General features: G+C 61.8%; 100 protein-coding genes, 1 tRNA gene and 1 pseudogene (1 of these 102 only partly in view). 58 read left to right on the forward strand and 44 right to left on the reverse strand.

Annotated features, from left to right (window positions below; translation table 11 throughout):
- Positions 1–5 precede the first annotated feature (5 nt).
- Positions 6–197, reverse strand: a complete 192-nt coding sequence (locus tag GTP58_RS16265) for a zinc-finger domain-containing protein (RefSeq protein WP_161078355.1) — start codon at positions 195–197, stop codon at positions 6–8.
- A 135-nt stretch (positions 198–332) separates the two neighbouring features.
- Here GTP58_RS16265 and GTP58_RS16270 point away from each other — a divergent pair, with 135 nt between their 5' ends.
- From GTP58_RS16270 to GTP58_RS16325, 12 genes are all read left to right on the forward strand, one after another.
- Positions 333–1,079 (forward strand): AzlC family ABC transporter permease, encoded by a 747-nt coding sequence (locus GTP58_RS16270; protein WP_161078356.1) that lies wholly within the window; start codon positions 333–335, stop codon positions 1,077–1,079.
- Entirely contained in the window at positions 1,072–1,404 is a 333-nt protein-coding gene (locus GTP58_RS16275) for an AzlD domain-containing protein (RefSeq protein ID WP_072785944.1), read from the forward strand. Before GTP58_RS16270 ends, GTP58_RS16275 begins: the two co-directional genes overlap by 8 nt.
- 67 nt (positions 1,405–1,471) lie before the next feature.
- Complete coding sequence (locus GTP58_RS16280; RefSeq protein ID WP_161078357.1) at positions 1,472–2,686, forward strand: phosphoglycerate kinase; 1,215 nt, start codon at positions 1,472–1,474, stop codon at positions 2,684–2,686.
- Between the two features lie 184 nt (positions 2,687–2,870).
- Positions 2,871–4,319, forward strand: coding sequence for a pyruvate kinase (gene pyk, locus GTP58_RS16285; RefSeq protein WP_072785948.1), 1,449 nt, complete (start codon positions 2,871–2,873; stop codon positions 4,317–4,319).
- An 84-nt stretch (positions 4,320–4,403) separates the two neighbouring features.
- Positions 4,404–5,468 (forward strand): class II fructose-bisphosphate aldolase, encoded by a 1,065-nt coding sequence (fba, locus tag GTP58_RS16290; protein WP_072785951.1) that lies wholly within the window; start codon positions 4,404–4,406, stop codon positions 5,466–5,468.
- A 109-nt stretch (positions 5,469–5,577) separates the two neighbouring features.
- Entirely contained in the window at positions 5,578–6,474 is an 897-nt protein-coding gene (locus tag GTP58_RS16295; RefSeq protein WP_072785953.1) for a phosphoribosylaminoimidazolesuccinocarboxamide synthase, read from the forward strand.
- A gap of 3 nt (positions 6,475–6,477) precedes the next feature.
- Entirely contained in the window at positions 6,478–6,978 is a 501-nt protein-coding gene (purE, locus tag GTP58_RS16300) for a 5-(carboxyamino)imidazole ribonucleotide mutase (RefSeq protein ID WP_161078358.1), read from the forward strand.
- 13 nt (positions 6,979–6,991) lie between these two features.
- A complete protein-coding gene (locus GTP58_RS16305) occupies positions 6,992–8,188 on the forward strand; it encodes a 5-(carboxyamino)imidazole ribonucleotide synthase (RefSeq protein ID WP_161078359.1) in 1,197 nt (398 codons plus the stop codon).
- A complete protein-coding gene (locus GTP58_RS16310; RefSeq protein WP_161078360.1) occupies positions 8,185–9,258 on the forward strand; it encodes an L-threonylcarbamoyladenylate synthase in 1,074 nt (357 codons plus the stop codon). Before GTP58_RS16305 ends, GTP58_RS16310 begins: the two co-directional genes overlap by 4 nt.
- A 105-nt stretch (positions 9,259–9,363) precedes the next feature.
- On the forward strand, positions 9,364–10,920 hold the full coding sequence (locus tag GTP58_RS16315; RefSeq protein ID WP_161078361.1) for a S9 family peptidase: 1,557 nt from the start codon (positions 9,364–9,366) through the stop codon (positions 10,918–10,920).
- Positions 10,921–11,089: 169 nt separating this feature from the next.
- Positions 11,090–12,457: an SGNH/GDSL hydrolase family protein gene (locus GTP58_RS16320; RefSeq protein ID WP_161078362.1), complete on the forward strand. Its 1,368-nt coding sequence runs from the start codon at positions 11,090–11,092 to the stop codon at positions 12,455–12,457.
- A 71-nt stretch (positions 12,458–12,528) separates the two neighbouring features.
- Positions 12,529–13,209 (forward strand): OmpW family protein, encoded by a 681-nt coding sequence (locus GTP58_RS16325; RefSeq protein WP_161078363.1) that lies wholly within the window; start codon positions 12,529–12,531, stop codon positions 13,207–13,209.
- Between the two features lie 70 nt (positions 13,210–13,279).
- Here GTP58_RS16325 and GTP58_RS16330 read toward each other — a convergent pair whose 3' ends face one another.
- Together GTP58_RS16330 and GTP58_RS16335 are read right to left on the reverse strand one after the other, a co-directional pair.
- On the reverse strand, positions 13,280–14,464 hold the full coding sequence (locus GTP58_RS16330) for an acyl-CoA dehydrogenase (protein ID WP_161078364.1): 1,185 nt from the start codon (positions 14,462–14,464) through the stop codon (positions 13,280–13,282).
- Between the two features lie 93 nt (positions 14,465–14,557).
- Positions 14,558–15,061 carry a flavin reductase family protein gene (locus tag GTP58_RS16335; protein WP_072785972.1) on the reverse strand — a complete coding sequence of 168 codons (504 nt, stop codon included), beginning with the start codon at positions 15,059–15,061 and terminating at the stop codon, positions 14,558–14,560.
- Positions 15,062–15,160: 99 nt separating this feature from the next.
- Between GTP58_RS16335 and msrA the strand changes: the two genes are divergently transcribed.
- Complete coding sequence (gene msrA, locus GTP58_RS16340; RefSeq protein ID WP_161078365.1) at positions 15,161–15,697, forward strand: peptide-methionine (S)-S-oxide reductase MsrA; 537 nt, start codon at positions 15,161–15,163, stop codon at positions 15,695–15,697.
- Here msrA and GTP58_RS16345 read toward each other — a convergent pair.
- The 3 genes from GTP58_RS16345 to GTP58_RS16355 form a co-directional block, all read right to left on the reverse strand.
- Positions 15,677–16,897 (reverse strand): cyclopropane-fatty-acyl-phospholipid synthase family protein, encoded by a 1,221-nt coding sequence (locus tag GTP58_RS16345; protein WP_161078366.1) that lies wholly within the window; start codon positions 16,895–16,897, stop codon positions 15,677–15,679. The genes msrA and GTP58_RS16345 overlap by 21 nt on opposite strands.
- A gap of 75 nt (positions 16,898–16,972) precedes the next feature.
- Positions 16,973–18,205, reverse strand: coding sequence for a pyridoxamine 5'-phosphate oxidase (gene pdxH, locus GTP58_RS16350; RefSeq protein ID WP_161078367.1), 1,233 nt, complete (start codon positions 18,203–18,205; stop codon positions 16,973–16,975).
- Positions 18,206–18,216: 11 nt separating this feature from the next.
- Positions 18,217–18,864, reverse strand: coding sequence for a TetR/AcrR family transcriptional regulator (locus GTP58_RS16355; RefSeq protein ID WP_161078368.1), 648 nt, complete (start codon positions 18,862–18,864; stop codon positions 18,217–18,219).
- A gap of 81 nt (positions 18,865–18,945) precedes the next feature.
- Between GTP58_RS16355 and GTP58_RS16360 the strand changes: the two genes are divergently transcribed.
- Positions 18,946–21,240, forward strand: a complete 2,295-nt coding sequence (locus GTP58_RS16360; protein ID WP_161078369.1) for an arylsulfatase — start codon at positions 18,946–18,948, stop codon at positions 21,238–21,240.
- A complete protein-coding gene (locus tag GTP58_RS16365) occupies positions 21,237–22,475 on the forward strand; it encodes an anaerobic sulfatase maturase (protein ID WP_161078370.1) in 1,239 nt (412 codons plus the stop codon). Before GTP58_RS16360 ends, GTP58_RS16365 begins: the two co-directional genes overlap by 4 nt.
- Here the strand turns inward: GTP58_RS16365 and GTP58_RS16370 are convergent.
- Positions 22,447–23,193, reverse strand: a complete 747-nt coding sequence (locus GTP58_RS16370) for a hypothetical protein (RefSeq protein WP_161078371.1) — start codon at positions 23,191–23,193, stop codon at positions 22,447–22,449. The genes GTP58_RS16365 and GTP58_RS16370 overlap by 29 nt on opposite strands.
- 79 nt (positions 23,194–23,272) lie before the next feature.
- On the opposite strand from GTP58_RS16370, the gene tcdA reads away from it, so the two are divergent.
- From tcdA to cysK, 3 genes are read left to right on the forward strand one after another with little or no spacing between them, the layout of a single operon-like run.
- Complete coding sequence (gene tcdA / locus GTP58_RS16375) at positions 23,273–24,112, forward strand: tRNA cyclic N6-threonylcarbamoyladenosine(37) synthase TcdA (RefSeq protein WP_161078372.1); 840 nt, start codon at positions 23,273–23,275, stop codon at positions 24,110–24,112.
- Positions 24,113–24,158: 46 nt separating this feature from the next.
- Positions 24,159–24,662: an FKBP-type peptidyl-prolyl cis-trans isomerase gene (locus GTP58_RS16380; RefSeq protein WP_161078373.1), complete on the forward strand. Its 504-nt coding sequence runs from the start codon at positions 24,159–24,161 to the stop codon at positions 24,660–24,662.
- 42 nt (positions 24,663–24,704) lie between these two features.
- Complete coding sequence (gene cysK, locus GTP58_RS16385) at positions 24,705–25,637, forward strand: cysteine synthase A (protein WP_161078374.1); 933 nt, start codon at positions 24,705–24,707, stop codon at positions 25,635–25,637.
- Here the strand turns inward: cysK and GTP58_RS16390 are convergent.
- From GTP58_RS16390 to GTP58_RS16400, 3 genes are all read right to left on the reverse strand, one after another.
- Positions 25,634–26,662, reverse strand: coding sequence for a cation diffusion facilitator family transporter (locus GTP58_RS16390; RefSeq protein WP_161078375.1), 1,029 nt, complete (start codon positions 26,660–26,662; stop codon positions 25,634–25,636). The genes cysK and GTP58_RS16390 overlap by 4 nt on opposite strands.
- Entirely contained in the window at positions 26,659–26,985 is a 327-nt protein-coding gene (locus GTP58_RS16395; protein ID WP_072785995.1) for a helix-turn-helix transcriptional regulator, read from the reverse strand. Before GTP58_RS16395 ends, GTP58_RS16390 begins: the two co-directional genes overlap by 4 nt.
- A gap of 140 nt (positions 26,986–27,125) precedes the next feature.
- Entirely contained in the window at positions 27,126–27,782 is a 657-nt protein-coding gene (locus GTP58_RS16400) for a hypothetical protein (protein ID WP_161078376.1), read from the reverse strand.
- A 122-nt stretch (positions 27,783–27,904) separates the two neighbouring features.
- Between GTP58_RS16400 and GTP58_RS16405 the strand changes: the two are divergent.
- Positions 27,905–29,111: pseudogene (locus GTP58_RS16405) on the forward strand (ISL3 family transposase).
- A 6-nt stretch (positions 29,112–29,117) separates the two neighbouring features.
- On the opposite strand, the gene GTP58_RS16410 reads toward GTP58_RS16405, so the two are convergent.
- From GTP58_RS16410 to GTP58_RS16420, 3 genes are all read right to left on the reverse strand, one after another.
- Positions 29,118–29,684, reverse strand: a complete 567-nt coding sequence (locus GTP58_RS16410; RefSeq protein WP_161078377.1) for a hypothetical protein — start codon at positions 29,682–29,684, stop codon at positions 29,118–29,120.
- Between the two features lie 6 nt (positions 29,685–29,690).
- A complete protein-coding gene (locus tag GTP58_RS16415) occupies positions 29,691–30,431 on the reverse strand; it encodes a hypothetical protein (RefSeq protein ID WP_072786003.1) in 741 nt (246 codons plus the stop codon).
- Positions 30,432–30,493: 62 nt separating this feature from the next.
- Positions 30,494–30,982 (reverse strand): CinA family protein, encoded by a 489-nt coding sequence (locus GTP58_RS16420; protein WP_072786005.1) that lies wholly within the window; start codon positions 30,980–30,982, stop codon positions 30,494–30,496.
- 172 nt (positions 30,983–31,154) lie between these two features.
- Between GTP58_RS16420 and GTP58_RS16425 the strand changes: the two genes are divergently transcribed.
- A complete protein-coding gene (locus GTP58_RS16425; RefSeq protein ID WP_161078378.1) occupies positions 31,155–33,770 on the forward strand; it encodes an EAL domain-containing protein in 2,616 nt (871 codons plus the stop codon).
- On the opposite strand, the gene thiL is transcribed toward GTP58_RS16425, so the two are convergent.
- Positions 33,755–34,729 (reverse strand): thiamine-phosphate kinase, encoded by a 975-nt coding sequence (gene thiL / locus GTP58_RS16430; protein WP_161078899.1) that lies wholly within the window; start codon positions 34,727–34,729, stop codon positions 33,755–33,757. The two genes, GTP58_RS16425 and thiL, sit on opposite strands and share 16 nt — an antisense overlap.
- A 23-nt stretch (positions 34,730–34,752) precedes the next feature.
- A complete protein-coding gene (locus tag GTP58_RS16435) occupies positions 34,753–35,154 on the reverse strand; it encodes a hypothetical protein (protein WP_161078379.1) in 402 nt (133 codons plus the stop codon).
- 310 nt (positions 35,155–35,464) lie between these two features.
- Here GTP58_RS16435 and GTP58_RS16440 point away from each other — a divergent pair, with 310 nt between their 5' ends.
- The 8 genes from GTP58_RS16440 to GTP58_RS16475 all read left to right on the forward strand — a co-directional run bounded on the left by GTP58_RS16440 (position 35,465) and on the right by GTP58_RS16475 (position 45,691).
- Positions 35,465–37,783 (forward strand): NADP-dependent malic enzyme, encoded by a 2,319-nt coding sequence (locus GTP58_RS16440; protein WP_161078380.1) that lies wholly within the window; start codon positions 35,465–35,467, stop codon positions 37,781–37,783.
- A gap of 228 nt (positions 37,784–38,011) precedes the next feature.
- Positions 38,012–39,055, forward strand: coding sequence for a GDP-mannose 4,6-dehydratase (gmd, locus tag GTP58_RS16445; RefSeq protein ID WP_161078381.1), 1,044 nt, complete (start codon positions 38,012–38,014; stop codon positions 39,053–39,055).
- Positions 39,056–39,069: 14 nt separating this feature from the next.
- Entirely contained in the window at positions 39,070–39,975 is a 906-nt protein-coding gene (locus GTP58_RS16450) for a GDP-mannose 4,6-dehydratase (RefSeq protein WP_161078382.1), read from the forward strand.
- On the forward strand, positions 39,972–41,138 hold the full coding sequence (locus GTP58_RS16455; protein WP_373924753.1) for a glycosyltransferase family 4 protein: 1,167 nt from the start codon (positions 39,972–39,974) through the stop codon (positions 41,136–41,138). Before GTP58_RS16450 ends, GTP58_RS16455 begins: the two co-directional genes overlap by 4 nt.
- Positions 41,139–41,141: 3 nt before the next feature.
- On the forward strand, positions 41,142–42,257 hold the full coding sequence (locus tag GTP58_RS16460) for a glycosyltransferase family 4 protein (protein ID WP_161078383.1): 1,116 nt from the start codon (positions 41,142–41,144) through the stop codon (positions 42,255–42,257).
- A 48-nt stretch (positions 42,258–42,305) separates the two neighbouring features.
- Positions 42,306–43,013: a response regulator transcription factor gene (locus GTP58_RS16465; protein ID WP_072786024.1), complete on the forward strand. Its 708-nt coding sequence runs from the start codon at positions 42,306–42,308 to the stop codon at positions 43,011–43,013.
- Positions 43,003–44,364, forward strand: a complete 1,362-nt coding sequence (locus GTP58_RS16470) for a HAMP domain-containing sensor histidine kinase (RefSeq protein WP_161078384.1) — start codon at positions 43,003–43,005, stop codon at positions 44,362–44,364. The genes GTP58_RS16465 and GTP58_RS16470 overlap by 11 nt, the downstream gene beginning before the upstream one ends.
- Before the next feature lie 106 nt (positions 44,365–44,470).
- A complete protein-coding gene (locus GTP58_RS16475) occupies positions 44,471–45,691 on the forward strand; it encodes a pyridoxal phosphate-dependent aminotransferase family protein (protein WP_161078385.1) in 1,221 nt (406 codons plus the stop codon).
- Here GTP58_RS16475 and GTP58_RS16480 read toward each other — a convergent pair whose 3' ends face one another.
- The 3 genes from GTP58_RS16480 to GTP58_RS16490 form a co-directional block, all read right to left on the reverse strand.
- Positions 45,692–46,690, reverse strand: coding sequence for an HD domain-containing phosphohydrolase (locus tag GTP58_RS16480; RefSeq protein ID WP_161078386.1), 999 nt, complete (start codon positions 46,688–46,690; stop codon positions 45,692–45,694).
- Positions 46,687–49,959 (reverse strand): MHYT domain-containing protein, encoded by a 3,273-nt coding sequence (locus GTP58_RS16485; protein WP_229215609.1) that lies wholly within the window; start codon positions 49,957–49,959, stop codon positions 46,687–46,689. The genes GTP58_RS16480 and GTP58_RS16485 overlap by 4 nt, the downstream gene beginning before the upstream one ends.
- 165 nt (positions 49,960–50,124) lie before the next feature.
- Positions 50,125–51,084 (reverse strand): alpha/beta fold hydrolase, encoded by a 960-nt coding sequence (locus GTP58_RS16490; protein WP_161078388.1) that lies wholly within the window; start codon positions 51,082–51,084, stop codon positions 50,125–50,127.
- A 233-nt stretch (positions 51,085–51,317) separates the two neighbouring features.
- On the opposite strand from GTP58_RS16490, the gene GTP58_RS16495 reads away from it, so the two are divergent.
- From GTP58_RS16495 to GTP58_RS16505, 3 genes are read left to right on the forward strand one after another with little or no spacing between them, the layout of a single operon-like run.
- On the forward strand, positions 51,318–52,550 hold the full coding sequence (locus GTP58_RS16495) for an efflux RND transporter periplasmic adaptor subunit (RefSeq protein WP_161078389.1): 1,233 nt from the start codon (positions 51,318–51,320) through the stop codon (positions 52,548–52,550).
- Positions 52,547–53,290, forward strand: a complete 744-nt coding sequence (locus tag GTP58_RS16500; protein WP_161078390.1) for an ABC transporter ATP-binding protein — start codon at positions 52,547–52,549, stop codon at positions 53,288–53,290. The genes GTP58_RS16495 and GTP58_RS16500 overlap by 4 nt, the downstream gene beginning before the upstream one ends.
- A gap of 44 nt (positions 53,291–53,334) precedes the next feature.
- Entirely contained in the window at positions 53,335–54,519 is a 1,185-nt protein-coding gene (locus GTP58_RS16505; RefSeq protein ID WP_084560192.1) for an ABC transporter permease, read from the forward strand.
- Here the strand turns inward: GTP58_RS16505 and GTP58_RS16510 are convergent, their stop codons facing one another.
- Positions 54,520–54,978, reverse strand: a complete 459-nt coding sequence (locus tag GTP58_RS16510) for a hypothetical protein (RefSeq protein ID WP_072786195.1) — start codon at positions 54,976–54,978, stop codon at positions 54,520–54,522. It abuts the gene before it with no gap.
- Between the two features lie 180 nt (positions 54,979–55,158).
- Between GTP58_RS16510 and GTP58_RS16515 the strand changes: the two genes are divergently transcribed.
- Positions 55,159–56,691, forward strand: coding sequence for a S10 family peptidase (locus GTP58_RS16515; protein WP_161078391.1), 1,533 nt, complete (start codon positions 55,159–55,161; stop codon positions 56,689–56,691).
- A 1-nt stretch (position 56,692) separates the two neighbouring features.
- Here the strand turns inward: GTP58_RS16515 and dsbD are convergent, their stop codons facing one another.
- From dsbD to GTP58_RS16540, 5 genes are read right to left on the reverse strand one after another with little or no spacing between them, the layout of a single operon-like run.
- Positions 56,693–58,495 (reverse strand): protein-disulfide reductase DsbD, encoded by a 1,803-nt coding sequence (gene dsbD, locus GTP58_RS16520; RefSeq protein WP_161078392.1) that lies wholly within the window; start codon positions 58,493–58,495, stop codon positions 56,693–56,695.
- Positions 58,492–59,388, reverse strand: coding sequence for an FAD:protein FMN transferase (locus GTP58_RS16525; protein WP_161078393.1), 897 nt, complete (start codon positions 59,386–59,388; stop codon positions 58,492–58,494). Before GTP58_RS16525 ends, dsbD begins: the two co-directional genes overlap by 4 nt.
- The gene (locus tag GTP58_RS16530; RefSeq protein WP_161078394.1) at positions 59,382–60,512 is read right to left on the reverse strand and encodes a DUF3570 domain-containing protein; all 1,131 of its coding nucleotides are present in this window, start codon (positions 60,510–60,512) and stop codon (positions 59,382–59,384) included. Before GTP58_RS16530 ends, GTP58_RS16525 begins: the two co-directional genes overlap by 7 nt.
- An 11-nt stretch (positions 60,513–60,523) precedes the next feature.
- A complete protein-coding gene (locus GTP58_RS16535) occupies positions 60,524–60,739 on the reverse strand; it encodes a DUF4266 domain-containing protein (RefSeq protein WP_161078395.1) in 216 nt (71 codons plus the stop codon).
- Entirely contained in the window at positions 60,736–61,224 is a 489-nt protein-coding gene (locus GTP58_RS16540) for a TlpA disulfide reductase family protein (RefSeq protein ID WP_161078396.1), read from the reverse strand. Before GTP58_RS16540 ends, GTP58_RS16535 begins: the two co-directional genes overlap by 4 nt.
- Before the next feature lie 158 nt (positions 61,225–61,382).
- On the opposite strand from GTP58_RS16540, the gene GTP58_RS16545 reads away from it, so the two are divergent.
- The 4 genes from GTP58_RS16545 to GTP58_RS16560 are packed head-to-tail and all read left to right on the forward strand — an operon-like array spanning position 61,383 to position 64,538.
- Entirely contained in the window at positions 61,383–61,940 is a 558-nt protein-coding gene (locus GTP58_RS16545) for an RNA polymerase sigma factor (protein WP_229215610.1), read from the forward strand.
- Positions 61,937–62,590 carry a zf-HC2 domain-containing protein gene (locus GTP58_RS16550; RefSeq protein ID WP_161078397.1) on the forward strand — a complete coding sequence of 218 codons (654 nt, stop codon included), beginning with the start codon at positions 61,937–61,939 and terminating at the stop codon, positions 62,588–62,590. Before GTP58_RS16545 ends, GTP58_RS16550 begins: the two co-directional genes overlap by 4 nt.
- Positions 62,587–63,864 carry a S8 family serine peptidase gene (locus GTP58_RS16555; RefSeq protein ID WP_202413740.1) on the forward strand — a complete coding sequence of 426 codons (1,278 nt, stop codon included), beginning with the start codon at positions 62,587–62,589 and terminating at the stop codon, positions 63,862–63,864. The genes GTP58_RS16550 and GTP58_RS16555 overlap by 4 nt, the downstream gene beginning before the upstream one ends.
- On the forward strand, positions 63,816–64,538 hold the full coding sequence (locus GTP58_RS16560; RefSeq protein ID WP_161078398.1) for a TorF family putative porin: 723 nt from the start codon (positions 63,816–63,818) through the stop codon (positions 64,536–64,538). Before GTP58_RS16555 ends, GTP58_RS16560 begins: the two co-directional genes overlap by 49 nt.
- Here GTP58_RS16560 and GTP58_RS16565 read toward each other — a convergent pair whose 3' ends face one another.
- The gene (locus GTP58_RS16565; protein ID WP_161078399.1) at positions 64,539–65,000 is read right to left on the reverse strand and encodes a glycine zipper 2TM domain-containing protein; all 462 of its coding nucleotides are present in this window, start codon (positions 64,998–65,000) and stop codon (positions 64,539–64,541) included.
- Positions 65,001–65,146: 146 nt separating this feature from the next.
- On the opposite strand from GTP58_RS16565, the gene GTP58_RS16570 reads away from it, so the two are divergent.
- Positions 65,147–66,364 (forward strand): MFS transporter, encoded by a 1,218-nt coding sequence (locus GTP58_RS16570; RefSeq protein WP_161078400.1) that lies wholly within the window; start codon positions 65,147–65,149, stop codon positions 66,362–66,364.
- A gap of 28 nt (positions 66,365–66,392) precedes the next feature.
- Here the strand turns inward: GTP58_RS16570 and GTP58_RS16575 are convergent, their stop codons facing one another.
- The gene (locus tag GTP58_RS16575) at positions 66,393–67,493 is read right to left on the reverse strand and encodes a S1 family peptidase (protein WP_161078401.1); all 1,101 of its coding nucleotides are present in this window, start codon (positions 67,491–67,493) and stop codon (positions 66,393–66,395) included.
- 456 nt (positions 67,494–67,949) lie between these two features.
- Here GTP58_RS16575 and GTP58_RS16580 point away from each other — a divergent pair, with 456 nt between their 5' ends.
- Positions 67,950–69,449 carry a hypothetical protein gene (locus tag GTP58_RS16580; protein ID WP_161078402.1) on the forward strand — a complete coding sequence of 500 codons (1,500 nt, stop codon included), beginning with the start codon at positions 67,950–67,952 and terminating at the stop codon, positions 69,447–69,449.
- A 175-nt stretch (positions 69,450–69,624) separates the two neighbouring features.
- On the opposite strand, the gene GTP58_RS16585 is transcribed toward GTP58_RS16580, so the two are convergent.
- Positions 69,625–69,709 (reverse strand) — tRNA-Leu (locus GTP58_RS16585).
- Positions 69,710–69,865: 156 nt separating this feature from the next.
- Between GTP58_RS16585 and GTP58_RS16590 the strand changes: the two genes are divergently transcribed.
- Entirely contained in the window at positions 69,866–71,827 is a 1,962-nt protein-coding gene (locus tag GTP58_RS16590; protein WP_161078403.1) for an APC family permease, read from the forward strand.
- Positions 71,828–72,115: 288 nt separating this feature from the next.
- On the opposite strand, the gene GTP58_RS16595 is transcribed toward GTP58_RS16590, so the two are convergent.
- Positions 72,116–72,385: a hypothetical protein gene (locus GTP58_RS16595; RefSeq protein ID WP_161078404.1), complete on the reverse strand. Its 270-nt coding sequence runs from the start codon at positions 72,383–72,385 to the stop codon at positions 72,116–72,118.
- 640 nt (positions 72,386–73,025) lie between these two features.
- Here GTP58_RS16595 and GTP58_RS16600 point away from each other — a divergent pair.
- From GTP58_RS16600 to GTP58_RS16610, 3 genes are all read left to right on the forward strand, one after another.
- A complete protein-coding gene (locus GTP58_RS16600) occupies positions 73,026–74,237 on the forward strand; it encodes a DUF4297 family anti-phage-associated protein (protein WP_161078405.1) in 1,212 nt (403 codons plus the stop codon).
- A 10-nt stretch (positions 74,238–74,247) separates the two neighbouring features.
- A complete protein-coding gene (herA, locus tag GTP58_RS16605) occupies positions 74,248–76,023 on the forward strand; it encodes an anti-phage-associated helicase HerA (protein ID WP_202413742.1) in 1,776 nt (591 codons plus the stop codon).
- A 234-nt stretch (positions 76,024–76,257) separates the two neighbouring features.
- On the forward strand, positions 76,258–76,563 hold the full coding sequence (locus GTP58_RS16610) for an NIPSNAP family protein (protein WP_161078406.1): 306 nt from the start codon (positions 76,258–76,260) through the stop codon (positions 76,561–76,563).
- On the opposite strand, the gene GTP58_RS16615 is transcribed toward GTP58_RS16610, so the two are convergent.
- Positions 76,557–78,446, reverse strand: coding sequence for an AAA family ATPase (locus GTP58_RS16615; protein WP_161078407.1), 1,890 nt, complete (start codon positions 78,444–78,446; stop codon positions 76,557–76,559). The genes GTP58_RS16610 and GTP58_RS16615 overlap by 7 nt on opposite strands.
- Before the next feature lie 396 nt (positions 78,447–78,842).
- On the opposite strand from GTP58_RS16615, the gene GTP58_RS16620 reads away from it, so the two are divergent.
- Both GTP58_RS16620 and GTP58_RS16625 read left to right on the forward strand, forming a co-directional pair.
- Complete coding sequence (locus tag GTP58_RS16620; protein WP_161078408.1) at positions 78,843–79,226, forward strand: gel scht; 384 nt, start codon at positions 78,843–78,845, stop codon at positions 79,224–79,226.
- Positions 79,227–79,271: 45 nt separating this feature from the next.
- Positions 79,272–79,670 carry a hypothetical protein gene (locus GTP58_RS16625; protein ID WP_161078409.1) on the forward strand — a complete coding sequence of 133 codons (399 nt, stop codon included), beginning with the start codon at positions 79,272–79,274 and terminating at the stop codon, positions 79,668–79,670.
- 6 nt (positions 79,671–79,676) lie between these two features.
- Here the strand turns inward: GTP58_RS16625 and GTP58_RS16630 are convergent, their stop codons facing one another.
- The 8 genes from GTP58_RS16630 to hutC form a co-directional block, all read right to left on the reverse strand.
- On the reverse strand, positions 79,677–80,405 hold the full coding sequence (locus tag GTP58_RS16630; protein ID WP_161078410.1) for an ABC transporter substrate-binding protein: 729 nt from the start codon (positions 80,403–80,405) through the stop codon (positions 79,677–79,679).
- Positions 80,406–80,464: 59 nt separating this feature from the next.
- On the reverse strand, positions 80,465–82,189 hold the full coding sequence (locus GTP58_RS16635) for a glycosyltransferase family 39 protein (RefSeq protein WP_161078411.1): 1,725 nt from the start codon (positions 82,187–82,189) through the stop codon (positions 80,465–80,467).
- A 101-nt stretch (positions 82,190–82,290) separates the two neighbouring features.
- A complete protein-coding gene (locus tag GTP58_RS16640; protein WP_072786060.1) occupies positions 82,291–82,560 on the reverse strand; it encodes a type B 50S ribosomal protein L31 in 270 nt (89 codons plus the stop codon).
- 171 nt (positions 82,561–82,731) lie between these two features.
- Positions 82,732–83,994 carry a transcription termination factor Rho gene (gene rho, locus GTP58_RS16645; protein ID WP_072786061.1) on the reverse strand — a complete coding sequence of 421 codons (1,263 nt, stop codon included), beginning with the start codon at positions 83,992–83,994 and terminating at the stop codon, positions 82,732–82,734.
- A 132-nt stretch (positions 83,995–84,126) separates the two neighbouring features.
- A complete protein-coding gene (trxA, locus tag GTP58_RS16650) occupies positions 84,127–84,453 on the reverse strand; it encodes a thioredoxin TrxA (RefSeq protein ID WP_072786062.1) in 327 nt (108 codons plus the stop codon).
- A gap of 196 nt (positions 84,454–84,649) precedes the next feature.
- Positions 84,650–85,066 carry a response regulator gene (locus GTP58_RS16655; protein ID WP_161078412.1) on the reverse strand — a complete coding sequence of 139 codons (417 nt, stop codon included), beginning with the start codon at positions 85,064–85,066 and terminating at the stop codon, positions 84,650–84,652.
- 1 nt (position 85,067) lies between these two features.
- Positions 85,068–89,351 (reverse strand): PAS domain S-box protein, encoded by a 4,284-nt coding sequence (locus tag GTP58_RS16660; RefSeq protein ID WP_161078413.1) that lies wholly within the window; start codon positions 89,349–89,351, stop codon positions 85,068–85,070.
- A gap of 178 nt (positions 89,352–89,529) precedes the next feature.
- A complete protein-coding gene (gene hutC / locus GTP58_RS16665; RefSeq protein WP_229215655.1) occupies positions 89,530–90,249 on the reverse strand; it encodes a histidine utilization repressor in 720 nt (239 codons plus the stop codon).
- Positions 90,250–90,391: 142 nt separating this feature from the next.
- Between hutC and ada the strand changes: the two genes are divergently transcribed.
- Entirely contained in the window at positions 90,392–91,465 is a 1,074-nt protein-coding gene (gene ada, locus GTP58_RS16670) for a bifunctional DNA-binding transcriptional regulator/O6-methylguanine-DNA methyltransferase Ada (protein ID WP_161078415.1), read from the forward strand.
- A complete protein-coding gene (locus GTP58_RS16675) occupies positions 91,458–92,300 on the forward strand; it encodes a 2OG-Fe(II) oxygenase (RefSeq protein WP_161078416.1) in 843 nt (280 codons plus the stop codon). The genes ada and GTP58_RS16675 overlap by 8 nt, the downstream gene beginning before the upstream one ends.
- On the opposite strand, the gene msbA is transcribed toward GTP58_RS16675, so the two are convergent.
- Positions 92,285–94,129, reverse strand: coding sequence for a lipid A export permease/ATP-binding protein MsbA (gene msbA / locus GTP58_RS16680; protein WP_161078417.1), 1,845 nt, complete (start codon positions 94,127–94,129; stop codon positions 92,285–92,287). The two genes, GTP58_RS16675 and msbA, sit on opposite strands and share 16 nt — an antisense overlap.
- A 123-nt stretch (positions 94,130–94,252) precedes the next feature.
- Between msbA and GTP58_RS16685 the strand changes: the two genes are divergently transcribed.
- The gene (locus tag GTP58_RS16685) at positions 94,253–95,917 is read left to right on the forward strand and encodes an amidohydrolase (protein WP_161078418.1); all 1,665 of its coding nucleotides are present in this window, start codon (positions 94,253–94,255) and stop codon (positions 95,915–95,917) included.
- 46 nt (positions 95,918–95,963) lie between these two features.
- On the opposite strand, the gene GTP58_RS16690 is transcribed toward GTP58_RS16685, so the two are convergent.
- Positions 95,964–96,497, reverse strand: coding sequence for an FxDxF family PEP-CTERM protein (locus tag GTP58_RS16690; protein WP_161078419.1), 534 nt, complete (start codon positions 96,495–96,497; stop codon positions 95,964–95,966).
- 326 nt (positions 96,498–96,823) lie between these two features.
- Between GTP58_RS16690 and hutU the strand changes: the two genes are divergently transcribed.
- The 8 genes from hutU to GTP58_RS16730 all read left to right on the forward strand — a co-directional run bounded on the left by hutU (position 96,824) and on the right by GTP58_RS16730 (position 108,274).
- Positions 96,824–98,527, forward strand: a complete 1,704-nt coding sequence (gene hutU / locus GTP58_RS16695; protein ID WP_161078420.1) for a urocanate hydratase — start codon at positions 96,824–96,826, stop codon at positions 98,525–98,527.
- A gap of 11 nt (positions 98,528–98,538) precedes the next feature.
- The gene (hutH, locus tag GTP58_RS16700) at positions 98,539–100,086 is read left to right on the forward strand and encodes a histidine ammonia-lyase (RefSeq protein ID WP_161078421.1); all 1,548 of its coding nucleotides are present in this window, start codon (positions 98,539–98,541) and stop codon (positions 100,084–100,086) included.
- A gap of 11 nt (positions 100,087–100,097) precedes the next feature.
- A complete protein-coding gene (hutG, locus tag GTP58_RS16705) occupies positions 100,098–100,886 on the forward strand; it encodes an N-formylglutamate deformylase (RefSeq protein ID WP_161078422.1) in 789 nt (262 codons plus the stop codon).
- Positions 100,883–102,253, forward strand: a complete 1,371-nt coding sequence (locus GTP58_RS16710; RefSeq protein WP_161078423.1) for a formimidoylglutamate deiminase — start codon at positions 100,883–100,885, stop codon at positions 102,251–102,253. Before hutG ends, GTP58_RS16710 begins: the two co-directional genes overlap by 4 nt.
- Complete coding sequence (locus GTP58_RS16715; RefSeq protein ID WP_161078424.1) at positions 102,250–102,825, forward strand: HutD family protein; 576 nt, start codon at positions 102,250–102,252, stop codon at positions 102,823–102,825. The genes GTP58_RS16710 and GTP58_RS16715 overlap by 4 nt, the downstream gene beginning before the upstream one ends.
- Before the next feature lie 11 nt (positions 102,826–102,836).
- Positions 102,837–104,048 (forward strand): imidazolonepropionase, encoded by a 1,212-nt coding sequence (gene hutI, locus GTP58_RS16720; RefSeq protein WP_161078425.1) that lies wholly within the window; start codon positions 102,837–102,839, stop codon positions 104,046–104,048.
- Positions 104,049–104,115: 67 nt separating this feature from the next.
- The gene (locus GTP58_RS16725; RefSeq protein WP_161078426.1) at positions 104,116–106,767 is read left to right on the forward strand and encodes a zinc-dependent metalloprotease; all 2,652 of its coding nucleotides are present in this window, start codon (positions 104,116–104,118) and stop codon (positions 106,765–106,767) included.
- Position 106,768: 1 nt separating this feature from the next.
- Positions 106,769–108,274, forward strand: a complete 1,506-nt coding sequence (locus GTP58_RS16730; RefSeq protein ID WP_161078427.1) for a glycine betaine ABC transporter substrate-binding protein — start codon at positions 106,769–106,771, stop codon at positions 108,272–108,274.
- 116 nt (positions 108,275–108,390) lie between these two features.
- Here GTP58_RS16730 and GTP58_RS16735 read toward each other — a convergent pair whose 3' ends face one another.
- Positions 108,391–108,882 (reverse strand): GNAT family N-acetyltransferase, encoded by a 492-nt coding sequence (locus GTP58_RS16735; RefSeq protein ID WP_072786075.1) that lies wholly within the window; start codon positions 108,880–108,882, stop codon positions 108,391–108,393.
- Positions 108,882–109,790, reverse strand: a complete 909-nt coding sequence (locus tag GTP58_RS16740) for a DMT family transporter (protein ID WP_072786076.1) — start codon at positions 109,788–109,790, stop codon at positions 108,882–108,884. The genes GTP58_RS16735 and GTP58_RS16740 overlap by 1 nt, the downstream gene beginning before the upstream one ends.
- Before the next feature lie 169 nt (positions 109,791–109,959).
- Between GTP58_RS16740 and GTP58_RS31095 the strand changes: the two genes are divergently transcribed.
- Positions 109,960–110,097: a hypothetical protein gene (locus tag GTP58_RS31095; protein ID WP_167544298.1), complete on the forward strand. Its 138-nt coding sequence runs from the start codon at positions 109,960–109,962 to the stop codon at positions 110,095–110,097.
- Positions 110,098–110,103: 6 nt separating this feature from the next.
- Here GTP58_RS31095 and GTP58_RS16745 read toward each other — a convergent pair whose 3' ends face one another.
- Positions 110,104–110,541, reverse strand: coding sequence for a DUF962 domain-containing protein (locus tag GTP58_RS16745; RefSeq protein ID WP_161078428.1), 438 nt, complete (start codon positions 110,539–110,541; stop codon positions 110,104–110,106).
- A gap of 63 nt (positions 110,542–110,604) precedes the next feature.
- Between GTP58_RS16745 and GTP58_RS16750 the strand changes: the two genes are divergently transcribed.
- Positions 110,605–111,105, forward strand: a complete 501-nt coding sequence (locus GTP58_RS16750) for a DNA-deoxyinosine glycosylase (protein WP_161078429.1) — start codon at positions 110,605–110,607, stop codon at positions 111,103–111,105.
- Here GTP58_RS16750 and GTP58_RS16755 read toward each other — a convergent pair.
- Positions 111,088–112,545 carry an amidase gene (locus tag GTP58_RS16755; protein ID WP_161078430.1) on the reverse strand — a complete coding sequence of 486 codons (1,458 nt, stop codon included), beginning with the start codon at positions 112,543–112,545 and terminating at the stop codon, positions 111,088–111,090. The genes GTP58_RS16750 and GTP58_RS16755 overlap by 18 nt on opposite strands.
- Positions 112,546–112,636: 91 nt before the next feature.
- On the opposite strand from GTP58_RS16755, the gene GTP58_RS16760 reads away from it, so the two are divergent.
- Positions 112,637–113,191 (forward strand): TetR/AcrR family transcriptional regulator, encoded by a 555-nt coding sequence (locus GTP58_RS16760; RefSeq protein ID WP_161078431.1) that lies wholly within the window; start codon positions 112,637–112,639, stop codon positions 113,189–113,191.
- Positions 113,192–113,197: 6 nt separating this feature from the next.
- On the opposite strand, the gene GTP58_RS16765 is transcribed toward GTP58_RS16760, so the two are convergent.
- Positions 113,198–113,672, reverse strand: partial view of a GNAT family N-acetyltransferase gene (locus GTP58_RS16765; protein ID WP_161078432.1) — the 3' portion only. It continues 209 nt past the right edge of the window; the window shows 475 of its 684 coding nt (coding positions 210–684); its start codon lies off the right edge, out of view; its stop codon occupies positions 113,198–113,200.

Raw genomic sequence — 113,672 nt, forward strand, 5'->3', positions numbered from 1 at the left:
TGGGGTTAGTGGTGGCCGACAACCATGCCTGGCTTCAGGCGGTAAGCGGTGCCGCAGTATGGGCACTTGGCTTCGCCGTGGATGAATTCCAGGAACACGCGCGGGTGCGACGACCACAGCGGCATGGCTGGGTTGGGGCAGTGCGCCGGCAGGTCTTTGCCATCGAGTTCAACAGCGGCGGTGTGTGGATTGGTCATTTCTTGTGGCTCCGGATGGCTGAGAGAAAACCACGATTTTAACGGATTCGCGCACTGAGCAAAAATCGTCGGTAAAATAGCGCCTCTACAACCCCGCCCCTGCCGCCCATGTGGCAGGAATGCCACAAGCGATCCATGACTGAATCAAGCAGCACTGCCACCCTGGCCTGCGTCTCGGCACCTCACGAACCCTCCTGGCGCGAAGGCGTGAAAACCGGCATGCCGTCATTGTTTGGCATTGGCGCCTGGGGCCTGGTGGTGGGGATTGCGATGGTCAAGTCCGGGCTGACGATCCCGCAGGCGCTGGGCATGACGCTGATGGTGTTTGCCGGTTCCGCCCAGCTGGCCGCCTTGCCCCTGATTGCCTCCAATGCCCCCGTTTGGGTCATCTTCCTGACCGCTTTGGTCGTCAACTTACGTTTTGTGATCTTCTCGGCGCTGCTGGCGCCGCACTTTTCCCACCTGCCATGGCGGCAGCGCCTGACGCTGGGCTACGTCGCCGGCGACATGACGGTCGCGCTGTTCCTGCAAAAATATCCGTCCGAAGCGCCACAGGTCGGCAAGTTGTCGTATTTGAAAGGCCTGCTGTATCCGAACTGGATTTCGTGGCAGGTCGGCTCGATTGCCGGCATCTTCCTTGGCAGTACCGTGCCGGCCGAGTGGGGCCTGGGTTTTGCCGGCACGCTGGCGATCATTTGCGTGATGGTCCCGCTGATGGTGGGCCGCCCCGCGCTGTGTGGCGTGCTGGTGGCGGGCGCCGTCTCGGTGCTGGCGCATGACCTGCCGTACAAGCTGGGGCTGCTGGTTGCCGTCCTGGTTGGCATGCTGACCGCCATGGTCATTGAAGAAACCGCTGACAAATGGAGAAGCAAACGTGGCTGACTGGGAAATCTGGCTGGTGATTTTTGTGCTGGCGCTGGCCACGGCCTGCACCCGCAGCTCCTTCTGGCTGATCGGCCATCACATCACGATTCCCAAACGCGTGCAGGAAATGCTGCGTTTCGCGCCGGCCTGCGCCCTGGCCGCCATCGTGGCGCCTGATCTGATTCTGGCAGCCGACGGCCATGCCGTGCTGGATGCGGGCAACCTCAAACTCGTCTCTGGTATTGTCGCTACGATTTATTATTTGCTGCGTCGCAATATGTTGGAAACTATCGTCTTTGGCATGGCTTTCTTTACAGTATTACGTCTGTTTCCTGTAACTTAATAACAGATAACTCACCTTCGGCTTGCGGTAAAATAGCGCTCTTCCAACAACTCGACCTTGGGTAGCCATGTCCGCTGTTCTGAACTTCATCCGTCTGCAAGACCTCATCGATCAAAATGCCCTGCAAGGCAAGCGCGTTTTCATCCGCGCCGACCTGAATGTTCCGCAGGATGATGCCGGCAATATCACCGAAGATACGCGCATCCGCGCCTCGGTTCCTGCCATTAAGGCAGCGGTGGCCGCTGGCGCCAAGGTCATGGTCACGTCCCACCTGGGCCGTCCGACTGAAGGCGAATTCAAGCCGGAAGACAGCCTGGCGCCCGTCGCCAAACGCCTGTCCGAGCTGCTGGGCCAAACCGTTGAACTGAAGCAGAACTGGGTCGATGGCGCCGGTCTGGAAGACCTGCAATCGGGCCAAGTGGTATTACTGGAAAATGTCCGCGTTAACCAGGGCGAAAAGAAGAACGCCGACGAACTGGCACAGAAAATGGCAAAACTGTGCGACATCTACATCAATGACGCCTTCGGTACCGCGCACCGCGCCGAAGCCTCGACCCATGGTATCGCCAAATTTGCCCCGGTTGCTGCGGCTGGCCCGCTGCTGGCCGCCGAGCTGGACGCGCTGGGCAAGGCGCTGGGCGCCCCAGCCCGTCCGCTGCTGGCCATCGTCGCCGGTTCGAAAGTTTCCTCCAAATTGTCGATCCTGAAAGCGCTGGCTGACAAGGTGGACAATCTGATCGTTGGTGGCGGCATTGCCAACACTTTCATGAAGGCTGTGGGCCTGAACATCGGCAAGTCGCTGGTGGAAAACGATCTGGTCGACGAAGCCAAAGCCATCATCGACATCATGGCCAAGCGCGGCGCGCAAGTGCCGATTCCGGTCGATGTGGTGTGCGCCAAGGAATTCTCGCCGACCGCCGTGGCCACCATCAAGGACGTGAAAGACGTGGCCGATGACGACATGATCCTGGACATCGGCCCTAAAACCGCTGCCCAGCTGGCTGAGCAGATCGGCGCCGCCGGCACCATCGTGTGGAACGGCCCGGTCGGCGTGTTCGAGTTCGACCAGTTCGGCGAAGGCACCAAAACGCTGGCGCTGGCAATCGCCCAGTCGAAAGCGTTCTCGATCGCTGGCGGTGGCGACACCCTGGCGGCAATCGCCAAGTACGACATTACCGATCAGGTAGGCTACATCTCCACCGGCGGCGGCGCTTTCCTGGAATTCCTGGAAGGCAAAACCCTGCCAGCCGTCGAGATCCTGACCCAGCGCGCAGCGAAATAAGGGGTAGTGAATAGCACGGTCGTGCTTTGTAGCAAATTAACAGTAGAATCCAGGTAATGCCTGAGAAGGGCATCAAATTTGTAGCAAATCTACAGATTTGATGTCTTCTCTGTAATAAAGTGCAGCTTTCCTGGTCTTCGCTACCCGCGGAGACTGTTCGCATGACCTACCGCTAAGGAATACTATGTCTCGTAGCACCAAAATTGTCGCCACGATCGGCCCAGCTTCTACCGACTTCAACGTACTGGTCAAAATGATACGTGGGGGTGTGGATGTCGTGCGCCTGAACTTCTCGCACGGCAAAGCGCAGGATCATATCGACCGCGCGCGTCTGGTGCGCGAGGCAGCTGCCGAGTGCGGCCGCGAAGTGGCGATCATGGCGGACATGCAGGGCCCGAAAATCCGCGTTGGCAAATTTGAGAGTGGTAAGATCGAACTGGCCAAGGGCGACAAGTTCATCCTGGACGCCAAGTGGGGCGAAAACGGCGAACTGGGCACCCAGGACCGCGTGGGCCTGGACTACAAGGCACTGCCGCAAGACGTGCGCCCGGACGACCAGCTGCTGCTGAATGACGGCCTGATCGTGCTGGTGGTGGAAAAAGTGGTGGGCAGCGAGATTTACACCGTCGTCAAGATCGGCGGCGAACTGTCCAACAACAAGGGCATCAACCGTCTGGGTGGCGGCCTGACCGCACCGGCGCTGACCGCCAAGGACATGGAAGACATCAAGACGGCAATGAGTTTCCAGGCCGATTACCTGGCGATCTCGTTCCCGAAAAGCGCAACCGATATGGAAATGGCGCGCCAGTTGGCCAATATCGCCGGCGAGCCATTCGGCCACAAGCCGCTGATGATTGCCAAGATCGAGCGTGCCGAAGCGATCCCTGTGCTGCAGGAGATCCTCGACGCCTCGGACGGCATCATGGTCGCGCGTGGCGACCTGGCGGTGGAAGTAGGTAACGCTGCGGTACCGGCGCTGCAAAAGCGCATGATCCGCATGGCGCGCGAGTCGAACAAGCTGGCGATCACCGCGACCCAGATGATGGAGTCGATGATCTTCAATGCGGTGCCGACCCGCGCGGAAGTCTCGGACGTGGCCAATGCCGTGCTGGACGGTACCGATGCCGTGATGACGTCGGCCGAAACCGCCTCGGGCCGCTACCCGATTGAAACTGTAGAAATGATGGCCGCGATCTGCGTGGAAGCCGAGCAGTCCGAGTACAACAAGCTCGACGCCGACTTCCTGAACGCGACCTTCACCCGTATCGACCAGTCCATCGCCTATGGCGCGCTGTTCACCGCGCACCACCTGGCGGTGAAGGCGATTGTGGCGTTGACCGAGTCCGGTTCGACCGCACTCTGGATGAGCCGACACAACATCGATACACCGATTTATGCGCTGACGCCGTCAACCACCACGCTGCGTAAAGTGGCGCTGTACCGTAACGTCAAGGCCTACAATCTGCAGCAGGAAGGCGGTAGCGCCGTGGTGCTGAAGAAGGCGGAAGAGCTGCTGGTAGAGCACGGTGTGGTCAAGAAGGGCGACATGATCGTCGTCACCTGGGGTTCCCCGATGGGCCAGGTGGGCGGTACCAATGCCCTGAAGATCGTCCGCGTCGGCGAGTTTAGTTAAGTAAGACCGGTCGAGCGTCGCGCCCTGAGGAGGGCGTGGCTGTGCTCCCGGCAACCAGGTTTTTTTATTGTTTGGAGTATTACCATGTCCCTCGTATCCATGCGTCAACTGCTGGACCACGCCGCTGAAAACGGCTATGGCATTCCTGCTTTCAACGTCAACAATCTGGAACAAGTGCAGGCCATCATGGCTGCCGCCGATGCGCTGAACGCACCGGTCATCATGCAAGCGTCGGCTGGCGCCCGCAAGTACGCTGGCGAAGCGTTCCTGCGTCACCTGATCGACGCTGCCATCGAAGCCTACCCGCATATTCCAGTGGTTATGCACCAGGACCACGGCCAGTCGCCGGCAGTCTGCATGGCGGCAATCCGCTCGGGCTTTAGCTCGGTGATGATGGACGGTTCGCTGGAAGCTGACGGCAAATCGGTGGCTTCCTACGAATACAACGTCGAAGTGTCGCGCGAAGTGGTCAAGTTCTCGCACGCGATCGGCGTCACCGTGGAAGCGGAACTGGGCGTGCTCGGTTCGCTGGAAACCATGAAGGGCGACAAGGAAGACGGCCACGGCGCCGACGGTACCATGACCCGCGAACAGCTGCTGACCGACGTTGCCCAGGCTGCTGACTTCGTGCAGAAAACCCAGTGCGACGCGCTGGCCATCGCTATCGGCACCTCGCACGGCGCCTACAAGTTCACCCGCAAGCCGACCGGCGACATCCTGGCAATCGACCGCATCAAGGAAATCCACGCGCGCATCCCGAACACCCACCTGGTCATGCACGGTTCGTCGTCGGTGCCACAGGAACTGCTGGCCATCATCCGCGAATTCGGCGGCGACATGAAAGAAACCTATGGCGTGCCAGTCGAAGAAATCCAGGAAGGTATCCGTCACGGCGTTCGCAAGATCAACATTGACACCGACATCCGTCTGGCCATGACCGCCGCCGTGCGTCAGTACATGTTCCAGAACCCGTCGAAATTCGACCCGCGCGACTTCCTGAAGCCAGCCCGTCTGGCTGCCGAGCAAGTGGTGCGCGCACGCTTCCAGGCGTTCGGCTGCGAAGGCCAGGCGTCGAAAATCAAGCAAATTCCGCTGGAAAAAATGGCGGAACGCTACAAAGCTGGCGAGCTGTCCCAGATTGTGAAGTAAAATTCTGTTTTGGAACGGGTTAGTTCTTTCGGATTAACCCGACTCTTTCGACCGGCGATCGAGGTTTCCTCTATCGCCGGTTTTCGCTTTTTCATTACATTCCCCTGCTATGAACAGCCTCTACCAGTCTTCCATCAAGTCCCTGCCACTCCTCGGCCACGGCAAAGTCCGCGACAACTACGCTGTCGGCGATGACAAAATCCTCATTGTCACCTCCGACCGTCTGTCGGCTTTTGATGTTGTCATGAATGAACCGATTCCCGGCAAGGGCAAGGTACTGAACCAGATGACCGACTTCTGGTTCGAGAAGCTGGGCCACATCGTGCCTAACCACCTGACCGGCGTAGCGCCAGAGTCCGTGGTGGCAGCGGACGAAGTGGATCAGGTCAAAGGCCGCGCTGTCGTGGCCAAGCGTCTGAAACCGATCATGGTGGAAGCCGTGGTGCGTGGCTACATCATCGGCTCGGGCTGGAAAGACTATCAGGCTACCGGTTCGATCTGCGGCATCCAGCTGCCAGAAGGCCTGCAGCAAGCGGAAAAACTGCCACAGCCGATCTTCACGCCAGCCGCTAAGGCCGACCTGGGCGAGCACGACGAGAACATCAGCTTTGCCGACATGGAAAGCCGCATCGGCGCCGAACTGGCTGCCAAAATGCGCGATGTCGCCATCAAGCTGTACACCGAAGCGTCGGAATACGCTGCCTCGCGCGGCATCATTATTGCCGACACCAAGTTTGAATTCGGCCTGGACGACAACGGCGTCATGCACCTGATGGACGAAGTGCTGACTGCCGACTCGTCGCGCTTCTGGCCTGCCGACTCTTACGCCGTTGGCATCTCGCCACCGTCGTTCGACAAGCAGTTCGTGCGCGACTACCTGGAAACCCTGACCGACTGGGGCAAGACCGCACCAGCGCCAGCTCTGCCAGCCGACGTCATCGAAAAAACCCAGGCCAAGTACTTCGAAGCCATCGAACGCCTGACCGGCGAAAAGCTGAAGGTCTGAACGATGAGCGATCAGAACAAGCCATTGGTCGGCGTCATCATGGGCTCGTCCTCGGACTGGGACGTGATGCAAAACGCGGTCAGCATCCTCAAGCAGTTTGGCGTGCCGTTTGAAGCGCAAGTGATCTCGGCCCACCGCATGCCGGACGAGATGTATGCCTATGCCAAGAGCGCCCGTGCGCGCGGCCTGCGCGCCATCATTGCCGGTGCCGGCGGTGCCGCGCACCTGCCAGGCATGGTGGCAGCCATGACCATCGTGCCAGTGCTGGGCGTGCCTGTGCCGTCCAAATATCTGCGCGGCGAAGACTCCATGCTGTCGATCCTGCAGATGCCGAAAGGCGTGCCAGTGTCCACCTTTGCCATCGGCGAAGCGGGCGCTGCCAATGCGGCGCTGACGGCGGTGGCGATGATCGCATCGACCGACGACGCCCTGGCTGACAAGCTGGAAGCTTTCCGCGTTGCGCAAACCGAGGCCGCCAAGGCCATGAAACTGCCCCTGGAATGACGAGTAATGCGTAATGAGTGAATCGAAGTTAAAGCCCATCCTGCCCGCTGCTAATCCGCCAGCCTGGCTGGGCGTGATGGGCGGCGGCCAGCTGGGCCGCATGTTTGCCCAGGCGGCGCAAGCCATGGGTTATCAGGTTGCCGTGCTGGAGCCGTCGCAAGACTGCCCGGCCGGCCAGGTCGCGCAGCGTCTGGTCAATGCCGACTACAGCGACGCTACCGGCCTCGACGCACTGGCCGCGCAGTGCGCTGCCGTGACCACCGAGTTTGAAAACGTCCCGGCCGACAGCCTGTCGCGTCTGGCGCAAACCGTGTTTGTGGCGCCGGATGGCCATGGTGTGTCGGTTGCACAGGACCGCGTGGCCGAGAAGCGTTTCTTCGTCAGCTGCGCGCCCAAGTCGGGCGTGCTGCCGGCGCCGCACAAGGTGATCGCTACGCAGGAAGATATCGACGCCATCAGCGACGATCTGCTGCCCGGCATCCTGAAAACGGTGCGCATGGGTTACGACGGCAAAGGCCAGGTCCGCGTCAAATCGCGTGCAGATGTGCAAGCGGCGTTTGAATCCATGGGCAAGGTTACCTGCCTGCTGGAGAAGATGCTGCCGCTGGCGTATGAAGTCTCGGTGCTGACCGCGCGCGGCCATGATGGCGAATCCGTGGTCTACCCGATTGCGGAAAACGTCCACCGTGACGGCATCCTGTTCACCACCACCGTGCCCGGCCCGAATGTCTCGGAAGAGAGCGCTCTCAAGGCACAGAAGGCGGCGCAAGCCATCGTGGCCGAGCTGGGGTATGTCGGCGTGCTGTGCATTGAGTTCTTCGTGCTGACCGACGGTTCGCTGGTGGTCAACGAGATGGCGCCGCGTCCGCATAACAGCGGCCACTACACCATCGACGCCTGCGTCACCAGCCAGTTCGAGCAGCAGGTGCGCGCCATGGCGCGTCTGCCGCTGGGCGATGTACGCCAGCATTCGGCGGCCGTCATGCTGAATATTCTGGGCGACGTCTGGTTTGAAGGCGATAGTGACGATGCGCGCGAACCGGCCTGGCATGAAATCCTCGCGCTGCCAGGCGCCAATCTGCACCTGTACGGCAAGGATGATCCACGCCGCGCACGCAAGATGGGCCACCTGACCTTTATCGCGCCGACCCTGGAGCAAGCGCAGCAGCAGCTCAACGCCGCGTGTGCCGTGCTGGGGATCGCAGCGTGAAGCAGCCATCCGCCACCGTCGCCGATCAGGCCGCCATCGCTGACGCGGCCGCCGTGCTGGAAGAGGGCGGTCTGGTCGCTTTCCCGACCGAGACCGTCTACGGCCTCGGCGCGGATGCGGAAAACCCGGCTGCCGTGGCCCGCATCTACGAAGCCAAGGGCCGTCCGCACGACCACCCGGTGATCGTGCACGTCGCGCCCGGCGCCGATCTGGATTACTGGGTCACCGATGTGCCGGAAGAAGCGCGCAAGCTGGTGCAGGCTTTCTGGCCTGGCCCGCTGACGCTGATCCTCAAACGCCACCCGCAGATTCCGGATGCGGTTTCAGCGGGACAGGATTCAGTCGGCATCCGCTGCCCGTCGCACCCGGTCGCCATCGCACTGCTGAGCGCCTTCAAAGGCGGCAAGGGCGGTGTGGCGGCGCCATCGGCCAACAAGTTTGGCAACGTCAGCCCGACCACCGCGCAGCACGTGCGCGATGAGTTCGGTCTCGACGCGCATGATGACGGCGCGCTCAACGGCGACGACGCCTGCTCGGCTTCCATGCTGAGCGTGGTGCTGGAAGGCGGTCCGAGCCAGGTCGGCATCGAATCCACCATCGTCGACATGTCGCGCCTGGCCACGCACGGCCCGGTGCTGCTGCGTCCCGGTCATATCACGGCGCAGCAGATTGCCGATGTGATCGGCATGCTGCCAGCAGCGCCCGATCAGGCCGCGCCGCGCGCCTCCGGTACGCTGGAGTCGCACTACGCGCCGCGTACGCCCGTCACCATGCTGGCGGCGGATGCGTTGCGTACTGCGCTGGGCAACTTGCAAGCCAAGGGCATCAAGGTCGCGCTGATCAGCCACGCCTTGCCGGCGCTGGTGTCGGCGCAGCGCAAACTGCCTGCCGAACCGGTGGGCTATGCCTACGGCCTGTACGCTGCACTGCGCGACATGGATCAGACGGGCTCGGACCTGATCCTGGTCGAAACGCCACCGCAGGATGGCGACTGGATGGGGGTGAATGACCGCCTGCGCCGTTCCGTGTTTGGCTCCGCCGGCATCATCGATGCCATGCTGCAAAAATAAGCGAATATTGTTGCTGTGGGCGGTGTCGTTCGCGGGTTGCTTTCCTGCTAAGATGAAATGGTTGCCGGCCGAAAAATTCGCCCGGCCTTCTTGCAAGGATACGATATGCGCAACTCTCGTTTGGCTTTGATTCCTCTGGCGATGTTGTTGGCCTCCTGCGGCGGCGGTGGCGGTGGTTCCGGCGCCCAGCCTGGCACCGGCAGCGTGGTGGTCACTCCTCCTCCGACGTCGCTGCGCGGCCAGGTGATCGGCAGTGCCACGGTGGTGCCGTTCACGGCCAGTGCCGGCGTGTCGGCCACCACGGTGGATGCCGCGACGCTGAAAACCTATATCGACAACGGCACCAGCCTGGGCATGGGTTTTGGCACGGCGGTCACCGGCAACCCTAACTGCGGCATCACCACTTACACCCTCAAATACCACACCATCGATTCCGCCGGCGCCGATACCCAGGCGGCGACGGCGATCTTTGTGCCGTCGGGTGCGAATCCGGTGTGCCAGGGCGCGCGTCCCGTGATGCTGTACGCCCACGGCACTTCGGTCCAGAAGAGTACCGATATGAGCAACCTGGCGGCGACCGAGCCGCTGCTGATTGCCGCCTTGTTTGCGGCGCAGGGCTACATCGTGGTGGCGCCGAATTACGTGGGTTATGCGGGCTCCACCGCCGGCTACCATCCTTACCTGGACGCCGCGCAGCAATCGGCGGACATGATCGATGCATTGCGCGCCGCGCGCAGCGTGTTTGGCAGCATCAACACCAGCGCCTCGTCGCGCCTGATGGTGAGCGGCTACTCGCAGGGCGGCTTTGTTGCCATGGCCACCCAGCGCACCATGCAGACCCAGCTGGCGTCAGAGTTTGCGGTGACAGCGGCAGCGCCGCTGTCCGGCCCGTATGCCTTGTCCCTGTTCGGCGATACCATCTTTGGCGGTGCGCCGTCGGTGGGTTCGGCCGGTTTCCTGCCCATGCTCATCAATGCGGGCCAGCGCGCCGGTGCGGCGCTGTACACCAGCACCAGCGACATCTATGAAGCCAAATACGCCACCGGCATCGACACGCTGCTGCCGGGCACGCAAAGCCTGGGCGACCTGGTGAAAGCCGGCAAGCTGCCCAACGACGTGCTGTTTGACACCACTTCGCTGCCGCAGACCAGCGGCTACGCCAGCGCCTTCGGTCCGGATCACCTGGTCAAGACCAGCTACCGCGACGCCTATCTGGCCGACCTCAAAGCCAATCCATGCAACGCCAGCAGCACCACGCCGCTGAGCTGTGCGCCAACCCAGCCGCTGCGCAAATGGCTGGTCAAGAACGATCTGCGGACCTACACGCCGAACGTACCGATGCTCCTGTGCGGCGGTGACGCCGACCCGCTGGTCCCTTACAACAACACCAGCTATGCGGCAGCGTATTTCCGCGCGCAAAGCGGCGCGGGCCTGAACCTGACAGTGCTGAACGTGGACGACAGCGCATTGACCGGGCCGTATCTGACCACGCGCGCCGAATTCGCGGCAGCCAAGGCACTGCTGCGCCGCGTGACGCTGAACCAGACCGGCAGCGCCACGGCGGCCGATCAGGCCGTCAAGGATGCCTACCACGCAGGCCTGGTGGCGCCGTTCTGTCTGCGTGAAACCCGCAACTTCTTCGACACTGCACCAACACGGTGATTTGGCAGGGGGAAAGCAGAAAAATGCCGAGCAGGCGTTCTTTTTTGCTCACAACCCCCTGTTTTTAGTGGCGCTACTCTATACAAGCGTTGTCAACACTGGCATATTAATTGGATGTGAATAGCACGGCCGTTCGCATTAAGACCAAAAAATATACTTAGGAGACAACATGCGTCATACAAAACTTGCACTTGCTGCAATGGCTCTGGCCGTCCTTGCGGGCTGTGGCGGCACCGATCCCGCTCCAGGCGATCAATCAGTTAAAGTGAAATACAGCGCCCAGGTGACGTTCGGCGACAGTCTGTCTGACGTCGGCACCTATGCCGTGGGCACTGTTGCCGCGCTGAAGGGCGGCAAATTGACCATCAATGGCGACAATACGGCCATCAATCCTGCACTGACCGGTAAGAACTGGACCGAGCTGCTGGCTGCCCAACTGGGCCTGCCTGCACCTTGCGCTGCCGTCACCGGTCTGGATGGCGATGCCAGTAAAGGATTCTCGGTGCCAGCCACCGCACACGCCGGCTGCTACGGCTATGCCATGGGCGGCTCGCGCGTGACCAATCCAGTCGGCCCGAACAACAAACTGACCGGCGTTGCGCTGGGTGCGCTGACCTATCCGGTGGTGACCCAGATCGCCAACCATCTGAAAGCGGTGGGCGGCAAATTCAAGGGTGACGAAGTGGTGCTGGTGATGGCCGGTGGTAACGATGCGCTGTTCCAGCTGGGCGCGCTGAGCACCGCCGCCACCGCAGCTGGCAAGGCCGCCATAGGACCGGCCTTCTTTGCCAGCCTGATCCCGCAACTGGCCTCGGGGGCGACCAATCCGCAAACCGCTGCCGGCGCCATTACTGCTGCGGTGCAGACCGCGACCGCGAGCGGCGCCGCCCAGAGCGATATCGTCAGCGCGGCCGTTGGTGCAGCGGCGGTACAACCAGGTAACACGGGTGTGGTGGCTGCGTCCACCGCCATGATCGCCAAGGCGACCGCCGACGCCACCACTGCGGCCACCAAAGCGGGCGCCGACTACGCTGCCGCCCACGGTCCGGAGCTGGTTGCCGCCATGGGCCAGGCCGGTGTGGAAACGGTGGCACTCGTGAAAAACCAGCTGATCGCCAACGGCGCCAACTACGTGGTGGTCAACAACCTGCCGGACATCGCCACCACGCCTGCCGGCCGCAGCAAGGATGCCGGCACCCAGGCACTGATCAACGCCATGGTGACCGCGTATAACACGGCACTGTCCAACGGCCTGGCTGGCGAAGCCAAAGCGCTGCTGGTGGACGTGTTTACCGTCAGCCACGACCAGGCCACCAACCCAGCGCCGTACGGCCTGACCAACGTGGCCGAAACCGCCTGCGACCTGAGCCCGGCGAAAAACCCGCTGGGCAGCTCGCTGGTGTGTACCGCCGCCAATCTGAAGTCGGGTGACATCAGTCACTGGGCGTTCGCGGACGACGTGCATCCAACGCCATACAACAACCTGCTGCTGGCCCGCTATGTGGCCAAGGCCATGGTGACCAAGGGCTGGCTGTAATTCAGTCGTCGCAGGCCGCTGCGCGCCAAGGCGCGCGGCGGCCGGACTAACATATACATTCTGGAGACGAGATGAAGAACACAGTAAAACTGCTGGCGCTGGCCGCCGCCCTGACGGTCGCTTCGGCGGCATCGGCACAACAGGAAAAAGGTACTTGGCTGGGGACGCTGGGGATCAACAAGATCACGCCAAAAGTCGATTCCGGCGATGTGTCGGCGCCGGCGCTGCCAGGCACCAAGACCGACGTCGGCTCGGACACCAAGCCGCGCTTCGCGATCGGCTATATGATCACCGACAATATCTCGGCCGAGCTGGATCTGGGCCTGCCGTACAAGCATGAACTGTCCGGCGCTGGCGCGATTCAGGGCACGGGCAAGCTGGCCACGGCGGAAGTGCTGCCGCCCACCGCTTTCATCCAGTACCGCTTCCTGCCGGCCAATTCGATGTTCCGTCCTTACGTGGGCCTGGGCATCACCTACGCCATGTTCCAGAAGGAACGTGGCTCGGGCCAGCTGACCGCCGTACTGAACACCGGCGGCCCGGGCGCGACCTTCAAGCTGGACGACAAAGTCGCCGCCAGCTTCCAGATCGGCGGCACGGTGAAGATCAATGACAAGTGGTTTGTGGATGCGTCGGTCATCAAGACCAAGCTGAAGACGACTGCGCACTACTCGACCGGCCAGGTCCAGGAAGTGCGTCTGGATCCGCTGGCGGTCAACGTCAGCATCGGCTACGCCTTCAAGGGCTGGTAAAAAAGTAAAAAACCGTCAGCCTGAGCGCGCTCAGTGCTGACGGTTTTTACTTCCGCAGTGCGGTTGACGCTTACTGGAATGCCTGGATGCCGGTCTGGGCGCGGCCCAGGATCAGCGCGTGGATATCGTGCGTACCTTCGTAGGTATTCACCACTTCCAGATTCACCATGTGGCGGATGATGCCGAACTCATCCGAAATACCATTCCCGCCCAGCATGTCGCGCGCCACGCGTGCCACGTCCAGCGACTTGCCGCACGAGTTGCGCTTCATCATCGAGGTAATTTCCACCGCGGCCGTACCCGCATCTTTCATGCGGCCCAGCTGCAGGCAGCCCTGCAGGCCCAGCGTGATTTCGGTCTGCATGTCGGCCAGCTTTTTCTGGATCAGCTGGTTGGCGGCCAGCGGACGGCCGAACTGGGTACGGTCCATCACGTACTGACGCGCAGTGTGCCAGCACGATTCCGCCGCGCCCAGCGCGCCCCAGGCGATGCCGTAGCGGGCCGAGTTGAGGCAGGTGAACGGGCCTTTGAGGCCGCGCACATCCGGGAAGGCGTTTTCTTCAGGGCAGAACACATTGTCCATGACGATTTCGCCGGTGATCGAGGCGCGCAGGCCGAACTTGCCGTGGATCGCCGGGGCGCTCAGGCCAGCCATGCCTTTTTCCAGCACGAAGCCGCGGATCGCGCCTTCATCGTCCTTGGCCCAGACCACGAACACGTCCGCTACCGGCGAATTGGTGATCCACATTTTGGCGCCGGTCAGCGCGTAGCCGCCCGGGACTTTCTTGGCGCGGGTAATCATCGAGCCCGGGTCGGAGCCGTGGTTCGGTTCGGTAAGGCCGAAGCAGCCGATCCACTCGCCGGTCGCCAGTTTAGGCAGGTATTTCTGTTTCTGCGCTTCGGTGCCGAATTCATAGATAGGCACCATCACCAGCGAGGACTGCACGCTCATCATCGAGCGGTAGCCGGAATCGACGCGCTCGACTTCACGCGCGATCAGGCCATAGGCCACATAGTTCATGCCAGGACCACCGTATTGCTCGGGAATGGTCGGTCCCAGCAGGCCCACTTCGCCCATTTCGCGGAAGATGGAGGTATCCATCTGCTCATGGCGGAAGGCTTCAAGAATACGCGGTTGCAGCTTGTCCTGGCAGTAAGCGGCAGCGGCGTCACGCACCATGCGCTCTTCTTCGGTCAGTTGCTGGTCCAGCAGCAGAGGGTCATCCCAGTGGAATTGGGCGCGGGCTTGGCTCATAGATAGTCTCTCATTATGGTGATGAATGCTGCCAGCATTCTATGCCGACGCCCGGGTGCCGGCTTTTCAAATGGCGACACCAATTTCCGTTTTTTACCCGAGGCTGCCGAACTGGCCGCTATGGAAGATCAGCGGCGGGCATGGTGAAAATTCACAGAATTCCACTTCGCCCACGAAAATCACATGGTCGCCCTCGGGATAGCGGCTACGGTTATGGCATTCAAACCACGCTGACGCCCCTTTCAGGATGGGCTGGCCGGTGCGCGACAGCTCGTATTCCACGCCTTCCCACGGGTCGATGCCGCGCGTGGCAAAGCGCTTGGCCAAGTGGGCTTGCTCGGCATTGAGCACATTGATGACGTAATGCGAGTTGCCGGTGAAAATGGGCATGCTGTTGGCGCCGTTGGACAGGCTCCACAATACCAGCGGCGGGTCGAGCGAGACCGAATTGAAGGAGCTGGCCGTCAAACCGCGAAAAGTGCCGTCCGCCAGCCGTGTCGTGATGATGGTCACGCCGGTCGCAAACTGGCCCAGGGCCTGGCGGAAGTGGGCGGTATCGAAGCTGCGCTCCTCGGCGCGGGGTGAGTTGGTATTCATGGTAAGCCATTATGCCAAAGATTTGTAACGTCCTACCAGATCGCGCTGGATTGCGTTACAGTGGGCATTATGGGTGAGTCTTCTACGCAAGGGGGAGTCATGGCTGGCAATACGGAAACGGCGATACTGGGCGGCGGCTGCTTCTGGTGCACCGAGGCGGTGTACCTGGAGGTCAAAGGCGTCTCATCGGTCGAGTCCGGCTACACGGGCGGCCAGACCGAACACCCGAGCTATGAGCAGGTATGCGCCGGGGATACCGGCCACGCCGAAGTGATAAAACTGCAATTCGATCCGGCCGTCATCAGTTATCGCGACCTGCTGGAAATCTTCTTCACCATCCACGATCCCACCACGCTGAACCGCCAGGGCAATGACGTCGGCACCCAGTACCGCTCGGCGATCTATTACCAGTCGCCCCAGCAGGAAGCCATGGCGCGCCAGGTGATTGCGGAAATGGCGCATGTCTGGGATGCGCCCATCGTCACCGAACTGTCGCCGCTCCAGACCTTCTACAAGGCCGAGGACTACCACCAGGACTATTTCCGCCAGCATCCCTTGCAGGGCTACTGTGCGTTTGTGGTGGCGCCCAAGGTGGAAAAATTCAGGAAGACTTACTCAAACCGGCTGCGCTCGTAGCGGGTACATATGCTGGCGTGACCACGGCAGCCCGGCCGTGCGCTGGCCCGCCTTGCGCGCGACGATCTGGTACAGGCTGATCCAGTCCTGCTCGAAACCATAGCTGCAACCGGCCAGGTACACATGCCAGATGCGGTAGCGCTTGTCGCCGGCCAGCGTGCGTACGCGTTCGGCCTGCGCCTCAAAGTTGTCGGTCCAGATCGAGCACGTGCGTGCATAGTGCTTGCGCAGGTTTTCCACATCGAATACTTCCAGCGCGCCTTGCTGCATGGCCTTGAGCACATTGCCGATGTGCGCCAATTCGCCGTGCGGGAACACATATTTTTCGATGAACTCACCGCCGCCGTAAGGTGTCTCACCGTTGTCGGTATCCGTGGTGGTAATGCCGTGGTTCATCACCACGCCCTCGGGCGCCAGCAGGCGGTGGATGATGCCGAAGTATTCCGGCAGATGCCGGGTGCCCACATGCTCAAACATGCCGACGCTGGTGATGCGGTCGAACTGGCCCTGCACATCGCGGTAATCCTGCAGCCGGATTTCCACCAGATGGTCCAGTCCGGCCGCGCGCACGCGCTCCGTGGCCAGCGCAAACTGGTTTTCCGACAGCGTGATGCCGACGCAGCGCGCGTTGAACTGCCGGGCCGCGCGCATCACCAGCGCGCCCCAGCCGCAGCCGATATCCAGCAGGGTCTGGCCAGGACGCAAATCGATCTTGCGCAGGATGTGGTCGATCTTTTTGATCTGCGCCGTGGCCAGGTCTTCGTCGCCGTTTTCAAAGTAGGCGCACGAGTAGACCATATTCGGATCGAGAAACTGCTGGTAAAACTCGTTGGACACATCGTAGTGGTACTGGATCGCCTCGGCGTCCTTCTGCTTGCTGTGGCTGATGGTGCGGACCAGCCGCGAGAACTTGCCCTCGGCCTTGAGCGTGCTGCGCGCCAGCGCATTGACCACGGCTATCATGTCCTTGGCCTTGCCCTTGACCTCGATGGCACCTTCGACATACGCGGTGCCGAGATTGGACAGCGACGGCGTCAGCAGATAGCGCGCGGCCGACACATTGGGCAAGCGGATGGTGACGCGCGGCGCCTCGCTGGAAAAGTCGACCTGCTGGCCATTCCACAATTCGATACGCAACGGTATCGTCAATTGCTGGCGGATGCCGGAAACCCAGTTGCTCAGCTGATTCTGTACGAACAAGATAACCTCCCGAAGTTCAGAATAAAAAAAGACCACCGCAAGCGATGGTCCGATTCCGGATGGGAGGCGCAACGCTTACGGTTGCAGGCGCTCCTTCACCCAGCTGCCATCAGCCTGTTTCACGTACACGATCCGGTCATGGAAGCGCGAACGGCGTCCCTGCCAGAACTCGATACGCACCGGATCAAGGCGATAACCGCCCCAGTGCGCCGGCCGCACCGGATGCTCGCCGCTCACTGCTGCGGCCGCATCGTAATTGGCTTCCATCTGTTCCCGGCCGGCGATCGGCGCGCTCTGCTGTGACGCAATCGCTGCGATCTGGCTCTTCACCGGCCGGCTGTAAAAATACTTGTCGCTTTCCTCGGCAGCGGTTTGCACCACCTTCCCTTCGATGCGGACTTGCCGTTCAAGTTCACTCCAGAAGAACAGCAAGGCCGCGTGCGGGTTGGCGCGCAGCTGCTGGCCTTTCTGGCTCTCGTAATTGGTGTACCAGGTGAAGCCCCGGTGATCGTATTGCTTGATGAGCACGATGCGCGAACTCGGCTTGCCGTCCGCGTCCACCGTGGCCACGCTCATCGCGTTCGGTTCATTGACCTTCGCATGCATGGCTTCCTCAAACCACTTGCCAAACTGGGCGATCGGATCGTCCAGCACATCGTGTTCGGTCAGACTGGCGCGGCCATAGTCGAGCCGCAGGTCTGCAAGTACCACGCCGTCGGCCACAGTGTTGTTGACCGGCTGCGTTTGTTGTTCGGGCACCTGGCTCACTGGCAGGTCGGGCGTGATGCCGCGGCGCACCTGCATGGCGCTGCCCAGTTGCGCCATTTGCTCGGCGCTGAACAGGCGCTTGGCCATCGGTGCGATATTGCCTTCTTCCACCACCATGTGCGCCGCGTAGGTGTCGCAGAAGCGTGCGACATCGCTGGCGGACAGGGCAGAGCTGCTGCCGTTGGCTATTTGCTCAAGTTGCGATTTGATTATAGACCAGTCTCTATCCATTTGCTGGTGACCCGCCAGAATGCCCGGCACCAGCTCGGCCAGCAGCGCGGCATCGGCGTCGCGCGCGGTGGCGTGCAGCATCGGGATCAGATTATTTTCCTCATCTTCGTGGTGCAGATGGGCCGCCTTGTCGAAGTATTTCAGCACCGCTTGCGCGGCTTTTTGCGCGTCGTCGTCGGCGCCGTGCTTGGGCAGGTGGCTCAGCAGGTTTTGCAGCGTCTGCAGCTGCTTGCGGATGCGGTCGTGGCAATGTTTCAGCACGGCGATGGGCTGGCTGAAATCGGGAGCGGTATCAAACAATGTGTTCATGGCGTTTCTTTTCAAGCTCGGAAATGGGTGGACACAAACAGCGTCACGGCGGACCGGACCAAAACCTCCTGGCGCTCGGGCGATACCTGCTCCGAGCTGTAGCCCGCCAGCAGGTAGAAGTGGCCCAGCACGCACAAATTAATGAACTGGATGGCGGCCAGCGTGGCATCGTCAAATGTTCCCTGACCTGACGATTTTAGCGCTTCCAGGCATTTCCTGACGGGCTCGCGGAAACGGTCGCCTTCGGCCTGGATCAGTGCGGCCAATCCGGGCACGCGCGGCATCTCGGCCACCACCAGGCGGATGAATTTTAAATGCTCCGGCTTGAAAAAGAACGCTGCAATGATCAAGCCCAGCTCATATAGCACCTGCGCGGGCGGCTGGTGGAGGTCGAGGTGGAATTGGCTGGCGTAGTCGGGCGCGCGCGCTTTCACGAGCGCCATGAACAATTCTTCCTTGCTGCCGAAGCGGCGGTACAGGGTCAGCTTGGAGCAGCCGGCAGCTGCAGCGATGCCTTCCATGCTGGCGCCTTGAATGCCGCCCTTGGCCAGGAACTCGGCGCGGGCGGCATCCATGATGCGGTTGAGCAGCTGTTCCGACGCATCGCGGGTGGGCCGGCCGGCTGGCGCAACAGGGGGAGGGTCTTGCGTAAACGTCATAAGTAAAACCGAATTCATTCGTTTGCGGAGATATGGCATCCAGTTAATGTCACGCTGTCGTTACATTATTGGAGAGTTAGCATGCAGAGAATACCGCAACATGGCGTTTTGACGGCTGGCGCGCTTGCTGCCGCTCTGGCGCCCAGCGCCGACGCCCTTGCCGCCCAGGCCGCCGCTACCCAGCCGGCCCGCGCCAAAACCGAGCAGGGCGCCCCGAATGTGATCTGGATTTTGCTGGACGACGTGGGCTTCGGCGCCAGTTCGGTCTTCGGTGGACTGGTGGAAACGCCCAATCTGGACGCGCTGGCGAAACAGGGGCTGCGCTATACCAATTTCCATACGACGGCGATCAGCTCGCCCACGCGCGCCGCCTTGCTCACCGGCCGCAACCACCACAGCGTGGGGCTGGGCCTGTTCCCGGAAACCGCCAACGACCAGCCCGGCTACAGCGCGCGCATCCCGGCCAGCAAGGCCACCGTGGCGGAGATCTTGAAAGAAAGCGGCTACAGCACGTATGCGGTGGGCAAATGGCATCTCGCGCCGGTCGAGGAGGCGGGACCGAAAGGCCCGTTCAACCGCTGGCCGACCGGCAAGGGCTTCGAGCAGTACTACGGCTTCCTGTACGGCGAAACTGACCAGTGGCATCCGCAACTGGTGGAAGGCACACGGGCACTGGACGACGATCCGCAAGGCCGTCACCTGAACGAGCTGCTCACCGACAAAGCCATCAGCTACATCGACCAGCAAAAGAAACCGTTCTTCCTCTATTTCGCGCCCGGCGCCACGCACGCACCGCACCAGGTGAGCAAGCAGTGGATCGAGAAATACAAGGGCAAGTTCGATGCGGGCTGGGACAGCTACCGCGCACAGGTCTTCGCCAACCAGAAGAAGCTGGGCCTGATCCCGCAACAGACGGTACTGCCGGCGCGTCACCCCAATGTGAAGGCATGGGCCGCACTCAGCGCGAAAGAGAGGCGCCTGTACGCGCGCTATTTTGAAACCTATGCCGGCTTCCTGAGCTATACCGACGCGGAGATCGGCCGCCTGGTCAATCACCTCAAGCAGACCGGCCAGTTCGACAACACCATCATCGCCGTGGTCATCGGCGACAACGGCGCCAGCAAGGAGGGCACGGACAGCGGCACCACCAACGGCCTGGCTGCCGTGCTGTATCCGGAAAACGATATCGACAAGCAGCTGGCCAATATCGACAAGATCGGCACCGAGTACTCGTCGCCCAACTACCCGCTGGGCTGGGCGCAAGCCACCAACGTGCCGTTCCGCCAGTGGAAGCAGGACGCGAATTCGGAAGGCGGCACGCGCAATCCGCTGATCCTGTCCTACCCGCGCGGCATCCAGGACAAGGGCGGCATCCGCGCGCAGTACGGCCATGTGATCGACCTGCTGCCGACCACGCTGGAACTGTCGCACATCACGCCGCCGGCGCAGGTGGGCGGCGTCAAACAGGACAATATCGAAGGCACCAGCCTGGCCTATTCGGTCAGCGATGCGCAGGCGCCGTCGCGCCATCTCACGCAGTACTACGAAATCAACGGCACCCGCTCGATCTATCACGATGGCTGGAAGGCGGCCACGCTGCACAAGCCCGGCACCGCGTTTGAAAAAGACGTGTGGGAGCTGTACAACCTCAAGGACGATCCCACCGAGATCAACGACCTGGCCGCCAAAAATCCGGACAGACTGAAAACGCTGCAAGCGCTGTTCGACAGTGAAGGCAAGAAGTACAACGTGTTCCCGCTCAAGGACACGCTGTTCCAGGACTTCGCCCGCAACCGCAGCATCTACCGCGACCAGGACCACATCGAGCTGACGCCGGACATCGGCCATCTGTTCTCGCTGACCGCACCCGCATTGAACGGCCCATACTACCGCCTGACGGTCGACGTGGAGATTCCCGCCAGCGGCGCGGAAGGCGTACTGGTCGCCAATGGCGGACGCTTTGGCGGCTCCAGCATCTTCATCCAGAATGGCAAGCTGCATTACGCGCAGACCAACGGTTATGAATCGGCGCTGGTCTCCTCCGAGCAGCCGCTCAAGCCCGGCAAGTCGCAGGTGACGGTGCAGTTTGCGCCGGGCCTGTGGTCGGGCGCCGAGGTGCAGCTGTTCCAGGACGACAAACTGATCGGCAAGGGCAAGGCGCCCGTGAAATATGGCGTGGCTTACCTGTCCTACGACGAAGGCTTCGACATCGGCCGCGACCTGCGCACGCCGGTCAGCGACAAGTACAAGACGCCGTACGCATTCACCGGCAAGCTGGAAAAAGTCACGATTGACTACAAGGCGCCGCTGGTGGACCGCGTGGTGGCCAACGTCAACCAGCGCGTGCTGAAAACCCTGGTCACGTTCAAAAAATGAGCGAGGCCGGCATCCACCTGATGGCCAAACCCATCGGCCCGCTGTGCAATCTGGATTGCAGCTACTGCTTCTATCTGGAGAAGGAAAACCTGTACCCGGACCGCACGCGGTTCTCGATGAGCGACGAGGTGCTGCGGGTGTATATCGCCCAGAACATCCAGCGCGAAGCGGGACCGGAAGTACTGTTCACCTGGCAGGGCGGCGAACCGATGCTGCGCGGACTGGCGTTCTACCAGCGCGCGGTGGCCATCCAGCGGGAGCTGGCCGGTGGCAAGGCGATCCGCAACGCGCTGCAAACCAATGGCACGCTGCTGGATGACGAATGGTGCGCTTTTCTGGCGGACGCCGGCTTCATGGTTGGCCTCAGCATCGACGGCCCGCGCGCGCTGCACGACAGCGCACGCGTGGACAAGCAGGGCCGCCCGACCTTTGACGCCGTGATGCGCGGGCTGGCGCTGCTGCGTAAATACCGCATCGCGTTCAACGTGCTGGTGACGGTGACGAACGCGGTTGCCAGCCATCCCGATGAGGTTTACCGCTTCATCCGGCGCGAGGGCATCACGCATGTGCAGTTCAACCCCGTGGTGGAGCGGGCGCCTGACCAGAACGAGCACGCCATCGGCCTGACCTTTGCGCGGCCAGGGCAGGTGAGCCGTTCACGGCCGGTGCAAGCGGTAACGCCGCACAGTGTCGGCGCGGAGCAGTACGGCGACTTCCTGATCGCGATTTTCAACCAGTGGGTGCGTAACGACGTCGGCAGCATCTACGTCATGAACTTCGAGTGGGCGCTGACGTCATTCCTGGGCTTGCCGTCGACGGTCTGCCTGTTTGCCGAAAACTGCGGCCGCGCGCTCATCGTCGAACACAACGGCGACGTGTTCTCGTGCGACCACTTCATGTATCCGGAGCACCTGCTGGGCAATCTGCGCGACACCGATGTCGCTACGCTGGCGGCGTCGCCGCAGCAGCAGGCGTTCGGCCGCGCCAAGGCGGCGTTGCCGGACGACTGCCAGCAATGTCCGTACAAATTTGCCTGTCATGGTGAATGTCCCAAGAACCGCTTCATGCACACGCAGGATGGCCAGCCCGGCCTGAACTACCTGTGCCCCAGCTACAAAAAATACTTCAGGCACATCACGCAATACATGAACGCCATGGGCAAGCTCATCGCCCACGGCCAGCCCGCTTCGCTCATCATGCAGGCCTTTAACGGCCCGCTGGCGGTGAAGGTGTGAGGACGTCGCGCGCGGGACATTCCGGCGTGCCGTTGATTACCATGGCCGCTTGCGGCTGCTCGCCTGCCGTGTAGACGCGCAGGCAGGATTGCTGGTTTGTATAGTTGAAAATGCAGTCATTCAGGCCGGTGCCGGTGCATATTTCCACTTCGCGATAACCGGCCCGGAAGAACGGGGCCGCACTGCCGTTGCGCTGAGAGGTCGGCCTGGGCTTCCAGCCTGATCTGAGGATGGACTTGCGCGCAGCGGCCAGCGGCATGCCGGTGAACTGCGGCGTCTGCAGCACATCCGCGATTTCCTTGGGCAGCTCGCCGCCGTCCAGCCGTCGGCTGAGCATGGCTGAAGGCAGTACCACGGTCTCGCCATCGACCTCTTCTTCATAGCCAGCAATCAGCCACCGCTGCCCCTTGGCCACCGTGAAATCCCAGTTGCCGTCGCAATCGGTGCCGACCGGCTTGGCGATGGTGCCGCGCGCCGGCACGCTACGCTCCGGTTTGCCCAGCCACCACCGATATGGCAGGAAGGTGATGCGCTGGTCGCGTTCCAGCTCCGGTGGAGGCGCCACATCCTCCACCGCCACCACCTCGCCGATGAAGACCACCTTTCTGGCACTTTCCACCTGCCAGAAAGCCTTCAAGTCGTAAGCCGAGGCCGCAAGCTTGCAGCCCCAGGCAGGGGCGGCGACAGCAAGCAGCAGGACGCTGAATAATCGGAGCAATTGCGGGCCTTTCTGCCAAGTTTCCTGGCGACGCGGCCAGCATAGCATGCAGGATCCGCCGCTCCGGTAAAATGGCGGGATGAACAGCATTACACCCCCTGAATTTAACGACGTCGACTTCGAGCGGCGCTTTGGCGGCATCGCCCGCCTGTACGGCGTGCATGCGCTGGACCGCTTCCGCAACGCCCACATCTGCGTGGTCGGTGTGGGCGGCGTCGGCTCGTGGATCGTCGAGGCGCTGGCGCGCAGCGCCATCGGCCAGCTCACGCTGATCGATCTCGACAACGTTGCCGAATCCAATATCAACCGCCAGATCCAGGCCCTGAGCAGCACCGTCGGCATGGCCAAGATCACCGCGCTGGCCGACCGCATCGCGCAGATCAATCCGTTCTGCCAGGTGCACCAGATCGAAGAGTTTGTCGAGCCGGACAACGTGGCGCAGATGATCGGCACCGGCAAGTACGACTACGTGATCGAGGCCACGGATTCGGTCAAGGCCAAGGCGGCGGTGCTGGCCTGGTGCCGCCAGCATGACCTGCCGGTGGTCACCATCGGCAGCGCCGGCGGCAAGACCGACGCCGCGCAGATCTCGGTGCGCGACCTGGCCAGGACCGAACAGGAACCGCTGCTCAAGAAGGTCCGCAAGATCATGCGCGCCCAGTACGGCTTCCCGCGCGGCGAGAAAACCAAGTTCCACATCGACGCCGTGTTCTCGACCGAGCCGCTGAAATTCCCGGAAACGGGCGAGGTGTGTGCGGTCGATGGCGACGACCGCAACGGCGGCGTGACGGGCCTGAACTGTGCGGGCTTCGGCTCGGCGATGGTGGTCACCGCCACCTTTGGCATGGTTGCGGCCGGCCACGCGCTGCGCAAGCTGGCCGACGGCGCACTGCCCACAACTGCCACTGACCCGGTCTAGTTTGCTATCATTGCAAGCTGTCTACAGACTCATCGAAAGAATTTACATGAAGCGTCGTTCCGTTTTCATCGCCATGCTGTTTGCCGCTGCTGCCGCCCAGGCGCAAGCGCCACAGGCCAAGCCGGAAGCTGCAGCTCCCGCCCCAGCCCCAGCACCAGCCGCGCCCGTGGTGGTCGGCTCCGCCACGCCCGGCCCTGCGGCTGAACAGCTGATCGTCACCGACACCAAAATCGGCACCGGCAAGGAAGCCACCACCGGCGCCACCATCTATATGCACTATTCGGGCTGGCTGTACCGTCCGCTGGCCAAGAATATGCACGGCAAACTGTTCGACTCGTCCTACCCACGCGGCGAGCCGCTCGACTTCGTGCTGGGCGCCGGCCGTGTCATCAAGGGTTGGGACCAGGGCGTCCAGGGCATGAAAGTGGGCGGCAAACGCACGCTGATTATTCCGTCGGAACTGGCGTATGGCTCGCGTCCTTCTCCAGGTAGCAACATCCCGCCAAATTCTGCACTGATCTTCGACGTCGAGCTCGTTGACGTCAAATAAAAGCGTAGACTGGAACCTCCGTCCAGAACTCGGAGGTTTTCCATGAAGATTGCCAACGACGTCACCCAGCTGATCGGCCGCACGCCTTTGGTGCGGCTGAACCGGCTAACCAAGGGCACCACCGCCCAGATTCTCGCCAAGCTCGAATACTGCAACCCGGCCCATAGCGTCAAAGACCGCATCGGCCTGGCCATGATAGAAGCGGCCGAAGCCGCCGGCCAGATCCGTCCCGACACCATCATCCTCGAACCCACCAGCGGCAACACCGGCATCGCCCTGGCCATGGTGTGCGCCGCGCGCGGCTATCGCTGCACGCTGGTCATGCCGGACACCATGAGCCGCGAACGGCGCATGCTGCTGCGCGCCTACGGCGCCGAGCTGGTGCTGACGCCGGGCGGCGAAGGCATGCTGGGCGCGATCCGCCGCGCCGACGAACTGGCCGCGTCCGACCCGCGCTACCTGATGCCGCAGCAGTTCAACAATTCCGCCAACCCCGAAGTACACCGCCGCACCACCGCCGAAGAAATCTGGAACGACACCGAGGGCCGCATCGACATCCTGGTGGCCGGCGTCGGCACCGGCGGCACCATTACCGGGGTGGGCGAAATCATCAAGGAACGCAAGCCGGAATTCCGCTGCATCGCAGTAGAGCCGGAAGCATCGCCCGTACTGGCCAAGGGCATCAAAGGACCACATCCCCTGCAGGGCATTGGCGCCGGCTTTGTGCCGGCCGTGTTGAATACCGACATCTATGACGAGATCATCGGCGTGAGAAGTGAGGACGCGTTTGAGACTGCGCGCCGCGCGGCCAGTGAAGAGGGACTGCTGGTGGGGATTTCCTCCGGCGCCGCGCTGTGGGCTGCGCTGCAGGTCGCGCGGCGGCCGGAGAATGCCAACAAGATCATCGTGACGATCATCCCGTCGTTTGGCGAGCGCTACCTGAGTACCGCCCTGTACGCCAATCTGGCGGATTAATGCGCGTGGTTGTGGGCTGAGACGGGGGCGGCCGGCGGCGACTGCAGGCAGCATTCCTGGTCAGCGGCGCCAGTGCGCGCTTGCAGCGTGCTGTGCTGGATAGAAAACTCCTCGCGCAATTGCTTGCTGATGGCATCCATCACGCTGTCGCCAGGGTAGCCGGCGGGCGTCACCAACTGCGCCGTCAAGGCGTTTTCCGTGGTGCTCATGGCCCAGATATGCAGGTCCGCGACGTCGGCTACGCCGGGCTGCTTGCGCAGGAAAGCTTCGATGCCGGTGCGGTCGACATTGTCCGGCACCGCCGCCATCACCATGCGCAGCGACTGCGTCAGCAGCGACCAGGTGCTGATCACGATGAAGGCGACGATCAGCATGCTGACCAGCGGGTCCAGCCAGTTCCAGCCGCTGTAGCGCACCACCACACCGGCAATCAGCACGCCCAGCGAGATCGCCGCATCGGCCGCCATGTGCAGGTAAGCGCCGCGAATGTTGATATCGTCCTTGCTGCCCGACATGAACAGCCAGGCCGAGAAACCGTTGATCAGAATGCCGATACCGGCCACTACCGACACCGTCAGGCCCGCCACGGGATCGGGATGGATCAGCTGCTGCACGGCCTCCCAGGCGATCCCGCCGCAGGCGACCATGAGCAGCATGGCATTGAACAGCGCAGCCAGCATCGACGAGCTGCGCAGACCGTAGGTATAGCGGCTATTGGGCGCGCGCTTGGCGAGGATGGCAGCGCCCCAGGCCAGCATCAGGCCCAGCACATCGGACAGATTGTGGCCCGCATCGGCCATCAGCGCGGTCGAGTTGGCCAGGAAACCGTAGAAGAACTCAACTCCCACAAACACCGTATTGAGTACGATGGCGATGACAAACGCCCGGCCCATGGTGTTGGGATCGCCATGATGGTGGTGGTGATGTCCGTGGCCGTGATCGTGCCCATGCGCGTGACGATGGTTGTGGCCATGGTCGTGCTGGTGGTCGTGATCATGATGGTCGTGATCGTGGTGCTTGCTCATGCTTCGGTCCCGGTGGAAGGTTCGGCGATATGTTCCAGCATATCGTTGAGGACGCCGGTGATATGGGCATCGGCGGCGGAATAGAAAACCTGTTTGCCCTGGCGTTCAGACTTGACGATGCGGGCCGCGCGCAGCAGGCGCAGGTGGTGGCTGACCAGCGAGCTGCTCAGATCCAGTGTAGTGGCAATGTCGCTCACGGCAATCGGCGCAGGCAGGCAGGCCAGCACAATGCGCAAGCGGGTAGGGTCGCCCAGCAGGTGGAACAGGTCCGCCAGCTGAGCAATGGCCGGCTCGACGCCGGTATAGTCGTGTTGACAGCTCATTATTACCAACATGTGAATAGGTGTTCACATGTTAGCACAAAATCCGGGGTCAGGTCCGTCATTTCTACACGAGCTCTGCCGTAGTCACTTGGCTACGGCAGAGCTCGTGTAGAAATGACGGACCTGACCCCGGAGTGGGTTTAGTGGGAGGTGTCGGCGGCTTTGGCGAGGTCGTCGCGCAGGCTTTGGAGGTTGCCGTCGATGCTGTCGTAGGCGCTGACCATTTGCCGTACGATGTGGTAAACCGCTTTGGCGTCGCCTTCGCCGATGTTGATATCGCCCACCACGTTCAGCATTTCAGGACCGTTGAGGAAGACCGTGCCGCCGCCCGCTGCCAGGGTCTGGATGTCGCGCATGTTGGCGTAGATGCCGGAGTAGCGCTCCAGCTGTTGCTGGGTCATCCAGCTGGCCGCCTGGCTGGCGATGGCCACTTCCCACGCTTCGCGCCGCAGGGCGGGGACCTGGATGCTCAAGCCGCCAAATTTGCCGTCCCCCGTCAGCCGCCTGGCCAGCGCGCGGCTGTCTTCCTTGGCTTTGAGCCCTGCCAGCAACTGGTCGTGCAGTATGTTGAGTTTTTTGACTTCGGCCTTGTTGTGCGCCAGTACCTTGTCCAGCTCTTGTACGTTGGCCTGCATTTCGGCGTCGATGCGGGTCGCCGCCTGGTGGGCCAGATGGCGGTGGTGCCAGGTCTGCACCGCATGTTCCAGCGCCAGCGCGGTGATGATACTGATCACGATCATCAGATATTCGCCGCCAAATTCTTTGAAGGATTTGGCTTTCGGTACTTCGAAATGCATACGTCTCCTTATTTTTGGTTCATCGCGGAAGTCCGGGATGAACCTGCAGTAAACGCAAGAGAGCAGTAAGGAAGAGTTATTGTGTTTGTGCGACCAAACATATTTCTCAACCTACCGCTCTCATGGCAAATCATATTCTTAGCCTCCCGTTCTGGGAAGGCTTTATTGTGTCCTCTGTCGAAGTTGTCGATAACTGCCTGCATGTGCGCTTGGCGGCCGATCCGGGGTGTCCGCTGATCTGTTCCCATTGCGGCACGCCCGCGCCGGGCGTGCACGACACTGTCTGGCGGACAGTGCGCGACCTGCCGATGGGGGGGATTGACCGTATTTTTGAGCATGGCGGTTCACCGGCTAAAGTGTCCGAATTGCTGCCGTTGTTGCATCCAGACGATTAGCTGGCTTGATCGCCATGCCCGTGTGTCGCGCCGCCTGGCGCAGTTTGTAGCGCACTGGAGCGAGAAGCTGCCGATTGCGCATGTGTGCGAATTGACCGGCCTTCACTGGGGCACGATTCATCAAATTCACCGCCAAGCCTTGGAGCGCAAAGTGGCAGCGTTTCCACCACCCCAGCCAACCAGGCTGGTCATGGACGAATTTGCCCTGTTCAAGGGGCATCGCTACGCCACGGTGGTGCTGGACGCGGACACCCGGCGCGTGATTTGGGTCTGCGAAGGGCGCAGCCGGGAGGCGATTCGGCCCTTCTTTGCCTGGTTAGGGCCAGAGCGTTGCCGGCGCATCCGGGCCGTGGCCATGGATATGAATACGGCCTTCGATTTGGAGGTCAAGCATCATTGTCGACGGGCCAAAGTCGTCTATGACCTGTTTCATGTCATCGCCAAATATGGCCGCGAGGTAATCGACCGCGTACGGGTCGATGAGGCCAATCGGCTGCGCGACGACAAGACTGCTCGCCAGTATGTGAAGCGGGCACGTTGGCTTCTGCTACGCAATCCGGGCAACGTGCCACCCGACCAAGCACCAAAGTTGGCCGAGCTGCTCGCGGCAAACCAAGCTCTGATGACGGTCTACGTGATGAAGGCAAGCTTGAAAGAACTTTGGCAGCCCACCGATCCTTGGCGCTGGCGTGCTGCCTGGCGCACTTGGCAATCGATGGCCTTGAGCAGTGCCATCGAACCGCTGGTCCGCTTTGCAAAACGCCTTGCGCTGTACTGGCGAGGCATCTTGTCCCGCATGCGCTGGCCGATGCACACTGGACAGCTGGAGGGAATCAATAACCGGATTAAGGTGATGAAAAGGATGGCCTATGGTTACCGCGACTCTGAATTCTTCTTTCTGAAGATCAAAGCCGCGTTTCCCGGTAATCAGTGAAGAACCTTATTTTTGCAATTCTGCCTGCAGTTCCGCGCGGATTTTCGGGTCCAGTTTCTGGATTGCTTTGTCCAGTTTTTCCGCCCGTTGCAGCGCCTGGGTCTGTTCGGGCGTCAGGCCCGATGCGCGGAAGGCGGCCTGGCCGCCGAGCACGATCAGCGCGCTCAGGATGGCGACGGCTGCCGCCGCACCCAGCAGGCGCAGTTCGCGCGGCGCAATGGACGGCGAGGACTGGGTGGCGATCGGCCGCACCGGACCGGACGCCGGCGTCGGGATGTAGCCGGACGGCGTTTCGGCCGCGTGCGCGTGGCCATGGGCAGCAGTGGCGTTCGACGGCGCTTCGTGGGCGGCGTCCAGCGCGGCTTTGCCTTCATGCGCGGCAGGCAGTCCCCCCGCCAGCCGCGCCTGCTGCGCCAGTGCCAGCGAGGCGGCGTCGATCAGCGCCACGTGGCGCTGCACGGCTTCTTCCAGCACCGCTTCGTTCAGCGCGACCAGCGCAAACACCGGATCGTCAACGTCGATCCGGACGCCGGTTTTTTCAAAAACCAGGGTACGCAGCTTTTGCTGGTCCATGGCTGCTTACCACTGCACTTTGTCGAGTTGCTCGAACAGGTCGCGGAACACGACCTTGATGCGCTGCTTTTCCATCACGTTGAATTTGTCGCTTTCCTTGACTTCGGCCGCGGTCAGGCGTGCAGTGTTCATCTTTTTGATGTCGGCGCCAAAGGTGTCGGCATTGCGCGCCGACAGCACCACGCGGCCCACCACGCGCGATGCGTTGTCGGCATAGGTCTGCGATTCGATGAACTGTTTGCCGGCCGCCGATTGCAGCAGGCCGAAGTGTTCGTTTTCCCACAGCACCAGCGGCACATTGGTGGCCTTGGCGGTGGAGACGAAACCCATGGCGGTGTCGTGCAGCGTGTCGCCGCCGCCGACGATGGTGTGGATGTAGACCTTGCGGCCGGATTCCTGCAGCAGCGCGAAGCAGTCGTTCTCGATCAGGTAGCCCATCAGCGGCGAGAAGGTGTTGGCGCCATTGTCGATGACGCAGTTGCCTTCTTCTTCCAGAATGTCGATCATCAGCGCGTCAAAGCGCTTGGGGTCGATGGTGCGGCTGTCGGTCATCACCGGCACATGCTTGACGTCCATCGCCTTGTAGCGCGAGAAGGTCGCATTCTCCTGGTCGGTGTCGTAGCAGCGCAGCGGCTGCTGGCCTTCGGCCAAATCCTTGCTGGCGATCCATTGCGCAAGAATGGTCGAGACCAGCGTCTTGCCGATGCCGCCCTTACCCTGGAGAATAAAATGTACCGTGTTTTGCATCAATTACTCCTGAATCGCTTGAATGCGACGAGGGTAATTGTTTTGCCGCCCGAAGGCAACGCCTAGTTAATAAAGCGTAGCAAGCCCTGCAACGCGTGGATCACGGTTTGCTCGCGCACCGCGCGGCGGTCGCCGCTGAACACCAGGCGTTCGGTATGCACGGTGTCGGCATTGGCCCAGCCGAAGCAGACGGTGCCGACCGGTTTGCCGGGCACGGCGCCAGTTGGTCCGGCGATGCCGGTGGTGGACACGGCCAGGTGGGCGTTGCTGGAGCCCAGCGCGCCGCTGGCCATGGCGCCCGCGACTTCTTCCGACACGCTACCCATCTGCGCGATGAGCGCGGCGGAGACGTCCAGCATTTCAGTTTTGGAGGCGTTGGAATAAGTGACGAAGCCGCAGTCGAACCACGCGGTGGAACCGGCGATTTCGGTAATGGCCTGGGCCACGCCGCCGCCCGTGCAGGACTCGGCCGTGGCCAGTATCAAGCCTTTCTGTTGCAAGGCTTTGCCGACTTGCGCGGCAAGATCGAGGATGGTGTCGCTGTTGCTCATGGCTTCTCCTTCTCTGATACGGGCTTGCTAGCACTGTACCATGCACCTTGTAATGGATGCCAGTAGTGTACCGTTGTTTGCCTCAAATGCAACATCACTCAGCCGTGCGCCGCCATACACAAAGGCTGGTATGCTTGCCTGGAAGAAGCAGTCCGAACCTGACGGAGGCGTCATGATCAGCCCGAACGATATAAATTACGCCCGTATCCTGATCGTTGATGATCAGCCAGTCAATGTCGAATTGCTGGAGTACTTACTCAATTCCACCGGCTATAAGGCGGTCAGCGCCACCACCGATCCGCGCGTGGTGGCGGACTGGCATGCCCAGCACCATTACGACCTCATCATCCTCGACCTGCAAATGCCCGGCATGAGCGGCTTTGAGGTGATGGAGGCGCTGAAACCGCTGGAGCCGGATGGCTGGCTGCCGGTGCTGGTGGTCACCGCCCAGCCCGATCACAAGATGCGCGCGTTTGAAGCGGGCGCGCGCGACTTCATCAGCAAGCCGTTCGATCCCATCGAAACCTTGATGCGGATCCGGAATATGCTGGAGATGCGCCTGCTGCACGCGCGCGAACGCAGCTACAACACGCGGCTTGAACAGACAGTGCGCGAGCGGACCGCCGAGCTGCAACGCTTCCGCAGCGCCATGGACGCCACGGCCGACGCCATCTTCCTGCTTGACGCCGACAGCGCCGAAGTGGTGGACGTCAATGACGGCGCCTGCCGCATGCTGGGCTACCCACGCACCGAGATGCTGGGACCGAGCACCAGCCGCCTGGGCCTGGGCGCCCCGGCCGACTTGCGCGCGCACGCCGAACGGTTGGCCGACTATGCCGCCGCTGTCGGGCCGTCCCGCTCGCCCGAACTGTCCGAACTGGAACTCATGCGGCGCGACCTGATCGCCGTGCCCGTGGAGCTGTACTGGCAGCTGCTGCAGCGCCCCGACCAGCCATCCGTGATGCTGGGCGTGGCGCGCGACATCAGCGAACGCCGCCAGGCGGAGGAACTGCTGCAGCACATGGCCCACTACGACAGCCTGACCGGCCTGCCCAACCGCACGCTGTTCTATAAATCGCTGGGCGACTGCATCGGCCTGGCGCAGGACAAGTCCTGGCGCATCGTCGTGCTGTTCATCGGGCTGGACCGTTTCCGTAGCATTAACGACACGCTGGGCGGTGCGCGCGGCGACGAGCTGCTGCGCCAGTTCAGCAACCGGCTGGTGCAGCGGGTACGCATCCGCGACACGGTGGGCCGCCTGGGCGGCGACGAGTTCGCGCTGATCCTGACCATGAGCCGCGACCAGCAGGACGCCGTCAACGCCGCCAATGAAGTGCGCGAGGCGCTGCGCCAGCCGTTCGAACTCGACGGCCATCAGGCGGTGCTGAGCGCCAGCATCGGCATTGCCATGTACCCGGACGACGCCACCGATCCGGAAACCCTGATTAACTACGCGGAAACCGCCATGGAGCGCGCCAAGCAGGCCGGCCGCGATAACTACCGTTTCTTCACCGCCGGCATGAACGTGCAGGTGCTGGCGCGGCTGGACATGGAGCTGGCGCTGCGCCGCGCATTCGACAATCAGGAGCTGCTGCTGCACTTCCAGCCCAAGGTCAACCTGCTCACGGGCGCGGTGGCCGGCGTTGAGTCTTTGCTGCGCTGGCAGCGGCCGGGCTTTGGCCTGGTGTATCCGGCCGAGTTCGTGCCGGTGCTGGAAGATACCGGGCTGGTGGTGCGCGTGGGCGCGTGGATTATCGACGCCGCGTGCAAGCAGATCGCCACCTGGCAGCGCGACGGCGTCGGGCCGGTGCGGGTGGCCGTCAACGTCGCCAGCCGCCAGTTTATCGAAGGCGACCTGGAGCAGGAGGTGCGCGACGCGCTGGCACGCCACCAGGTGGCGCCGGAGCTGCTGGAGCTGGAACTCACCGAAACCGCGCTGATGTCCAATGCCGAGCGCACTATCACTGTGCTGAAAAACCTGAGAGCCATTGGCATCAAGGTGGCGATCGACGACTTTGGCACCGGCTATTCCTCGCTGGCCTACTTGCAGCGCTTCCCGATCGACAAGCTCAAAATCGATATCGCCTTCGTGCGCGAGATCACCACCAACCCCAATGACGCGGCGATTGCGCTGGCCATCATCAGCATGGCGCACAGCCTCAAGCTGCAGGTGATTGCCGAAGGCGTGGAGACGCGCGCCCAGCTCGAGTATCTGCGGCGCAGCCGCTGCGATGAAATCCAGGGCTATTTCTTCAGCCGTCCGCTGCCGCCGCAGGAGCTGGGCGAACTCGTGAAGTCAGGCCGCAGCGTGCCGCCCGCGCCGGGCACGGCCAGCCAGCCGGCGCAGACGCTGCTGATTGTCGATGACGATGTGAATGTGCTGGCCTCGCTGCACCGGCTGTTCCGCCGCGACGGCTACCAGATCCTGACCGCCGCCTCGCCCACCGAAGCGTTCGAGCTGCTGGCGCTGCATGCGGTGCAGGTGATCGTGTGCGACCAGCGCATGCCGGTCATGAGCGGCACGGAATTCCTCAGCAAGGTCAAGGAGATGTACCCGGAAACCATCCGCATCATCCTGTCCGGCTACACGGGGCTGGAGTCGGTGCTGGACTCGATCAACCGCGGCGCCATCTACCGTTTCTACACCAAGCCGTGGGACGATACCCAGCTGCGCGACAACATCCGGCTGGCGTTCCACCACTACTGGCTCATGCATGGCAGCGGCAAGCTGGCGGGGCAGCCCGGCGAGGATGTCACCGCGCTGCCGACGCTTCAGGACGTGAAGTGATCAAAGCTGGACAGCCTGAGGTCCAGCGCCGCGCCATGGGCATCGACCAGGCGTAATCCCGCTGCGGCATCGATGGTGCCGACACGCGTGACCGGTGTCGCCACACTGCCGGCCGCCGCCAGCACCGCCGCGCGCGCCGAGGCGGGCGCGGTGAAGCACAGTTCGTAGTCATCGCCACCGGCGGCCGTGTAGGCGCGGCGCAGGGCGAGGTCCTGCGTGGCCAGGATGGCGCCGGCCGGCAGCGCATCCACATCCAGCGTGGCGCCCACGCCGGAGCGCTTGAGGATGTGACCGAGATCGCCGATGAGTCCGTCCGAAATATCGATGGCCGCGTGGGCAATGCCCTGTTCCGCCAGCAGCACGCCCAGTTCCACGCGCGGCACTGGCGTGTGCATGCGGACGGCGGCGGCCCGCTGGCTGGCGGCGTCCAGCGGCTGCGGCAGTTCCAGCCGGTAGCCGGCCAGGGCCAGACGCGCATCGCCCAGCGTGCCGGAAATCCAGATGTCGTCGCCGGGCCGGGCGGCGCTGCGGCGCAGGGCCTGGCCCGGGCGCAGTTCGCCAAATACGGTGATGCAGATATTCAGCGGGCCCTTGGTGGTGTCGCCGCCGATCAGTTCGATATTGAAGGCATCCGCCAGCGCAAACAGGCCTTGCGAGAAACCTTGCAGCCAGGCGCGGTCGGCGGCCGGCAGCGCCAGCGCCAGGGTGAAGCCGACCGGGCGCGCGCCCATCGCGGCCAGGTCGGACAGGTTGACGGCCAGCGCCTTGTGGCCCAGCCGCAGCGGATCTTCGCCGGCAAAGAAATGGCGGCCCTCGACCAGCATGTCGGACGAAATGGCGGTCTGCAGGCCGGGCGTGGGCGCGATCAGCGCGCAATCGTCGCCGATGCCGAGCGCGGCGCGCGTGGCATGGTGGGGACGCTGGAAGTATTCCTGGATGAGGTCAAATTCGGAGAGCATGGGCAGTATTGTACTGCCTGCCATCAGGGCTCGATGCGCTTGGTCAGGTGCTCCATGCCGATGGCCGGCAACGATTCGTCCGACAGGAACAGCCAGTCATGGTTGGCCAGGCGCACCGCTACGCCGTTGACGTGGAAGCGGCTCAGCAGGTTGGGCGTGAAGAACAGCTGCGGCCCCGCCTCATAGGTGGCGCCGGCCAGCACGATGAACAACCGGCTACTGCCTGCCTCGATAGTGGCGGCGTCCAGCGAGAGCTGGCCCAGCTTGCCCTGGCCGGTCTGCACCAGGCCGCCCAGCGAGCGGCTGTAGACAAACGCCAGTTGCTGCCCGTTTTCGTGCCAGCGCAGCAGCTGCTGCCAGGCGGCCCCCTGCGGCGAAGCGCCGACTGGTTCGGGCAGGCTCTTGGAAACGATCAAGGCGGACATGGCACTCTCCTGATGAACGGCTGATAACATCAGCTTAGTCGAAATCCGCCGCGCACTGCTCCGCATGGTGAAATATTGACAATTTCAATCAATTTTTATCAATCGATAGTGAAATGTAATAGACTGGGAAAATTGATTATGTTGGCTCTATCCCGACTTTATTGACGCAAAAATTCGGCTATCAGCATACATGTCTATAAAAAATGCTGATAACCGTTATTGCTGTGCGTGAAAATACCTACTTAATTGAAAGAATTGGTCTGATAAAATCATAGGCCTTCGATCGCAAAATATGGGAAGGCTGTAAAGCATGGATTCGTCACCTGAGAAAAAAGAAGCAATTCGTCAACAACTGCGCGTTGCCGCGCTGGAATACCACGAATTCCCTACACCGGGCAAAATCAGCGTAACGCCGACCAAGCAACTGACCAACCAGCGCGACCTGGCGCTGGCGTATTCCCCGGGCGTGGCCGCGCCATGCGAAGAAATCGTCATCGACCCGGCCAATGCCTATAAATACACCGCGCGCGGCAACCTGGTGGCGGTGATCACCAACGGCACCGCCGTGCTGGGCCTGGGCAATATCGGCCCGCTGGCCGCCAAGCCGGTGATGGAAGGCAAGGGCGTGCTGTTCAAGAAATTCGCTGGCATCGATGTGTTCGACATCGAGATCAATGAATCGGACCCGGACAAGCTGGTGGAAGTGATCGCCGCGCTGGAACCGACCTTCGGCGGCATCAACCTGGAAGACATCAAGGCGCCCGAGTGCTTCACCATCGAGCGCAAGCTGCGCGAGCGCATGAAGATTCCGGTGTTCCACGACGACCAGCACGGCACCGCCATCATCGTTGGCGCCGCCATCCTGAACGGCATTTCGCTGGTCGGCAAAGACATCAAGCAATGCAAGCTGGTGGTGTCCGGCGCCGGCGCTGCGGCGCTGGCCTGCCTCGACCTCATCGTCGACCTCGGCTTCCCGATCGAGAATATCTATGTGACCGACCTTGCGGGCGTGGTCTACCAGGGCCGTACCGAACTCATGGACCCGGACAAGGAACGCTTCGCGCGCGACACTTCGGCCCGCACGCTGGCCGAAGTGATTCCCGATGCGGATATCTTCCTCGGCCTGTCGGCTGGCGGCGTGCTGAAGCAGGACATGGTCAAATCCATGGCGCCGAATCCGCTGATCCTGGCGCTGGCCAACCCGAATCCGGAAATCCTGCCGGAAGACGTCAAAGCCGTGCGCGGCGACGCCGTGATGTGCACCGGCCGTTCGGACTACCCGAACCAGGTCAACAACGTGCTGTGCTTCCCGTACATCTTCCGCGGCGCGCTCGATTGCGGCGCCACCACCATCACGCGTGAAATGGAAATCGCCGTGGTGCACGCGATTGCCGAGCTGGCCCACGCCGAGCAGTCGGACATCGTCGCCACCACCTATGGCTTCAGCAACCTGTCGTTCGGCCCGGACTACCTGATCCCGATGCCGTTCGACCCGCGTCTGCTGACCAAGATCGCCCCGGCCGTGGCCAAGGCGGCCGAAGATTCCGGCGTCGCCACGCGTCCGATCAAAGACCTGCAAGCCTACGAAGAAAGCCTGCAGCAGTTCGTCTACCGCTCGGGCACCTTCATGAAGCCGCTGTTTGCCGTGGCCAAAAAGGCGCCGCTGGACGTCAAGCGCATCGTCTACGCCGAAGGCGAAGAAGAGCGCGTACTGCGCGCGGTGCAGGTGGTGGTCGATGAAAAACTCGCGCGGCCGATCCTGGTAGGCCGTCCGGCCGTGCTGGAAACCCGTATCGCCAAGTTCGGCCTGCGCCTGAAGCAGGGCGTCGACTTCGACGTCATCAACCCCGACCACGACGACCGCTACCGCGACTACTGGCACGCGTACTACGAAATGACCGCCCGCAAAGGCGTGACGCAGGAGTACGCCAAGCTGGAAATGCGCCGCCGCCACACGCTGATCGGCGCCATGATGATCAAGAAGGGCGACGCCGACGGCATGATCTGCGGCACCTTCGGCACCACCCAGCTGCACCTGCACTACATCGACCAGGTGCTGGGCCGCCGCGAAGGCGCATGCGTGTACGCCGCCATGAACGTGCTGGTGCTGCCGCAGCGCCAGCTGGTGATGGTCGACACTCACGTCAACGAAAATCCGGACGCCAACGAACTGTCGGCGATCACCGTCATGGCTGCCGAGGAAATGCGCCGCTTTGGCCTGTCGCCACGCGCCGCGCTGCTGTCGCATTCCAACTTCGGCTCCAGCAACAACGCCTCGGCGCAGAAAATGCGTGCGGCGCTGGAACTCATCAAGCAACGCGACCCATCGCTGGAGGTGGACGGCGAAATGCATGGCGACACTGCGCTGGACTCCAAGCTGCGCAACCAGATCATGCCAGGCTCGACCCTGACCGGCGACGCCAACCTGCTGGTGATGCCGAATATCGAGGCCGCCAACATCGCCTACAACCTGGTCAAGACCGCCGCCGGCAACGGCATTGCCGTCGGTCCGATCCTGCTGGGCTGCGCCAAGCCGGTGCACATCCTGACGCCATCGGCGACCGTGCGCCGCATCGTCAACATGACCGCGCTGTGCGTGGTCGACGCAGTGGCCCAGCGCAAAGCCTAAGCTTGTTTTAACCATCCGGGGTCAGGTCCGTCATTTCTACACGAGCTGGACTGTAGCGCTCGCTACAGTCCAGCTCGTGTAGAAATGACGGACCTGACCCCGTTTTTATTTCTCCTGTAACAAGATGTAAGTGATGTAAAACGAGGGTTTCCGTTAGAAATGCGCAAGTAGCGCTCTGTTACAATATCGGGCTACTAAGATTACCCACGATTTGGATAGGCATTCATCATGCAGAAAACAAAAAAAGCCCTGATTACGGGCATCACCGGCCAGGACGGCGCTTATCTGGCTGAACTGCTGCTGGAAAAAGGTTATGCCGTCACCGGCACCTATCGCCGCACCAGCTCGGTCAATTTCTGGCGTATCGAGGAACTGGGGATCCAGTCGCACCCGAATCTGACGCTGGTGGAGTATGACCTGACCGACCTGAGCTCCAGTATCCGTCTGATGCAAAGCGTGCAGCCGGACGAGGTGTATAACCTGGCCGCGCAGAGCTTCGTGGGGGTTTCGTTCGAGCAGCCGGTGACTACCGCGGAAATCACCGGCGTCGGTCCGGTCAATCTGCTGGAAGCCATCCGTATCGTGAATCCGAAGATCCGCTTCTACCAGGCGTCGACCTCGGAAATGTTCGGCAAGGTGCAAGCCGTGCCGCAAAAGGAAGATACCCCGTTCTACCCGCGCAGCCCATACGGCGTGGCCAAGCTGTATGCCCACTGGATGACCGTGAACTACCGCGAGTCCTATGGCATCTTCGGCTCCTCGGGCATCCTGTTCAACCACGAGTCGCCACTGCGCGGCCGTGAATTCGTGACCCGCAAGATCACCGATTCGGTGGCTAAAATCCATCTGGGCAAGCTGGACGTGCTGGAACTGGGTAACCTCGACGCCAAGCGCGACTGGGGCTTCGCCAAGGAATACGTGGAAGGCATGTGGCGCATCCTGCAGGCCGACCAGCCTGACACCTATGTGCTGGCCACCAACCGCACGGAAACCGTGCGCGATTTCGTGTCGATGGCGTTCAAGGCGATCGACGTATCGCTGGCGTGGAGCGGCACGGCCGACAATGAAATCGGTACCTGCAAGAAGACCGGCAAGGTGCTGGTGCGCGTGAATCCGAAGTTCTACCGTCCGGCGGAAGTAGAGCTGCTGATCGGCGACCCGGCCAAAGCCACCACGGAACTGGGCTGGAAACCATCGACCACGCTGGAACAGCTGTGCCAGATGATGGTGGAAGCCGACCTGCGCCGCAATCAAGCGGGCTTCTCGTTCTAACTCAAGGAGTCTCCATGGCCGCTGAAGGTGCGGGCAAACGTGCCCTGATTACCGGTTTGTCCGGCTTCACCGGCCATTACGTTGCGCAGGAATTGCGCAATGCGGGCTATGAGGTCTTCGGCACCATCACGCTTGGCCATGCGCCGGGCGCCGGCGAATTCGCGGTTGACCTGAACGACCGCGCCGGCCTGGCCGCAGTGGTGCAGCAGGTGCAGCCGGATGTGGTGGCGCACCTGGCCGCGATCGCCTTTGTCGCCCACGGCGACGCCGAGCAGATGTACCGCGTCAACGTGGCCGGCACCCGCAATCTGCTGGAGGCGCTGGCCGGACTGGCGCACAAGCCTGCGGCCGTGCTGCTGGCGTCGAGCGCGAATATCTATGGCAATGCCGATGTGGGCGTGATCGACGAGCAGGTGCCGGCGGCGCCAGCCAATGATTACGCTGTCAGCAAGCTGTCCATGGAATACATGGCGCGGCTGTGGCAGGACAAGCTGCCGCTGATTGTCGTTCGTCCTTTCAACTATACCGGCGTTGGCCAGCATGAGAATTTCCTGCTGCCCAAAATCGTCTCGCATTTCCGCCGCCAGGCCAGCGACATCGAGCTGGGCAACCTGCATGTGTGGCGCGACTTTTCCGACGTGCGCATGGTGGCGCACAGCTACCGCAAGCTGCTGGCGGCGCCCGCAGCGATCGGGTCCACCTTCAACATCTGCTCGGGGCACGGCTATTCGCTGGGCGAAGCGCTGGACATGATGGCCGACATCGCCGGCTACAAGATCAACGTCCACGTCAACCCTGCCTTTGTGCGCGCCAATGAGGTGGTGCGCCTGGTGGGTGACAACCAGCGCCTGGCCGGCGTTATCGGCGCCCTTGATATCGTGCCGCTGGCAGACACTTTGCGCTGGATGTACACCGCGTGACGCATTCTTCTTCTTTACGGGTCGGCCTGTCGGCTACTACCACTGAGCCGGCGCTGACCGGTGGCCGCATGGACGGCATCGGTGTCTACACCCACGCCTTGCAGGAGCATTTGCCGCACGCCGGTGTGGAAGTGCTGCCGTTTTCGTTTGCGCCGCCCGGCAATGCCCACCGCCTGACCGCCAGCCGCGCGCTGCCGCTGTCCTATCCGGTGGCGGCCCTGGGGGATCTGATCCTGCCGTCGTCCGTGCACCTGAGCGTGAACCGCCTGCTGGGCAAGGACGCGCAGCCGCTGGACCTGTTCCATGCCACCGACTACCGCATTGTGCGGATGGACTGCCCGGTGGTGGCGACCCTGCACGACGCGGTGCCGGTCGCGCATCCGGAATGGGTGCGCCCCAAGCTGCGCAAGCTGAAGAACTGGCTGCAGATCAAGGCGGCGCGCAAGGCCCAGCATGTCATCACCGGTTCGCAGTTTTCGATCCGCGAACTGGTCGAGTGCTTCGGTGTGGATGAAAACCGGATCAGCGTGGTGCACCACGGTGTGCGCGCCGAATGGCATGACCAGCCCAGCGCCGAAGAACGCGACGCCACGCTGGCGCAGCATCAGCTGCGCCAAGGGTATTTCCTGTTCGTTGGCACGCTGCAGCCGCGCAAGAACGTCGAGCGCCTGCTGGACGCCTATCTGACGCTGCCGCCGGTGCTGCGCTCCGCGCGCCAGCTGGTCATCGTCGGTGCGCCGGGCTGGCGTAGCGAAGACCTGGTGAACCGCATCAAGGCCGCCCAGCAGAAGGGCGAGCATGTGGTGTGGCTGAACCAGCTGACCGACAACCGCCAGCTGCGCCACCTGTACGCGGGCGCTGGCGCGTTCATTTTCCCGTCCCTGCATGAAGGCTTTGGCCTGCCGCTGCTGGAGGCGTTTGCCAGTGGCGTGGCGGTCGCCTGCTCAGGAACGACCTCGCTGCCGGAAGTGGCGGCCGGCGCGGCGGTGGAGTTCGATCCGCTGTCGGTGGGCGATATCGCGGCGGCCATGACGACGCTGGCGCGCGATGATGCGCTGCGCGCGCGCTGCATCGCCGCCGGCCATCGCCGTGCGCTGGAGCTGACCTGGGATGAAGCCGCACGCCGCACTGCGGCCGTGTATCACGATGTACTGTCACACTGAATTATGCGCGTCCTCCATTTTTATAAGACTTATTATCCCGATTCCTGGGGCGGCATCGAGCAAGTGATACGCCAGCTGTGCGTGGGAACGGGCCACCTGGGTGTGACCAACGAAGTGCTGACGCTGAGCCGCAGCGGTCCAGCCGAAATCGAATTTGAAGGCCATACGGTGCACCGCGTGCCGCTGGACTTTGAGGTGGCGTCGACCGGCTTTTCGTTTGCGGCCTTCCGCAAGCTGGCGCGCCTGGCGCGCGATGCGGATGTGATCCACTATCATTTCCCGTGGCCGTTCATGGACATCGCGCACTTTGTGGCGCGCATCAACAAGCCCAGTGTGGTGACCTATCACTCGGACATCGTGCGCCAGAAGAACCTGCTGCGCGTGTATAGCCCGCTCAAGCGCTGCTTCCTGCGCAGCGTCGATACGGTGGTGGCGACCTCGCCCAACTACCTGGCGTCGTCGCCGGTGCTCAAGCGCTTTGCGCACAAGACCCGCACTATCACCTACGGCCTGGATAAATCGATTTATCCGGTGCCGTCGGAAGCACTGAAAGCCAAATGGCGTGCGCAGGTCGGTGAGCGCTTCTTCCTGTTCGTCGGCGTGCTGCGCTACTACAAGGGCCTGCACATCCTGCTGGACGCCATGGCCAACGTCGATTACCCGGTGGTGATCGTTGGCGCCGGGCCGATCGAGCAGGAGCTCAAGGAGCATGCGCAGCGCCTCGGCCTCACGCATGTGCAGTTCATCGGCGCGGTGGAGGAAGAGGACAAGGCCGCGCTGCTGGCGCTGAGCTACGCCATGGTGTTCCCGTCGCACCTGCGCTCGGAGGCGTTTGGCATCTCGCTGCTGGAAGGGGCGATGTTCGGCAAGCCGATGATCTCCAGCGAGATCGGCACCGGCACCACCTACATCAATATCGACAACGACACCGGCCTGGTGGTGCCGCCGGACGATCCGGCAGCACTGGGCGCGGCCATGCGCACGCTGTGGGAGAACCCGGAACTGGCGGCGCAAATGGGCCGTCGCGCCGAAGCCCGCTACTGGGAGCTGTTCACCGCCGAGAGGATGGCGCAGAACTACCACGCCCTATATCGCGAGCTGACGGCCAAGCCAAGGTAACGCCGCCAAGGTAGAATACGCGCTTATCACTGAATTCCGGAGACTCGCGTGCGCTGCCTGGTTATTGAAGACGAAGCCGAAACCTCCAACTACATCTGCAAGGGCCTGCGCGAAGCCGGCTACACGGTGACGGCCGCCGTCAATGGCCCGGATGGGCTGGACTACGCCACCATCGAGGACTGGGACATCATCATCCTCGACCGCATGCTGCCGGGCCGTATCGACGGCCTGTCGATCGTCGACAAGCTGCGCGCGCTGGGCAAGCAGACGCCGGTCATCATCGTCAGCGCCCTGACCACCATCGACGCCCGTGTGACCGGCCTGCGCGGCGGCGCCGACGATTACCTGTCCAAGCCCTTCGCTTTTTCCGAACTGCTGGCGCGCGTGGAAGCGCTGCTGCGCCGCACGGCGCCCGGCGCCGACAGTACACAGTTGCAAGTCGCCGACCTGCGGCTGGACCTGCGCACGCTGCGCGTCACGCGCGGCAACAAGGTCATCACGCTGCAGCCGCGCGAATACCGTTTGCTTGAATACCTGATGCGTAACGAGAACCAGGTGGTGACGCGCACCATGCTGCTGGAATCCGTGTGGGATTATCACTTCGACCCGCAGACCAATGTGATCGACGTGCAGATCAGCCGCCTGCGCGCCAAGGTGGACAAGGACTTCCCGGTGCAGCTGATCCACACGCTGCGCGGCGTCGGCTACCGCATGGGCGTGACGCCGCCGGACGAAGCGGAGCTTGATGGTGTTTAGATTCCGCACCTCGATCGCGGCCAAGCTGGTGGCGGGCTACGGCCTGCTGGGGCTGGCCTCGATCATGGCGGTATCGGCGGTGTTCTACAGCGGTACCATCGGCGTGATTGACCAGAACATCGACGGCAAGATCATGGCGCAGTCCGAGCGGCTGATGACCCACGTCGGCGACGGCAGCAGCCGCGTGCTGATGGCGGAAATTCGCCGCCTGCTCAGCGACGGCGTCGATAGCGACCGTGAAATCTTTGAGCTGCTGGACAGCGAAGGGGCGCCAGTGGTGGGCAACCTGGGCTCCTGGCCTGACGTCAAGGATGGACCGGAAATGGTCACGGCGTCGGTAGTGCGCGATGAGCGCAACACCCCGGCGCGCCTTTACCTGCGGCCCCTTGACGATGGCAGTATGCTCATCGTCGGACGTGACCTGAGTGAAGAGGAAGCGGTGCGCGAAGTGATCTGGCGCGCGCTGGCGGCCGGCGTCTGCGTCTCGCTGATGCTGACCATCGCCGGCGCGCTGCTGTTCCGCGGCAGCATCGAGGCGCGTCTGGGCGAGATCCGCCGCACCGCGGCGCAGATCGAGGCAGGCGACCTGAGTCCGCGCGTTCCCGTCACCGGCAACGATGAATTCGCGTTGCTGAACCGCGACATCAACCGCATGCTGGACCGCATCGAGCTGCTGATGGCGGGCGTGCGCGATGTCTCCAATTCGATCGCGCATGACTTGCGCACGCCGCTGAGCCGCATCCGTGGCCGCCTGGACGATGTGCTGCGCCATGAGATGACGGTGCAGACGCTGTCCACCGCCGCCCATGATGCGATTGACGATATCGATGACCTGATCCGGCTGTTCGAGCGCCTGCTGCAGATCGCGGAAGCGGAATCCGGCATGCGCGCGCGCCTGTTCGAGCGGCTCGACCTGGGCCGCGTGGTGGCCGACATCGGCGAGATGTACGAGGCGATCGCCGAAGACAACAACATCACGCTGACGGTGGACGCGCCAGCTTCGCTGGATGTGGAGGGCGACCGCAACCTGCTGGCCAGCGCGGTGGCCAGCCTGCTGGATAACGCCATCAAATACGCCGGTCCCGGTTCCACCATCCATGTGCGCGCGGGCCTGTATCACGGCGATGCGGCGATTTCGGTGCATGACAACGGCCCCGGTATTCCGAACGGGGAACTGGACAAGGTGACGGAGCGCTTTTATCGTCTCGACAAGAGCCGCCATATGCCGGGCAATGGACTGGGCCTGTCCATCGTCAGCGCCACCGCCAAGTCGCACGACGGCAAGCTGGTGCTGGAGGACGGCGCACCGGGCCTGGTCGCGCGCATCGTGCTGCCGCTGGCGCCGGCCTGACTACTGACTATCCAATCCGTAATGTGACCATTTCGTAATCTGGCCGCAAGCTTGTGGAAAGCCGTGCAGTTCTATGATGAGCTGTTCTCTATTGGCCTTTCACATCATGCATGATTTAAGCGATATCGCCTCCTGGCTGCAGCACCATCCGATTTACCACGACTCCTCGGTACACGCCACCTTGCCCGACCCTACCTTCGTCACCCAGGGCGAAACGGTGGTCTCGTTCAGCACCAATAACTACCTGGCACTGGCTAACCATCCACGTCTGGTGGCGGCTGCCAAGCAGGGCCTGGACCGCTATGGCGTGGGCAATTGCGAATCGCGCCTGCTGGGCGGCGACCTGGATGTGTACCGCGAGCTGGAGCGCCGCCTCGGCGCCCTGAAGCACAAGAGCGATGCGGTGCTGTTTGTGACGGGCTATATGGCCAATATCGGTGTGCTGTCTTCCATCGTCAAGGCGGCCACGCTGGCGCGCCTGCACGGCTTCCGTGCCAAGAAGCGCCACAAGTACGCCTACTATTCGGATGAATTCAATCACATCTCGATCCGCGAAGGCATACAGATGTCCGGCGCGCTGCGCTACAACTACCGCCATTGCGATATGAACCATCTGGAGTCGCTGCTGCAGGCCGGCGCCACCGACGGCACCACGCCGATCATCGTCAGCGACGGCGTGTTCAGCATGGAAGGCACGATCGCACCGCTGCCGGAACTGGTGGCGCTGGCCGAGCGCTTTGGCGCGCTGCTGTACATCGATGACGCCCATGCCACCGGCATCCTGGGCGCCAACGGTGGCGGCACCTCCGAGCACTTCAACTGCTACAGCAGCAATATCATGCAGATGGGGACCCTGAGCAAGGCGCTTGGTTCGATCGGCGGCTTTGTCGCGGTGGACAAGGAGGTGGCCAATGTGATCCGCCTGACCAGCTCCGCCTACGGCTTCACCTGCCCGCCGCCACCGGACCAGGCAGCGGCGCTGCTGGCCGCACTGGATATTCTGGAAGAAGAACCGCAGCGCCGCCAGCGCCTGTGGGACAACCAGCGCTATTTCATCGAACAGATGCAGCCGCTGGGCTACACCATCATCTCGACCGCCACGCCAATCCTGCCGGTGCTGATCGGCGATGCGGAGACTTGCCAGCGCTATGCGGTGGAACTGCGGCGCGAAGGCGTGCATGTGGATTCGATCCAGTTCCCGGCCGCACCGGTGGGTCAGGCACGCCTGCGCTTCATGATGAATGCGGGCCACACCAGGGCGCAGATCGATCACGCCGTGAGCGTGATGGCGCGTCTGGCGGGCCGCGGCGAACGCCTGGCCGCCTGATTATTGCTCTGCCCAGCGTTCCTTCACTTCAAGCAGCGCGGGCATCTGTTGCAGGAAGATGTCCACCAGGCGGCCTTCGAAATGCTTGTCGCGCTGCGCCAGCATGTGCTCGACGGCCTTCTCCACCGGCCATGCTTCCTTGTACGGACGCGCTGACGTCAGCGCGTCAAACACGTCGGCGATCGCGATGATGCGGCCGACCAGCGGGATCTCCTCGCCCTTCAAGCCATTCGGGTAGCCGCTGCCATCCCACTTTTCGTGGTGGGTCATGGCGACGTCGTAGGCCATGGCCAGCATGCCATGCGGATGCTGGCCGATGATCTTGCCACCGATGACGGCGTGCGACTGCATCACCTTCCATTCTTCCGCGTCCAGCGGCCCGGGCTTGCGCAGTATATTGTCGGGAATGCCGATCTTGCCGACATCGTGCATGGGCGCGGCGTGCAGCAGGTCTTCCGCTTCGGCCTCGGTCATGCCCATGGCCAGGCCCAGGATGCGCGCGTAGTGGCTCATGCGGATCACGTGCAGGCCGGTTTCGTTATCCTTGTATTCCGCCGCCAGACCGAGACGCTGGACGATTTCCAGGCGGGTCTTCTTGAGTTCATCCACGCCCACCAGCGACAGGTGGGTACGCACGCGCGCACGCACGATGGGCGGGCTGACCGGCTTGGTGATGTAGTCCACCGCGCCTGCCTCAAAGCCGACCACCTCATCGTCGGTGTCGCTGAGGGCGGTGACAAAGATCACCGGGATGGCGGCGGTGGCCGGATCGGCCTTCAGTCTGGCGCAGGTTTCATAGCCGGTCATCCCCGGCATCATGACGTCCAGCAGGATCAGTTGCGGCTTTTCTGACTGCGCCAGTTCCAGTGCGCGCGGGCCGTCCTTGGCGAACAGCAGGCGATACTGGTCTTGCAGGATGTGGCGCAGCAGCTGCAGGTTGCTGGCTTCATCGTCCACCACAAGAATCTGCGGCTGGTTGGGCTGGTGGGTGGTTCTCATGGGTACTCCGTGGTCAGGCTGGCCAGTAAGGTCTGTAATGCGGCTTGCGCCTGCGGGAAGTCGAAATCGTTCAGGGCGTCCTGCACGGCGCCGAGCTGCCGGGCCAGTGCCTCGGGCGCGCCGGTGAGGGCGGCGGTCAGCGCGGTCAGGGCGGCGTCATTCAAGGCGCCCCGCTGCAGGAATGGTAGCAGAGCGGCGCATTTCTGGCGCGCGATAACCGGATCGAAGGCAGCTGCCGGCGGCGGCGCTTCCAGCCGTGCACCGCGTGGCGGCGCCAGCGCGTGAATGGCGCTCAGCGCTGCGTCCAGCTGTGCTGCCAGCGTCCGCTGGGCTTGCGCCAGCTCCGTCTGCAGGGCGGAAGAGATGCTGCCCGCACCGTCGCGTTGCGGCGAGCCGCACAGCTTTTCGAGCTGCGCCAGCGTTGCGGTCAGCTGTTCCAGGCCGATGTTGGCGGCGACGCCGCGCACCTTGTGGCACCAGGCCTGCGCCTCGGCCAGGCGTACCTCGCTGCTGTTGGCCAGCAGCTTGGCCAGCGTGGCGGCGGCCGTGCTGTAGTCCGCGACAAAGCGGTGCAGCGCCTGATGGTATGCGGCCTCCTGGTCGCCCCAGCGTTGCAGGCCGGCTTTCTGGTTCAGTACACGCTGGCGTGGCACTTCGGATGGCGGCGGCGCGGAAGCCAGGGGCGGCAGTGCGAGCACCTTGGCGATTTCATGCGACAGCGTGTGCCAGTCCACCGGCTTGGAGGCGAAACCGTCCATGCCCGCAGCGGCGGCGGCTTCGCGGTGCGCCGCCAGCACGCTGGCCGTCATCGCCACGATAGGCAGCGTGGTAGCGCCGCTGTCCTGCTCGCGGAGGCGGATCGCGCGCGTCGCGGCCAGACCGTCCATGAGCGGCATCTGCATATCCATGAGCAGCACGTCATAGCGCTGTTCCGCCGTCATCTGCACTGCTTGCGCGCCGTCCTGCGCGGTGTCCAGCGTGTGGCCGCGTTTGGCCAGCAGCAGCGACAGCAGCTCCAGGTTTTGCGGCACATCGTCTGCCGCCAGCACGCGCAGGGCCGGCAGCGGATAGTCGCTGCGCTCGCTGCTTTGCGCCTGGCCGTTGCGCGCCGGTTCCAGCGGCAGCATGACGTGGAAGGTGGTGCCGACGCCCTGCGTGCTCTCGGCCCAGATCTTGCCGCCCATGAGCGCCACCAGCTGGCGGCTGATGGTGGTGCCCAGGCCTGTGCCGCCAAAGCGGCGCGTCATCGAGGCGTCGGCCTGGGTGAACGGATCGAAGATGGCGTTGATGCGTTCCGGCGCGATGCCGATGCCGGTGTCCTGCACGGCGATATGCAACTGGCCCTGCTGCACGGCGGCCCGCAGGCTGACCTTGCCGGCCGAGGTGAACTTGATGGCGTTGTCCAGCAGGTTGCCCAGGATCTGCCGCATGCGCAGCTCGTCGCCATGCAGCCAGGCTGGCAAGCCCGTGTCGTAATTGATATCGATGGTCAGGCCCTTGCTGCGGGCGTTGCTGCCGAAGGTGGACGCCAGCTCGTCGATGAGGCCGAGCAGGCTGTAATCGTCGGGCTCCAGTTCCACCGCGCCCTTATCCAGCTTGGCGGTATCGAGAATTTCATTGAGCAGGCGTAGCAGCGAGCGGCCTTCCTTGCGCACCGTGTCCAGATGGCGGCGCTGCTCGGCGTTGAGCTCCGTGTCGAGCAGCACGTCGGTAAAGCCGAGGATGGCGTTCATCGGCGTGCGGATCTCGTGGCTCATATTGGCGACAAAGCTGGCGCGCGCGGCGGCGGCCTGTTCCGCTGTTTCCTTGGCCTGGCGCAGCTGCTGCTCCATTTCGCGCCGCTCGCTGATGTCGAGGATGACGCCGTCGATCCAGCGCACGTCCGGGTGGCTTTCATCCTGCGTCACAGCGCCATGCTCCCACATGAAGCGGCGGCTGCCATCGGCGTGGATCAGGCAGTACTCGACCTGGTAGGCGCTCAAGGCGTCGATGCTGCGCGAGATTTCATCTGCCACGCGTTCGCGGTCTTCTTCGCAGATCAGGGAGCCCAGCGTGCGGGTGCGACTGGCGCCCACAAACTCGCTGGCCGAATAGCCGGCGACGCGCTCGATGCCGTCGCTGATGAAGGTGGGTGGCGCATCGAAGGCCATGCTGCTGCGGAAGGAGATGCCGGGGATATTGCCGATCAGCGAACGGAATTGCTGTTCGCTGTCGCGCAGCGCCTGCATGATGGCGCGGCGTTCCGTGATGTCGGTAATGAACAGCACAAACAGGTCGCGCTCCGCCAGACGTGCGTGGCCCAGCGCGCGCCGTATCGGCACCTGGCTGCCGTCCTTGCGCACGGCGATCACCTCGCTGCCCTTGCCGGGAATGGCGGCATTTTCGGTGCGCAGGTAGTTGAGCAGGCCCTCGCGTTCGGAACGTTCCGCATCGGCCATCAGGATGCGGACATTGCGGCCCAGGATCTCATCGCGGCGCCAGCCGAAGATGCGTTCGGCCGAGGCATTGAATTCGTGGATCAGGCCTTCGCGGTCGACGGTGATCACGCCATCCACGGTGGTGGTCAGCAGCGCGCGCATCCAGGCCTGGCTCTCGTTTTGCTGGCGATACAGTTCGCGGTAGCGCAGCAGGCCATTGGCGGCCATCACAAATACGGTGAAGGCGACGGTAATCAGCGTGATCGCCAGCGCCAGGAAAGTGGAGTTCTGCTGCGCGACCGGATCCGGTGGCAGCTGGCCGACGAAACGCGCCGCCGCCATGCCGGTGTAGTGCATGCCGGCGATGGCGCAGCCCATGACGGTAGCGCTGATCCCTCCCACCACACCGCGCGGCAGGCGCAGCGTGCGCAGGCCAAAGCGTATCCACAATGCCAGCGTGGCCAGCACCACCGCCACCACGATGGACAAACCAAACATGAACGGGTCGTAGCGCAGATCCAGCATCATCACCATCGCCGCCATGCCGGTGTAGTGCATGGCGCCGATGCCCGCGCCAACCAGCACGCCGCCACAGACGAGCGAGATGGCGCTCAAACGGCGCATGCTGATGATGTAGAGCGCCACCCACGACGCGGCAAGGCTGGGCAGTACGGACAGCAGTGTCAGGCCATGGTCGTAGTCGACGTTGATGCACAGGTCAAAAGCCAGCATGCCGATGAAGTGCATGGACCAGACGCCGCAGCCCAGCGCCAGGCTGCCGGTGGCCAGCATGGCGTAGCGCAGCCCGCGCGTGTTGATGCGGCGTGCCTGTTCCGCCACTTGTAATCCCATCCATGATGAGAATATGGCAACCAGGATTGAGAGGATGACCAGCGCCGGTGAGTAGGTGCCGTATTGAAGCAGGACAGGGTTGTCCGGGGGGGAGAAGATTTCCATCATGGTGAGGGAAACCTTATCACATAAAAAAACCGCCCGGAGGCGGTTTTTCCTAAATTTTTACGACTTGGCGAAGGCCAGGAAATCGTTGTTGAACTTCTCTTTGTGCGTGTCGGTCAGGCCGTGCGGCGCACCTGGATACACCAGCAGCTTGGAACCTTTGACGATCTTTGCAGAGGCGATGCCGGCCGCCTTGATCGGCACGACCTGGTCGTCGTCGCCGTGGATGATCAGGGTCGGCTTGTCGAACTTTTTCAGATCGTCGCGGAAGTCGGTTTCCGAGAAGGCCTTGATCGAGTCGTAGGTGTTTTTGAAACCGCCCTGCATGCCCTGTGCATACCAGGCCTGGATGATGCCTTGCGATGGTTTGGCGCCAGGACGGTTGTAGTTGTAGAACGGGCCGGAGGCGATGTCCAGATACAGCTGGCCGCGGTTATTGATCTGGCCTTGGCGGATGCCGTCGAATACTTCGATCGGCAGGCCGTCCGGATTGGTGTCAGTCTTCAGCATCAGCGGCGGCACGGAAGAGATCAGGCCCAGTTTGGCGATGCGTTTGGTGCCATGGCGGCCAACGTAGCGCGCCACTTCGCCGCCACCGGTCGAGAAGCCGGCCAGGATGATGTTCTTCAGGTCGAGCGCTTCAATCAGCTGCGCCAGGTCGTCGGCGTAGTGGTCCATGTCGTTGCCTTCCCAGGGCTGGCTGGAACGGCCATGGCCACGGCGGTCATGGGTGATGACGCGGAAGCCGTTATTGGCCAGGAAGAAGGCTGCCGATTCCCAGCTGTCCGAGCTCAGTGGCCATCCATGGCTCAGGATCACGGGCTGGCCATTGCGAGGACCCCAGTCCTTGTAATAGATCTCGACGCCGTCGCGGGTGGTGATGGTGGCGACCGTCCTGGTGACTTTGCCGGCTGGCGCGGCGACCGCTTCGCTGCCGACTGCGGCCAGTGCGGTGGCGGCTGCGGCGACGGCGCTGCCGACCATGGCGTTGCGGCGGGATGGGTTGATCTGTTCAGTCATGATGGTGCTCCGTAGTGAGATGAGATGAACGCATGGTAGGCAGAATTTCCCTGCTTGAGAACGGACATTCCTGCAAAGCCGGATTGCAATTTTGCATATCCCGCCAGCTGGATATGGGCGCTTGACCCGGAAGGGTTAGTGGACCGACGTGTTGCTTTAAAAACAAATCTGTTTGATACTTGCCGGGCTGATCCGCATATCGCCGGATCTCACTATGGGACACACTGAAAACAATGGCTTTCCTGACCAAAAAGAAGCTGGTGCTGGCCGTCGGCCTGCTCGTGATCGGCGGTGCTGCAGCCGCGTACTATTCCAAAAGCAAGACCCCCGTGGTGGAGGCGCCACGCTTCCGCACGGCGGCGGTTGATACCGGCAATATCACGCAGACGGTAACGGCCACCGGGACCATCAATCCGGTCGCCCTGATTAACATTGGCTCGCAGGTTTCGGGCACGGTGAGCGAGCTCAAAGCGGACTTCAACGACCACGTGACCAAGGGCCAGGTGCTGCTGAAACTGGACCCGACCATCTTCAACGCGCAGATCCGCCAGGCCGATGCGCAGCTGTCATCGGCCAAGGCCTCGCTGCGGCTGGCGCAGGCCACGCACCAGCGCAACCAGTCGCTGCTGACGCAAAGCTATATCTCGCCGCTGGCGCTGGACCAGTCCAAGCGCGAGGTTGATGTGGCGCAGGCGAATATCCAGCTGGCGCAGGCGCAGCTGGCGCGCGCGCAGGCCGATCTGGATAACAGTGTGATCCGCTCGCCGATCGATGGCGTCATCATCAAGCGTACCGTGGACCTGGGCCAGACCGTGGCGGCATCATTCACCACGCCGCAGCTGTTCCAGATCGCGCGCGACCTGACCAAGATGCAGATCGACACCAGCGTGTCGGAAGCGGACGTCGGCCAGCTCAAGGAAGGCCAGGAAGCCCGCTTCGTGGTGGACGCCTATCCGGACAAGGAATTCAATGCGCGCATGCGCCAGTTCCGTCTTGCCGCCAATGTGGTGCAGAACGTGGTCACCTACAACGTGGTGCTGGACGTCGATAACAAGGACGAGCTGCTAAAACCGGGCATGACGGCGCAAGTGCGTCTGCTGGTGGGCAATCGCCAGAACGTGCTGCGGGTGCCGACTGCCGCGCTGCGCTTTCGCCTGAGCGACGAGGAAATCGAGAAGCAGAAGAAGGCCGCTGAAACGGCTGCTGGCAAATCCGCCTCCGCATCGGCCAGCGCCACCGCTGCCGCAGATACGCCGCAGGATGACGATGCCTCCTTCCGCACCAAGGCTGACCTGGCGCGCTCCTTCCGCATCTACACGCTGGACGCGCACAACGAGCCTAAAGCGCTGGACGTGCGCATCGGCCTGTCCAACTTCCGCTACACCGAAGTGGTGGGCGGTGAACTGAAAAAGGGCGACAAGGTCATCACCCGCGCGATCGGCGGTGAAAAAGAAGGTGGCCTGTGAGTACGGCGGAACTGCTGATCGATATTCGCCAGGTCACCAAAAGCTACTTCTCCGGCAGCGTCGAAACGCAGGTGTTGCATGGCATAGACCTGGCCGTACCGCGCGGCGACTTCCTGGCGGTGATGGGGCAATCCGGCTCCGGCAAATCGACGCTGATGAATATTTTCGGTTGCCTCGACCAGGCGACGGGCGGCAGCTACTTCCTCAACGGCGTCGATACCCTAACCCTGTCGCGCAATGAACTGGCGACCATCCGCAACCGCACCATCGGCTTTGTGTTCCAGAGCTTTAACCTCATCAAGCGCATGAGCGTGGCGGAGAACGTCGCGCTGCCGCTGATCTACGCGGGTGTATCACGCGCCAAGGCGCATGCCAAGGCATTGGTGGAACTGGAGCGCGTGGGCTTGAAGGAGATGGCCAAACGCACGCCGAACCAGCTGTCCGGCGGCCAGCAGCAGCGCGTGGCGATTGCGCGCGCGCTGGTGGGCGATCCGCCGCTGATCCTGGCCGATGAACCAACCGGCAATCTCGATACGCAAACCAGCGTGGAGATCATGCGCTCGTTCCAGGAATTGAACCAGGAGCGCGGCATCACCATCCTGCTGGTGACGCACGAACCGGACATCGCCGCCTACAGCAAGCGCCTGATGCGGCTCAAGGATGGCCGCGTCCTATACGACGGCCCGGCGGCGGAGGGCTTGCGCCAGCTGGCGCTGAGCCATGAATCAATAATGGTATAAACGATATGAACTTTTTACAGATCGTAGTGGAGGCGTTCCGCTCCATGCTCGCGAACCGCCTGCGTACGCTGCTGACCATGCTGGGCATCATCATCGGCATTACGTCGGTGGTGCTGCTGCTGGCGGTGGGCGACAGCATGAAGCGCTTTATCGCCAAGGAGCTGGAACAGCTGGGCACCAATATGCTGTTCGTTTCGCCGGGCGGCGACCGCGCGCAGCAGCAGCGCATGCGCAACGGCGCGCAGCCGGCGCTGACCATCAGGGATGCGGCAGCGCTGGACCAGTTGCCATCGCTGGCGGGGGCGGCGCCGGTGCTGCAGGGCGGCTTTAATCTGGCCGTCGGCAACGAGAACGCGTCCAAGACCGTGCACGGCGTGACGCCGGCCATGTTCAAGATCCGCGGCTGGAAGGTGGACAAGGGCAGCGCCTTCAGCGACGCCGACGTTCGGGCCTCGGCGCGCATGGTGGTCATCGGCCGCAAGATCGCCGACCAGTTCTTCTACAAGACCGACCCGCTGGGCAAATACATCCGCATCGAGAACGTCTCGTTCCAGGTGGTGGGCGTGTTGTACGGCGAGGGCAAGCAGGTCGATGGCGGTGACTTGAGCGAGTATGTGATCGTGCCGATTACGGCGGCTGCTGCCAACCTGGTCAAGGTGCAGTTCCCCGGCAATGTGCATTACGTGGTGGCGCAGGGTAAGTCGGGTGGCGATTTGAAGGATGCCATCCAGGACATCAGCGAAACGCTGCGCGACCGCCATCACATCAAGATCGACCAGCCGGATGACTTCCGCATCGATAACCTGGCGTCGTTCGCGGAGACGGCGCAGAAGATCAGCGCCGGCATCGCGCTGCTCCTGGGGCTGATCGGCGCGATCTCGCTGGTGGTGGGCGGCATCGGCATCATGAACATCATGCTGGTGTCGGTGACCGAGCGCACGCGTGAAATCGGCATCCGCATGGCGATCGGCGCCAAGCCGCGCGACGTGCTGCTGCAGTTCCTGACCGAAGCGGTGGTGATCTGCCTGGTGGGCGGTATTTTCGGGATTCTGCTGGCCAGCGGCGCGGCGGCCGGGATCACGGCAACCGGCAAGTTCGATGTCATCATCACCTTGCGTGCGGTGATCGTGGCGTGTGGCTTCTCCAGCCTGGTGGGTGTGTTCTTTGGCTTCTATCCGGCGCGCAGGGCATCCAAGCTGTTGCCGGTGGACTGCCTGCGCTACGAGTAATCAGTATTCGAAGCGTTTGCCGCGCGAGGATGCTTTGGTGAAGATGGTGTGCTCGTCGCGCTCCTTGCGGACTGCCTCGCGGCGTTCGTTGTTGGCGCGGCGGCGTTCTTCGATACGGGCGTTATGCTCGTCGATGCGCTGCTGCGTCTTCATGCCCTGTTTGCTGTTTTGCAGCAGGCCGAATTTTTGCAGCAGGGCTGCGGCCCACAGCAGGAATATCATCAGCAGCAACAGCAGGTAGCCGGCTTGCCACAGTCCGTAGTTCTGGCTGATGAAGGGGAAGATGGGGGAGGCGTCTTCCAGCCATCCCTGGCCCAGGATGCCCAAGGCGGCCGCCAGCACGCCCAGACCGATGGTCTTGGCAATCATCCAGCGGCTGGCACGGATACGCTGCTCCCAGAAGGCTTGCGGATCGTCCAGTTGGTCGAGATAAGGGGAATGGTCGTGTTGCGTGGTCATAGCGACAATTTTTTCGGGCGCCAATATTGCGGCGGGAATTATCTCATAGTTTTCCACAAGGAAATTGTCATGGTGTTGATTTTCCCCAGGCTTTTTTCAGCTGGGCGGCTTCATGTAGTTCATTGTGTTTTGGTATTTAGTTGAACTACCATAGATTTTTTCACCCCCTTGAGAGATGCCATGAAATCCAAGCTTGCCGTACTGATGTTGCTGGCCATAAGCTCAGCAGCATTTTCCCAGGATGCCGACAAGGCGCCCGCCCTCAGCAAAGAACGCGCCGCCGAACTGCAAGCTTCCGAGCGCCTGCTCAAGGCGGATGCGCAAGTCAGCAAGACGGGCCAGGTGACGATCAAGGGCAAGCTGGTGCCGTACAAAGTGACGGCGGGTACGCAGCCGGTGTGGGACAAGGATGGCAAGGTGACGGCGTCGCTGTTCTATACCTATTACCAGCGTACGGATGTCAGCGACAAGGGCAAGCGTCCGCTGGTGCTGTCGTTTAACGGCGGCCCGGGTTCGGCGTCGGTGTGGATGCACGTTGCCTATACTGGTCCCAAGGTGCTGAACCTGGATGCGGAAGGCTATCCGGTGCAGCCGTATGGCGTGAAGGACAACCCGCACTCGATACTCGACGTCGCCGATATTGTGTATATCGATCCGGTCAACACCGGCTTCTCGCGCGTGCTGGATGGGAAGGCCGACCGTTCGCGCTTCTTTGGCGTGAACGCGGACATCCAGTATCTGGCTGAGTGGGTGAGCACTTTTGTGTCGCGTGAAGGCCGCTGGACTTCGCCGAAATACCTGATCGGCGAAAGCTATGGCACCTCGCGCGTGTCCGGCTTGGCGCTGGAACTGCAAAACGCGCAGTGGATGTATCTGAATGGGGTGGTGCTTGTGTCGCCGACGGAGCTGGGCCTGAAACGCGACGGTGCGGTGGATGATGCGTTGAAGCTGCCGTATTACGCCGCCACCGCGTGGTATCAGAAAGTGCTGCCAGCCGACCTGCAAGCGAAGGATCTGAAGGACGTGCTGCCGGAAGTGGAAGCCTTCACCACTGATGAATTCCTGCCAGCGCTGGCCAAGGGCGGCTTCCTCGATGCGCAGAAGCGCGCGCAGATCGCCGCCAAGGTGGCGCGCTATTCCGGCCTGTCGGCGGAATACGTTTTGCAGAACAACCTGGCGGTGCAACCGCAGCAGTTCTGGAAAGAGCTGCTGCGCAAACAGGGCAAGACCGTGGGCCGCCTGGACTCGCGCTACCTGGGCATCGACAAGACTGATTCGGGCGACAAGGTCGATTACAACGCTGAGCTGACCTCGTGGCTGCACTCGTTCACGCCGGCCATCAACCAGTACCTGCGCGTGGACCTGGGCTACAAGACCGACGTCAAATACAACCTGTTCGGCGACGTCCATCCGTGGGACTACAAGAACGAGAACACGGGCGAGAACCTGCGCCTGGCCATGGCTGCCAATCCGTATCTGAAAGTGATGATCCAGTCGGGCTACTACGACGGCGCCTGCACCTACTTCGACGCCAAGTACACCATGTGGCATCTGGACCCGAGCGGCAAGATGAAAGACCGCCTGCGTTTTGAAGGCTACCGCAGCGGCCACATGATGTACCTGCGTTCGGCCGACCTGGCGACCGCGAATGACGATCTGCGCGACTTCATTCGCTCCGCCACGCCAGCACAGAACGCGCCAGCCAAGTATTGATTCAGCTGGCCGTGCGCTGTAGCTGGCGCACGAAGGATTCCGGCGGCATGAAGCCGATCACGCGCGCCTGCGGCACTTCCTTGCCGCGGGCGTCGAACAGGATAATGCCGGGTGGGCCGAACAGCTGGAAGCGCTTCATGAGCGCCTTGTCGTCGGCGTTATTGGCGGTGACGTCAACCTGGATCAGTTGCATGTCCTGCATGGCGGCGGCAACGCGGCGTTCGGAGAAGGTCATGCGCTCCATCTCTTTGCAGGCCACGCACCAGTCGGCATAGAAGTCCAGCATGACGGGTTTGCTGGTAGACGCCAATACCTTGTCCAGATCCGCCACGGTGCGGATGCGGCTGAAGCGCGGGCCTTCGCGCGCGGCGGTCGGTTCGCCAGCCACCGCGCTGCCGCCGCGCAGATGCGCCAGCGGTTGCAGCACATCGTTGCCGGAACTGGCGGCGCCTACCAGTTCAAACAATCCGCCCAGCAGCATCACCACGCCGAGTGCCTTGGCGGCATAGGCGCCAAGGCCCGCTCCGTGCGGCAGCGCTTCGCCTGTGCGCAGGAAGGCCGCGCACAGAATGGCAAATGCGCCCCACAACGCCATGCCGGCGGTCACCGGCAGCACGGGGCCGATCATCCAGATGGCGACGGCGATCAACAGCAGGCCGAAGACTTTTTTTACGCTGTTCATCCAGGCGCCGGCGCGGGGCAGCAGGCTGCCTGCCGACAGGCCGGTCAGCAGCAGCGGTACGCTCATGCCGGTGGCCATGGAAAACAGCGCCCAGCCGCCCGTGGCGGCGTTGCCGGTCTGGCTGATGTAGAGCAGGGCGCCGGCCAGCGGACCGGCAACGCAAGGACCGACAATCAGCGCGGACAGTGCGCCCATGATGAAGACGCCGATGATTTTGCCGCCGCTCTGGCGCCCGCTGGATGCGGTCAGCCTGCTTTGCAGCGCGCTGGGAAGCTGGAGCTGGTAAACGTCGAACATCGACAGGGCCAGCGCGAACAGCAGTGTGCCGAAGGTCAGCAGCACCCAGGGCTTTTGCAGCGCGCCAGCCAAGCCTTCACCGGCAAGCCCGGCGCCGACACCGAGTGCGGTGTAGACCAGCGCCATGCCCAGGCTGTAGGCGCCAGCCAGCAGCAGGCCGCGTTTGCGTGTGACGTTACCTTCGCCGACGATGATGGAGGACAGGATGGGAACCATGGGCAGCACGCATGGCGTGAACGACAGCAGCAGGCCAAACACCAGGAAGGCGCCACCGATGCGCCAGGCGCTGCCGCTTTGCAGTGTGCGCTGGGCGAGGGAGGTATCGTCTTCGGCGGCAGGCGGGGCCGCCTTAGCCGTAGCCGTCGCTGGCCCCACGCTCGTTGCGGCATCCGCTACCTTTGCGTTCAGCACACCGGGTGCGGCGGGGTTCACGCTATAGGTCACCACGACCGGCGGGTAGCACAGGCCCGCATCCGCACATCCCTGATAGCTGACAGTCAGATCGAACGGCGCGGTGCCGCTGACCGGCAGGTTGAGGTCCAGCGCCGCGTAGTAGGTTTCCATCTCCTTGCCAAAATTCTCATCGAACTTGCGCTGCCCTGCAGGCAGCTGCGGTTGCGCCACGCCTGGCCCGCTGAAGGACAGACGCTCACGATACAGGTGATAACCGTCGGGCATTGTCCAATGCAGGCTGACGGTGTGTGCATCGCGTAGCTCGGCCTTGAGCACAAACGCCTGTTCCGGTGGCAGGAAATCATCCGCGAACGCGGCTGGCAACCACGCGGCAAGCAGCAGCGTGCACAGCCAGTTGAAAACATACTTCATGGGGTTCTCCGAAAAATACGGCCATCGTGATCGATGGCCAGATAACTCAAGCCGGAACGTTCGAGGAAATCGCGTCCGTCTTCTTCCAGTAGCATGGCCGTGGTGGTGCAGCTGCCTGCGGTGATCGCCAGCGGCGCCAGCACACTGACTGAGCGCCAGTAAGACACCGGCATGCCGCTGCGCGGATCAAGCACATGGCAATAGCGCCGGCCATCCACTTCAATAAAGCGTTCGTAATCGCCGCTGGTCGCCAGCGCGCCGCGGCTGATGGGAATGCTGGCCACCGTGGCCGATATATCGCGCGGGTCCTGGATGCCGATATCCCAGGCTGCGCCGTCGGGACGCGGGCCGAGGAAGCGCATGTCGCCACCCAGGTTGACATAGCCATGCCTGACACCCATGACCGCCAGCACTTCTGCCGCGCGGTCGACGACATACTCCTTGCCGAAGCCGCCGAAGTCCAGCTCCATGCCCTGCAATGGCAGGAATACGGATGCGCCGTTGTGCAGGACCTTGTCCCAGCCGACCAGCGGCAGCAGGTCGCGTAATGCGCTGGTCTGCGGCAGGACCGCATTGCGGAAATCCCAGGCTTTGCGCAGTACGCCGGAGGTGATGTCGAACCGGCCATCGCTGGTGGCGTGCAGGCGGTCGGCATAGGCCAGCAGCGATGCCGTCTCCTCGTCGCATGCGACGGCATGCTTGCCGGCTGCCGCGTTGATGCGGCTGACTACACTGTCATCGCGATAGCGCGAATACTTTTGCTCGATACGGCGCACTTCATCGATGGCGTGCATGGCAATGTGACGCGCCGCATCGCCATCGGGTGCGGCGATGCGGACTTCGCAGCGGCTGCCCATGGCGGCAAAGGAGACAGTGTAGAGGTCCGCTACCATAGCCGGGTAAAGCCGATCTGCAGGCTGGTGGCGCGCAATGGCGCCAGGCCTGGACTGCCGTCGCCAAACACGCGCCATGCGCCGCGCTGCTCGTAGCGCTCCAGTTTCAGATCGACATTCCAGTCCTTGCCGAGCTGTTTGGCGATCTTGATGCCGGCCGTGGCCGCGCCGAACGCAGACAGACGCTGGTCAGCTGAAGTGTAAGCCGGGCCGCCGAACACGTAGCCCGGCGGGAAAGGCGCGCCCAGATTGACGTCATATACCGGATCGAAATAGAAGTCGGCGGCGCGCTGCGAATACAGGCGCAGGGATGGCGTGACAGTCCAGCCATCGGCCAGCGACTGCACCCACTCCGCCGACAGCGTATGCGCGCGGATGCCGTAGCTGTCGCGGTAGTAGCGGTAGCTGAAACGTCCGGTCGCATCGGCGTCCACGAAACGGTGGTTCCACTGCATCAGCAGCGTGTCCTGGTTGCGGTCACGCGGGCGTTTGTCAACCAGTTTGTAGGGATCGGAATAGTAGCCATGGCCGCTGCTGTGGGTGTAGGTGAGCTGGCCGATATCCACCGGCGTGAATACGCGCGTCACCCCCGCCAGCACGCTCACGGTCTGACGGCTCTCATTGGTGACGATCAGATTGACGGGATTGATGTCATCGTCGGAACCGCCCAGGCCCAGCGCCCACGTGGTGTTCTTGTCGTCGCTGTCGATGGTGGTTTGCAGCGACAGTACGCGCGAGCGGTAGTCATGCTCGGTGGAGAACGCGGCGCCGACGCTGACCGTACCATGCGGCAGATAGCGGGTGACGGTGACATCGCCGGCCTTGCGCAGATCATCCATGCGCGAGGCGCCGGAAACGGCGGTGTGATAGCGCGGCGACGCGCCGGAGACATCGTCCATAGTGACGCTGGCGGCGATCGACCATTCGCCCGCGACTGGCGCCATGATGGCGACCGATGGCGCGTGCACGCGGATGCGGTCGAGTCCTGGCTGATCCTCTTTGTAATCGAGATATTTGACGCTGATGGCGCCGCGCTCGGGCGCCGTCTCGGCGTGGACCAGGCCTGGCAGCAGCATGGCTGCGGCCAGGAGCGCCTGGCCCACTGGTGGTTTGTGGTTATCCATGGTGTTCCTTGTCAGTTGCAGCCGCAGCCGCCGCCACCGACGCCGCTGCCGCCGGAAGCCGCTTCCTTGCTGGCGTAGATGTGTTCATTGAAGCGGGTACCGAGGGTGTCGCCCTGTATCAGCATGTCGGGACGCGCCAGATGGCCTTTTTCCCAGGCTTGCACAGGCGGCAGCGCGCAGCCGGACAATGCGGCTGCCATGGCGCAGAGCGCGATCAGTGTTTTCATTTGAGGCCTCCCAGTGCGGTTTTGATGCGGCTTTCCAGCGTGTCGCGGTCGGCGGCGCGGAAGCCGCTGTGCTCATACAGCACTTTGCCATCCGGGCCGATCAACACGCTGCTTGGCATGCCTTTGATGCCGTAGCTGCGCGGCGTGGCGCCGTTCGGATCGAAGGCGATGGCAAAGCGGGCCGGCGTGACGGCGAGGAAGTTGCGGGCATCCTCGGATTTGGCGTCCACGTTGACGCCGACGATTTGCAGGCCTTGGGCGCCATAGCGCGCCTGCATCTCGTTCATCCAGGGGAAGGACTGACGGCATGGGCCGCACCATGAGGCCCAGAAGTCGACATACACCAGTTTGCCCTTGTACTGCTCCAGCTTGACCGCGCCATCCGGCCCGTTCAGAGTGAAGGCTGGCGCCGGGGCGCCCGGTTCCAGTGCCAGGGCGGAGGCGGACAGGCCGCACAGGAGGTAGGCGGCGATGATTTTTTTCATTGTTGCTCCAGTGGCTGATTGTTGCAGCAGTCAATACCCGCGCAAGCCAGGATGGTTCACAATAGACTGGAGAAAATTTTTGTGTTTGGATTGAACCTTTCTTCCTCCGCCGCGTATTCACGGCACCAGAGGAGAAATGCATGCGGACAGGCAGGGGAATGACGGCGTCGGACGAAACGGATGAGGGAGCTTTGCTGCGGCGGGTGTGCGGCGGGGACCGGCTCGCCTTTCAGACCCTGTATCGCGCCTATTTTTCCCGGCTGGCGCGGTTTTTGGACCGCATGACGCGCAACGTGCCGCTGGTGGAAGAGATCATCAACGATACCATGCTGGTGGTCTGGCAGAAGGCAAATACCTTTGACGGCAGTTGCAAGCTGTCGACCTGGATTTTCGCCATCGCCTACCGGCAGGCGCTGAAGGCGCTGCGCGGCCTCGACGTGCCGCTGGAGCCGCAGGAGGATCAGCCGGGCGAAGCCGGCGCGGAGCCGGAACATGCGCTGGCTGCGCGCCAGTTGCAGCGTGGCGTCAGCCGGGCGCTGGACAGGCTGCCGATGGAGCAGCGCCTGGTGGTCAGTCTGACCTATTACCATGGCATGGCCTATCAGGAAATCGCTGAGACCATGGGGTGCCCGGTGAACACGGTGAAAACCCGGATGTTCCATGCACGGCAAAAGTTGAAGGACATGCTGTCCGATCATATGGAAGAGATGCAATGAGTACCCACACCACCACCAGCGACGCGGAACACCAGGCCTTGCAGGATTTGCTGCCCTGGTATGCTTCGGGATCGCTGAGCGAGGAGGAGGCGGGCCGCGTGCAGGAACATCTGCACAGCTGTACCGCCTGCCGCGAGGATCTGGCCTGGCAGCGCAAGCTGCTGGAGACGGAAGGGCCGCTGCCGTCGGGACTGGACCCGGAGCGTGCACTGGCGCGCCTGATGCCGCAGCTGGATGCGGCCCCGGCCCCGGCCACCACAGCTGCTGCATCGGCCAGCTTCGGCGACCGTTTGCGCGCCTGGCTGGGCAACGCCGGCTGGCAAGGCTGGGCGCTCGCCGCGCAACTGGCCGTGATCGCGGTGCTGGCCGCACAGCTGCTGCCGCATGGTGAAGCGCCAGGCTACCAGGCACTTGGCCGCGGACCAGCTGCCACGCCAGACGTGCTGGTGGTCTTCAAACCGGACGCGCGCTTGCAGGACGTACAGCGTATCTTGCAAGCCAACGGCGCCCAGATCATCGGCGGTCCGACAGTCACGGGCGCTTACATGCTGGATGTGGACTCGGACCATCAGGCGCAGCTACTGTCGGCACTGCGCGCTGACCCGTCGGTGGAACTGGCCGAATCGCTGACTGCCGCGAGCCAGCCATGAAACACCTGCTGGCATTGGCATTTTGCCTGTGCTCTGGCGTCGTGATGGCGCAGGCAGGCCAGGACCTGCCGCAGATCGTACCGCGCATCGATGCGCCTGCGGAAGCGCAGAAAGCACCGGACAATGCCGAAATCCTCGTCATGTTCCACTTGCCGGCGCCGCACTTCCGCGCCGACCACTATGGCAGCAACAACTACCGCGAAGATGCCGGCCGCGCCGCGCGTCAGCGGATAGCTGCCGCAGTGGCGCAGGACTACAAGCTGGAGCTGATGGAAGACTGGGCCATGCCCGCGCTGAACGTCGATTGCTACCGCATGCGTTTGCCCGCAGGGCAGGGCGCGGCCACCGTGCTGGATGCCTTGTCGCGCGACAGCCGCGTGGAATGGGCGCAGGTGATACAGGACTTCGTGGCGCAAGCGGGCAGCGACCCGCTGTATCGCACCCAGCCCGCTGCTGGCGCATGGCGTCTCGATGAAGTGCGCAAGGCCGCGACTGGCCGCAAGGTCACGGTTGCTGTGGTGGATAGCGGCATCGAGAGCAATCACCCCGACCTGGCCGGCCAGGTGACGGTGGAAGAAAATTTTGTCGATGGCCAGAAGTATGTGCCGGAGCTGCATGGCACGGCGGTTGCAGGCGTCATCGCCGCGCGCGCCGGCAATGGCGTCGGTATCGAAGGCGTGGCCCCGGATGCGCGCTTGATGGCATTGCGCGCCTGCTGGCAAAGCGGTAGCGCCACGCGCTGCAACAGCTTCACGCTGGCCAAGGCCATGAACTATGCGCTGTCGAATGGCGCGCAAGTCATCAACCTGAGTTTGTCCGGCCCGCAGGACAGGCTGCTGCTGCAATTGGTTGAAGCAGCGCAGGCACGCGGCATACGGGTGGTGGGCGCGGTCGATCCGGCGCGCGCCGACGGCGGCTTCCCTGCCAATACGCCTGGCGTGTTTGCCGTGGCCTCGGATGGCGCCGCGCCGTACGCCGGGCTGCATCCACTGCTGGCGCCAGGGCGCGATATCCCCACCACGCTGCCAGGCGGACGCTGGGGCGTGGTCAGTGGATCGTCATATGCGGCGGCCCACGTATCCGGTATGCTGGCGTTGCTCGAGGAGCTGAAACCGCAGCTCTCCGCTGCCCGGCTGCGGGAAGGAATCGTGCCCGGCGACGCCAGCGCGGTTTTGACCGGCATCGATCTCTGTGCCACCATCCTCCGACTCACAGGAAAATGTACATGCGCTTGTCCTACCAGCTCCAACAGCCGATTCGTCCGCTCGCCCTGAGCGTGCTGGCCTGGTTGCTGGCGCCCGCCGCGCATGCGCAGTTAAGCGGCAGTGCAGGCCTGCTGTCCAATTACATGTATCGCGGCGTCACACTCAGCGACGACCGGCCGGCTGCGCGCCTGGCGCTGAACTACGATGGCGCAGCTGGCTGGTTTGCCGGTGGACAGGTGGTGACGGGACAATTGGCGGTGGAATCGCACCGTAGCGCGCAGTGGACTGGCTATGCTGGCTATGCACAACGCCTGCCGTCCGGACTGGCGTGGGAAACGGGCGTCACCGCCTATGCTTTCCCGAACAAGCCGCACTGGAATTTCCAGGAAGTGTTCTTTGGGCTGTCAGGCGACACCGTGAGCGGGCGGCTGCACTACTCGCCCAATTACCTGGGCTTTGGCGACCACACACTGTACGGCGAATTGAATGGCGGCTGGCCGCTGGCGCCGCGCTTGCAGGCGTTCTGGCATGGCGGCTATTACTATGCCCGCGATAACGCGCGCACCAATCGCGCCGAAGCGCGTCTCGGCCTGGCTACCTCGTACAAGGATTGGCAGGCGCAGTTGTCGCTTGACCTCACGCGCCAGCGCGGCTGGAGCACCACTGATATCTATGGCAGCAACAACCGCGGCGACAGTGATGTCCGCCATAAGGTGGTCATCACTGTCGCCCGGATTTTCTGATTACTGCTGCTGGTTGCGTTTGGCGATTTCGTTACCGGCGTAGCCGCCGCCGATCGCGCCCGCGATGGTGGCCAGTTTGCGGCCGTTACCGCTGCCGACCTGATTGCCGAGCAAGCCACCGACGACGGCGCCGATGCCAATACCCAGCGGGCTATTCTGCGCTACCGGAGCAGGGGCGGGGGCCTGGATTTGTGCAACTTGTGCAGGAGGCGCGTACGTGTGGTGCACCACCGTTTTGTGTTCCACCACACGGCGGGGTTCTGGCGCTGGCACTGGTGCAACCACTGGTGCTGGTGCGCTCACCGCAGCCACTGGCACGGCCGCGTCATTCGGCGAAGTCGTCGCATGGGAGCTAGGCAGCAGGCCCGCAATCGATGCGGCGCCCACCAAACTGACCAGCGTTACCGACGCTGCGGCGACAGCCATCATGGGATGAATACGGGTGCGTGCAGTGTGTTCCATTTTGTTTTCTCCTGAAGTTCGCCTTGTATGGCGCTTGTCTGTATAACGGGCCAGGAAGAAAAAACGGTGACACAAAAAGTGTTTCTAGCGTAAGCAGATGTTACGCACGATTTGGACAGGGATGTTATTGTTGAGGGATGTCTTCATTGCCTTCCTCATTTCATCGACTGACCATCTCCAATTTATCAGCCCACGCGGCGCAGCAGGTCGGCATGGCCGCAGCGCCCTTGATCGCCGTGACAGCGCTGCACGCCGATGTCGGCCAAACCGCATGGATACAGCTGGCGCAGATGCTGCCGTTCCTGCTGCTGTCCATTCCCGCAGGCGTGCTGGCCGACAGGGTATCGCGCAAATGGCTCATGCGTTCGGGCGAAACCTTGCGGGCGCTGTCGCTGCTTTGCGTGCCGTTCATCGTGATGATGGGCGCCATGAATATCCCGTTTCTTGCGCTGCTGGGCTTTGTCGGCTCGATGGGCGCGCTGGCCTACAGCGTGTCGGTGTCGGCCCTGATTCAAGGCCTGGTCAGCCGGGACGTACTGCCGATTGCGAATGGCCGCCTGGAGCTGACCCGCAGTATCGCGTTTATTGGCGGCCCGGCGCTGGCTGGCGCCCTGGTGGCGTGGACTGGCGTGAACCAGGCCTTCATGCTGGCGGCAACGCTGTCGGTGGTGGCGATCGTGCTATTGAGTGGCATCCCGGAGGCGCCGCGTGGTGACGCACCACGCCGTCATTTTATCGCCGAGTTGGTGGAGGGCGGACGGTTCGCGCTGCAGCATCCCTTGCTGCGGCCGGCGTTTGGATTGTCAGTGGTATTCAATACCGCCTTCTTCATCCTGCAAACCGTGTTCATGCCGTACGCAGTGACACGGCTGAACATGAACGCCGCGCAGATCGGCGTGACACTGTCGATGTATGGGATTGGTATGGTGACGGCCGGCTTCTGCGTGCCCTGGATGGTGCGGCGCATGTCGATGGGGCAGATGCTGGCAGGCGGCTCGATGGCCGGCCTGGTGGCAGTGCTGGCGCTGATGGTCACGCTGTGGCATCCCGCGCATTGGCTGGCCGGCCTGTGTTTCTTTGTGCTGGGCGGTGGACCGGTATTGTGGACCGTGAGCTTTACCACGCTGCGCCAGCTTATTACGCCGGATGAACTGATGGGACGCGTCACTTCGATCAATTCATTGGCGACCTACGGCTCGCGCCCACTGGGCGCTGCGCTGGCAGGCGTGATTGGCACCGCGTTTGGCATGGAAGCCTGCCTGTACGTCGTCACCGGCATTTTTACGCTCGAAGTGGTGTTGCTGTGGATGTCGCCGCTGCCGTGGCTCGATGCGCAGAAACTAAAAAACCCGCAAGGCCGTTAAGCCTGCGGGTTTTGTTGAACTGCCTTAATTACGCCGCAGTTTTTGCGCGGCGACGGCGGGAGGCCAAGCCAACCAGTGCCAGGCCCGATACCATCATGGCGTAGGTTTCTGGTTCCGGTACTGCCGTCACCGAGTTGATCCAGCCGATGTGCGAGAAGGTCGCGGTGGAGCCGGACAGGTCGCCGAAGCTGGACGAGTTCTTGGTGCTCGAATCGCAACCGTTGAGGCTGAAGTAAGAGCAGGCATCGCTGCCTTGCCAGCCCCACGAGTGCACGGCAGACAACAGCCACTCTTTACCGTTCCACACGAAGTCGCCACCGCCGGAATCGCCGCCCGCGATCAGGGCTTCGCTGTTGCCCAGGCCGGTGCCGCTGGTCCAGGCATTGCCGCTGGCGCCGGCGATGCGGCCCAGGGTATTGTGGGCAGCCGTACCGTCGTCATAGTCGCTCATATAGGTGGTGCCTGGCGCGTAGAAGGCAGGGTCGTAGCCCCAGCCAGTGGCCTGGTCGCCGACCTTGTTGAAGGTCTTGCTGTCGATGTCGAAGGTGTTGTAGCCATAGTGGCCCCAGGCGCTGTCGTTCCAGTTCGGATCGACGTTGCTGCCGCCGCGGCTGGTGGTGCCGTAGCCGGCCATCAGGTAATCCTTGCCGACGTCGTTGGTGGTGCTCAGGTTGTAGCCCTTGATGGTGGTCACGGCCTGGTCCAGCTTGAGGATCGCGATGTCTGCGCCGGTGTCGAGGGTGCCATTCCATTTCGGATTCACGTAGGCATTGGTCACTGCCACGGTGCGGGTAACGGTTGCGGTTCCGTTGGCCCAGCCGAAATCCACCTTCATTTTGGTGAAATCATCCGCGCAGTGCGCAGCGGTCAGCACATATTGGCCGCCGGCCAGCAGCGAACCGGAACAAGCCCAGTTGCCACCCGAGTTGGAGAAGCTCAGACGCGCCACGCCGTCGAGTGCACCGGCCACGCCGTTGAACGATTGTCCTGGCGTGAAACGCCAGTTGGATGGTGCCGTGGTGTTCCCCGTCAGCGGGGTCAACAGATCGGAATTATTTGCCTGGGCGGCGGAAGCACCCAGCAGGGCGGTAACAACAGCAATCAACTTCAAAGCTTTCGACTGAATCATGAGCAGTACCCCTTGTGGCGATTATTGTTTGATTAGATGGTCCCCGCCGTTGGCGTGCGCTGGCGATGTAAGCTTACGCAGAGAACGGTAAGGAAATAGCAATATATCACCGGCTTGATAAAAAGCTACCGATTGTGGTCAAAAACTACATTTTCAAAAATGACATTGCCAATATGTATATTTTTACTGTATGTAAAAATTTTCATGAACGGAGCTCAAGACGGACGGGAAATTGCCAGCGTACTTCGGCGCTGACTTGGCGATGTTATTGGTTGCCGCAATAGCGTCCACAACCAGAACCGTTAGGCGTTCTAAAGATAAGCACTGGTTGAGATTTTATTTTGGCAATAAGGTATGCTCATATGCAATTTGATTCACTTGGTTCGTCCGCGCTTTTGGTCAGCGTTCCGAAGCGCAGGAATCAAGTATGTTAACTCTGAGATCAGTCCCGAGGAAATGAAAAAAGACGCGAAAAAATCGAAAAATGACCGTCACAATTTTGGTCAAGCAACCCGTATGGATTTGGCGAAGGCGGCAGGCTTCAAATGCTCGCACCGAGGCTGTCTGGCAGCCTCGACCTGTGTTGCAGAAAAAGCCAAGACGGGAAAGATTGGTAGTGCCAATGTCGGTTGTGCCTCACACATCTATGCGGCGGCGGATGATGGGCCAAGGCCAGCTCCAGCCGGCATGTCGCCGGAAAAAATCATGCACGTTTCCAACGGTATTTGGCTCTGCCGCGATTGCGGAACTATTATTGATAATATCGAGTGCAAATATCCAGCAGAGATATTGCAGGAGATGAAGCGTGTACGTGAGTTCGCGCAAGAACTCACCATCATTAGTCCTGAAGTCAGGACTGTGTCTCGGTTTATAAGTCCAATCGCATTCGACGACATCTTTTGGGATCACTTGCCGGAATTAAACCGGGAGAGTATCACCAGAGCCGTACTCGCAGTCGGGGCCAAGAGCATAGGGGATTATCTTGATAGTAAATCGAAGCAGTCGTCGCCTTTGCCTCTCAGTTTCGCTCTAAAGTCGATCGCTAGTGCGGTTCAAACAGCTACAGCCGTTACAGAACAAAGCAGTATGTTAGATCTTTCAGTGGCTCAAAAGACATATTCAGGTGGCAGCCCGGTCGATTTTGCATGTACTCATCTACGTGAGAAAGCTGCCACGATCGTTGACGCTTGGGCAAGGTCAATCAGGAGCCGGGATTGGAAGGGTGTCGGTTGGCATATCCATTATTGCAATGTGAAGCTGATGGCGCGTAACCCAAAAACTGGTGAACTCTCCGATTCTTTCATTTGGGTGCAGGGCAACGGTTACGGGCGACATGATCACCTTTCCACTGGAGGGAAGTCGCTGCACCTGCATGTTTCCTATACTGCAAGTAACGTCAATAATTTGGACTGGCATCTGAAAATTGACATCGAACCCGGCCGCTTCGTATTCGAAAGTAGCTTACGCATGTTTGGTCGTCCACTTTTCCGAGATATCGATAATCCCTATGTTTGGCAAGATTTTGAGGCTTACGAACGTGTTCTCAGAAAATTGTCTGAAGGTTGGGAACCGATTGGTTTCGTTGGATTGGAAACTGGCGATAGACTAGATTCAGACGTCGTGTATCCGGAACTATTTGAGATCGATCTGCATATAAGCAAACCAGAGTTTGACCAAGCTTTGTACGACTGTGCAAAGGTCCGTCTTGCTCAAGAGATTAGTCGTGCTTGTAGCAAATTTTTCGTATTTACGCCAGATTACTTTAACCGCGCTTTAGACGAGTCAACGATAAGACAGGCCGTCTTCAATTATAGAAGGCCGATTAGCACGTCATACGTTGAATCTCATGAACGCTACTTTGGTCCCACTGTCAGGGTAGGACGAAGAGAAATTGGTATGATTGTACGAGGAATATGGATGCTTTTCGATCCTGTTCCTCGACGACATCTCTATTGACGGGCATTGCCAATTGTGACGCTACAAATAGCTACCCTGGCAAAGCTATTGTGACAAATACCGTCAAAATCACAGTAAGTACAGTGCAGTGAGAGACGACTGAGATAATAAAAACCCGCCGTCATAGCTGATGGGCGGGTTTTGATCTTTACTGCTGCGCATGAATACTAACTGTTGGTGCCCCGGGCCGGAATCGAACCGGCACGCCTTGCGGCGGCGGATTTTGAGTCCGCTGCGTCTACCAATTCCACCACCGAGGCAGGTGTATTGCAATGCGACCCGCATTATCACCGATTTGCAACCCCGCCGCAACCCTGCACAACAATTTTTCTATTTAGACAAGTAATCAGCGCCACTGGAGCGGGTATCATCATGGCTACCGCCAGCTTTGCCGGTTCGCGCCGGTACCGAGACGCATGAAAAATAAGAAGATACGCGAAATCATCCTGGGCAAGCCGCTCGATCCGCTGAAGAGCGAGACGCGTCATTCGATGGCGCTGGTGGCTTTCCTGGCCTGGGTCGGCCTGGGGGCGGATGGCTTGTCGTCCTCCGCTTACGGTCCCGAGGAAACCTTCCGCGCGCTGGGCGGGCATACGCATCTGGGCTTGTACATGGCGATTGCCACGGCGGTGACGGTGTTCATCATTGCGCTGGCCTACAACCAGGTGATCGAGCTGTTCCCCACCGGTGGCGGCGGCTACCGCGTGGCGACCAAGCTGGTGGGGCCGTACATGGGCCTGATCTCCGGCTGCGCGCTGATACTCGACTATGTGCTGACCATTGCGATCTCGATTGCGTCCGGCGTCGATGCGCTGGCGTCGTTCCTGCCGCTGGGCTTCCAGCCCTACAAACTCTGGGCGGAGACGTTTTTCATCGGGCTGCTGATCGTGATGAATCTGCGCGGCCTCAAGGAAGCTATCCAGATCCTGCTGCCGATCTTCCTGGGCTTTGTGGCCACCCATCTGGTGCTGATCGTGTATGGCATTTTCGCCCATGCGTCGCATTTGCCGGCGCTGATTCCGGGCACGATGGCGGAGACCACCGACCTGGCCAGCCACATTGGCTGGGCCGGCGTGGCGGGCATGCTGTTGCTGGCGTATTCGCAGGGCGGCGGTACGTACACGGGACTGGAGGCGGTGTCGAACAACGTCAACCTGCTGGCCGAGCCGCGTGTACGCACCGGCAAGGTGACGATGATTTATATGGCGTTGTCGCTGGCGTTCACTGCGGGTGGCATCATCCTGCTGTATTTGCTGTGGGATGCGCAGCCCGTGCCGGGCGAGACGCTGAACGCGTCCACCTTCAAGACCATCATTGCCAGCATGGGCCTGGGCGGCGAGATGGTGAACCAGATGCTGCTGGTGGTGGTGCTGGCGTTTGAGGCGGGGCTGCTGTTTGTGGCGGCGAATACCGGTTTCCTGGGCGGCCCGTCGGTGCTGTCGAACATGGCGGCGGATTCGTGGGTGCCGCACAAGTTCCGCTATCTGTCCACGCGCCTGGTGACGCAGAACGGCATCCTCGTCATGGGCGTGGCGGCGCTGGCGATCCTGTGGTGGACCGGCGGCAGTGTGACCTTGCTGGTGGTGCTGTATTCGATTTCGGTGTTCCTGACGTTTGCGATTTCCCTGTTTGGCCTGGTGCTGTACTGGTCGCGCAACCGCAAGACGGGAACGCAGTGGAAGCGGCGCTGGCTGCTGTCGGCGCTGGGCTTTGTGATTTGCGCCGGCATCCTGGCGATATTGCTGGTCGAGCGCTTTGCCGAAGGCGGCTGGACCACGGCGGTGATTATTGCGGCGATGGCGGCGTTCTGCTTTTACATCCGCAAGCACTATCGCGCAACCAAGCAGGCGATCCATTCGGTGGACGAGGTGTTTGCCAGCCAGCCGTTTGGCGCGGGGACGGAGCCGATCGAGCCGAATCCGGAAGAGCAGACTGCGGTGTTCATTGTGGGCACTTCGCGTGGCGGTGGTTTGCATGCGCTGCTGTGGGTGCAGCGCATGTTCCCGAATCACTTCAAGAATTTTTTGTTTGTGAATGCGCGCACTGTCGATTCGCATGCCTACGGCGGCGAGGGCGCACTTGAGCAGATGCGCGAGGAGGCGGCGGAGACGCTGGAGTTCTTTGTCGATTTCTGCCATAGCCATGGCATGGCGGCTTCGTCGTATCTGGGCTTTGGCACGGATGCGGTGGAGGAGGTCACGCGCTTGTGTGAAGAAATCAGCCACGAGTTCCCGCATGCGATTTTCTTCACCAGCAAACTGATCTTCGCCTCCGACAACTGGTTCACGCGTCTGCTGCACAACCAGGCCGCACTGGCCGCGCAACGCCGCCTGCATCTGGAAGGTCTGCAAATGGTGATCCTGCCGATGAAGGTTTAGTAGTGTTCGCGGTCATTTTTGTTTGAACGCGAAATCTAATTCCTCCTTTAGGTACGGGACTTCTTTGATCGGGGTTGATCGCGAAAAATCGTCGACATCCACGAAAAACGGGGCCATAATCCTGGCCATCAATAATTGAATCGGACGGCGATGGCCCCGTCTGACAGTCCTGTGTCTCTCAATCACGCTGCTTTACAGGCCCTCAAGCCAAAAGAGAAAACTTAACTCTTTGGGGCGATGAGGCGTATCTGCCGGCGGCGATAGTCTCCAGCAGACTTGCACTTCATCCTAGCCGCGAATTGCAGCGCCGTTAAAGTCCTTCAAAATTTTTGCACCGAAGCTTCTTGCCCGAATGTGCTTTGCGCCGTCGCGGTCTTGAACAAGGTCAAAAGTAATTCCTCGTTTAAGACTTGCGGGCCTGACGCCCGTTACCGCAAGCGCTGCCAATGGAAGCAGCCATTCGGCTCCTGCTCCGCGATTGCGGGCTTGTGCTGCATCCCATATTTTGTCTGCCCATTCGGGTGCAAGATGCCGCATCTTGGTTTTGAATCTCGCCATTTAAGCCTCGTATGTTCAAAGTGCTACTGCATGTGTCCGTCTCGCCGGAGGGCTCGACTACCACACCAACCACCCCCGCCGCGCTTCGCACGTCGACCCCGTGAGGGGGGGCCTAGCGAGATACTCCGACTCCCTCTCGGTTGTCGCAGTCCCCCGCTAGGCCCACATAGTCCCACAGGTGGGACTATGTGAAAGCGCAAATCCAAAGTGCATCGAACTAAGATCAATGCAGCTTCTACCTCAGACCACTTGTTTCTCTCACGAGCGGTTACAGTTTCCTGCGTTTCGATGTTACGGAACCGTTGGTCTACATTAGCAGACAAGGTAGGTGAATATTTCGGTGAGTGAGCCTTGACCGACATTTTTTAGCATTGGAGACCGTTTTATCGATGAAAAGTAGAAAAAATCTTTAGTTACATTGATTTTCAATACTCATCAGCGCTGCCTCGGTGTGGGAATTTGTGATTTTTTTGCAAAAATCAGATGGTATGCTGGGGGAGTCCATAGTAGGTCTAGACGGGGGAGGCGAGGCTCCTCACCTTCGAAGGTGAAAATATAACAATTGAGTACAAAGACAATTGATTGTGAATATTTTACATTTCCAAAAAATTAATAATATTTCAGGGTAGGCTTCATAAAAATGGTTGATAGAGCAGCGGTAGATACAATAAAAGGATATTTTTATCAATTCGATCAATCGATACTTAGCCTATTAAATCTTGCTGACAAAAACGATTGTATCGACGTTGAGTGCATCGAAGACATTGACGTAAAAACTGCAACGGAAACGACTGCAATACAGTGCAAGTATTATTCCAAAACAAAATACAATCACTCTGTAATCAAAGAAGCAATACAGTATATGCTTTCAAATTATGCTGATTTGAAAAAAAACAACAAGAAAAAAATAAAATATATACTGCGTGGGAATTATGAATCAGGCCATAATAAATTAGTTCTTCCTATAACTGTGCAGTTTTTGATAGACAATTTTCTTACTTATACATCTGAAGGAGTAAAGCACAGCCATCACGATGAGCTTAATCTGAAGCCAGCTGACTTAATCGATTTCCTTAAACTTTTGACGATAGATATTAATGCGGAGGATTTTGATAAGCAATTTTCCAGAGTAATTGGATTGCTGAAAACAGAATTTAATTGCTCTGATTTTACAGCGGAGCACTTTTACTATAACAATGCTCTAAGAGTATTAAAGAGACTATCTACCAGTTCAGACCCTGCGGATCGCTCGCTGTCAAGAGAAAAATTTATTAAAGAAATAAATACTTCTAGCATTCTTTTTAATGAGTGGTTTGTTGAAAAGAAAGGAAGAAATGAGTATTTCAAGTCGCTTCGAAAAGAATATTTTACGGCGATGAACGTGTCTTCTTTTGAGCGTTTTTTCTTGATTGAATTAGATTCAGGAAAATATTTGAGATCTGATCTCAAGGATTTGGTTTTGGTGCTGTCTAAAAAATGGTCTAAATTAAGTAAGCTAGAACCCAAGCCATTTTGCCCATACATTTTTATTGAGAAAATTGATGAAAATGAATTGCTGGAATTTAAGAATGAACTAGCTAGAGAAGGATTCGGATTTATTGATGGCATTTCGTATTTAGGCGCTAAGTTCAATGCGCAAGAGATCTCGCAACCGCCTAATCACAGTAATGGGATAAAAATAAAAATACTAAATAACCAAAGTGATTTGAAGGAGGCCATAAATTTCATATCAAAGACTAGGGAAGTTTATCAGTTCCATCTTGGGGGAAGTTTTTTTGATTTTAAAACCCCGTCTGTGAAGCACATAAAAATTCAGGTTGAAAATTTATGTGACATTAAAAACATAATATAATTGAGCAATTATGGAAGATATTGAAGATAAAATTAATGCGCAAGTTATCGCTGTTTTTCCTGATAAGGTGAAAATCGTTGTCGATAATCTTGAGGATTTCAAAATTGCTGAAGAATCTTTAAAGGTCGGCTCTTACCTCAAGATTGCAGATAATGAAAATTCTATACTTATAGCAATAATTGAAAATTTTCAAATCTCGGTAGGTTTAAATGGCCGTGAATATATTATCGAGGCGTTCCCACTGGGAATTTTGAGGGGCGGAAAGTTTGAGCGCGGTGGAGATTCCCTTGCAATTCCGCCGAAAGAGGTTAAGCCAGCAAGTATTGATGATATAAGAAAGATCTATACGGATTCAGTCAAGCCTGCTGAAAGCTTTAGCTTTTCCACTTTGTCTTCAAATAAAGAAGTTAAGGTTCCTATAAACGGTAATAAATTTTTCAATAAGCATATTGCAATCGTAGGGTCTACCGGGTCGGGAAAGTCACACACTTTAGCAACCGTGGTACAAAGTGCCGTGGCTGAAAAGAATGGGGATTTTTCGTTAAATAACTCTCACGTAATTATTTTTGATATCCACTCTGAGTATAAAACAGCGTTTCCAGATGCGAATTTTATTGATATATCAAATCTTACTCTTCCATACTGGTTGTTAAATAGCGATGAACTGGAGGAGATACTTCTAGATACAGGCGAGAGAGATAATTACAACCAATCTTCCGTTTTTAGAAAACTTGTTACTGAAAATAAAAAGAAATACAATAAAAATCTGGTTAAGGTTTTTTATGACTCACCTGTATTTTTCGATATTGGTGAGGTTCAGAATGCTATTTATAATCTAAAGTCGGAAACAAAAAACTCTAAGGCAGCCAACCGCTATATGATCGCTGATGGCTCATATACTTGCGTTGATAGTAGCACAACTCCTGAAACCGGCGTGCTTCTTACCGAAGAGCAGAAAATAGATCGATATTTTGAAAAAGAATTAAATTTCCATCCGACAAAAAATCAAAATATAACCAAGGGAGATTATGCTGAAGGTACTTTGGATAAATTTTTTGTTCGATTTCAGGAAAAAATAAATCAGGATCGGCTTTCGTTTTTGTTCGGTCCAAATGCGAAAACCAGTACATTTGAGCATACCTTGCAGACTTTGCTAGGCTACTCTGCACAAAAGCGATCAAATGTCACTGTGATTGATTTAAGTGGGGTTCCGTTTGAAGTTCTTAGTATAACTGTTTCCTTAATATCCAGGCTCATATTCGAATATGGATATTTTTATAAACGTTTAAGATGCGCAAAAGATCCGACGGAAAAAATAAATAACGATGCTCCGATTCTTTTGGTGTATGAGGAAGCTCATAAATACGTTCCAAATAGTGACCTTTCGAAGTACAGATCGTCAAAGCAATCCATTGAGCGAATTGCTAAAGAAGGTCGAAAATATGGTGTAACCTTATTGCTCGCCAGTCAGCGTCCTTCGGAAATTTCGGAAACTATATTGTCACAATGCAATAACTTTATTGCTATGAGGCTTACAAATCCTGTGGATCAAAGCTATGTGAAAAAATTATTACCAGATTCCCTTGGGGCGTTAATGGATAAGATGTCTTCGTTAAAGCAGGGGGAAGCTTTATTGGTTGGGGAATCAATAATCTTACCGTCGGTCGTCCAAATAGATCCTTGCAAAAATCCACCATCTTCTAATGACATTCCATACTGGGAGTTGTGGAAGGAGGAATGGAAGGACATCAACATTGATGACTTGAAGGCTGAGTGGCACAAATAAGTGTGAAAGCATGGATGGCCAGAGTCCCATTGTGCTTGGCCATCCCTGTATCTTTCCCGTGAATTAGACACGTTATGATTTCTCGGTCTTGCGACCGGTTTTGGGGCCATTGATGGGGCCATATTTGCAAATTTTTTAAAGGCATTCCTTATATATTAAGGCTTAGATTGGTAGGCTAGTGATCCTGCCGATGAAGGTCTAGGACGCCGGCCCCTGTTTTACTGAAAGGACTGTATGGTTACCTGCTATCTGCGTTACATCATCGACCCGTATAAGCTCGGCGAGTTTGAGCATTACGGGAAGCTGTGGATACCGCTCGTGGAAAAATTCGGCGGTCAGCACCACGGCTACTTCTTGCCGTCGGAGGGCGCCAATAACGTCGCGCTGGCGATGTTTACGTTTCCCTCGCTGGCGGCTTATGAAGAGTACCGGACCTTGTCGCTGCAGGATGCGGCATGCCTGTCGGCGTTCAAGTATGCGGAAGAGACGCGCTGCATTATCAGCTACGAACGCAGTTTCTTCCGCCCGCTGTTTCAGTGAGAAGCGGCCTGCTGCTGCTCCAGCAGCGCGAAGATGGCGTCTTTGGACAGCACGTACTGGTCCATCAGCACTTCCTTGAGTTCGGCGATCTGCTCGCGGTAGTCGGCGATGGCCTTGAGCGTGTAGCTGTAGAGCTCGTCGGCTTTGGCTTCTACCTGGCCCAGGTCGGCTTCCTTGTCCTTGAACTGGCTGTGGTCGATCTTGGAGCGTGAGTACATCGACAGTTTGTTGACCATCAGGTTCAGCATCGAGGTGGCTTTCTCGATGTCGTTCTGGCTGCCGACGGAAATGCCGCGCGCGCCGTAGAACAGTTCTTCCGCCGCCACGCCGCCATACAACTGGATCACGTCGCGCTCCAGTTCCTCCAGTGTGCGCAAGGCCACGTCGTCCGACGCCGACAGCACGTAGCCGAGCGCGCCCAGCTTGGACACGGATTCGGTGGAGATTTTCAGCAGCGGCGAGCGTTCTTTGACTTCGGCCAGCGACAGGCCTTCGCGCAGCCATGGATCGATCTGCATGAAGAAGTGGCCCAGCTCGTGCAAGGCCACGCGTTCACGCTGGCGGGTTTTCTCTGCCGTGGTGGCGCGGTCGGTGAGGCCGATGGTGGCGCGTTCAAACGCGCGGAACAGCAGATCGGTATTGATGACCGTGTGCTCCTGGATCGCCAGCATGCTGGCGCGCTCCACCACGGTCTGCAGTACCGCCGGGCTCAGGTTGGCGGTGATCTCGGCCACGTTGTCGAGGTTGAGATCGTTCCAGTCCACACAGCCATCCGCCTTGCGCGCCAGGAAGGAGCGCAGCAGTTCGCGGCGTTCGCTCTTGTTCGGCAGGCGGAAGTTGATCTTGACGGAGAAGCGGCGCAGCATCGCTTCGTCCATGCGCGTGGAGGCGTCGTCGAAGTTGGAGGCGACCACCCAGATCACCCCTTCGCCTTCGTTGCTGCGCACACCGTCGAGCAGGCCCAGCAGCGTGTTGGCGGTATCGTCTTCCCATTTTTTTTCGCCACGGCCGCGCGGCATGAACAGGCTTTGCGCCTCATCCAGGAAGATGATGCAGCTGCCGCGCGCGCAGGCTTTCTTGTGCAGGGCGTGCAGCGCCTTGGAGCCACCGCCGATGTAGCCCGATTCCAGTGCCGAGGCCGAGGCCTGGATCAAGGGGATGTCGAGACGCTTGGCCAGGTAGCCGGCCAGCTTGGTCTTGCCGGTGCCGGCCGGACCGGTCAGCATGACGTTGAACGGCTTGTCGATGTCGTGCTCTTTGTAGGCGGCACGGTTGCGTATCATGTCTTCCAGGTGCAGCACTTCCTGCTTGATGTCTTCCATGCCGATCAGATCGTCCATGCTGCCGCCCAGCTGGTCCGGCGTCAGCACGGTGGCGCTCACGCCCATGCCTGGCAGGCCATTGCGCAGCAGGAACAGGGCCAGGCCGATCAGCAGGATATCGAGCAGGTGACGCACCACGAACGCGCCCGCGCGCGCAAGCTTGCTTTCGTCATCCTGCATCACCGCCTTGTGCGAGGCGAGGAAGTCGTCGCGGGCAATCGCGTACGGAATGTTATTGCGCAGCAGGACTTCGCGCTCCAGGCTCAGGTGGGTCGTGCCCGGTACTTTGACCACGTACAGTTTGTCGTCGTTCTTGAGTTTGAAGATGTAGCGCGGCGCGTCCGACTGCGGCGCGGCCACCAGCAGGTAGTCCAGCTGGGCGCGCTTGGCGGGCAGTGCCGTGATCTGGGCGATGTCCTGGGTGTGCAAGACCGGGCTGCTGTCCTGCGGCACGTCGGCACGCAAACCCAGCAGAATGACCAGCGATGCGGTCAGCACCAGCAGCGCCGCACGGACATAGGTTTTCCGCAGCGCGGATTGAAGTTTGTGCAAAGTGAACATGTGCGCCATCCAGGGCAGTAGAGCCAGGGCCGGGCGCGGGAGTGGGGCGCAGCAGCCGGGGCCGCCGTGACCGGCGCGCGGAGCGGGGCGGGCCGGAAAAAGTCGGTATGCGAAATATTTGTGCCGTGCGGCAACTAAAGCTATGCGCAACTATAGCCCGATTGCGGCCTTTTGTATCGCTTTACCCCGACAAAAAGCCGCTGCACGCAACAGATCGCGGGAACCTGCCGTTTATCCCGTGTTTTTGCATCTGGTGCCAGCGCTTTAACCGCTCGTCGCATGCGCAGGATATTTGCGTGGGGCTTTGTTAATCTGTCTACGTCTACCGCTGAATGCACAAATTGCAGCGGTGGCTCCCGGTACTCAACATCAGCAAGCCCACTTAGGAGCACACCAATGAAAACGATCCTCGCCGGCATCGCGGCCTCGCTCGCCCTGACGTCGCTGTCCGTAGCCCATGCCGCCGACTACAGCGTGCAAGTCAAGTCGCCGCAGCGCTATCACCTTGTGGAACAAGATTTCTACAATTTCAAGAATACCTACCAGCTCACCAATGGCCAGAAGATCGCGTTCAGCGCCCGCATGGACCATTACTACGCCCAGCTGGATAACGGTGAGCGCATCCGGATCTATCCGGTGTCGCGCACGGCTTTTGTGACGGACAGCGGGGCCCGCTTCGAGTTCCTCGATCAGGGCGAAACCGTGGGGATCGCCAGTTTTGAAAAGCTGCCACTGGCCGGCAACCTGCCTGCCAACACCATGGTCATGGCGCACCGCTAAGCCGCCACCCTACCGGCACGATACTTTTTATATTGGAGAGACATCATGAACACCACGCTGTTGAGCCTGGCTGTAGCCGCTGCTTTGTCGATCACCACCCTGGCCCACGCCGCATCGCCGGACAATGAAAGTGTGAAGATCGCGGCGCCCGCCGCCGGCGACTTCAAGTTCAAACCGTACGAGTTCCAGGAGTATCTGTACTCCTATGCGCTGAGCAATGGCGACAAGCTGAAGTTCACGCAAAAGGTGGCGCACTACTATGCCGAGGTGAATGGCCACCGTAAAGTGGAAATCTACCCGGTTGCGCCGGGCGAGTTCATCACGCAGGCGGGCAGCCGCATCAGCTTTACCGAGGATGGCGATGCGCTGACCATCGACAATTACGAACGCCTGCCCATGACCGCCCAGCTGCCCGCCAATACCACCGTGGTGGCCAGCCGTTGAGGTGCGCTATTTGCCGTAGTGATCGTATTTGCGGTCCAGCCGCGTCAGGGTGCCGTCGCGCCGCATGTCAGCCAGTGCGGCGTTGAGTTTGTCGATGAGTTCGTCCGGCACGGACGGGTTACACGCCAGGTAGACCTTGACGCGGTTGAATACCATGAGCGGCACTACTTTGTCGGTCCAGTCGAACGGCCCTGGGGCGGCGCCGCCATTGCGGATCGCCACCGCCCACAGGTCAATCCGGTTGAGCAGCAGTTTTTGCGGATTGACCAGGTCGTTGCTGACGGCATCGACATTAAACCCCCGGCTGCGCAGATATTCGTCGCGCGCATCGCCAATCGCGGTGCCGATGCGCAGCTTGCGCGCGTCGTCCAGCGTGTTGAGCGGGAAGCTGTGATCGGCCCGCCCCCAGAACTGCCATTCGGCCTCGTCGGTCGGCCCGACCCATTTGAACAGCGCTTCGCGCTCCGGCGTGCGCGAGGTGGAATACACGCAGGTATGCCGTTGCGTCTGCGCCTGCATGAAGGCGCGCTTCCAGGGCAATAGCTCAAGCTTGTAGTCGGTGCCGGTGCGCACCATCATTTCGCGGATTTTATCGGTGGTGCGGCCAGTGACCACACCATCCGTACCAAGCATGCTCGACGGTGGCGAGTGCTCGGTGGTGATCTGCAGCGACGCGGCGCATGCCGCGTGCAGACCGGACGCCAGCAGTAGGGATGTCAGTATGATAAGTCGCATGGGCTGGCCGCTTTCTGCTGAAAAGCATAGCAGCAATGCCAGCCCGGCGGCAACACAGCTTAGTCGGCGCGGCGATACAGGCGGAAGCGTTCTTCGCGGTCGGCCGGGCGGCGTCCCTCCCACAGCAGCACCCACTGCTTGCCGCGGTGCTGCGCCTGGATCTCGCGGTCGTCGCGGACCTTGATGCTATCTTGCAACAGCAGCAGATCGCAGCGGCCACCTTCCACGCCCACGAACGGCAACTGGGCGTAATAGGCAAACGAGGCGCGCTGGGCCGGTCCCACATTCGATTCGATGCAACGGGCATTGGCGGGCAGCTTGTCGGCGATCTGGCGCGCCACTGTGGCGTAGCTCTTGCTGTAATTGACGTCCGGCAGGAACAGCGTCATGAGCAAAATCCAGATCAGGATCAGGCCGCCCGACGACAGCACCACCGCGCGCCACAGCACGGAGGGGCGGCGCGACACGCGCCAGTGCACCAGCACAAACCAGCCGATGGTGGCGGCCAGCGCCACAAAGAAGGCGACCCAGCCCAGTTCCGGATTGAAGCCCGGCACCAGCTTGAGCGCGTTCTTGGCGGCCTGGGCCGGCCAGCCGGTCAGCTTGGCAATCCAGAACATCCAGATCACGGCCGCACACAGCGTCAGCGCCATCACCGAGAACCAGTCGATGAAGTTGATGGCGCCGCGCTTCATGGTCAGCAGGCCGAACGCGGCCATGACCGCGAGCGGCGGCAGCAGCACCAGCAGCTGGCCCTGTTCGGGCTGCGGGTTGAACCAGGTCAGCAGTACGCCGGTCGCGACAAAGGCCAGCGGCACGACAATGTGCAGCACGCCGCGCTGGCGGCGCCAGGCCCATACGGCCCAGCCGGCAAACGGCCAGGCCGGCCAGAAGAACCAGACGCCGACGCGGAACAGGAATTTCAGCGATGTCAGGCTTGGCCAGTCCAGCTGCAGCCAGTTCCAGCCCAGCCAGGCGTTGAGCGGTTGCTGGTGGTAAGGCGCCAGAACTTGGGCGGGAAGCAGCCACAGCGCGGTGACGGCGCCGCCGACGGCAATCATGGCGCCCAGGTCACGCACGGCGCGGATGGCCGGCTGGGCCAGGAAGCGCGTGCAGGCAAACAGGGCCAGCATCATGAACACCGGCGTGATCCAGCCACGCGTCAGCGTCAGCAGGCCGATCGCCAGGCCGCTCAGCGCGGCATTGCGCAGCGACGGTTTTTCCACGTAGCGCACGGTGCGGTACAGCAGGAAAGCGGTCATCGACACTTGCAGCGCTTCCGGCGTGGTTTCGTGGCTGTGCAGCAGCAGGCCCAGGCAGCCGAGGTAGATCAGGACGGCGGCGTCGGCCAGCGTGCGGCCGAAGTCGTTTGGTTCAGGCTGGCCGCCAAAGGCCAGGCGCAGCGGCTGCGCATCCTGGCGGCGCCCGAGGTGGAAGGTGGCGTACCACAGCGACAGCACGCCCAGCAGGAAGGCTGCCACGGTACCGATGCGGGCCGCATGCACATCGCCCAGCAGCCAGCCAAATAACTTGATGCCGGCCGCGCCCAGCCAGAACGCCAGCGGGCCTTCGTCCGGCCACGACAGGCCGGCGATATTCGGCCACAGCCAGTCCTGCCAGGTGCCATGCGCCATGGTCCACATGATGCCAAAGCTGGCTGCGTCATCGTTCTTCCACGGGTCGCGGCCGATCAGGCCAGGCAGGATGTACAGCAGGCCAAGGGCAAACAACGCCCAGCGCGGCAATGCCAGGGTAGCGGCGGCGGGAAGACGGACTGGCTTCATCGATCAGTGTGCTTTATGAGTAGAACCGGAGTATGAATCAAAACGGGCGAACAAACAAAAAAAGCAGCCAGAGGCTGCTTTTTTTATCGAAGCGGCTGAAATTAGCCTGCAGCGACGGCGGTTTTCGAACCGACGGTACCGAACTTCTGGCGGAATTTCTCAACGCGGCCAGCGGTGTCGACGATTTTGTGTTTGCCGGTGTAGAACGGGTGCGACTCAGCCGAAACCTCGATCTTGATCAGTGGGTAGTCTTTACCTTCGTGATTGATGGTTTCGCGGGTCTGGATGGTCGAACGGGTGATGAATTTGAAATCGCACGACAGATCGTGGAAAACAACTTCGCGGTATTCTGGGTGACCTTCTGCTTTCATTTGTAGCCTCGGTATAGGTTGGTAGCCAAACAGCACTTCGGCGGTCTGTTCTGCTTCTTGACCCGATTGCCGCTCACTTGCCAGAGTTAAAAAATAATGCGATCGGCGATTATACGCCCGGAAACGCAAACAGGCAACCGAGGTTGCCTGTTTGTTAAGGCTGGCTAATGATTAGCCGCCCCTGCGCATCATGTCGAAGAACTCGGTGTTGTTCTTCGTGGCGCGCATCTTGTCGAGGATGAACTCCATCGCCTCGATCTCGTCCATCGAGTACAGCAGCTTGCGCAGAATCCAGATCTTCTGCAGCTGGTCCGGCTTGATCAGCAGTTCTTCGCGGCGCGTGCCCGATTTGTTCAGGTTGATCGCCGGGTAGACGCGTTTCTCGGCCAGGCGGCGCTCCAGGTGCACCTCCATATTGCCGGTACCCTTGAATTCTTCGTAGATCACGTCATCCATGCGCGAACCGGTTTCGATCAGCGCGGTAGCGACGATGGTCAGCGAGCCGCCTTCTTCGACGTTACGTGCGGCGCCAAAGAAGCGCTTCGGACGTTGCAGCGCGTTGGCGTCCACACCACCGGTCAGCACCTTACCCGAGGCCGGGATCACGGTGTTGTAGGCGCGCGCCAGGCGGGTGATCGAGTCCAGCAGGATGACCACGTCTTTTTTCATTTCGACCAGGCGCTTGGCTTTTTCCAGCACCATCTCGGCCACCTGCACGTGGCGGGTGGCGGGTTCGTCGAAGGTCGAGGCCACGACTTCGCCGCGCACCGAGCGTTGCATCTCGGTGACCTCTTCCGGACGTTCGTCGATCAGCAGCACGATCAGCGTGACGTCAGGGTGATTGGAGGTGATCGCGTGGGCGATGTGCTGCAGCATGACCGATTTACCGGACTTCGGCGACGCCACCAGCAGGCCGCGCTGGCCTTTGCCGATCGGCGAGATCAGGTCGATGATACGGCCGGTGATGTTCTCGGTACCGTTGATGTCACGTTCCAGGCGCAGCGGCTCGTTCGGATGCAGCGGCGTCAGATTCTCAAACAGGATGCGGTGCTTCGAGGCTTCCGGCGATTCGCCGTTGACCTTGTCGACCTTGACCAGCGCGAAATAGCGCTCGCCATCTTTCGGGGTACGCACTTCGCCTTCGATCGAGTCGCCGGTGTGCAGATTGAAGCGGCGGATCTGCGAAGGGGAAATGTAGATATCGTCGGTGGAGGCCATGTAGCTGGCGTCCGGCGAACGCAGGAAGCCGAAACCGTCCGGCAGCACTTCCAGGGCGCCATCGCCGAAGATCTGCTCGCCCGATTTGGCGCGTTTTTTCAGGATCGCGAACATCAGTTCCTGCTTGCGCAGGCGTGCCGCATTGTCGATATCCAGCCCGATCGCCATCTCCAGCAATGCCGAGACGTGTAAGGCCTTTAGTTCAGATAGATGCATATTGTTTGAGTGTCCCGTGACGGGAAAGTAAAGGTGGGGGAGGACCTACGTGGGTTGTCTCATTTTATTCAGCGGCGCCGCGGGCGCGGCGTCGCTGGCACAACGTAGCGATAGTAGCCTAAATTCGCTCAGTTAGATATTGCTGTCGATGAAAGAGGTCAGCTGGCCTTTTGCCATAGCGCCAACTTTCTGCGCGGCCGCAACGCCGTTCTTGAACAGGATCAGGGTCGGGATGCCACGGATGCCGAACTTGGCAGGTACTGCCTGGTTCGAATCGACGTCCATCTTGGCGATCTGGATCTTGCCTTCGTATTCCTTGGCGACTTCTTCCAGGATCGGGGCGATGCTCTTGCATGGACCGCACCATTCAGCCCAGAAATCGACCAGTACTGGACGGTCCGATTTCAGCACGTCGGTGTCAAAAGATGCATCGGTAATGTGTTTGATATTTTCGCTCATAGTTTCCTCAATCGAGGTCAGTGAAAGTAATAACGCCTGGGGACGGGCCTCAAACGCTGCCATGGGCAGCAGTTGGGTGCCATTTGCACGATTTCAATGTCTCGGAGGGGATGGCAACAAGGTCGGCAGGCGAGGGATGGCGTAAATAATAACCCATTTTTTAAAAATGTGCGGTTGTTTGTAGCAACCCTCTAAACTATTTACCAAGATTGCCAGGAAGGACAGCCGCTGGCGCCGCGCAACGTGCGGCGGCGCGCGCCAGCAGCACGGCCAGCGCCTTGGTGCTGAGCGGCTTGGGACAGGCGTCGAGGATGGTCAGCCCCTGGGCTTCGGCCAGCCGGGCGGCGGTCTTGAGCACGGCGCCATCGACGCCGGACAGCAGCACCACGCAGCCCTGGTATTGCTGCGCCGCCGCCAGGCGCAGGAAATCGATGCCGTCCATGACCGGCATCGACAGGTCGCACACCACCAGGTCCGGCGGGCGCAGGCGCAGCTCGATCAGCGCGCGGCGGCCATCGGTTTCGCGTAGCACCGTATGGTCGCCCAGTTCGGCGATCATGTCGGCCAGTAGTTCCAGCATGAAGGCATCGTCATCCAGCAGCAGTATCCGCATCTCAGTTATCGTCGGCGAAGGTGGTATTGGTCATGATTTGTTCGGTGATCTGCTCCAGCAGCGGCCAGAGCTTTTGCAGCAGGGCCTTGGCGCGCGCGGCATTGGCGGCATCGCTGTCGTCGGCCGGCAGCTGTTCCAGTGCCAGCATCAGTTCGCCCATGCCCAGCGCACCGACGGTGCGGGCCGGCGACTTGAGGCGGTGCCCCAGCTCGCGCAGCGTGCCCACATCGCCGCGGCCCAGCGCCGCTTCCATCTGGGTCAGGCCATCCTGCGTATTTTGCAGGAATTTGAAGGCGAACTTGCGCACTTTATGCGGATGGTAGCCCAGCAGCTTGGCCAGGATGGACAAATCAATCACGGCCGGGTCGCCGCCCAGCGTGGTCTTGAAGGCGGGCCGCGCGGGGCGCGCCGGCGGCGTATCGCCCTGCGCCGTGGCGTCGCGCTCGGGCAGCCAGTTGGCGATGGTCTGGTACATCAGCGCCGGCTGGATCGGCTTGGAGATGAAATCGTCCATGCCCGCCTCGATGCAGCGCACCCGGTCTTCGCTGGTGGCGGTGGCGGTCATGGCCAGCACGCGCATGTCGGCCAGGCGCGGATCGGCGCGGATGCGGCGCGTGGCTTCCAGGCCGTCCATGAGCGGCATCTGCACGTCCATGAGCACGCAGTCAAACGCGGTCTGGCGCAGCAGCTCCAGCGCTTCCATGCCGTTGGCGGCCAGGCATACCGAGGAGCCCACTTCTTCGAGCATCTCCAGTGCGATCTGCTGGTTGAAGGTGTTGTCCTCGACCAGCAGGATGCGGGCGTTCTTGAGCGCCGACATCACGGCCGCGCTGCGCGAGGATGCCAGCAGCTCGGCGGCGGCGTCCTTGACGCGGTCGATCAGGTCCGGCACGCTGGCGTTGCTGATGCCCAGGCGCGCAGTGAACCAGAACGTGCTGCCTTGCCCGGGGCGGCTATGCACGCCCACATCGCCGCCCATGAGCTGCGCCAGCTGCTTGCAGATCGACAGGCCCAGGCCGGTGCCGCCGTATTCGCGCGTGGTCGAGGTGTCGGCCTGCTGGAAGGACTGGAACAGCTTGTCGATTTCCACTTCCGACAGGCCGATGCCGCAGTCGCTGACTTCAAAGCGCAGCAGGCAGCCATAGGCGTCGCCGACCACCTGGCGCACCCGCACTTCGATGCGGCCCTTTTCGCTGAACTTGATGGCGTTGTTGGCGTAATTGATCAGCACCTGGCCCAGCCGCAGCGGATCGCCGCGCAGCACCCGGGGCAGCGTCGGGTCGAGATCGTAGACCAGCTCCAGTTCGCGGCTGGCGGCCTTGGGCGCCACCACCGTGTTGAGCGTCTGGATCACATGGTCGAGCGCAAAATCGACCTGCTCGATTTCCAGCTTGCCCGCCTCGATCTTGGAGATGTCAAGAATGTCGTCAATGATGCCCAGCAGGTGCTCGCCGGCGAAGCGTATCTTTTCCAGGTAGTCGCGCTGGCGCGGATCGAGCTCGGTCTTCAGCGCCAGATAGGCCATGCCGATCACGCCATTCATCGGCGTGCGGATTTCGTGGCTCATGTTGGCGAGGAACTGGCCCTTGGTCTGGCTGGCTTCCTCGGCCACACGGCGCGCGTGATCCAGCTCGCTGGTGCGGGTCGCCACGCGCTCTTCCAGATGTTCGTTGAGTTCGCGCAGCGCGTCCTGGCTGTTCTTGCGTTCGGTGATGTCGGTCAGGCTGGCCACCACCAGGTGCACGGCGCCGCCGTCGTCGGGGATGGGCTCGACATTGACGGACAGCCAGCGGCGGCTGCCGTCCGGATGCGTCAGCCCCATCACCACGTCGCGCACCGGCATGCCGGTGACCAGCGCCAGTTGCACCGGGTGGCTGGCCGCGTCGTAAGGCGAGCCGTCTTCGCGTACGCCAGCCCACAGGCCATCGCGGCTCAGTTGCTCGGTGTGCGCCAGCATGCGCGCAGCGGCGACATTGCGTTCGATGATGAGGCCATGCGCATCGACCATCACCAGGCCGTTGGTGACAGCGTTGAAGATGGAGGCCAGGCGCTGGCTGGATTCGTGCAGCGCGCCTTCCGCCTGGCGGCGCGCGGTGATGTCGGTCAGCATCGCCAGCGTGCCGGCGTAGTGGCCGGAATCGGCGTTCATCACGGTGGTCGACAGCAGGCACCACACGGTGCTGCCGTCGCTGCGCAGGAAGCATACGTCGCCCTGGCTGGCCTGCCCGGACAGGCGCCGCTGCAGGTGCAGCTTGAGCAGCGCGCGGCCGGTGTCGTCCATGAAGTCGGTCATGGCGCGGCCCATGATCTGTTCAATGTCGTAATTCAGCATGCGCGCCAGCGTCGGATTGACGAAGGTGGTGCGGTCGTCGGCATTGGTCATCCAGATGCCTTCTGCGGCCGTCTGCACGATCTGGCGATAGCGTTCCGAGCTTGCGTGCAGCGCTTCCTCGGCGCGCTGGCGCTGCGTCATGTCGCGCAGCGCGACGATGACCAGCTCCTGCCCCGCCAGCTCCACCGGCGACATATGCACCATGGCCGGGAAGCTGCTGCCGTCGGCGCGGATTGCACACAGCACGCGGCCCGGCAGGTTGGGACGCGAGAATAGTTCGCGCACGCGCCCGTTGTTGCGCATGGCCTCCGGCGCCAGCTGCTCGATCGAGCGGCCGGTCATATTGCCGTCGTAGCCAAAGCTGTGGGCGCAGGAGGGATTGGCGTGGCGCACGCGGCCATTTTTTTCGGCGATCAGCACCGCGCCCGGCGTCGCATCGACCACGGCCCACATGCGGGCTTCCTCGGCGATGGCGCGTTCGCCGATGTCGGCCAGCGTGCCGGCCGCGCGCACCGGCAGGCCGGCCGCATCGCGCTCCAGTATCATGCCGCGCGCCAGTACCCATTTCCAGCTGCCGTCGCTGGCGCGCAGCCGGTGTTCGCTGCGGATCTGGCCCGTGGCGTCGCTGGTGCTGGTCAGATAATCCTGGATGCCGCGTTCGACGCGCTGGCGGTCTTCCGGATGCACATACTCCAGCCACTCGTTCAGCGTCGGATGGAATTCGTCGGGACTGTAGCCAAGCAGCGCGCAGTAGCGCGGCGACAGCGCCAGCATGCCGGTATCGAGCCGCCACTCCCAGCTGCCCTGGCCCGATCCTTCGAGCGCAAAGCTGGCCATGCGTTCAGCGCTGCCCAGGTCCGCCTGCACGCTGCGCAGCGCGCGGCCCTGCACGCGCAGCCGCCACGCGGCCGCCAGCGACATCGCCAGCAGCAGCGCCGCGATCATCAGACCGCCGTAGCGCAGCAGGGGCAGGCCTTCCGGCGGCTGGTACAGAAAGCCGTCCAGACTGAAATTCGACGGCAGCATGCCCTGTTCGCTGTAGGCGCGGGCGATGGCGCGCCAGCGTTCCGGATTGCTGTAGCCAAGTTCGATGAGCGGCTGTTCCAGCAGCGGCGCCGTATGCTGGGCTTCAAACATCAGGTGTTCGCGGCTGTGGCGGTCCGGGTAGCGGGCGCGTATCAGGTCGGCGATTTCGCCCGGATGCTGCATGGCATAGACCCAGCCGCGCAGCGTGGCTTCGCGCAGCGCCTGCGCGCGCGCCGGATGTTCACGCAGCTCGCTTTCGGTGGTGTACAGCACGTCGCCGTAAAAATCCAGGCCATGGGCGCGCGGCGAGATCATCTCGTAGCGCAGGTTCAGGCGTTCCAGCACATACGGCGCTTCGGTCTGATAGACCGACATGGCATCGACGCGGCCTTCGGCCAGGTCGTCAAAATTCTGGCTGTGCGGGACCTGGTACACGGTCTCCATGCGCACGCCCTGTTTTTTCAGGAAGACGGTCAGCTCTTCGTTGTTCGGCGCGATCATCAGGCGGCTGCCGGACCATGGCCGTGGCTTGCCATCGGCCTCGATGCGGCGCAGCAGGCTGGCGGCGGAATGCTGGAAGATCGAGGCCAGCACCACCACCGGCTGCCCCATGCCGCGCGCCAGCAGCAGCGTGGTGTTGCCGACGCCGTACTGGGCCTGGCCCTGCGTCACGCTTTGCAGGGGATCGGCGCCGGGACGCGCTTCCAGCAGCGTGACATCCAGGCCGGCGTCGCGGTAATAGCCCTGGTCCTGCGCGGCGTAATAGCCGGCAAACTGGAACTGGTGCTGCCATTTGAGCTGGATCGAGACCTTCTCCGCAGCGCTGGACGGCGTCAGCATGAGCGCGAGCGCGCACGCTGCCAGCGGATGCGACAGACGTGGCCAGAGAAGCTGGCGCAAGCGCGAACGGCGGTGAAACAAGAGCATCCCTTTCGGTGGACTTTGCCTGGAAACTATAGCATTGATGCCGTTGTCATAGACAGGAATACGATTGCATCTTGCGCGCGTAAAAAACATCCCCAAATTTAACATTTGAGGGCTGTTTTCGTGACAATCCGTGAGAAAGTCCGGCGGCTTGTGGCTAGCGCTCTGCTAGCCACTGCTTCTACTGGTTGAAGCTGCCCGCGAACTGGTAGCGGTGTCCCGGGTGCCACATGGTTGCCAACGAGGCAATCAGGCCGCCCGAGTGGGTCTGGCGCCTGAGCACCAGGCAGGCCTGCCGGGTGTCGATGGCCAGCATGTCGGCGATATCGCGCGGCGCCGCCAGCGCCTCGATGCTGTAGGTGGCGCCTTGCAGCGGCGCGGCGCGCATCAGGTATTCATTGGGCGTGAGGTGGGCGAAGTCCTGTTCCATGTAATCCGGCGCGCAGACCGGATTGACCCAGCGGTCCTCGACCTGGATCGGCACGCCATTTTCAAAGTGGACGATCACGGAATGGAACAGCGCATGGCCGGGCGGCAGGTCGAACTGCTTGGCCATCAACTCGCTGGCCTTGACCCGCTCCAGCTGCTGCAGGCTGCTGCGGTGGGCGTGGCCACGGGCGCGCACTTCGTCGGCGATGGATTTGATTTCCAGCAGCGTGGCCTGGTACTTCTGCTGGGCGACGTAGGTGCCGGAGCCCTGGCGGCGCGTGAGTATTTGTTCCGCAGTCAGTTCGCGCACGGCGCGGTTGACCGTCATGCGCGAGACGCCGAACTGCTTGACCAGCGCCTGCTCCGATGGAATCACATCGCCTTCCTTCCAGGTGCCGGCGGCGATTTCGGCCAGCAGATAGTCTTTGATGCGCTGGAATATGGGGGTGCTGTCGTGCGCGTTGTCGTGCATCAGTTGGTCGTCCAAACGGCTTCTCCTGGAAAGAGGACATTCTAGCATCGCATGCTTGTACAATTCAAAAGCAAGAGGCGGAGTGCGACGGATTGATGCGCTGGCTAAGATGGCTGCATTCCACCACATCACGGAGTCTGAAATGGGCAAGAGTGAAAACCAACTGGCGTATAGCAGCGACGAAGCGCGCTGGCGCGCCGTGCAGCAGCGTGACGGCGGCGCCGACGGCGTGTTCTGGTATTCGGTGCGCAGCACGGGCGTGTATTGCCGTCCATCGTGCGCGGCGCGGCCGGCGCTGCGCAAGAACGTCGCTTTCCATGACAGCCGCGCGCAGGCCGAGGCGGCCGGCTTTCGTCCCTGCCTGCGCTGCAAGCCGGACCAGCCGCCGCTGGCCGAACGCCAGGCTGCCATCGTGGCGCAGGCCTGCCATCTGATCGATGCTTCCGAAGAGGCGCTGGACCTCGACAGCCTGGCGGGTGCGGTTGGCGTCAGCCGCTTCCACTTCCACCGCATGTTCAAGACGGTGACGGGGATTACGCCCAAAGCCTATGTCAATGCGGCGCGGGCGCGGCGGGTGCAGGCCGGGCTGGCGCACGAGGCCACGGTGACGGATGCGATGTATGCGGCCGGTTTCAATTCGAGTGGGCGCTTCTATGCGCAATCGCCAGCGGTGCTGGGGATGACGCCATCGGCGTTCCGCAGCGGCGGCGCCGGTGAGCAGATCAGGTTTGCGATTGCCGAGTGTTCGCTGGGGCCGATTCTGGTGGCCAGCACGGTGCAAGGCATCTGCGCCATCCTGATCGACGATGATCCCGACTTCCTGGTCAAGGATTTACAGGACCGCTTTCCCAAGGCGGAATTGATCGGCGCCGAGCCGGAATACGAGCAGGTGGTGTCGCGCGTGGTCGGCATGGTCGAGCATCCCGAGATTGGCCTCGACCTGCCGCTCGATGTGCGCGGCACCGCCTTCCAGCAGCGCGTGTGGCAGGTGCTGCGTGCGATTCCTGCAGGGCGGCGCGTGACCTATGCCGAACTGGCCGAACTGGCCGGCGTGCCGCGCGGTGCGCGCGCCGTGGCCAGCGCCTGCGCGGCGAATGCGATTGCGGTGGCGATACCGTGCCATCGCGTGGTGCGCAACGACGGTTCGATCTCCGGCTACCGCTGGGGCGTGGACCGCAAGGCGCAGCTGCTCAACCGCGAGGCGGGCAATGAGTAACGGCGAACTGGATTTCGGCGACCCGGCAGCGGAGCGCAAGCGGCGCCTGGCGCTGCCCGTGGTGCAGCCTCCCGCTGTGCCACCTGCCGCCGCGCCGCTGGCTGCGCGCAAGGCCGTTGGCGCGGCGGCAGGCATCGCCGTGCATGTGGCGGGGCTGGACTGGCAGGCGATTGCCGACGAACTCAATGTGCACGGTTACGCCATCCTGCCCGGCATGCTGACCGCCGACGAATGCGCGGCGATGGCGGCGCAGTACGCACAACCGCAGCTGTTCCGCAGCCGCGTGGTGATGGCGCAGCATGGCTTTGGCCGTGGCGAATACCAGTACTTCCGCTATCCACTGCCATCAACGATTGCGGCGTTGCGGCAAGCGCTGTATGGACCGCTGGCCGGCATCGCCAACCGCTGGCATGAGCTCATGGAGCTGCCTGCGCGTTTCCCGGCCGAGCATAACGAGTTCCTGGCGCGTTGCCACGCGGCGGGCCAGCAGCGTCCGACGCCGCTGCTGCTGGAATATACAGCGGGCGACTACAACTGCCTGCATCAGGACCTGTATGGCGAGCACGTGTTCCCGTTGCAGGCTGCCGTGCTGCTGAGCCAACCAGGCAAGGATTTCGAAGGCGGAGAGTTTGTGCTGACCGAACAGCGGCCGCGCATGCAGTCGCGGGTGGAAGTGGTGCCGCTCAAGCGCGGCGACATGGTGATCTTTGCCGTCCACCAGCGTCCGGTGCAAGGCACGCGCGGCGTCTACCGCGTCAACCTGCGGCATGGCGTGAGCCGGCTGCGCGCCGGCGCGCGTCACACCCTAGGCATCATCTTTCACGACGCCACCTGAACGCTTTTCTGCGTTTGATAGAGGCGGGCGTAGATGCCGTTCTGCGCCAGCAGCGCGTCGTGGGCGCCGGCTTCGGCGATGCGGCCACGGTCCAGCACTACGATGCGGTCGGCGTTTTCAATGGTCGACAGGCGGTGGGCGATGACCACCGTGGTGCGGCCTTTCATTAGCACTTCCAGCGCCGCCTGCACCAGGCGTTCCGATTCCGTATCCAGCGCGCTGGTGGCTTCGTCCAGGATCAGGATGGGCGCGTTCTTGTACAGGGCGCGCGCAATCGCCAGGCGCTGGCGCTGGCCGCCTGACAGGCGCAGGCCGTTTTCGCCCACAGGCGTGTGGTAGCCTTCCGGCTGGCGTTCGATGAATTCATGGGCATGGGCGGCGCGGGCCGCCGCAATCACGCGCTCCATCGATGGCGCCGGATCGCCGTAAGCGATGTTGGCGGCCAGCGTGTCGTTGAACAGCACCACGTCCTGCGACACCAGCGCGATCTGCTGGCGCAGCGAGGTCATGGTGTAGTCGCGCAGGTCGACGCCGTCCAGCTGGATGCTGCCGCCACTGACGTCGTAGAAGCGCGGCAGCAGGCCGGCCAGCGTGGTCTTGCCGCTGCCCGAGCTGCCGACCAGCGCCACCGTTTCGCCAGCGGCGATCTCCAGCGACACGTGGTCCAGCGCCGGACGCGCATCCGGGTCCAGCGTTGCGCCATCGATGCCACGGTAGTGGAAGCTCACGTCCTGCACCGACAGACGGCCTTCGGCGCGCGCGATGATTTTTTTGCCTTGGTCGGCCTCCGACTCCAGGTCGATCAGGCCATACACGGATTCCGCCGCCGCCAGGCCGCGCTGCATCGGTTCGTTAATCTTGGTCAGGTTCTTGATCGGCGACTGCATCGCCATCAGCGAGGACATGAACGCCACGAAGGCGCCCGGCGACAGCGCCCCCGCCTGTGCGCGCAGCAGCGCAAAGTAGATCACCGATGACAGCGTAATCCCGATCAGCAGCATGATGATGCCGGAGTTGAGCGCCGACGTGGCCGCGTGCTTGACTGCCAGCTGGCGATTCAGCTTGACCACGCCGTCGAAACGGTTCTGCTCATATTTCTGGCCGCCGAAGATCTTGACCACGCGCTGGCCGCTGATGCTTTCGTCGAGCACATTGGTCAGGTCGCCCATGGCCGCCTGCGCGCTCTTGCTCAGTTTGCGCATGCGGCGGCCGGCAAAGGTGACGATGGCTGCCACCAGCGGCAACAGGCCAAGGCAGAACACCGCCAGTTGCCAGTCGATGGTGAACAGCGTGACCAGGTAGCCGACCGTGGCCACCGAGTCGCGCATGGCGACGTTGACCACAGTGATGACGGCCTGCGCCACCTGGGCCGCATCGAACGCCACGCGCGACAGCGTGGTGCCAGTGGAGGACTGGTCGAAATAGCCGTTCGGCAGGCGCATGATGCGGGCGAACATGACTTCGCGCAGATTGGCCTGCACCCGGCTGCTCAGCCACGCGGCGCCGTATTCGCCGGCAAAGCTGGAGACCATGCGCATCACGGCCAGGCCGAAGATCACGGCCGGGATGGTCCACAGCGCGGCCTTGCCGGGATCTCGCGGCAGCAAGTGGCTCAGGGTGTCCTGTACGAAGGCCAGAATGCCGGTGGCCGGCGCCTTGGGGCCGAGGGTGTGCGATGGCGCCAGCGCGTCCACAACGTTTTGCAGTTGGCGGATCAGCAGCACGTCGGTGGCGGCGGCCAGGCCGACCGCCAGCATGGTGACGAGGGCGATCCACGCGTAGGGGCGGAATTCTTTGGCAAGACGGAAGTAGAGTAGGCGACTGGACACAGGACGGTTCGCAAAAGGGAATCTGTGCGCATTGTACCCGCCCGGACACCGAAATCCCCGGTTTGCAACACTGTTCGATTGACCACGGCGCAAACTTCGCTACACTCTGAATCTTGCTGCCGAATGGAGAACCCGATGCGTACCCCCCTTTTACTCGCCGCCGTGCTGGCCACCTTGCCGGCCCATGCCGACACCATCATCGACCGGGCCAACGGCTACACGCTGAACGCGGCCGGCCAGCTGCAGCGCTTTACCTCGCTGGCGTTCGATGACCTGGGCCGTATTGTGGCGGTGGGCAGCGAGGCGGAAACGGCGGCCGCGCTGCCGAAGGCGGAGCACATCGACGTACAGGGCAAGACCCTGCTGCCAGGCCTGATCGACGCCCACGGCCACGTGTTTGAGCTGGGCGAGATCGCGTCCGGCGTCGAGCTGTTCAGCCCTACCTCGCTGAATGCGGCCGTCAAGGCGGTCGGGGAGTTCGCCCGCACCCATCCTAAAAAGGTCTGGATTATCGGCTTTGGCTGGAATCAGGAAATCTGGAAGCTGGGCCGTTTCCCCACGGCCGCCGAGCTGGATGCGGTGGTCAGCGACCGTCCTGTGCTGCTGCACCGGGTGGATGGCCATGCGGTGTGGCTGAATACCAAGGCGCTGGAGATGGCCGGCATCACCAAAGAGACGCGTGATCCGGCGGGCGGCAAGATCGAGCGCGATGCCAGCGGCAAGCCGACCGGAGTGCTGGTCGATGCGGCCATGGAGCTGGTGAACCGCGTGGTGCCGCTGCCGACGCCGGCCGAGGCGCGCGCCACGCTGGATGTGGCGCTGGTCTCGCTGGCCAAGGTGGGCCTGACCAGCGTGCATGATGCGGGCATCAAGGTGGTGCAGGACGATATCTACCGCGACTATGCCGACCACGGCAAGCTGACCACGCGCGTGTACGCCATGATCGGCGACACCATGGCGGATTTCGACGAACTGTCCAAGGACGGCCCGCTCAAGTCCTACGCCAATGACGTCTACGCGCTGGCTGCGGTCAAGCTGTATTCGGACGGTGCATTGGGCAGCCGTGGCGCGGCGCTGCTGGCGCCATACACCGATATGCCGTCCACCAAGGGCCTGCTGTTCTATCCGGACGCGGAAATGCGCGCCAAGATGAACAAGGCGATGAAGGCCGGCTATCAGGTCAACATCCACGCAATCGGCGACGCCGGCAACCACCAGATCCTGGACGCCTATGCGCAGCTGATCCCGCAGTACAAGAACGTCGAGCTGCGCCACCGCATCGAGCATGCGCAGGTGGTGACGCTGGACGACATTCCGCGCTTCAAGCAGCTGGGCATTATTCCGTCGATGCAGCCGACCCATGCGACCTCGGACCAGAACATGGCCGAGCAGCGCGTCGGCCATGAGCGCATCAAGGGCGCCTACGCGTGGCGCAGCTTCCTCGACCAGGGATCGAAGATCGCCTGCGGTTCCGATTTCCCGATCGAGTCGCCGAATCCGTTTGAGGGCCTGCATGCGGCGGTCACGCGGCAGAACAATGCTGGCGTGCCGGTGGGCGGCTGGTACAAGAACCAGGCCATGAGCATGACGGAAGCCTTCCGCTGCTTCACGCTGGATGCCGCCTATGCGGCGCACCAGGAAAACGTCATCGGCTCGCTGGAGCCAGGCAAGTGGGCCGACTTTGTGGTGGTGGACCGCGACATCTTCAAGATCCCGCCTGAACAGCTGGGCAAGACGCAGGTGCTGCAAACCTGGATGGGCGGGAAAAAAGTCTACGGACGTAAATGAAAAAAGGGAATCCAAATGGATTCCCTTTTTGCTGTGGTGCAGAAACTCATTGCTTGCGGCGGCGCGACAGCATGGCCAGGATGCCTAAGCCGCCGATCATCATGCCGTAGGTGACAGGCTCAGGCACGGGCGACATCACGACATTGATGTCACCGCCATAGCTGCCGCCATTGCTGATACCGTGCACCGTCAGCGTTAACGGACCGGTGACTGATGCCGGCAGCAAGGTGGCAACGTTGAACGTCACAGGCCAGACCGGCAGCGCGCCGGTCAGCAGTGAAATGCCGTTCAAGTCGGCACCGGTGAAGGTGACGTTGGCGTAGCCCAGAAAGCTGGTATTGACCAAGGTTCCCCAGGCAGTGGAACCGGCTGATACCGGATTGGTGAAAGTAAATACGTCCGTGAACGCTCCCACTAGCGGCGTGTTGCCGATGGATGCAGTCCATAGATTACCGGCCGTATTGGTTAGCGTGACGGCCCCGGGTCCCTGAGGTGGTGCCGACGCTGCAGCAGCCAGAGAGGATGCGGCCAGCATGACAGCCAGCGCCAACGTTTGCAGGTGCAATTTCTTTTTATCCATTTCTTTCCCCTGTGTTACTCACTGTTAAAAAAGTCTCCGAAAATCACCAACAGCAAATTGACAATAGGATCCCGCGATAGCACTGTCACGCTGAATATTTTGATGAAGGTAATGTGGTGAATAGGAATTTTTAATGCAGGGGCTAAATTGTCATTTGTTTTTTCTGTGAATGATTTCTTGGTGCAACTTCGTTGTGAATTAACAAATTTTGTTAATTGAAATGAAATAAAAAATTCTTGAGTAAGGGCAACAGCACACAAACTCGTTGACTTGGTTGTCTATACAACTTATGCTGCGAGCATATCAATCACGTGCAGGAGACTCCCATGACCAGCCATTTAGACAGCGACCCACGTTACGACGCCACCCGCGAGATCCGCGCACCACGCGGCCCTGAGCGCACCTGCAAGACCTGGGGCGCGGAAGCGGCTTACCGCATGATCCAGAACAATCTGGACAAGGAAGTGGCGGAAAACCCCAAGCATCTGGTGGTCTATGGCGGGATCGGCCGCGCCGCCCGCAACTGGGAGTGCTATGACCAGATCCTGGCGTCGCTGCGCGAGCTGGAAGAAAACCAGACCCTGCTGATCCAGTCCGGCAAGCCGGTGGGCGTGTTCCAGACCCACGAAGACGCGCCGCGCGTGCTGATCGCCAATTCCAACCTGGTGCCAAAGTGGGCCAACTGGGAGCATTTCAATGAGCTGGACCGCAAGGGCCTGTTCATGTACGGCCAGATGACGGCCGGTTCGTGGATTTACATTGGCACCCAGGGCATCGTGCAGGGCACCTTCGAGACGTTCGCAGAAGCCGGCCGCCAGCACTTCGGCGGCGACCTCAAAGGCCGCTGGGTGCTGACCGCAGGCCTGGGTGGCATGGGCGGCGCGCAGCCGCTGGCCGCGACCATGGCCGGCGCGGTGTCGCTGACCATCGAGTGCCAGCAGAGCAGCATCGACTTCCGCCTGCGTACCCGCTACCTGGACAAGCAGGCCGCGTCGATTGACGAAGCGCTGGCGATGATCCAGCAGCACAAGGCCAATGGCGACGCTATTTCCATCGGCCTGCTGGGCAATGCGGCCGACGTGCTGCCGGAACTGGTGCGCCGCGCCAAGGAAGGTGGTCTGGTACCGGATATGGTGACCGACCAGACCTCGGCGCATGACCTGATCAACGGCTACCTGCCGCAAGGCTGGAGCATCGAGCAGTGGAAGGCCGCGCAGCAGGATCCGGCGCGCCATGCGGAGCTGAAGGCTGCCGCCACCGAAGGCTGCGCCGTGCACGTGCAGGCCATGCTGGACTTCCAGGCGCTGGGCGCCAAGGTGGTCGACTACGGCAACAACATCCGCCAGGTGGCGTTTGACCACGGCGTCAAGAACGCGTTTGACTTCCCGGGCTTTGTACCGGCTTACATCCGCCCGCAGTTCTGCGAAGGCCGCGGCCCGTTCCGCTGGGTGGCGCTGTCCGGCGATCCGGAAGATATCTACAAGACCGATGCCAAGATCAAGGAACTGTTCCCGCATCACGCGCAGGTACACCGCTGGCTGGACATGGCGCGCGAGCGCATCGCCTTCCAGGGCCTGCCGGCGCGTATCTGCTGGCTGGGCCTGGGCGAGCGCCACATCGCCGGCCTGGCTTTCAACGAGATGGTGCGCAACGGTGAACTGAAAGCGCCAGTCGTGATCGGCCGCGACCACCTGGATACCGGCTCGGTGGCCAGCCCTAACCGCGAAACCGAAAGCATGAAGGATGGTACCGACGCCGTCTCCGACTGGCCGCTGCTGAACGCGCTGCTGAACACTGCCGGCGGCGCCACCTGGGTCTCGCTGCACCACGGTGGTGGCGTCGGCATGGGATACTCGCAGCATTCCGGCGTGGTGATCGTGGCCGATGGTACCGATGCCGCCGCCAAGCGCCTGGCGCGCGTGCTGGTCAACGACAGCGGCTCGGGCGTGATGCGTCACGCCGATGCCGGCTATGAAAGCGCCGTCGCCTGCGCCAAGCGCAATGGCCTGAACCTGCCAATGATTAAATGATTGAGAAGACTATGACTGCTAATGCACTGATGTTGAAACCGGGCGCCATGACGCTCACCGAACTGCGCGCCGTATGGAATGCGCGTGGCCCGCTGTCGCTGGCGGCGGAAGCCTATCCCGTGATCGAAGCTTCGGCCGCCGCGGTGCGCGCCATCGTGGCCAAGGGCGATGCCGCCTACGGCATCAACACCGGTTTCGGCCTGCTGGCCAAGACCCGCATCCCGGACGACAAGCTGGAACAGCTGCAGCGCAACCTGATCCTGTCGCACTCGGTGGGCACGGGCGAGCTGATGTCGGATGCGGTGTGCCGCCTGATTGTGCTGATGAAGATTGGTAGCCTGGCGCGTGGCTACTCGGGCGTGCGCCCACTGATTATCGATGCGCTGATCGCGATTTACAACGCCGGCATCATGCCGGCAATTCCGGCCAAGGGTTCGGTCGGCGCATCGGGCGACCTGGCGCCGCTGTCGCACATGACGCTGGCCATCATGGGCGTGGGCCAGGTGCGCGTCAACGGCGAGCTGCAGGAAGCCGGCGCCGCACTCAAGGCCGCCGGCATCGAGCCGGTGGTACTGGCCGCCAAGGAAGGCCTGGCGCTGATTAACGGCACCCAGGTATCGACCGCGCTGGCGCTGCATGGCCTGTTCATGGCCGAGCGCCTGCTGGAAGCGGGCATGGTATCCGGCGCGCTGTCGCTGGATGCGGCCAAGGGTTCCGATTCGCCGTTCGACGCCCGCGTGCATGAAGTACGCGGCCAGCCGGGCCAGATCGCCGCCGCCTCGATTTACCGCCAACTGGTGTCGGACAGCGCGATCCGCGCCTCGCACCTGGTGGGCGATGAGCGTGTGCAGGACCCGTACTGCCTGCGCTGCCAGCCGCAAGTCATGGGCGCCTGCTGGGACATCATCAACAACGCTTCGCGCACGCTGCTGATCGAAGCCAATGCCGTGACCGACAATCCGCTGCTGTTCAAGGACGGCGAGCTGTCGGTGGTGGTCTCGGGCGGTAACTTCCACGCCGAGCCGGTGGCGTTTGCCGCCGATACGCTGGCGCTGGCCATCGCGGAAATCGGTTCGATCTCCGAGCGCCGCATCTCGCTGCTGATCGACGCCACCTTGTCCGGCCTGCCGCCGTTCCTGGTGCGCGACCCAGGCCTGAACTCGGGATTCATGATCGCCCACGTCACCGCCGCCGCGCTGGCGTCGGAGAACAAGTCGATTGCGCATCCGGGCAGTGTGGACACCATCCCGACTTCGGCCAACCAGGAAGACCACGTGAGCATGGCGACCTACGCCGCGCGCCGCCTGGACGACATGGCGCAGAATACCGCAGTCATCATCGGTATCGAACTGCTGGCTGCAGCCCAGGGCATCGACTTCCACCGTCCGCTGAAAACTTCGCCGCATCTGGAGCACGTGCATGCGCAGCTGCGCCAGAAGGTGTCGTTCTACGAGGAAGACCGCTTCTTCGCACCGGACATCGAAGCAGCCAAGGGCATGGTCATGCGCGGCGAGTTGAGCGCATCGTGCAAAGAGCTGTTCACCGCGCTGCATCCTTGATGGAGAACGGCATGGACTATCAGTTCAAAGCAGGCAGTATTCCCTTGCTGGTGTCCATGCCGCACGTGGGCACCGATATTCCCGACGATGTGCTGGCGGCGATGACGCCGGCCGCCGTCGACAAGCAGGACACGGACTGGCATCTGGTCCGCCTGTATGAATTCCTGGGCGAGATGGGGGCGTCGGTCCTGTCGGCGCGCTGGTCGCGCTACGTGATCGACTTGAACCGTCCGCCGGAAAATACCAATCTGTATCCGGGCCAGGACACGACGGGCCTGTGCCCGGTCGATACCTTCCACCGCGAGCCGCTGTACCGCGAAGGCCGCACGCCAGACCAGGCCGAGGTAGAGCGCCGCCTGCAGGCGTACTGGAAGCCGTATCACAACCAATTGCGCGCGGAGCTGGACCGCCTGCTGGCGCAGCATGGCCGCGTGGTGCTGTGGGACGCGCATTCAATCGCTTCGCACGTGCCGCGCTTCTTTGACGGCAAGCTGCCGGACCTGAACTTTGGCACGGCCGACGGCAAGAGCTGCGATGCCGGCCTGACCGATGCCATCGTGGCCGCTGCGCGCGGGGACGAGCACTACACCATTGCCGTCAACGGCCGCTTCAAGGGCGGCCATATCACGCGCTTTTACGGCGAGCCTGCCAACGGCGTGCATGCGATCCAGCTGGAGATGTGCCAGTCCACCTACATGGACGAGAATGCGCCATACGGCTACCGCGCCGATCTGGCGGCGCAAGTGCAGCCGCCGCTGCGCGCGATGATGCAGGCTGCTGCGGACTGGGGCCGCGCATGAGCAAGTTATTTGCGCGCCACGCGCTGTTGCCGGAAGGCTGGGTGAAAGATGTGCTCATCGAGTGGGACGCGGACGGCAGCATCACGGCGCTCCTGCCGGGCGCTGCGGAGAGCGCGCGTGCCGGCGCCGAGACGGTGGCGTATGCGCTGCCGGGCATGATCAATCTGCACTCGCACAGCTTCCAGCGCGCGCTGGGCGGGCGCACCGAGAAGGCGGGCGACAGCAAGGACAGCTTCTGGACCTGGCGCGACCTGATGTACCGCTTCGCGCGCAACATCACGCCGGACCATATCGAGGCGATTGCCGCGCAGCTGTATAGCGAATGCCTGCGCCACGGCTACACCTCGATGTGCGAATTCCACTACGTGCAGCGCGCGCAGGACGGCGCCATGTATGCGCGGCCGGCGGAAACGGCGGAGCGTGTCATCGCCGCCGCACGGTTGGCCGGAATCGGCATGACCATGCTGCCAGTGTTGTATAGTTATTCCGGCTTTGGCGAAATGGCGCTGAAACCGGAGCAGCAGCGTTTTAAAACCGATGCGCAGGATGTGTTGCGCATCATTGAGGCGCTGGAGCCGCTGCGCGATGCGCAGACTGAAGTGGGCGTGGCGCCGCATTCGCTGCGCGCGGCGTCGGTCGGGCAGATACAGGAAGTGCTGGCGACGCTGCCCAAGGCGCGTCCGGTGCACATCCATATCGCCGAGCAGATGGCGGAAGTGCAGCAGTCGATCAACTGGAGCGGACGCCGTCCGGTGCAGTGGCTGCTGGAGAATGTGGGCGTGGACCCGCGCTGGTGCCTGATTCATGCGACGCATCTGACGGAAGATGAAGTCAGCGGCATCGCCCGTAGCGGTGCGGTGGCGGGCCTGTGTCCGACCACGGAAGCGAATCTGGGCGATGGCCTGTTCCCGCTGGAGAGCTTCCTGGCGCAGGGCGGCGTGTTTGGCATCGGCAGCGACAGCCACGTGTCGCAAAGCGCGGTGGAAGAACTGCGCTGGCTGGAATACGGCCAGCGTTTGCAGCATCAGCGCCGCAATATCGCGGTGTCCGGCACACAGCGTAATGTGGCGGACTTCCTGTGGCAGGGCGCGCTGCGTGGCGGCGCGCAGGCGGCAGGGCGGCCGGTAGGCGCACTGGCGGTGGGACTGCGGGCGGACATCGTGGTACTGGATGACGCTCACCCGAATATGTTTGGGTTGACGCTGGACGAGGTACTCGGCTCCTTTGTCTTCAACGGCAACGACAATCTGGTCAAGGACGTCATGGTCGGCGGCCAGTGGGTAGTGCGCAATCAGCAGCACGTGGCGCAGCAGGCGATTGCTGCGCGCTTCAAGCAGACCTTGGCCGAACTGAGGGAGTTCCGATGACCCAGCTGATCCAGTATGCAAACCTGCGGCCCGCACCGTGGAAGAATGGCGGCGGCAGCACGACGGAAATCACCGTCTTTCCGGCTGGCGCCAGCTTCGATGCCTTCGACTGGCGCATCAGCCTGGCCACGATTGCACAGGATGGCCCGTTCTCTTCGTTTCCCGGCATTGACCGTTCGCTGGCGCTGGTGGCCGGCGACGGTGTGCTGCTGGACTTCGGCGATGAGCGCTTTGTGCTCAGCCCCAGCGAGCCGCTGATCGAGTTCGCGGGCGAGGATGCGGTGCACGCCACCGTCTCCGGCCAGCAGACTACGGATTTCAATGTCATGACGCGGCGCGGCGTGTGCCGTCATCGCCTGGAGCTGCGCGTGGTGCGCGGCACGGAAGCGCTCAAGCGCCGCAGCGGCACCACGCTGCTGTTCCTGGCGGACGGCGAGAGCCTGACGCTGAGCAGCGCGCGCGAACGCATTGCCATGGTGCGCTATGACACGGTCATCATCGAGGCCGAAGAAGACTGGACGCTGGAAGCCCAGCAAGCCACCGTGATGGTGGCCGATATCATCCGTAATTAAGAAAGCGAAGTATGTGGGACGTGTTATTTACCAATGTGCATCTGGCCACCATGGTGGGCGGGTACGGCGAGATTCGTGATGCCGCAATCGCGGTCAAAGACGGCCGCATTGCGTGGCTGGGCGCGCAGGCTGATATGCCGCAAGGCGCGCAGGCCGTCACCGTGCACGATGGCGGCGGCAGCTGGCTGACGCCGGGCCTGATCGACTGCCATACCCACATCGTCCATGCCGGCAACCGCAGCGATGAATTCGAAGCGCGCCTGAACGGTGCGACTTATGAAGACATTGCCCGCGCCGGCGGCGGCATCATGTCGACCGTGCGTGCTACCCGTGCGGCATCGGAAGATGAGCTGCTGCGTCAAAGCCTGCCGCGCGTCTACAGCCTGCTGGCGGAAGGCGTGACCACCATTGAAATCAAGTCCGGCTATGGCCTGACGCAGGAATCGGAGGCGGCCATGCTGCGCGCCGCGCGCCGCATCGGCCGTGAGCTGCCAGTGCGCGTGGCGACCACCTTCCTGGGCGCGCATGCCTTGCCGCCCGAGTTTGCCGGCCGCGCCGACGATTACATCGAAGAAGTCTGCAAGATGATTCCCGCGCTGGCTGCCGAAGGACTGGTGGACGCAGTGGACGTGTTCTGCGAACGCATCGGTTTTTCGTATGAGCAGACGGAGCGCGTATTCCAGGCCGCGCAGGCGCACGGCCTGCCCGTCAAGCTGCATGCGGAGCAGCTGTCCGACCAGCGTGGCGCCGAGCTGACGGCACGCTACCAGGGCTTGTCGGCCGATCACCTGGAGCATCTGAGCGCAGCGGGCATCGCCGCCATGGCGCAAGCCGGCACGGTGGCAGTGCTGCTGCCGGGCGCTTACTACTTCCTGCGCGATACCACGCCGCCGCCAGTGGCCGCGCTGCGTGCGGCCGGCGTGGCCATGGCCGTGGCGACCGACTGCAATCCTGGCACCTCGCCCATGACGTCGCTGCTGCTGGCGATGAATATGGCGTGCACGCTGTGGCGCCTGACGCCGCAGGAAGCGCTGGCCGGCTGCACCGCCTATGCCGCGCGCGCACTGGGCCTGCACGATGAAATCGGCACGCTGGAAGTGGGCAAGCGGGCCGACTTCGCGCTGTGGCGCATCGCGCGCCCGGCGGATCTGTCTTATGCGATTGGCATGAATCCGTGTCGCGGTGTCGTCAACGCAGGCAAATTACGCTCTCCGGCCATGTAAAAATCCCTCGCTTCGTTGTGCTTTCGGTTACATTATCCGGATGCCATTTGAAAGAAGCAGGATATCCATGTTCGTCCCGAATACCGTACGCGCCGCCGTCCTGGCGGCGCTGAGCGTACAGGCGCTGGCCCAGGAGCCGACGCCGCCTGTGCCGCATGCCCCTGAAGTGCCCGTGGTTGCCACCACTCCGCTGCAACCTGCCGCCACGCCAACGCCGGTGGTTGCCGCGCCGGTGGCCGTACCGCGGCCTTTTGCTGACATGGTGCGTGGCGCTGCCCACCTGCCGGGCTTTCTGAGCCTGTACCAGAAAGAGGAAAAAGTCTGGATCGAGCTGCGCCCCGACCAGTTCGACCGCCCCCTGTTCATGTCCGTGAATATGCCGAACGGCATAGGCGAGCGTGGTATCTACGGCAGCCAGATGGGCTTGAGCCAGGTGGTGGTGTTCCACCGCATCGGCAACCTGGTGCAGATGATCGCCAAGAACGTGGAATTTGGCGCCAAGGGCGGCACGCCGCAAGCGATGGCGGTGCAGCAGGCCTATTCGGACAGCCTGCTGGCGATTGCGCCCGTGGCCAGCGGTCCGAATCCGCAGAACAAGGGCATCCTGGTGGAAGCCAACATCCTGCTGCTTGGCGATATCCCGTCGATGACGACGCGGCTGGAAGCCGCCTTCCGCATGCCGTATGCCATGGATGCACGCAACAGCAGCTTCCTGACCATCCGCGCGGATGAGGCGATGACGGGCTTCCAGGTCAATGCCCACTTCTTTGTGCCGCGCATCGCCGCCGCACCCGCTGTGGTGGCGCCAAACATGGCCGCTGCGGTTCCGCATGCACCGTCCACGCTGCCGGACCCGCGCAGCATGTTCCTCGGTTTCTACTACAGCTTCATGCCGCTGCCGGCGCAAGCCATGCATAGCCGCCGCGCGGATGACCGTATCGGCCACTTCGTCAGCACCAGCCAGGATTATTCGGATGACGTGACGCCCACCACCGCCGTGCATCTGGTCGAACGCTGGCGGCTGGAGAAGCAGGATCCGGCAGCGCCGCTGTCCGAACCCAGGCAGCCTATCGTGTACTGGATCGACGCCAACGTGCCGGAGAAATACCGTGAAGCGGTGCGGCAGGGCGCATTGGCATGGAATGCCGCATTTGAACGCATCGGTTTCAAGAACGCCATCGTGGTCAAGCAGCAGACCGAGGCCGACCGCTTCGACACCATGGATGCGCGCCATGCGTCGATCCGCTGGTTTGTCGGCACCGATGTGAGCTTTGCCATCGGCCCGAGCCAGGTCGATCCGCGCAGCGGCGAAATTCTGGATGCGGACATCGCCATCTCCGATATCTTCGCACGCGGTGCGCGCCGCCTGATTGGCGAAGATGCGCTCCAGCTGCTGCCGCAGCAGTCCGCCGCTGCGCGCTGCGACTACCTGCAGGAATCGGCCGCCGAGATGGGCTTTGCCATGGACCTGCTGGAAGCGCGCGGCGAACTGGAAATGGGCAGTCCGGAAGCGGATGCGGTGGCGCAGGCGTACGTGAAGTCGGTCGTCATGCACGAAGTGGGACACACGCTGGGGCTGCGGCATAACTTCCGCTCATCGACCGTCTATTCGCTCAAGGAATTGCAGGACCCAGAGTTCACCAAAAAGAATGGCCTGGCGGGATCGGTGATGGACTACACGCCGTTCAACCTGTCGCTCAAAGGCGAGAAACAGGGCGAGTATGTGCCGTCCACACTGGGGCCTTACGATTACTGGGCGATTGAATATGCCTACAAGCCTGTCGATGCGGCGCGCGAGAAAGAGGAGCTGGCGAAGATCGCCGGCCGTTCGAATGAGCCGCAGCTGGCGTTTGGCACCGACCAGGATGCGAATGGCTTCAACCTGGACCCCGACGTCAATGTGTTTGACCTGGGTAGCGATCCGCTGGCTTACTTCCAGCGTCGCCTGACGATTTCGCGCGAATTGTGGGACCGCATTCAGAACCGCACCTTGAAGCCGGGCGAAAGCTATGAAGTGCTGCGCCGCAGTTTCGATTATGGCTTCCAGCAGTTTGCGCGCACCATGCCGGTGGTGGTCAAGTATGTCGGCGGTGTGACCTATCTGCGCGACCATGCCGGCACCGGCCGCGCCACCTTTACGCCGGTGCCGCTGCCGCGCCAGCGCGCCGCATTGCAGATGGTGACGGACAGCCTGTTCAAGGCGGACAGTTTCACATTCTCGCCGGCGATCATCAGCCGTCTGGGCGTGGATCACTTCAGTGAGCGTCCGGGGCGGCCGGATGTGTCGGTGGGCGGCCGCGTGCTGTTGCTGCAGTCGGCGGTACTGGACCAGCTGATGTCGGATGGCGTTGCCGTGCGCCTGCTGGATTCGCAGGAGAAGCTGGATAACCGCAAGGAGGCGCTGAGTCTCGATGAGCTGTATCTGACGTTGCAGAATGCGGTGTGGAGCGAGCTCAAATCCGGCAAGGATATCAGCGGCATGCGGCGTAACCTGCAGCGCGAACATCTGAAACGTGTGGTGGCGGCCTTGTTGCGCGTATCGGCGGGAACGCCAGCCGATGTGCGTAGCCTGCAGCGCCAGAACGCCGTGCAGTTGCAGCGCGAGCTGCGCGTGGCGATGGCACGGCCGGTCAGCCGCGAGGCCAAGGCGCATCTGTCGGAAAGCTACGAAACGCTGGGGCAGGCGTTGAAGGCCTCCATGCTGCGCGCGGGTGCCTGAGATGGTGCGGCGATGGTGGCTGGCCGCGCTGCTGTGCGCGGCCACGGTGGCGCATGCGGCGGGCGATACGCTGCATGTGGGCTCGAAGCGTTTTACGGAGTCGTACATCCTCGGTGAGCTGCTGACGCAAACGGCGGCGCCGCATGCGAAGGCCGAGCATTTGCAGGGGCTGGGCAATACGGCGATCGTGCTGGCGGCCTTGCAGGCGGGGCGGATCGACGTCTATCCCGAGTACCTGGGCACGATCGATCTGGAGATCCTCAAGCATCAGCAGCCGGCCTCACTGGAGCAGATGCGCAAGGAGCTGGCGGCGATGGGGCTGGGCGTGGCGGTGCCGCTGGGCTTCAACAATACCTATGCGCTGGCGATGCGTGCGGATGGCTTGCACAAGCTCAGCGAGCTGGCGGCGCAGCCGTCCTTGCGCTTTGGCTTGTCGCACGAGTTTATCGGCCGCGCCGATGGCTGGCCCGGACTGGCGGTGCGCTATGGCCTGAAGCAGCGGCCGGAAGGGCTGGACCACGGCATCGCCTACGAGGCTTTGCAGCAGAAGCAGGTCGATGTCATCGATATCTATTCGACCGATGCGAAGATCAAACAGTACGGCTTGCGCGTGCTGGACGATGACCGTGGCTACTTCCCGCGCTACGATGCGGTGCTGCTGTACCGGCTCGACGCGGCGCAGCGCTTCCCGCAGGCGTGGCAGGCGATCAGCCGGCTGGAAGGGCGCATCAGCGCGGCCGACATGATCGCGATGAATGCGGCCGCTGAAATTGACGGGCAAGGCTTCAGCCGCATTGCCGGCGACTGGCTGGCGCGGCATGGACAGGGCACCGCCGTTGGCGCCGCAGCGCCTGCGGTGCGCGATGGCTTGTTCGGCAAACTGTTCGACCAAAACCTTGGCCGCCTCACGCGCCAGCATATCGCACTGGTGCTGATGGCGGTGGCGCTGGCCTGCGTTGTGGGCGTGCCTTTGGGCGTGCTGGCGGCGACGCGGCCCCGTTTGCGGCAAGTGGTACTGGGCTTGACTGGCGTGCTGCAAACCGTGCCCTCACTGGCCTTGCTGGCGTTGCTGATTCCCCTGCTTGGCATGATAGGCACCGCGCCGGCGCTGGTGGCGCTGGTGGTGTACGCCTTGCTGCCCATCGTGCGCAATACCTGCACCGGTCTGCTGCAAGTGCCGGCCGGCCTCAAACTGGCAGCGCAGGCGCTCGGGCTGCGCCGCTGGCAGCGCTTGTGGCATGTGGATCTGCCGTTGGCGCTGCCGGTCATACTGGCGGGCGTCAAAACGGCGGCGGTGATGAGCGTGGGGACGGCGACGATTGCCGCGTTTATCGGCGCCGGCGGCTATGGTGAACGCATCACCATCGGCCTGGCGCTTAATGATAACGATATGCTGCTGGCGGGGGCGATTCCGGCGGCGCTGCTGGCGCTGGTCACGCAAGGCTTGTTTGAACTGCTGGAGCGCACAGTGACTAACCGACATCGGCTTTCTGTAAAGTCGCCGTAATGATTTGTAAGGCGTGCGTCGTGTTTGCACCGGGGACGATATAGTGAGGGTGTTGATTCAATCTCCCTCCCCCTGACAAAGGGTTCTCCCATCCGGCGCAAACCGGATGGGTTTTTTTACGCCTGCGCCGACAGCCGCGCCAGCGCGTCGCCGGTAACGCGGCAGATGCGCCAGTCCGGCATCACGGTCGCGCCCATGTTCTCGTAGAACGTGATGGCGTTGGCGTTCCAGTCCAGTACCGACCATTCAAAGCGGCCGCAGTCGCGGTCGGTCGCCAGCTGCGCCAGCGCCACCAGCATCTGCTTGCCATAACCCTTGCCACGGTGCGCCTGCTGCACGTACAGGTCTTCCAGGTACAGGCCCTTCTTGCACAGGAAGGTCGAGAAGTTGTGGAAGAACAGCGCGAAGGTCACCACCTCGCCGCCCGTTTCGCCCACCAGCGCTTCGCACACCGGCTTGTCGCAGAACAGGCTGTCGTGCAGCGCGGCTTCGTTGGCGACCACCATGTGCTCCAGCTTTTCAAACACGGCCAGCTCGAAAATCATGCCAAAGATGGCAGGGACGTCGGCTGGCGTGGCCGGGCGGATGGTCAGTTCGGAAGTACTCATCAGTTTTTTGCAGTAGTAGAAGAAGGTGGTTTCAAAGCCCAGGCCACGCTGGACAAGCATAACACCATGCCCAGCCATTCCATCGGGCCGGGACGGTAGTGTTCCAGCTGGATCGACAGCAGCACCGAGATCACCGGCGTCACCACGCCGATGTACACGGCCTTGTCGGAACCGATGCGGTGGATCAGCGTGAAGTAGGCGGCAAACGCAATCACGGAGCCCAGCAGCGACAGGTACAGCAAGCCGCCCCAGTATTTCGCGGTGGTGGGCATGACGAACGACTGGCCGCTGACCAGCACGAACAGGGCCACCAGCAGCGTGCCCCACATCATCGACCAGGCCATGGTGAGCAGCACATTGTCGCATTGCTGGCGCACCTTGACGACCATGATATTGCCCACCGAGCTCGCGATGGTGGCGCATAGCGCCAGCACCAGTCCCAGCAGGAAATGGCCGTTGCCACCGTTTAAAATTTCATTCCATGCGCCATGGATCGAGCGGTAAAACAGCAAGGTCACGCCGCAGATCGCCACGCCGCCCGCCGCCCAGGTGCGCCAGCTCAGCGCCATGCCGTAGGCGATGCGGTTGAGTATCGGGTTCCAGAACACCATCAAGGCAAACAGCACCGCCACCAGGCCGGACACCAGATACTGTTCGGAGCTGTAGGTGCAGATGTAGCTGACGGCAAAAGTGGCGCAGCCTTGCAGCATCAGCCAGCGTTGCGCGCGCCAGGGCAGCAGCAGGCGATGGCCGCGCGCCGCACACCATGTGAACAGCACGGCCGATGCCAGCGCGAAGCGGTATACCACGGAAACCGCTGGCGGCACTTCACCCAGTTGTAGCGTAATGGCGAAAAAAGTAGAGCCCCAGATCAAACAGGCGATGATGAATAGCAGTGGAGAGGACATCAAACCAGTATAGCTGGAGCGGCGATATCTTGCCTAGCGGCGAGCTTTTTGTTGCGACGCAACAGCTCGGGGATTAAGTTGTATCAGACGTGTAAATTCAGCGGTGCAGGCCGAAAGACCAAGTATAGTGAAATGACATTTCACTATCTTTCTTCGCCAGGAGAGCGCTATGAGTACCGCGCTGCAAATCAAAGTTGTCACGCTGCTGGGCTATGTGGCCCTGAGCACCGCATTGGTGCTGATGCTGGCGGACGACGAGGTGCAGGGCGCGGCGCAGGCGCTATTTGCCCACGCCTTCTTCCGCTAACGGCTTTCAATACGCCAGGTGCAGGCGGCGGTACAGGAAGCTCAGCACAAACAGCGGCCCGATCAGCAGGAAGCGCAGGTCGTCAAAGAACGAGGGCTTCTTGCCTTCGATCTTGTGGCCGATGAACTGGCCTATCCAGGCCAGCACAAAGACAGCAATCGATAGCGGCAGCACGGTGGATTGCGGCAGCGCAGCCAGGATGGCCAGCATCGCGGCTGCCATCAGCAGCATGCCGACGGCGAACGGCCTGGACAGGCGGAAGTAGTACACCATCGAGGCGGCGGCAAACGCCAGCGCCACCAGCGGATGCAGCGACCATAGCAGGCCGAGCAGCGTGAACACGATGACGGGCACGCAGATAAAGTGGATCACTTCGTTGGTCGGGTTGAGGTGGCTTTCGCTGTACTGGGCCAGCAGTGTGTCGATGGTGCGGTGTTCCGGCATGGTTGTCTCCTGCAAGTTATTGTTGTTGGCTGCTCAAGGATTCTACACCTGTAGAATACGCGCATGAGTGATGAATTGCGCAAGCGTTGTTTCGATCCGGTGGTGAACCCGCATACCCGTCTGCTGGTGCTGGGCAGCCTGCCGGGCGAGAAGTCATTAGCGGAAGGGCGCTATTACGCCCATAAGCAGAATGCGTTCTGGTATCTGATGTCGCAGGTGATCGGCGTCGATCTGGTGCCGCTGGAGTACCCGGCGCGGCTGGCGACCCTGCTCGCGCATGGTGTCGGCCTGTGGGACGTAATTGCCGAGGCCCGCCGTGATGGCAGCCTGGACAGCAATATCAAGCAGCACCGAGGCAATGATCTGCCTGGCTTGATTCAATCGCTGCCTGCACTGACCACCATCGGCTTCAATGGCCGCACGGCCGCCAAAGTCGGACGCAAACAGATCGCCACGCTGGCGGACCAGTTGAATCTGATTGAGCTGCCCTCCTCAAGTCCGGCCTACACCATGGCGCTCGCGCAGAAGCGCGAGGCCTGGCTGGCGTTACGCGCCAGCCGCTGAGGCATTGCCGGCCCAGACCGGCGGCGTGTGGCCTGTCCATGGCTGCGCGCGTTCGAGTTGTCCCGCCAGGCGGAACAGCATGTCTTCACGGCCGAAGCCGGCAATGAATTGGACGCCGATCGGCAAGCCTTCGGCGCAGCGCCCCAGCGGCACCGACATCGCCGGCACGCCGGCCACGTTGGCTGCGGGCGTGTATGGCGAGTGGCGGAAGACGCGTGCGGTCCATTCCAGTCCATCCATGTGCGCCGAACCGTTGGCGTAGTCGCCGATGGCCAGCGGTAGCGCGGGCAGGGTTGGCGTCAGCAGCAGGTCGTAGTCGCTGAAATAGCCGCCGAGGCTGCGCGTGACGCGGTTGCGGATGGCGAGCGCGTCGGCAAAGGCAGGTGCGCTGGCGCGGCGGCCGTAGGCATAGCAGGCCAGCGTGGCTGCCTCCAGCGTCGACAGGTCGGCCTTGCGGCCGGTGGCGGCGCACAGGCCGTCGATCCAGCCCACCAGATTGGCGCACCAGACCTGGGCGTTGGCATGGACAAATTCTTCCCACGCTACCCCGAGCGCTGGCTGCACCAGCGCGACCTCGTGTCCCAGGCTGGCGCACAGCCTGGCGGCATCCATGGCGGCTTGTTCAATGCCGGCCTGCGGTTGCTGGCCGCTCCATGCTTCCAGCATGACGCCGATGCGCAGCTTGCCCGGTTCGCGCGCCACCTCCAGCAGGTAAGGACTGGCGGGCGGTGCGGTGTAGTAAGGCTCGCCGACGTCGTGCTGCAGGATGGCGTCCAGCAGCGCGGCGCTGTCGCGCACGCTGCGGCTGAGACCCAGCTGCACGCCGAAGCCGTTGAACACTTCATCCATGCTCGGGCCGTTGGAGACGCGGCCGCGCGTCGGCTTGAGGCCGAACAGGCCGCAGCTGGCCGCCGGCACGCGGATGGAACCAGCGGCATCGGTGGCGTGCGCCAGCGGAACGATGCCGGCGGCGACCGCGGCTGCCGCGCCACCGCTGGAGCCGCCCGCGCTCAGGCGCAGATCCCAGGGGTTGCGCGTGGGGCCGTTGAACACGGATTCGGTGGTGGTGCTGAACGCCATTTCCGGTGAGCTGGTACGGCCGATGGTGACCAGCCCGGCCTGGCGGAAGTGGCGCATGAGGTTGCTGTCAGCGGCGGCGACATTGCCTTCGGCGAGGCGGCTGCCCAGTTCCAGGCGCTGCCCCGCCATGCTGATGGCGACGTCCTTGATGAGGAAGGGCACGCCGGCAAACGGGGCGCTGCTGCGTTGCAGGTCCGCTGCCGGCGCGGGCCATTGCTCGATCACGGCATTGATGCTGCCATTGACGGCAGCCATGGCGGCGCTGGCTGTTTGCGCCAGTTCTGCCGCAGTGACTTCGCCGGCGGCAACCAGCGCGGCCAGGCCGAGGGCGTCATGCTGTACGTATTCTGAGAGTTTCATGGGGCTGCTCCTGAAAATTAGAATGATACCGGTAGGTATCATTTGCCGGTGGTATACTGATACCGGTCGGTATCAATGTCAAGGAGAAGAAATGAAAGCGCCATTGCGTCAGCGGCTGTTCGATGCGGCGGCCAGCCTGTTTTATGAAGAGGGGATACGCGGCGTCGGCGTGGATGCGATTGCGCGCGCGGCGCAGACCACCAAGATGGCGCTGTACCGCCACTTCGCATCCAAGGACGCGCTGATTACCGCGTGGCTGGAACATCTGGTGGCGCAGTACACGGCGGCGTTCGATGCGCTGGAGCAGCGCTACCCGAGCGCGCCGGACAAGCAGATCATGGGCTTTGCCCAGTTTATTGCGGACGACCTGGCGCGCGCCTCGCACCGTGGCTGCCCGTTTATCAACTCGATCGCCGAGCTGCCGGACGCCAGCCACCCGGCCCGCATCGTGATCGCTGCGCACAAGGCCCGCCAGCTGGTCCGCATGGAGCGGCTGTGCGCGCAGGCCGGCCTGCCACATCCCGCTGCGGCGGCGCTGCATCTGAGCTGCGTGCTGGAAGGTGCGCAAATCATGGCGCAGAACGGCGCCGAACCCCATATCGGTCCCAAGCTGCTGGCCATGGTGCGCGCCATCCTCAAGGGCTAGGGCGGTCTACTCCGCGACCACCACGCGCACGGTGGATTCCAGATAGTCCTTGAAGCCCATGTTGAGGTAGAGCTGGTGGGCGCTGTGGTTGGCGCGCATGACATGCAGGAAGGAGCGGTCGCCGCGCTGCCGGTGTTGCAGCAGCAGCCTGGTGATGAGCTTTTTTGCCAGCCCCCGGCCCTGGTAATCGGGGTGGGTGCAGACGCCGCTGATTTCGCACAGGCCGGGTGCGCGCAGGCGCTCGCCGGACATGGCCATCAGGCGTTCACCGTCAAAATAGCCGTAGTAGTCGCCCAGTTCGATGGTGCGGATGCCGAACGGACCGGGCTTGCACAACGCCGCCAGTTCCAGCGCCGCCGCCGCGTGCTGCGCACCCAGCGGACGTGCATCGGGCGCGGGATCGCTGGCGGGCAGCGGGCCGTCCCACAGCATGCGGAACATGGTGCTTTCGACGGCGATGCGCCAGCCCGGCGGCGCGGCG

The sequence above is a fragment of the Duganella sp. CY15W genome (genome assembly GCF_009857555.1).
Classification (GTDB): domain Bacteria; phylum Pseudomonadota; class Gammaproteobacteria; order Burkholderiales; family Burkholderiaceae_D; genus Rugamonas; species Rugamonas sacchari.

What these genes read in the sequence shown, in the direction of transcription:
- GTP58_RS16270 (WP_161078356.1), top strand. Translation starts at nt 333, where the DNA reads ATGACTGAATCAAGCAGCACTGCCACCCTGGCCTGCGTCTCGGCACCT.
- GTP58_RS16335 (WP_072785972.1), bottom strand. Translation starts at nt 15,061, where the DNA reads ATGAATACCAACTCACCCCGCGCCGAGGAGCGCAGCTTCGATACCGCC.
- GTP58_RS16560 (WP_161078398.1), top strand. Translation starts at nt 63,816, where the DNA reads ATGCGCTTGTCCTACCAGCTCCAACAGCCGATTCGTCCGCTCGCCCTG.
- GTP58_RS16550 (WP_161078397.1), top strand. Translation starts at nt 61,937, where the DNA reads ATGAGTACCCACACCACCACCAGCGACGCGGAACACCAGGCCTTGCAG.
- GTP58_RS16365 (WP_161078370.1), top strand. Translation starts at nt 21,237, where the DNA reads ATGAGCGAGGCCGGCATCCACCTGATGGCCAAACCCATCGGCCCGCTG.
- tcdA (WP_161078372.1), top strand. Translation starts at nt 23,273, where the DNA reads ATGAACAGCATTACACCCCCTGAATTTAACGACGTCGACTTCGAGCGG.
- GTP58_RS16710 (WP_161078423.1), top strand. Translation starts at nt 100,883, where the DNA reads ATGAGCAAGTTATTTGCGCGCCACGCGCTGTTGCCGGAAGGCTGGGTG.
- herA (WP_202413742.1), top strand. Translation starts at nt 74,248, where the DNA reads ATGGAAGATATTGAAGATAAAATTAATGCGCAAGTTATCGCTGTTTTT.
- hutG (WP_161078422.1), top strand. Translation starts at nt 100,098, where the DNA reads ATGGACTATCAGTTCAAAGCAGGCAGTATTCCCTTGCTGGTGTCCATG.
- GTP58_RS16690 (WP_161078419.1), bottom strand. Translation starts at nt 96,497, where the DNA reads ATGGATAAAAAGAAATTGCACCTGCAAACGTTGGCGCTGGCTGTCATG.
- GTP58_RS16715 (WP_161078424.1), top strand. Translation starts at nt 102,250, where the DNA reads ATGACCCAGCTGATCCAGTATGCAAACCTGCGGCCCGCACCGTGGAAG.
- dsbD (WP_161078392.1), bottom strand. Translation starts at nt 58,495, where the DNA reads ATGAAGTATGTTTTCAACTGGCTGTGCACGCTGCTGCTTGCCGCGTGG.
- GTP58_RS16565 (WP_161078399.1), bottom strand. Translation starts at nt 65,000, where the DNA reads ATGGAACACACTGCACGCACCCGTATTCATCCCATGATGGCTGTCGCC.
- GTP58_RS16400 (WP_161078376.1), bottom strand. Translation starts at nt 27,782, where the DNA reads ATGCATTTCGAAGTACCGAAAGCCAAATCCTTCAAAGAATTTGGCGGC.
- GTP58_RS16725 (WP_161078426.1), top strand. Translation starts at nt 104,116, where the DNA reads ATGTTCGTCCCGAATACCGTACGCGCCGCCGTCCTGGCGGCGCTGAGC.
- GTP58_RS16515 (WP_161078391.1), top strand. Translation starts at nt 55,159, where the DNA reads ATGAAATCCAAGCTTGCCGTACTGATGTTGCTGGCCATAAGCTCAGCA.
- GTP58_RS16390 (WP_161078375.1), bottom strand. Translation starts at nt 26,662, where the DNA reads ATGAGCAAGCACCACGATCACGACCATCATGATCACGACCACCAGCAC.
- GTP58_RS16740 (WP_072786076.1), bottom strand. Translation starts at nt 109,790, where the DNA reads ATGTCCTCTCCACTGCTATTCATCATCGCCTGTTTGATCTGGGGCTCT.
- GTP58_RS16495 (WP_161078389.1), top strand. Translation starts at nt 51,318, where the DNA reads ATGGCTTTCCTGACCAAAAAGAAGCTGGTGCTGGCCGTCGGCCTGCTC.
- fba (WP_072785951.1), top strand. Translation starts at nt 4,404, where the DNA reads ATGTCCCTCGTATCCATGCGTCAACTGCTGGACCACGCCGCTGAAAAC.
- ada (WP_161078415.1), top strand. Translation starts at nt 90,392, where the DNA reads ATGGGCAAGAGTGAAAACCAACTGGCGTATAGCAGCGACGAAGCGCGC.
- GTP58_RS16505 (WP_084560192.1), top strand. Translation starts at nt 53,335, where the DNA reads ATGCTCGCGAACCGCCTGCGTACGCTGCTGACCATGCTGGGCATCATC.
- GTP58_RS31095 (WP_167544298.1), top strand. Translation starts at nt 109,960, where the DNA reads ATGAGTACCGCGCTGCAAATCAAAGTTGTCACGCTGCTGGGCTATGTG.
- GTP58_RS16305 (WP_161078359.1), top strand. Translation starts at nt 6,992, where the DNA reads ATGAGTGAATCGAAGTTAAAGCCCATCCTGCCCGCTGCTAATCCGCCA.
- rho (WP_072786061.1), bottom strand. Translation starts at nt 83,994, where the DNA reads ATGCATCTATCTGAACTAAAGGCCTTACACGTCTCGGCATTGCTGGAG.
- GTP58_RS16450 (WP_161078382.1), top strand. Translation starts at nt 39,070, where the DNA reads ATGGCCGCTGAAGGTGCGGGCAAACGTGCCCTGATTACCGGTTTGTCC.
- hutH (WP_161078421.1), top strand. Translation starts at nt 98,539, where the DNA reads ATGACTGCTAATGCACTGATGTTGAAACCGGGCGCCATGACGCTCACC.
- GTP58_RS16545 (WP_229215610.1), top strand. Translation starts at nt 61,383, where the DNA reads ATGACGGCGTCGGACGAAACGGATGAGGGAGCTTTGCTGCGGCGGGTG.
- GTP58_RS16485 (WP_229215609.1), bottom strand. Translation starts at nt 49,959, where the DNA reads ATGGGATTACAAGTGGCGGAACAGGCACGCCGCATCAACACGCGCGGG.
- GTP58_RS16755 (WP_161078430.1), bottom strand. Translation starts at nt 112,545, where the DNA reads ATGAAACTCTCAGAATACGTACAGCATGACGCCCTCGGCCTGGCCGCG.
- GTP58_RS16470 (WP_161078384.1), top strand. Translation starts at nt 43,003, where the DNA reads ATGGTGTTTAGATTCCGCACCTCGATCGCGGCCAAGCTGGTGGCGGGC.
- GTP58_RS16590 (WP_161078403.1), top strand. Translation starts at nt 69,866, where the DNA reads ATGAAAAATAAGAAGATACGCGAAATCATCCTGGGCAAGCCGCTCGAT.
- GTP58_RS16555 (WP_202413740.1), top strand. Translation starts at nt 62,587, where the DNA reads ATGAAACACCTGCTGGCATTGGCATTTTGCCTGTGCTCTGGCGTCGTG.
- GTP58_RS16660 (WP_161078413.1), bottom strand. Translation starts at nt 89,351, where the DNA reads ATGCTCTTGTTTCACCGCCGTTCGCGCTTGCGCCAGCTTCTCTGGCCA.
- GTP58_RS16730 (WP_161078427.1), top strand. Translation starts at nt 106,769, where the DNA reads ATGGTGCGGCGATGGTGGCTGGCCGCGCTGCTGTGCGCGGCCACGGTG.
- GTP58_RS16435 (WP_161078379.1), bottom strand. Translation starts at nt 35,154, where the DNA reads ATGTCCGCCTTGATCGTTTCCAAGAGCCTGCCCGAACCAGTCGGCGCT.
- hutU (WP_161078420.1), top strand. Translation starts at nt 96,824, where the DNA reads ATGACCAGCCATTTAGACAGCGACCCACGTTACGACGCCACCCGCGAG.
- GTP58_RS16620 (WP_161078408.1), top strand. Translation starts at nt 78,843, where the DNA reads ATGAAAACGATCCTCGCCGGCATCGCGGCCTCGCTCGCCCTGACGTCG.
- GTP58_RS16760 (WP_161078431.1), top strand. Translation starts at nt 112,637, where the DNA reads ATGAAAGCGCCATTGCGTCAGCGGCTGTTCGATGCGGCGGCCAGCCTG.
- GTP58_RS16530 (WP_161078394.1), bottom strand. Translation starts at nt 60,512, where the DNA reads ATGGATAACCACAAACCACCAGTGGGCCAGGCGCTCCTGGCCGCAGCC.
- GTP58_RS16750 (WP_161078429.1), top strand. Translation starts at nt 110,605, where the DNA reads ATGAGTGATGAATTGCGCAAGCGTTGTTTCGATCCGGTGGTGAACCCG.
- GTP58_RS16625 (WP_161078409.1), top strand. Translation starts at nt 79,272, where the DNA reads ATGAACACCACGCTGTTGAGCCTGGCTGTAGCCGCTGCTTTGTCGATC.
- GTP58_RS16460 (WP_161078383.1), top strand. Translation starts at nt 41,142, where the DNA reads ATGCGCGTCCTCCATTTTTATAAGACTTATTATCCCGATTCCTGGGGC.
- hutC (WP_229215655.1), bottom strand. Translation starts at nt 90,249, where the DNA reads ATGCACGACAACGCGCACGACAGCACCCCCATATTCCAGCGCATCAAA.
- GTP58_RS16600 (WP_161078405.1), top strand. Translation starts at nt 73,026, where the DNA reads ATGGTTGATAGAGCAGCGGTAGATACAATAAAAGGATATTTTTATCAA.
- GTP58_RS16490 (WP_161078388.1), bottom strand. Translation starts at nt 51,084, where the DNA reads ATGACTGAACAGATCAACCCATCCCGCCGCAACGCCATGGTCGGCAGC.
- GTP58_RS16630 (WP_161078410.1), bottom strand. Translation starts at nt 80,405, where the DNA reads ATGCGACTTATCATACTGACATCCCTACTGCTGGCGTCCGGTCTGCAC.
- GTP58_RS16410 (WP_161078377.1), bottom strand. Translation starts at nt 29,684, where the DNA reads ATGGACCAGCAAAAGCTGCGTACCCTGGTTTTTGAAAAAACCGGCGTC.
- GTP58_RS16525 (WP_161078393.1), bottom strand. Translation starts at nt 59,388, where the DNA reads ATGGTAGCGGACCTCTACACTGTCTCCTTTGCCGCCATGGGCAGCCGC.
- GTP58_RS16535 (WP_161078395.1), bottom strand. Translation starts at nt 60,739, where the DNA reads ATGAAAACACTGATCGCGCTCTGCGCCATGGCAGCCGCATTGTCCGGC.
- GTP58_RS16575 (WP_161078401.1), bottom strand. Translation starts at nt 67,493, where the DNA reads ATGATTCAGTCGAAAGCTTTGAAGTTGATTGCTGTTGTTACCGCCCTG.
- purE (WP_161078358.1), top strand. Translation starts at nt 6,478, where the DNA reads ATGAGCGATCAGAACAAGCCATTGGTCGGCGTCATCATGGGCTCGTCC.
- msrA (WP_161078365.1), top strand. Translation starts at nt 15,161, where the DNA reads ATGGCTGGCAATACGGAAACGGCGATACTGGGCGGCGGCTGCTTCTGG.
- GTP58_RS16580 (WP_161078402.1), top strand. Translation starts at nt 67,950, where the DNA reads ATGAAAAAAGACGCGAAAAAATCGAAAAATGACCGTCACAATTTTGGT.
- GTP58_RS16675 (WP_161078416.1), top strand. Translation starts at nt 91,458, where the DNA reads ATGAGTAACGGCGAACTGGATTTCGGCGACCCGGCAGCGGAGCGCAAG.
- GTP58_RS16425 (WP_161078378.1), top strand. Translation starts at nt 31,155, where the DNA reads ATGATCAGCCCGAACGATATAAATTACGCCCGTATCCTGATCGTTGAT.
- pdxH (WP_161078367.1), bottom strand. Translation starts at nt 18,205, where the DNA reads ATGAACACATTGTTTGATACCGCTCCCGATTTCAGCCAGCCCATCGCC.
- GTP58_RS16380 (WP_161078373.1), top strand. Translation starts at nt 24,159, where the DNA reads ATGAAGCGTCGTTCCGTTTTCATCGCCATGCTGTTTGCCGCTGCTGCC.
- GTP58_RS16325 (WP_161078363.1), top strand. Translation starts at nt 12,529, where the DNA reads ATGAAGAACACAGTAAAACTGCTGGCGCTGGCCGCCGCCCTGACGGTC.
- GTP58_RS16480 (WP_161078386.1), bottom strand. Translation starts at nt 46,690, where the DNA reads ATGAGAACCACCCACCAGCCCAACCAGCCGCAGATTCTTGTGGTGGAC.
- GTP58_RS16360 (WP_161078369.1), top strand. Translation starts at nt 18,946, where the DNA reads ATGCAGAGAATACCGCAACATGGCGTTTTGACGGCTGGCGCGCTTGCT.
- GTP58_RS16315 (WP_161078361.1), top strand. Translation starts at nt 9,364, where the DNA reads ATGCGCAACTCTCGTTTGGCTTTGATTCCTCTGGCGATGTTGTTGGCC.
- GTP58_RS16320 (WP_161078362.1), top strand. Translation starts at nt 11,090, where the DNA reads ATGCGTCATACAAAACTTGCACTTGCTGCAATGGCTCTGGCCGTCCTT.
- GTP58_RS16440 (WP_161078380.1), top strand. Translation starts at nt 35,465, where the DNA reads ATGGATTCGTCACCTGAGAAAAAAGAAGCAATTCGTCAACAACTGCGC.
- GTP58_RS16475 (WP_161078385.1), top strand. Translation starts at nt 44,471, where the DNA reads ATGCATGATTTAAGCGATATCGCCTCCTGGCTGCAGCACCATCCGATT.
- GTP58_RS16615 (WP_161078407.1), bottom strand. Translation starts at nt 78,446, where the DNA reads ATGTTCACTTTGCACAAACTTCAATCCGCGCTGCGGAAAACCTATGTC.
- GTP58_RS16685 (WP_161078418.1), top strand. Translation starts at nt 94,253, where the DNA reads ATGGAGAACCCGATGCGTACCCCCCTTTTACTCGCCGCCGTGCTGGCC.
- GTP58_RS16510 (WP_072786195.1), bottom strand. Translation starts at nt 54,978, where the DNA reads ATGACCACGCAACACGACCATTCCCCTTATCTCGACCAACTGGACGAT.
- GTP58_RS16735 (WP_072786075.1), bottom strand. Translation starts at nt 108,882, where the DNA reads ATGAGTACTTCCGAACTGACCATCCGCCCGGCCACGCCAGCCGACGTC.
- GTP58_RS16655 (WP_161078412.1), bottom strand. Translation starts at nt 85,066, where the DNA reads ATGCGGATACTGCTGCTGGATGACGATGCCTTCATGCTGGAACTACTG.
- GTP58_RS16595 (WP_161078404.1), bottom strand. Translation starts at nt 72,385, where the DNA reads ATGGCGAGATTCAAAACCAAGATGCGGCATCTTGCACCCGAATGGGCA.
- GTP58_RS16415 (WP_072786003.1), bottom strand. Translation starts at nt 30,431, where the DNA reads ATGCAAAACACGGTACATTTTATTCTCCAGGGTAAGGGCGGCATCGGC.
- GTP58_RS16635 (WP_161078411.1), bottom strand. Translation starts at nt 82,189, where the DNA reads ATGAAGCCAGTCCGTCTTCCCGCCGCCGCTACCCTGGCATTGCCGCGC.
- pyk (WP_072785948.1), top strand. Translation starts at nt 2,871, where the DNA reads ATGTCTCGTAGCACCAAAATTGTCGCCACGATCGGCCCAGCTTCTACC.
- thiL (WP_161078899.1), bottom strand. Translation starts at nt 34,729, where the DNA reads ATGCTCTCCGAATTTGACCTCATCCAGGAATACTTCCAGCGTCCCCAC.
- GTP58_RS16420 (WP_072786005.1), bottom strand. Translation starts at nt 30,982, where the DNA reads ATGAGCAACAGCGACACCATCCTCGATCTTGCCGCGCAAGTCGGCAAA.
- GTP58_RS16355 (WP_161078368.1), bottom strand. Translation starts at nt 18,864, where the DNA reads ATGACGTTTACGCAAGACCCTCCCCCTGTTGCGCCAGCCGGCCGGCCC.
- GTP58_RS16295 (WP_072785953.1), top strand. Translation starts at nt 5,578, where the DNA reads ATGAACAGCCTCTACCAGTCTTCCATCAAGTCCCTGCCACTCCTCGGC.
- GTP58_RS16280 (WP_161078357.1), top strand. Translation starts at nt 1,472, where the DNA reads ATGTCCGCTGTTCTGAACTTCATCCGTCTGCAAGACCTCATCGATCAA.
- GTP58_RS16540 (WP_161078396.1), bottom strand. Translation starts at nt 61,224, where the DNA reads ATGAAAAAAATCATCGCCGCCTACCTCCTGTGCGGCCTGTCCGCCTCC.
- trxA (WP_072786062.1), bottom strand. Translation starts at nt 84,453, where the DNA reads ATGAGCGAAAATATCAAACACATTACCGATGCATCTTTTGACACCGAC.
- gmd (WP_161078381.1), top strand. Translation starts at nt 38,012, where the DNA reads ATGCAGAAAACAAAAAAAGCCCTGATTACGGGCATCACCGGCCAGGAC.
- GTP58_RS16265 (WP_161078355.1), bottom strand. Translation starts at nt 197, where the DNA reads ATGACCAATCCACACACCGCCGCTGTTGAACTCGATGGCAAAGACCTG.
- GTP58_RS16395 (WP_072785995.1), bottom strand. Translation starts at nt 26,985, where the DNA reads ATGAGCTGTCAACACGACTATACCGGCGTCGAGCCGGCCATTGCTCAG.
- GTP58_RS16330 (WP_161078364.1), bottom strand. Translation starts at nt 14,464, where the DNA reads ATGAGCCAAGCCCGCGCCCAATTCCACTGGGATGACCCTCTGCTGCTG.
- hutI (WP_161078425.1), top strand. Translation starts at nt 102,837, where the DNA reads ATGTGGGACGTGTTATTTACCAATGTGCATCTGGCCACCATGGTGGGC.
- GTP58_RS16640 (WP_072786060.1), bottom strand. Translation starts at nt 82,560, where the DNA reads ATGAAAGCAGAAGGTCACCCAGAATACCGCGAAGTTGTTTTCCACGAT.
- cysK (WP_161078374.1), top strand. Translation starts at nt 24,705, where the DNA reads ATGAAGATTGCCAACGACGTCACCCAGCTGATCGGCCGCACGCCTTTG.
- GTP58_RS16745 (WP_161078428.1), bottom strand. Translation starts at nt 110,541, where the DNA reads ATGCCGGAACACCGCACCATCGACACACTGCTGGCCCAGTACAGCGAA.
- GTP58_RS16610 (WP_161078406.1), top strand. Translation starts at nt 76,258, where the DNA reads ATGGTTACCTGCTATCTGCGTTACATCATCGACCCGTATAAGCTCGGC.